Source organism: Pseudomonas sp. SWI44, assembly GCF_002947915.1.
Lineage (GTDB): Bacteria > Pseudomonadota > Gammaproteobacteria > Pseudomonadales > Pseudomonadaceae > Aquipseudomonas > Aquipseudomonas taiwanensis.
This window is the reverse complement of sequence record NZ_CP026674.1, coordinates 725,748-841,090: the sequence shown is the minus strand read 5'-3', so window position 1 is coordinate 841,090 and position 115,343 is coordinate 725,748. Positions and strand designations below refer to the sequence as shown.

The following is a 115,343-nucleotide window of genomic DNA, read 5'->3' as shown; positions in this document are numbered from 1 at the left end:
GAATAGAAACGCAGCCAGGCGCCGTACGGGTCCTCCAGGAAACGGGAATGGCCCCGGTAATTGGCAGCATACAGCGGTTCGAAACGCAGCAAGGTGCGCGCAGCTTCACCCAGGGTGGGTGCCTGCGCGGCCGTGACACCCGCAAGCCCGGCGTGCGAGAGGTGGCTCAGACGGCCCATGTGCAGGCCTAGTGCCGGCTCGCCGGTCAGCTCGATGGCCGCATGGCCCAGATGCATGTAACGCGGGATCGACAATCGCGCATTGGCTTCGCCCAGGCGCGTGGTGTCCAGTCCGTAGCGCAGCAGCAAGGGCGCGGGATCATGGCCCAATTCGCGCAGTGCCTGCGCCAATGGTTGGACGAAGCCTACCGACAGGTCTCCCAGGCGCACACGGGGGCGTGGCATGGCTTCACAACCACAGGTTCAGCAAGCGGGCGCCCTGGCTGGGCGGGCCGGCCAGCAGCGCTCCTGCCTGATGGGCAAAGCCCTGGCCATCGCTGCCTTGTTCCCAGAACTGACCACGCATGAAGACGCTCATGCTGCTCACGCTCGCGTCTGCGGCTTGGGTCAAGCGCTGCCAGGCGGTTTGTTCGCTGACTTCACCGCGTTGCAACGCCAGCGCCGCGGCGGCCTGCTGATGCCGATTGCCGCGCCACGGCGTCTCCCAGCTGCCTTTACCGCTCAGGAATACCGGGTTGGCGATGATCTGCACCGATTGTCGTGCCAGTTGCTGGTGGTTCGAGGGATACCAGCTGTCGCTGCCTACCAGCACGCCAAGGCGTCCGGCGGGTGTCTGCACCACGTGCAAGGGTTGCTGGCGGCCATCGTGAATGTAACGGCGCGTCTCGCTGTCGGGAAATTGCTGGCGCTGGGGCTGGCCCAGCGGCGAGCCATTGGCGGCGAACACGACGCTGCTGTTGAACAGTGGGCCACTTCCGGTGTGCAACACTCCATCCTTGATATACGGGGCCGGCAGCACGATCGAGCCGGCGACCAACGTCACCCCGAACTCCTGGGCCAGGCCGCCGAACAGCAGCTGATAGTCGCTGGCCATCTGCTGCGCTTTCATGCGCAGGTGTGCATCGGTACGGCGGTCATCGCCGCTTGCGCTAAGCATCGCCATCGCATAGCGCAGCGGGTTGCTCAGTTCCAGCCATTGCAAGGCTTCCTGGCTGCGAGTGACTTGGTACAACTCGTTCTTCTCGCCCCGTGCCCACAGCCAGGTGCCGATGTGTTCGGGTAGCACCACCACCGTGCGGGGGCCTACCAGGCCTTGGGCGCGCGCCTGTTCCAGGTAGGCCGAAAGCTTGCGGTGCAGGCGTTGCAGGTTCTGGTAGTCGCTGGGGTAGAGCAGGGGCTCCACGCCCAGCAGGTTGCCGTTGTCGCCCGGTACGCCATGGTTCAGCGCCAGCTCGATGCGCAGGTCCGAGAGGTAATGGCCTTCCGGTCGTTGCAAGGTCCAGAAGCCGTAGCCGCTTAGCGCGGCAATCATTACCAGCGCCAGGGCGCTTGCCAGGAGTTTTCGCATGAAGCCTTACTGTTGGTTGAGGGGCGAAATGGTCGTGCAGTGACGCAGAGCATTCGCTGCAGCAGCGTGCAGTTGACAGGAAGGTTAAATGATCGGCGGTCTTGAGGGTAGGGCTGGCGATCGAAACCGGGTCGATGCCCGACCTGCCGCCTGGCAGAGGCGGCAGGTTGGAGGGGTAGAAAATCCAGCGTCAGACGGCTTCGACCTTGGTGCCGGCCGCACCCCGGCGCAGGCTCCAGAAGCCCCAGGTGAGGCCAATGACGGCGGCGATGACCGAACCGGACAACACCCCGAGTTTGGCGGCACCCAAGGCGGCTGGATCGGCGTAGGCGAGGTTGGCGATGAAGATCGACATGGTGAAGCCGATACCCGCCAGCAAGCCGATCAAGGTGATACCTGCCCAGGTCACACCGGCAGGCAATGCGCACCACCCCAACCGGACCATGAGCCAGCTGACACTGACGATGCCCAGCGGCTTGCCGAGTACCAGCGCGACCGCTACGGCAGTCATCACCCAGTAAGGCCCTGGAGCGGACAGGTCGACACCCGAGAGACTGACGCCAGCATTGGCAAGGGCGAACAGCGGCATGATGGCGTAGGCCACCCAGGGGTGCAGGTGACCTTGCATGCGCACCACCGGTGCGACCAGTTCGCGTTGTGCCAGGCGCAGACGCTTGAGGGGGTCCATCAGTTGATGTGGATCCTGCTCCGGGGTCTGCGCGCGGCCCAGCAGTTCACCGGTGAATTGCGAGATCGCCTCCAGCGGGCGCTGACGCATGGGCATTGCAGCAACGGGGGTCATCAAGCCGAGCACGACGCCGGCCAGGGTCGGGTGGGCACCGGTCATCAGGATGCCCAGCCAGGTGATCAAGCCTGGTATGACATAGGCGTATGCCGACCCGACGCCTATCTTCTGCAGCCCCACCACCATCAGCAGGCCAACCGCAGCCAAGGCGAGGCCGCTGTAATCGAGGCCGCCGGAATAGAAGAAGGCGATGATCAGCACGGCGATGATGTCGTCGATGATCGCCAGGGCCAGCAGGAAAACGCGGACATTCGCGGGAATCGACTTGCCCAGCAGCGCCAGGACGCCAACGGCGAAGGCGATATCCGTCGCGGTGGGTACCGCCCACCCTTGTTGCTCGGCTGGCGCATGGCCGAAGCTCAGGTAGATCAGTGCCGGGATCGCTACACCACCGATGGCAGCGGCCATGGGCAGCGTGGCCTGGCGCAGGCTGGACAGGGCGCCTTCATGGATTTCACGGCGAATCTCCATGCCGACGACCAGGAAGAAAATGGTCATCAGGCCGTCGTTGATCCAGAAATGCAGCGACTGCGAGACCACCAGCGAGCCGATCCCGAAGGAAATAGGCGTGTGCCAGAGTGCGTCGTAACTGGCGGCAGCGGGGGAGTTTGCCCAGATCAGGGCGGCGATGGCAGCGACCAGCAGGACCACACCACTGACAGCTTCGATATGCAGGAAGCGTTCGAGGTTGGCGAAGGCATGGGCAGCCAGTTGCTGGGCACGGGTTAGCTTGGTTTTTTGCATAGGCGCAAGAACTCCCGCAAGGCGGCCCGACCTGCGTGTCCATTTAACCTGCGTCACTGCCTCATGCAGCTAGCACCCAGGGCGTATTGTACAGGAGTGCGCCGCCTTCAAGGAAAAAAGAACTCGCCATGAGTTCACGCCAAGGCGTGGTGCGGCCTTGTTCATAGGCTTTGGCAGCCCTGGCCGCACTATTTTTTTACATCGCGTTTCCGATCATCCCCGGGGGCCACGAACGATGGCTTGCGCGCCCGGGTCGCCTGCTACGGCTGGCACACCAGGCGCTGGCGTTCATAATTGACCGCTTTGTCCCGTTCGGGCAGGTGATACGCCGCCACACACTGTCGGTCGCTCCACTTGATGGTCAGGCTGCCCTGATCCTGCTCCAACAGCACCAATGCCTTGCCGCTTGGGTCGGAAATCGCCAGTTGCTTGCCTTCGGTATCTTCGACCGAGGCGCCGAATGGAATCGACTGGTTACGCTCGTCGAACAGCTCGAACTGTACCCGACGCCCGCTCTTGCCCGTGTAGCGGGCAAGCACGACGGCGCCGCGTCGAGGCACCAGTTGCTGCGTGGCGTTGTCGATCTCGATGTCGCCCCCCAGATCGCGGGTATCGAGGCTGATCCAGTTGACCCGGTAGGGCTGGGCATTGGGGATCACCGCGTAGCCATTACGTCCGGTTTCCACACCGCTGTAGCTGCTGATCTTTGCACCCTTCACCCCGGGCACTTCGGCCAGTGCGAAGGTTTCGCTCAGCGTCTGGCCGAGGTTGATGCCACCTTGGTGGGCGACGACGGCCCCGGCGATGTTCAGGTTCTGCGAGTCGTAGCCGCGTCCCTGGCTATAGCCCAGGCTGATGTCGGCGACCGAGGTGCGGGTATTGAGGTTGGCCGATGCCGAGCTGCCGCTGGTGCGGCTGTGCCCGCCCTGGATCGAGTAGAAGGTGTCGCTGGTCTCCGAGAGATAACCGTTGACGCCAGCCTGGGTGGTGTCATTGCCTTTCTGCGTGCTCGTGGTGACGAACGCCCGAGGTGCACGGGCGCGGCTGCCGAGCGGGAACGACACCGATACGTTGAACTGGGTATCTTCCCCAGAAGGGCCTGAAGTTCCCAGTTCCTTGGTGCGGCTGACGTCGATGTTGTAGGAAACTTCGCCCCAGTTGTTGCTGTAGCCTGCGGACAGACTCTGCGAGCCGCCTCGGTTCCAGTAGCGCTGGTCGGTGGCCGTCAGGTACAGGCTGCCGAAGGCGCGGTTGCGGCCCAGACTCTGGTTGATGGTCAGGTCGGTTCGGGTCTTGGAGTTGCCGCTGCGTTTGACCAAATCTGTGCTCATGTCCTCGACATGCTGGGCGAGGGTGCGGTAGCCCTCGGTGGAGTAGCGGTAGGCGGCCAGTGTGAAGTTGGTGTCGGTGCCGGTGAATGTCTTGGCGTACAGCGCCCGCAAGCTGTTGCCCTGGGTGGTCTGGCCCTGGGCCTTGCTCGAGGAGTGGGTGACATCGAGCGAGAATGCGCCCAGCAGCGTGTTCAAACCGCTGCCCACGGCCAGTGCCTTGTAGTTGTCGGTGGCTTGCAGGCCGACGACGCCAGTCAAGGTGTTGGACAGGCCGTAGGCCAGCGTCGTGCTGAGCATCTGCGGCCTGGCCAGGCCCTCGGTATTGCTGTTGTAGCGTCCGGCGGAGAGGCTGTACTTGACCTGGCCATCGCGGACCATGAGCGGCAAGCTGGAGAATGCTTGCGTGCTGACCCGCCGGCGACCGTCGGCCTCGATGATGGTGACCTCCAGGTCGCCATTGGAGCCGCTGGGGTAGATGTCGCTGATTTCGAATGGGCCGGGCGGAACGTTGGTGGTATAGAGCACGTAGTCGTTCTGGCGAATCTCGACCCTGGCACTGGTCTGGGCTACACCCCTGACCACCGGCGCGTAGCCGCGCTCGCTATCGGCGCGCATGCCTTCGTCCGAAGCCAGTTTCAGGCCCCGGTAGCGCACGCTGTCGAACAGGTCGGTGTCGCTGAAGATGTCGCCTGCGCTGAACTGGCCCTTGAGCGCCGTCACGTCATGTTGCACATAGCTGCGGTTGCTCTTGAAAGTGTCCGGCCGACCGGTACCGCTGCTGAAGTTCGACTCGTTGCGCAAGCGCCAGCTGCCGAGGTTGATACCGTTGCGCAGGCTCAGGTTGTTGTTGATGCGGGTCTGGGCATCGCCGGCGCTGCGGCTGGTATTGAATTGATAGTTCACGAACGCTGCGGACACCCCGGCATCCCACAGCTGCGGGTCGACATAGCCGCGCAAGCCACGTTTCATCGCAACCTGCGGAATGCTGGCGGACAGGCGCAGGTGATTGGAGTCATAGCTCAAGCTGGCCTGGTCGATCAGAGTGGGCAGGTCGTAGCACGCCTGGGCGTCAACCAGACGACCTTGGGCCTTGAGCTTGTCCATGTCGATGCCCAACTGTCCGAGCAGCTCCAGGGTCAGGCAGGGTTCCACGACCCCGGTCTGGGGGTTGCGGTTGAAGTCGATGTCACGCCGGCCCACCAGCACGTCGTTGCTGTAGAGGTCTACCCGATAATTGCCCGGCAGCACGCTGTTGGCCGACAGCAGCAGTTGCAAGTCGACCGCCGATTGCGCGCCCTGCAGGAAGGTGGTGTTGAAGCCTTGCAGGTGCGGGTCATCCTGCGCCGCTGCCAAGCCGGGTAGCGTGGTGCAGATGACCAGTGACAGGGCGTTGAGCTTCCAGGCCGGACGAAACGTGCCGCCATTGAGCGCGCGCACGCCTGCAGCGGCGCCGACTACGGAGCGGGAGGCGATGGACAGAGACATACGAGGAACCTATTTCATGTCCCGGCACGGGCTGGGCACGGGGAGGCCGCACGGGACCAGGCGCGTGAGGTGTGGGCGCTACGGTTTCACAGGGCGATGGCGGGTTCGGCAGGCTTTGCGCTACCAGGCTGGGCAGTGTTCAACTGCACGGAATATTCATGTTGGGCGCCATAGTCGTTGATGCTCTTGAACGTGAGCGTCAACGGGCCCTCCACCTGGGAAAGTGCCGAGCTGAATGTCCTGTTTGCACGCGGGGCGATCATGGTCGAGTCGACGCTGAGCACAGTTTGCTTTCCGCGTTTGAGTTCGATATCGGCCATGGACACATGGAACAGGCTGGGGTTGTTTACAGTCAGTTGTGCGTGTCCGCCGCGTTGGGTCAGTTGCCAGACCAATTGCTCCGGTGCCAGCAGTGCATTACCGGGCAGGTCGGCCGGGCGAAAGAAAATTTTGATACGTTGACGCACCGCCAGTTGCAAGGTATTGGCCTTGGTACTGGCTTGCGGGATTTCCTGGACATTGAGCCAGACCACCGATTCGCGATCGGTCGGCAAGCCTTGGCCTTCATAGAGAATACGCAGCAGTTGTTCCTGCTTGGGCATTACCCTGGCCAACGGTGGTGTCACAGCGAACGGCGCGGGCGCTTTGGCGCTGTCGCCGCTGTCTACCCAGGATTGCACCAGGACTTCCTGGTTGCCATTGCGCACGATGACATTGGCTTCCTTGTGAGCACCGTCGAACACGACGCGGGTGGCGCTCAGGGAGATGCTGGCGGTTGCCTGGGCGGCAACGAGCATGCCCAGCAACCCGAGAACGGGATACATAGAACGACGCAACATGGTGGATACCTTGCGGGACGAAGGAGTGGCGAGGCTGATCAGCCTCGCCCAGGGAGCAGCTGCGAAGTGATTACTCGTACTGCAGGATGAACGGCAGGGTGGCGTCACCACGACCGGCAGTGGCGGTGCCCGCTGCGCCGGTGGTCACGTAGGCCGCGGAGAAGCTCAGGGTAGCGTCGCCGCCCTCGGCGCCCGTGCCGTGCACTTCGCTCTGGATCTTGGCGGTGGCGGCCGAGCTCAGGTCGATCAGGTTACCGTTGGGGTCGAGCAGGGCGATGCCGACGTTGGCGGCGGTGCCGGTGCCCTTGGTCAGGGCCAGGACCTTCTTGCCAGTGACCAGGCCCGAGCCGCCGCTGTTGGCATCGAAGACCATCGCCACCTTGGTGCCGACGTTGCAGTTGACGTTGAGGTTGAAGTCCTTGCCGGTCACGCGGCCCGAAGTTGGGTTTTCGGCGGTGCCCATGTCCTTGATCGAAACGGTGCCCATGTCTACGGCAATCATACGGTCGGCGTTGGCGCCATCGACCGAGCAGGCGTCATTGTTGATCACGCCGGTGAAGGAAATCTTGCCGCTGCCACCCTTGACCGGTCCGGTGGGCTCGGCGGCCAGGACGCCGGCCGAAGCGGTGATAAGCGACAGGGTCAGTGCGGCCAGGGAAAATTTTTTCATATTAATGTCCACGTGATAGTGAGTAAGTGCTGCAAGTTAATGCACGCTCACGATAAGTCAGGTGGTTTCCCTGGCACATCAGACGAATCTTAATGGCCCGACAATGACAGTCGTTAATTAGTTGAAGATATGACTCGCCAAGCAGTATTCCAATAACTCCTGGTCGCTGTTTACTTCAAGTTTGCGCATCGCTGAAACTTTCTGCGCACTAATGGTCTTGGTGCTGCGGTGTTGACTGCGGGCAATCTCGCTGACACTTTGGCCGGCAACGAAAAGACGCAGTATTTCGAATTCCTTGGGGGACAGGTTTTCTACCCGTTGGTCGATGGCGGTGGTGCAGGCGAGCACCGAGTGCCTTGCCGGTTCCGGCGCCCGGTAGGTGCTGTTGCGGGCGAGGGCATTGAGCGCCTTTTCAATCTCACCGTGCAATTGGTTCTTCTGGATGACGCCGTAGACGCCCAGTTCTTGCAGCCGTGTCAGGATCAGGGGGTTGGAAATCATGGTCAGCACGAGAATGCGGACTGCGGGATAGTGACGTTTGAGGTAGTCGATCAATTTGAGGCCGTCACCATAGGGGGAGTCTGCCGGCATGTTGTAGTCGGAGATGACCATGTCCACCGGGTGGCGTTCGAGCAGTTCGATCAGCCCTTGCGAGCAGACGGCCTCGCCGACCACTTCAAAGCGTGGGTCTCGCTCGACCAGTTCCCGGACGCCGAGCAGCACGATGGGATGATCGTCGGCGATAATGACCTTGAGTTTTTCCATAAAAGACGATCCGTTAGCCGGTGCGGATGGGAGGGTTGTTTGCAGGCGTTGTCAGCGCTGAAATTGATTCTATGCGAGGGTATCTAGCATTGCAGAAAGCCTGTCCAGTACCCCCCGCAGGTTCTCGGTCAGGGCCGCATCGATCGGCGAGTCGACCAGCGCGTTCTCCAGTGCGCAACACTGTTCGGCCAGGGCCTTGGCCTGTACCGCGCCCAGGGCGCCGGCGATGCTGTGCAGGCGTTCGCCAAGGCGCTGGTGGTCACGCTGCTCAAGCGCCAGGCGCAACTGTTGCATGTCCTGGCGCATGGTGCTGACGAACAGTGCGCGCATCGCGGCGGACAGTTGCACGGTCTCGATGGTGGACGGTGCGGGTCGCTCGCTGGAGCTTTGCGCTTGTGCGCGGCTGGAGCTGTCAGCCAGGGTTGGCCGGCACAGGCGGACCAGATGGCTGCGCAAGGTTTGCAGGCTCAGCGGCTTGACCATCCAGGCATTCATCCCCACCTCGATGCAGCGCTGACCCTCCTCTCGCAGCGCATTGGCAGTGACGCCGATGATCGGTAGCCTTGCGTCATGCTGGCGCAGGGTCCTGGCCAGTTCGTAGCCATTCATCAACGGCATGTTCACGTCGGTGAGGACCACGTCGAAAAGGCCCGGCTGCCAACGTTGCATGGCTTGTTCGCCGTTGGCCGCCACTACCGTTGTGCAGCCCAGCGCTTCGAGTTGCTCCTGGAGAATCGCCTGGTTGATCGGATTGTCCTCGGCCACCAGGATATGCAGGCGCAGGGCGGCGCTTTGCTGCCGCGCCGTGTCCTGGCCCTCGGGTGCGCCGCCCTCTCGGATCTGGGCAACGGCCTGGGCGATGGCACGTATGTCGTGCAGGTCCACCCGCCAGCTACCGTCGCTGAAACTGGCGGGCACCGGGCCGTCGCTGCTGGCGCAGATACGCTGGCCATGCCAGTTGATGGCGTCCGGACAGTCGAGCAGGTCCACCAGCAGGGCCTGGTGATTGTCTTTTTCCATGGGCGGAATCGTCAACGTGGCGCTGATACCCAGGCGTTGCAGCCAGTCGACGCCGTGCTGGGCAAGCTCCGGGATCGGTGCGCGCACGTACACCGGGGTCGGGTCGGGCGCGACCAGCGGGCAGTCGCTCAACTCACCCGGGGCCAGTGGCAGGCTTACTTTCAGGGAAAAACTGCTGCCCAGGCCCGGCTCGCTGACGACCTTGATCTGGCCGCCCATCATGTCGGCCAACCAGCCGCAGATCGGCAGACCCAAACCGGCACCGCCCTCGCTGGAAGCGTCGACGACTTGGTAGAAAAGCTCGAAGAGCCTGGCCTGCTGCGCTTGTGAAATGCCGATGCCGGTATCGGCGACCTGCCATTGGAGGCTGACCTGGGTGTCGTCGAGCGCCAGCACGCGCGTGCGCAGCACCACCCGGCCGGTGTCGGTGAACTTGATGGCGTTGCTCAGCAAGTTGTTGAGGATCTGGCGGATGCGTATCGGGTCGCCGACCACCTGGGCTGGCAGTCGGGCATCGTGGCAAGCGTAGAGCAACAGTCCCTTGCGCTCGGCGAAGGCGCGGTAGGTGCGCACGGTATCTTCGAGCATGTCCAGCGGGCAGAACGTGACTGGCTCAAGGGCCATCTGTCCGGATTCGATCTTCGTCACGTCGAGCACGTCGCTGATCAGTTGGAACAGGGTCGCCGAGGAACGTTGGATGGTGTGCAGGTAGCCTTGCTGGCGGGCATCCAGGTGGGTCAGGCCGAGCAACTCGAGGGTGCCCAGCACGCCGTACAGCGGCGTGCGAATCTCGTGGCTCATGGTTGCCAGGAAGAGGGTCTTGGCGGTGTTGGCGGCGTCGGCGGCGCGGCGCGCCTCTTCCAGCGCCTGGGCGTCCTCGACGTGGCGGGTGACGTCGTTGAATGCGTAAAGGCGTACGTCTTCGCCATGGTAACGGGTCGACACGAAGCCGACCTGCAAATGGCGGCCCTCGACCTGCAGGTAGTGTTCGCCGCTGCGGGTACTGCCCAGTGCCGGGGCGAGAGTGCTGACCAATTCGCGGGTGCCTTGCCATTGTTGCGCGCGCTGGTTCTCCAGCAGTACCTCGTTGTCGGCGCTGCGAACCACGCACAGGCCGGTCGGCGCGGTGTCGATGACCACCCGGCTGAAGGCCTCGCTCTCGGCGATGGTCTCGTGTGCTGCGCGCGCAGGCAGGATGACCTGGCGCTGGTACCAGCGGATGGCCACCCGGCCCAATCCGACCAGGACGAGGAAGGTGGCGGCGAGGCTGGCCAGCGACCAGAACGCGTAACGGAAGAAGTGCCGGTAGGTCACGGTGTAGACCGCGCTCCAGCCACCGTTGGCTTGCTCGTGAAGGCGGAAAACCAGGCCTTCGGGCTTGATGTTGAGGCCTTCATGCACCCCCTCAAGAGGCATGGGCGTGCCGACCAGCACCTCTCCGGACGGAGCAATCAGGTTGAAATGGTCATACACGGTCCAGGCCATGATGCGTTCGAAGTCGTCGATCTGTGCCAGGTCGACCAGCGACGCCACTTGCAAATGTTGGCCGCTTGCCTCAGTCGGGCGCAGGGCGATGCTGGCATAGGCCAGTACCCGCGGTGGGGAGTCCTGGTCCGGCTGTTCGACATAGCTGCGCCAGACGATGCCGGCGCCCTGGTCCAGGCCTTGGGGGCGCCGCGCCGCGACCTGCCTGACCACGTCGATGAAAGGCTCGTCCACGTCCTGGGGCTTGCCCCGACTGCGGCCGGCGGCGGGAACCGTGATGTCGTAATGGGCATCCGGCGAGAACAGGAACACCTGGGGCGATCGGTAGGGGGAGGCCGACCAGAACATGCTGTAGAAGCTGGCCAGGTTCGCACCCTGGCTGAAGATGCTTGCCACCTGGTTGCCAGCGAGGCTGTGCGAGTCGAGCTTGAGGCTGAATGGCAGGGAAAATGGAAATGCCTGGCCTTTGTAGATGTCCGGTCCTTGGTCGGGCAGTGGTGTCAGCACCGGTTCGAGCGCACGTGGGTGGTCGAGCAACTCGCCCCTGGCGCTGCGTAGCACGAGGGCCTCGAGGAAGCTTTCCTGTTCCTGGATGTTTTCCATCAGCCGGGCGAAATGGATGCTGACCGTGTCGTTATGCTCGTCGACCAGGCGCTCGATGGACCAGAGGCTGAAGCCGGCCAGCAGCAGCGCCAGGCCAAGCAGAACGGTCATGCCTTTGTTCAGTCGCAGGGAGCTGCGAGCCAGGTTTTCCAGCAGGGCGTTGTATTGTTTCATGAAAGAATCCGGAAGACCTTGGGGGCATCGGTACCCTAGGGATATTACCTCTGATGCCCGGCCGGCGCCGTGAGTTACAACAGTTCAGTAGGCTGACGGCGGACCGTCGCTGTGCAGCAGGCGCTGGAACTGTTCAGCCGAGACGGCATGGGAGATCAGGAAACCCTGAACCTGGTTGCAGTCTACCTTGCGTAGCATCTCGAGCTCCTGGGGCGTTTCGACACCCTCTGCCACCACGGTCAGCCCAAGCTTGCGCCCCAGGGCGACGATGCTGGCCAGGGCCGAAGCCAGGCTCTCGCTTTCATCGCAGCGCTGCACCAGGGCGCGGTCGATCTTGAGCTCGGTGAACGGCGTCGAGACCAGGCTCAGGTACGAGCTGTAGCCTTTGCCGAAGTCGTCCTGGGACAGGCCGAACCCCTTCATGCGCAAGCGGCAGGCGCCTGCATAGAAATTGCTCAGCTCTTCGGGAACTGAACATTCCATCAGCTCGAAGCACAGCTTGCCGGGCACGCCTTGGTGGTGCAGGACGAACTCCAGCAAGCGGTCGGCCAGGTCATGGCTGTTGAGCAGGTGGGTCGGCAGGTTGATCGAGACGGGGATGTCATAGCCTCGGTCACGCCACCGTGCCTGGGCATCCATGGCTTGCTTGAGCATCACCCACAGCAGCCTTTCCTCGAGGCCGAAGGCCTTGATCGTCGGTAGGAAGGTGCTTGGCAACAAGACTCCTTGGTCCGGATGCATCCAGCGCACCAGCGCTTCGGCTGCGACGATGCGGCCATTGTGCAAAGACTTCTTGGGCTGGAACCAGGCCTGGAAGGCTCGGTTGTTCAAGGCATCTATCAGTGTCTGGCGATCGAACTCGAGGGCTGTCGGGGCCGCCTGGGCTGGAGCCTGGTGGTGCAGTTGCAACTGGTCGATCAGGCTGCGCAGCGCAGCCGGCTCGACTGGCTTGGAAATCAGCCCAAGCACGTCCACGCCAAGGTTCTTGGCCACCAGGCTTGCAGCCATGAGCATGCGCCGCGAGGCCGCGCTCATGATCGCCAGACCGGGTTTGTGGCGAAGGCCAGCCAGGTGCTGGATAAACTGCACGCCATCCATGCCAGGCATCAGCAGGTCAGTCAGGACCAGGTCGAAGTCGCGCAGTCGCAGGCGCTCCAGCGCTTCCTGGCCATCCCGGGCTGCCTCCAGGTTGAAGGTGCCAAGCTCGCTGAACAGGTGTTGCAGGTACATGTGCTGGAAAGGGTGGTCTTCGACGATCAGGATGTTAAAGGACTTCATGGCGGCTACCTCGATACGGGGCCAGGCAGTTGAACAACACTTGCAGGTTGAAAGGCTTGATCAGGCAGCGGTCCATGCCAGCGGCCAGGCACAGTTCTTCCTCGCCACGCAGTGCATTGGCGGTGGCGCCGATGATGGGCTGGGCGCAGCCCAGACCGCGCAGGGCTCGGGCCAGTTCGTAGCCGTTGATACCGGGCATGTTGACGTCGGTCAGCACCAGGTCGAAGTGCTCGCGTTTCCAACTTTGCAGGGCCTGCTCGCCATCGCTGGCCAAGCTCACGCTGCAGCCGAGCTCCTCGAGCTGGTCGCGAAGGATCAACTGGTTGATGAGATTGTCCTCGGCAACCAGCACGTGCAGCCCAAGCGGCTCCGGCGCGCGAACGTCGGGTACGGCTTCGTGCCTGGCACTGCGCAGGCCCTGGGCCTGGGCGACGGCATGGTGCAGGGCGCCCAGGTCGTTGAGGTTGACCTGCCAGTGACCGGCTTCGTGGCGGGCTTCCCAGCATCCCTGGGCGCTGGCCAGGATCCGCGGGCCAGGCCATTCTCCGACCAGGCAGCGCTCGACGCTGCCTGGATGCAGTTCGACCAGCAGTTCGCCGGCCAGGGCGCAGCCCGGCGCACCGACCTGGGCACGAGCCCCCCAGCGACATAACCAGCCAGCGATGGCTTCTGCCAGTTCGCGCGCCGGCGATACCACGTGAATGCGCTCTGCCAGAAGATTGAACGGGGCATTGCTGCGGCCGGACGCCACTTCCAAAGGCAGGGTCAGGCTGAAGCTGCTGCCAAGGCCCAACTCGCTTACCAGGCGCAGTTGGCCATTCATCAATTGGGTCAGCCGCTGGCAGATCGGCAGCCCAAGGCCTGTGCCGGGTATGACCTGGGTATGGCCCTCGGTCTGGTAGAAAGGGTCGAAGATGAACGGCTGGTCCTGTTCGGCGATGCCCTTGCCCGTGTCCGAGACTTGCCACAACAGGCAGGAGCGCTCGCCATCGCGGTTGAGCAGCCGGACCCGCAACACCACGCGGCCGCAATCGGTGAACTTGACCGCATTGCTCAGCAGGTTGTTGAGGATCTGGCGGATCCGGTTGACGTCACCGATCAGGTGTTCCGGCAGGCGCGGGTCCAGACAACTGTAGAGCAGCAGCCCCTTGCTCCTGGCCGCCGCGCTGTAGCCCTGGATTACCTCGCGGACCAGCTCCAACGCACTGAACTCGCTGAGTTCGAGGGCCAGTTGACCTGCCTCGATCTTGGACACGTCGAGGACGTCGCAGATCAACTGCAGCAAGGTCGAGGAGGAGCCTTCGATGGCTTGCAGGTAGTCGCGCTGCTGGGCGTCCAGCGCAGTACGCGACAGCAGCTCCAGGGTGCCCAGCACACCGAAGAGCGGCGTGCGGATCTCATGGCTCATGGTCGCCAGGAACTGGGTTTTCGCTTCGTTGGCCGTGTCGGCAGCGCGCCGGGCATCCTCCAGCGCGGCCTCGATCTGCTTGCGCGCGCTGATGTCGCTGAATGCGCACAACAGAACCTGCTCGCCCTTGTAGCGGGTTGGCGAACAACTCAGGTACAGGTGACGCCCTTCGGCGCTCTCGAAATAGTCGCTGTACTGGCCTTCGTCTGGTTCGAAGACTTTCTCTATCCATTGCGCGCTGCGCGCGTCCCGTGCCTGGCCTTGGCCCAACCACTGCTGGGCCAGGTGATTTTCCAGCACGACCTGTCCATCGCTGCGTCGCAGCACGCACAGGGCCACAGGTGCTGTTTCGATGACATCACGGCTGAACATCTCGCTTTCGACCAGTTCGCGGATACGTTCGACCGTTGGGGTGAAGAAGCGCTGGTCGAAACGCTGGATCAGGACTCTTATCAAGGTGATGCTGAGCACGCAGAACAGCAGGGCACCGAGCAGTTGCTGCCACACGCCGGCGAGGATCGCGGACAGGCCGATCGCGTATACCAGTTGCCAGTCCGAGGACATCAGCGGCTTGCTGATGACCAGGTACTCCGGCAGTAGCCCCTGGCCGACAAAGCCGAAGAAGTCCTGACCCACGGGCTTAGGTAGCGAGCGGTTCAATGCCGGGCCCTGACTGTTGGTGAACACCAGCATCCCGTCGGCGTTGAACATCATGAATTCCCCCGCGCTGGCATCCTTGAGCGATGGCGCCACCGCCTGGCTGTCGATTTCCAGGCCCAGCCAGCCGGAGTCCGCGTCGCGTTCGTCCAGGCGCAGGAAGATGAAAAGGCGCGAGCTTTGCGCGCCCTGGTCGGCCAGCCACAGTTCCCGTGGTGCCTTCACCCGTTGCCCTGCATCGCGGAGTCGGTCGAGCAGGGCGCGTGAAGGCTCCGGCGCCTGCGAGTCGACGTTGTACAGCCAGCGCATGGGGGCTTGGGCATCTGCGCCGACATACAGCAGGTTGACATGGCGCGCCTTGAGATAGGCGCACATGCGTCGTGTCAGCCACAGGCTCCAGCGCTTGCCCGGCTGGTTGCCCAGTTGCAGGTGGACCTCTTCGCCCGGTGCCAGGGGCACCGCTTGGACGCCAGGAACGGCCTGGCGCACGGTTGCGAGGCTCAGGCTTTCGAGCAGTGCCTCACGGTTGGTGAAAAAGGTATGCGCCTCGGCGATCGCACTGCTCATGGCGCCGTGGCGCCGGGCAATGTCGGTGTTGAACGTGAAGGACAGGAAATTGTAGGCCGCGCCGAGAATGCCGGCCGAGAGTACGAACGCCAGCAGCCGAAGCAGCCGGCGTGCTGCTTCGGGGTCGGAGAGTAGAGGGTTGATCTGTTGCAGATAGGCTTTGAGTCGCATCCGGCGAATTTAGGCCCGCCGCTGGCAACTAGACATCAGACGATCCTTAAAGGGGCCTGGTCGCGGTGTTACTTGTAGAAAAGGTCCACCAGCGCCATGGCCTCGAACGTACCGGGGACAGGGGCCGAGCGCCAAATCAGGTCGGCACGGAACTCGTTGCGGATCAAGCCCGGTGTAGTGAGGTCCGCCAGCTTGAACCAGGTATCGAAGGGCACCGGTTGGTTGTTGTCCTGCTGGGTCAGGGCGATGCCGACAGAGCTGTTATTGCCGGGCACCAGCAGTTTGTCGATGACACTGGCGCTGCCGGCAACCGGGCTGAAGCGAGCACTGACGGCGTACGGCGTGTCGCAGGTCCTGACCAGGTCGAGGCTGAAATTGGCCGAGCTGGCGACCTGGCCGATTTGTGCCGAGCTGGCGAGGGCGCGGCGGAAATTGACCACCGAAGGTAAGATGGTCAGCTCGGGCGAACAGGGTACGAAGCGCACGTTGTTCATACCGGTGACGACATAGTTGAGGTTGCTGTCAGGCTTGGGGTTGAGTCCGCCCTTGCCGTCCAGCTGGAACACCCGATATTCACTCAGGACGCTGGCTTGTCCATCGGTCGGCGTTTCACCGTATTTTTCGATGAACACGGTGAAGGTCAGGGTGAAGCGGGCCTTGTCCCAGCCCGTGCAGTTCGCCCAGTTGCAACCGTGGAACGAGTTGAAACCGGTGCTGACCGCGCCCGAACTCTGGGTGATGGTCTTGGATCCGTAGCGAATCCCGACCCGTATGCCCTTGCCGATGCTGATTTTCGCAGGGTTGACCCAGAAATAGACGTCTTCCCGTACGCCTGTTTCGTAGTCATCGGCGCAGATGACCGGCACTGAATGTGGCGCAGATTCCCAGATGATCGTGCCGTCCGCCGCGTCGGCCGGCACCGCCAGCGCGGTACCCAGGGCCTCCTTGAACACCGACGCCTTGGAGGGGTCCAGCTTGCATGACAGCGCATAGCTGGTGGCCGGGCAGCTGGCTGCAACGAAGAGCAGGCCCAGCAGGGCTTTTCGAATTGGGATCATGGGGGGCTATCCTGTAACGGTGTGTTCACGGCAGCGCGACGCGGTGGCGTTTCTGCAGGCCGATATCGGTGAGCTCGCTGAATGCCACACGACTCTGTGCAGGCAGTGTCGAAGGCGCTTCGAGGGTGAGCGATTCCCCTGGGCGCAGGAGGAGGTAGTCCGTAAGCGGGTATGACTGCCCGAGGCTATCGAGTTGGAGATCGATCAGCGAAACATGGAAGGCACTTGGATTGCTGACTTCGATCGAACGAGGCTCGCGCTTGCGCCATTGCAGGCCGGTGGCCGCTTCGCTGGACGAGCCTGGCAGGCCGGCGGGACGATAGAACAGCTTCAGGCGCTGGCGGATGGCGAACTGCAGGGTATCGGTTTGCGCGGGCTTGCGCGGGATCTCGAGGATGTTCAGCCAGAACAGTGATTCCCGGTCCTGGGGTAGGCCCTTGCCTGCGTACAGTATCCGCAGCGTCTGTTGACCGTTGGGGGGGATCAGCGTCAATGGCTGGACGATGGCGAAGGGGGCATCGTCGTGCTCGTCGGGTGCGCTGACCCAACTTTGCATGACCGTGTCCAGGTCGCTGCGATTGATGACGGTGAGGCTCGCTTCCTTGTTCGTTCCCAGGTAGACAAGACGCGTGCCTTCGATCTTGAGTTGGGCCCAAGCATTGGACGCCAGGCCCGTCATGACGATCGCCGCCATGGCTGGGAGCAAGAGGGTACGAAGCGAGCGCGGCGACATGGTCAGGGAATGGCTCCGGTGATGCGGGTCGGGAGAGTCTCAGCCATCCTAGGCATCGCAGCGGTCGCAGGCTTTGAGACGTTTCTTAAATTGGCTTCTTTGTTTTGTGAACTACCTCACGCCCGCGGCCAGGCTGCCTGACGTTCATCCGATAGGCTCAACATTGGGTTATCGGGAGAGTGAAAATCATGGGCAGCAAGCGATTCGCATTGAGTGTTGCAGTGTGCCTGGGCCTGGTTGGTCAGGCCCAGGCAGACGCCGTCGTTGTCTCGGGCATGCTGCAGTTCACCGGCAGCATCGTCGAGCCGTCGTGCACGACCACCGCCGGCACTGGCGGCTGGCGAATGGAGGCCTGTCCGGCGCTGGCTCGTGACAGCGTCATCGGTATCCAGGGCGTGGACGATCTGGCGGTGCCGGTTCGGGCGTTACGGGTCGACCGAGGGCCTACCGTCGATCAGGCTTACAGGCTGGTCGATGAGCGCGGCGAGCCCCCGACACAAGGTCACTACGTGGTCATCCTGACGTCACCGTAGGCCTTGAATACCGTCGGCGTTCGTTCGAACCGCGTCGAAGGAAAACCTGAAGGTACGTCGGACTGCATTGAATGACCTGACGCTTCGTGTGGCGAAGCGGCTGCGCATTTTGATCAGTAAGTTGTAATTTCCGATCATTGAGCCCATTCAAACGGCTGTTTAATGTCGCAGCAGATAAACGATAGGCCCCGCCAGCGTGCGAGGTGCCTGCATTTCCGTGATCACGCCACATGGGGAACCGTTTCATGGCTGCCGACCGCTATCCGCACTTGCTGGCCCCGCTCGACCTGGGCTTTACCACCTTGCGTAACCGCACCTTGATGGGCTCGATGCACACCGGCCTTGAAGAGCGTCCCGGCGGTTTCGAACGCATGGCGGCCTACTTTGCCGAGCGCGCGCGCGGTGGCGTCGGGCTCATGGTCACGGGGGGTATTGCGCCCAACGATGAAGGGGGCGTTTATTCTGGCGCGGCCAAGCTGAGCACCGAGGAAGAAGCCGACAAGCACCGGATCGTCACCGACGCCGTGCACGCCGCTGGCGGCAAGATCTGCCTGCAGATACTCCACGCCGGGCGCTATGCGTACAGCCCACGCCAAGTCGCGCCCAGCGCCATCCAGGCTCCGATCAACCCCTTCAAGCCCAAGGAGCTGGACGAGGCGGGGATCGAAAAGCAGATCGCCGACTTCGTCAATTGTGCCGTGCTGGCCCAGCGCGCTGGATACGACGGTGTCGAGGTCATGGGGTCGGAAGGGTATTTCATCAACCAGTTCCTGGCCGCCCACACCAACCACCGCACGGACCGCTGGGGTGGCAGCTACGAAAACCGCATGCGCCTGGCGGTCGAGATCGTCCGCCGCGTGCGCGAGGCGGTAGGGCCGGCATTCATCATCATTTTCCGCCTGTCGATGCTCGACCTGGTCGAAGGTGGCAGCAGTTGGAATGAGATCGTGCTGCTGGCCCAGGCCATCGAGCGCGCAGGCGCGACGCTGATCAACACCGGCATCGGATGGCATGAGGCGCGAATTCCGACCATTGCCACCAAAGTGCCGCGCGCGGCATTCACCAAGGTCACCGCCAAGCTGCGCGGTGCGGTCAAGATCCCGCTGATCACCACTAACCGCATCAACACGCCGGAAGTGGCCGAGGCAGTGCTGGCCGAGGGCGATGCCGACATGGTCTCGATGGCCCGGCCGTTCCTGGCGGACCCAGATTTCGTCAATAAGGCCGCCGAAGGCCGTGCCGATGAAATCAACACCTGCATCGGCTGCAACCAGGCCTGCCTGGACCACACGTTCGGTGGCAAGCTGACCAGTTGCCTGGTCAACCCACGGGCCTGTCACGAGACCGAGTTGAATTACCTGCCGGTCACAAAGGTCAAGCGGATCGCCGTGGTCGGCGCCGGCCCTGCCGGTCTGGCGGCCGCGACCGTGGCTGCCGAGCGAGGCCATGAGGTGACCCTGTTCGATGCAGCAGACGAAGTGGGCGGCCAGTTCAACGTCGCCAAGCGGGTGCCGGGCAAGGAAGAGTTCTTCGAGACGCTTCGCTACTTCCGCAACAAAGTGCGCAGCACCGGCGTAGAGCTGCGCTTGAACACCCGTGTCGACGTCGAGGCATTGGTGCAGGGGAAGTTCGACGAAATCATCCTGGCGACCGGCATTGTTCCCCGTACCCCGGCCATTCCAGGGGTCGAGCACAACAAGGTCCTCAGCTACCTGGACGTGCTGCTGGAGCGCAAGCCGGTGGGCAAGAGCGTGGCGGTGATCGGGGCGGGCGGTATCGGTTTCGACGTTTCCGAATACCTGGTTCATCAGGGGGTGGCCAGCAGCCAGGACCGTGACGCGTTCTGGAAGGAGTGGGGCATCGATACGCACCTCGAAGCACGCGGCGGCGTGGCGGGTATCAAAGCCCAGCCGCATGCGCCTGCACGGCAGGTGTACTTGCTACAGCGCAAGAAATCCAAGGTCGGCGACGGCCTCGGCAAGACCACCGGCTGGATCCACCGTACGGGCTTGAAGAACAAGCATGTGCAGATGCTCAACAGCGTCGAGTACCTGAAGATCGACGACGACGGCCTGCACATCCGCGTCGGCGAGGGGGAGCCGCAGGTGTTGGCGGTGGACAATGTGGTGATTTGCGCCGGGCAGGATCCACTTCGTGAGTTGCATGAAGGGTTGGCGGCGGCGGGGCAGTCGGTTCACCTGATCGGTGGGGCCGACGTTGCTGCCGAACTGGACGCCAAGCGGGCGATCAACCAAGGGTCGCGGTTGGCGGCGGAGCTTTGAGCCACTCGCTGTCCAAGTAGTTGCGGTGGTGCTGACCTTTAGGCTTGAAGGCTGGCACCATCGGTTCGGACATGGTTTCTGGCTCGGTGCTAACGAGCGCTTTATGGGAAAGTCGCAATTTCGGTCACGTTGTGCATATCGCACCTAGGCATAAGCGGTTGTTGCGGGAGCAATGTGGGTAGGTAGGAAAGCGCCTGCTCGGTGAGGTCGGGCAGCGAGCCGCAGATCGTTGTGTGCAGGTTTATGGCAAGGCTCTACCCGTGTTGCGGCGCACGAGGAGTGGTGGTGAGCAGGGTAACGATATCGCCCAATGCCCCTGACAGCGCCATTGCATTTCCGGCCACCCATAACTTGGCGCTGCAAGTGTGCAACCGTTGCAGGCAGAGGTGACCCTCACTGACATTGGCCAGCCATCGGGTGAATACATCGATGCGCTGAGCCAGATCCTCGGCTTCCAGGGTTTCGGGAGGCGCGATAACGAACGCAGAGGATATGAGAGGCTCGCCTTCCTCAAGAGACAGGCGAGCGACGTTAAAAAATGAATCTCTATCTGTATGCAGGGGGGCTGGGGCGCGTAGGAAGATTCGTTATCTATTCGTGGAAAGGTGGCTCATGCCCCAGGCCCTGCTGCTTCGCCTGGTAAACTGCAGCACCAACCAAGGTCTCTCGCCATGTCCCCGTGCCTCTCAGAGCTACCCTCCGCGTTCTTGCAAACTTTTCATCTGCCATGGCTGCAAAACGCTGCGATCGAAGCCGCCATCCTGCGCCTGGACCTGATCGACCCGCTGATCAGCGGCAACAAATGGTTCAAGCTGCGCCACCACCTGCAGCGCGCACATGAAAAGGGCGCGCCCGGCCTGATAAGCCTTGGCGGCAACCATTCCAATCACCTCCACGCCCTGGCCGCTGCCGGTAAACGCTTTGGTTTCGCCACGGTGGGGCTGCTGCGCGGTCATGCCCAGGACACGCCAACCGTTCGGGACTTGCAGGGCTTTGGCATGGAGCTGCACTGGCTTGGATACGACGGTTACCGTGCGCGCCACGAGCCCGGTTTCTGGGCGCCCTGGCAGGCTCGCTACCCGGGATGGCACTGCATTCCCGAAGGCGGTGGCGGGTTGGCGGGCGCCGAGGGTTGTGCAGCGATCGTCGAGCAGGCACAGGCGCAACTGGGAGCGCTGGGGTGGTCAGCGTACGATGCCTGGTGGTTGGCGGCAGGAACCGGGACCACGCTGGCGGGCCTGGTACTGGCCGAGGCGGGTAGGCACGCCGTTCATGGCGCGTTGGCAGTGCCGTGGGATCATGGTGTGCCGCAGACGGTCAGGGAACTGGTCGGCGCTGACGGTTACCAGCTGCACGAAGCCTGTCGTGGCGGTTTTGCCAAGTTCGATGAGGACCTGCTGGCGTTCGTCGACGCGTGCGAGCGACACAGTGGTGTGCCGCTCGAAGCCGTCTACACCGGCAAGGCCTTGCTGGCCTTGCGCGACCAGGCTGAGGCCGGGCTGTTCGAGCCCGGCACCCGCCTGATCTTTCTGCACACCGGTGGCCTGCAGGGGCGGCGCGGTTACTTGTAGGGCAGCATGCGCAGCAGCGTGTTGTCGCGCTGCACATAGTGGTGGTACAGGCCGGCCAGTGCGTGCAGTCCGATCAGCCAGTAGCCCCAGCTGCCCACGCGCTCATGCCAGCCCTTGATGAACTTGGCTTGATCCGGGTCGGCACCGATCAGGTGTGGCAGTTCCAGGCCATAGAACGGCACCGGCTTGTCGGCGGCGCTCAGAATCAACCACCCGGCCAGCGGCAAACCGATCATCAACAGATACAGCGCCAGGTGCATCAGGTGCGCGAGGCCGGTTTGCCAGGTAGGTGGCTTGGGCACGATGGGGGGTGTCGGTCGAGTCACCCGTACGGCAAGGCGCAACCAGACCAGCACGAATACCGTCAGGCCAAGCATGAAGTGCAGGTCTTTCATCAAGTTGCGTTCGGCGCTGTCCTTGGGGAACAGGCCGCGCAACTCGATGCAGGCGTATACAGCGGCGAGCAACACCAGCATCAGCCAATGCAGGGCGATGGACAGGCGTGCGTAATGAGTCGCGGGGGTAGATGAAGCCATGGTCGGTCCTCGTCATCAGGTCGAAAAGAACGCTCTTGGCGGCGCTCGTTCCTAACTGTAACTGGTACGGGAATCTTTTTTTTGCTTTAGATCTGTGAAACTTCGTCGATACAATCCGCTGAGCGATGGCGAATAGCTATTTGCTGTTTGCTCAAGGAAGCAAGTTATACGATTTTCTACACAAGGACTCTGTGTAAATGAAACCTTTCACAGCCGCTTCGAAGGCGGCGCTGCTTTGTGCTTTATCCACTCTCATGCTGGGCGGTTGCCAGCAAACCCCCGAAACCAAACCGCTTGCCAACCTGACCATCCCCCTGTGCGTCAACGACCAATGCGCGGTCATTGACCAGACCGGCAGTTTGCTGGTGGGCCCCGATAACACTTATTCGGGCCTCTACACCGTACCTTTCAGCAATTCCTTCATTTTTGGCGATGGTGATCACTGGAGCCTGGCCAGCCGTGATGGCAAGCAGGTGATCAAAGCCGATATCACCGATGAGCTGTATACCCTGACCCCTGGCTTGTTCGGCTTTGTCCGTGATGGCAAGGTCGGTGTGATGGACGAGCAGGGCAAGGAAGTCCAGCCGGCGCTCTTCGACACCGTATATGTCGGCGGCGAGAATGACTTCATCGTTTATGAAGTGAACGAACTGCGCGGCATTCTCACGGTCAAGGGCGAGAAGGTCAGTGACCCGGTGTTCGATTCGATGTACGTGCGTGGCGCCATGAAAGGTAACTGGGTGCTCGCCAAGCGCGAAGGCGAAAGCTGGGGCTATAACCTGGATACTCGCACCCTGCGCAAGCTCGACTTCGATGACATCGTCGTCGTCGGCGACGGCCACCTGGTGGTCAAGCGCGAAGGTGCCGAAGGCTCGGGTCTGGCCGATGCCGCGGGTAACCTGGTGGTGCCTTTCGGCAAGTTCTGGCTGGGTAACCCAGGGGCTGGATTGGTGGCCTTCAAGGCCACCTACGACGGGATGTGCGGCTATATGGATTACCAAGGCAAGACGGTCATCGAGCCTCGGTATGAAACCTGCGAAGCGTTCGGCAAGACCGGTGCGATGGTGCAACAGCCGCGTACCGAGGCGGGAAGGGGCAAGGCGGGGATGATCGGCCATGACGGCAAGTGGCTGATCGAGCCGAAGTACGACTCCATTGGTGATGCGGGTACCGGCACCGGCATGATCGGTCATCGTCCGGGCTTCAGCCATATTGGCGTGATGCAGAACAGTTTCCTGGCCACCTTTGGCACCGTCGACCTGGACAAAGGCACCGTGTTGATCGAGCCCACTTATGCTGAGGTCGGTGTGCTGGCGCCTGAGCGTTTCGCGTATTCCGAGCTGCAATCGCCGCGCAAGACCGTCAAGGTCTGGGGTATGCCCGATCAGGTGCGCACTGTGGGGATGATGGATGCCAAAGGCACGGTGTTGATCAAGCCGGAGCAGTTCGTCAGGCTCTCGCTGACCGCCGACAAGCAGCACGTGCTTGCCGCCGAGGGTGAGTCCACCGACGCCAATCGCGCCCTCTACGACCTGGACGGCAAGTTGTTGGTGCCGGCCAAATGGCAGGCCATCAAAGTCGACATGGACCGCGGAGTGATCTTTGGTTATCGCGTCGAAGGGTACAACGACGATGCGGTCAGCACCTTGCGGGCCATGTATCGCCTCGATGGCACGGTGGTGTTCGACACCAACCGCTTACCGTGCGGTGCCGAGCAGGTAGTCGATGGCAAGGGCAAGGTGCTCTGGCCGACCGATGCCCAAGCCCACTGCCCCAAGGCTGAACCGGTAGCCGACGCCTCCTGAGGCACGGCGTTCTCAAAGGGGCAGGTGCGGCCAGTCGTCAGCGACCAGGAACAGCCGCTCTGCCTCTTCCCACGCCCCGTCCGCCTGCTCCTCCAGGCGGACCAGCAATTGTGCAGGGGCATGCTCGTCCAGTGCCTGCAACCATTCGCCGATGCCAGCACGCACCAGCAGGTCCTCGGCCTGGAAGCGTGCCGGTGCCAGCCACGCGTGGCGCGGCAAAGGCTGCCAGAACTGCTGTGGTGGCGGTGACCAATCCTTGCGGTGCGACCAGTGCCCACGCAAATGTTGCGGATTGCTCGGCGACGGTGAGTCGGTCTGGCCGGGACAGGGGTAGAACAGGTAGCCGCTCATCCACAAGTGCGCATTGATCTCATCGACACCCAGATCGGCCAGCCTGTCACGTGCCTGTGCACTGCGCGACATGGGCAACTGGTGACCCACGACATGGGCCAGTTTGCTGCCTAGTCGGTCGTGGCAGCCGGGGCCCAGCCAATCGGCCGGGTCGTGGCCGTCAGTCTGCTGGGGGCCGAGGTACAGCTTTATCGCCAGTTCCAGATGATGCACGCCCTCGCGATCGCGCAGGACGATATCCAATTCGCCCAGCGTTCTACCGCCTTGGCGAATCGCCAGGTTGCCGGCCAGCAACTCGACGCCAGGGGCGTGGCGCAGGGCAAACTGCCAGAGACTTTCGTAGTACAAGCCCAAACGCTGGCTGGTCAGCTGTACCAGCCAGGCGCGCAGCGGCTGGTCGTCGGCATCCAGCGACCGTAGCCACAGCGCCAGGCCTTGTGGATCGTCCGCCCAGGCACTGCCCGTCAGCGGATGGCGCTGGGGGCAGGGCGGGGCACTGAGCAGCGGCGGCGACAGCAGTACCCATGCCAGGTCGCGAACCGCTGGGCGGCGAAGTTGGCGGGGCAGGTCGTGCAGATCGGCAAAAGGCATCATCCTGCGAGCATAGCCGGTTTGCCGCTGCCCGGTCGTTTCGCCCATAATCCCGGCATAGTCACCCGCCGCAGAGCCTCGCAGGAGCCCCATGGAGCAATTTCGCAATATCGGTATCATCGGACGCCTTGGCAGCTCGCAGGTGCTCGACACCATTCGCCGACTGAAAAAATTCCTCCTCGAGCGCCACCTGCACGTGATCCTCGAGGACACCATCGCCGAAGTCCTGCCCGGCCATGGCCTGCAAACCTCCACCCGCAAATTGCTAGGCGAGGTCTGTGACCTGGTCATCGTGGTAGGGGGCGACGGCAGTCTGCTGGGCGCCGCCCGCGCCTTGGCCCGTCACAATATTCCGGTGCTGGGCATCAACCGGGGTAACCTGGGCTTTCTGACCGATATCCGCCCGGACGAGCTGGAAGTGAAAGTCGCCGAGGTGCTCGACGGCCATTACCTGGTGGAAAACCGCTTCCTGCTGCAGGCCGAGGTGCGCCGCCATAACGAGGCCATCGGACAGGGCGATGCGCTCAACGACGTGGTGCTGCACCCTGGCAAGTCGACGCGGATGATCGAGTTCGAGATCTACATCGACGGCCAGTTCGTCTGCAGCCAGAAAGCCGACGGCCTGATCGTCGCCACGCCCACCGGCTCCACCGCCTATGCGCTGTCCGCTGGCGGCCCGATCATGCACCCCAAACTCGACGCCATCGTGATCGTACCGATGTACCCGCATACCCTGTCTGGGCGGCCGATCGTGGTGGACGGCAACAGCGAGCTGAAAATCGTCGTGTCCAAGGACCTGCAGATCTACCCGCAGGTTTCCTGTGATGGCCAGAACCACTTCACCTGCGCCCCTGGCGACACCATCACGGTGAGCAAGAAGCCACAGAAGCTGCGCCTGATCCATCCGCTGGACCACAACTACTACGAGGTCTGCCGCACCAAGCTCGGCTGGGGCAGCCGCCTGGGAGGTAGGGACGACTGATGCTCGATCCGGCGCGAAGTTTCGACATCATCGGCGACGTGCACGGCTGTGCACTGACCCTCGAACGGCTGCTCGACGCCCTCGGCTACAAACGGGTCGGCGGTGTCTGGCGCCACCCTCGGCGCCAGGCGTTGTTCCTGGGTGACATCGTCGATCGCGGGCCGCGCATTCGCGAGGCGCTGCACATCGTCCACGACATGGTCGAAGCCGGCCAGGCGTTCTGCATCATGGGCAACCATGAATACAACGCCCTAGGCTGGGTGACCCCGGCACTGCCGGGCAGTGGCAAGGCCTACGTGCGCGAACATACACCCCGGCATGCCCGCCTGATCGACGAGACCCTGACTCAGTTCGCCCATCATCCAGGCGACTGGCACGACTTCCTGCAGTGGTTCCATGAGCTGCCGCTGTTCGTCGATGCCGGGCGTTTCCGCCTGGTGCACGCCTGCTGGGACGCCCGTCTGATCGAACCGTTGCGCCAGCAATATCCGCAAGGGCGCATCGACGAGCATTTCATCCAGGCATCGGCGGTGTCCGGCAGCTTTGCCGCCACCGTGTGCAATCGCCTGTTGCGCGGCACCGACATGCGCCTGCCGGACGGCCTGACCCTGACCGGTGGCGATGGCCTGACCCGAGCCTTTTTCCGCACCAAGTTCTGGGAGGAAGACCCGCAGACCTACGGCGACATCGTGTTCCAGCCCGATGCCTTGCCGGAGGAAGTGGCCAGGACACCGCTCAGCCACACCGAGAAAAATGCTTTGCTGCGCTATGCCGAGGACGAGCCCATGCTGTTCGTTGGCCATTACTGGCGTAGTGGCCGACCGGCGCCGATTCGCGACAACTTGGCATGCCTGGACTACAGCGCGGTGCTGTATGGCAAACTGGTGGCCTACCGGCTGGATGACGAAACCCGTATCGACCCGCACAAGTTCGTCTGGGTCGATGTCGACCGACCGCAGGCCAACCAATGAACGTCGTTGAAGTGATACGCCTGCCGCTGACGGTCGACCTCAGCGGCTTCGTCCAGCTGCTGCAGCGCCTGCAGGTGCCGCACCGTGTGATCGTGGAGGGCGAAGCCCAGGTGCTGTGGGCGCCAGAGACAATGGCCGCCGACGTCCTCCAGCTTTATCAGCGCTTCCCGGACGGCAACGCCGACGTACCGCTTGCGCAACCCCCTGTGGAAGCCAGTATGCCGGTGAATGCTCCAGCACCACCGTCCCTGGCCGAACAAGCCCGTGCCTGCAAGGTCACCGCCTTCATCCTGTTCCTGTGCCTGGTGGTCGCTGGCCTCACTGGCTTGGGCGAGAACTTCACCACCATAGGTTGGTTCACCTTTCTGGACTTCCGCGTCCAGGGCGAATACCTGTACTTCACCCCCTTGGCGCAAAGCCTGGGCGATGGGCAATGGTGGCGGCTGGTCTCGCCCATGCTGTTGCACTTTGGCGTGCTGCACCTGGCGATGAATGGCCTATGGTACTGGGAGCTGGGCAAACGCATCGAACTGCGCCAGGGTCCATGGATGCTGCTCGGCCTGACCCTGTTATTCAGCCTGGTGTCCAACCTGGCCCAGCATTTCGCGAGCGGGCCGAGCCTGTTCGGCGGCTTGTCCGGCGTGCTGTACGGGTTGCTGGGGCACATCTGGTTGTACCAATGGCTCGCGCCGAACCCGCTGTTCAGCCTGCCCAAGGGGGTACTGGTGATGATGCTGATCTGGCTGGTCATCTGCCTGACCGGTGTGGTCGGCCAGCTCGGGTTTGGTCAGATCGCCAACGCCGCCCATGTCGGCGGGTTGCTCATCGGATGCTTGACGGGCCTCTTGGGTGGGGCCCTTGCCCGGCGTAAACTGTCGGTTTGATTACGGCTTTGTACGAGAAGTGCCTGCCCGACCATCATGCTGCGTTGAAAACAGGCTCGGAATGCGTATTTACAAACAGTAAACTCCGCTTCCTCGCCTGTTTTTGCCTCGCCTGATCGCCGTTCGGCGATTTTCGTCCAAACCCCAGGAGACGCTATGTCCACTTTCGCGCAAATGATCGAAAACATTACCCCTGAAATCTATGCAAGCCTGAAAACGGCCGTGGAAATCGGCAAATGGTCCGACGGCCGCAAGCTCACCCCCGAGCAGAAAGAGCTGTCGCTACAGGCCGTGATCGCCTGGGAGATGAAGAACCTCCCCGAGGAGCAGCGCACCGGCTACATGGGCCCGCAAGAGTGCTCGTCGAAATCTGCGCCAATCCCTAACATTCTGTTCAAGTCGGACTCGGTACATTGATCGAACTCGCTCGTGGCTCTCTGAGCAAGATGGCGGTACGCCTGGAAGCGCCGGTCGTCCAGTACAGCTTCCGCCTGGATGACACGCAGGTGCCGGTGAACCCGCTGATCGGGCAGTCGATCCGCCTGGAATACCTTGGCGCCATTCATTGCACCCACTGTGGCAAACGCACCAAGACCAGCTTCAGCCAGGGCTACTGCTACCCGTGCATGACCAAGCTGGCCCAGTGCGACGTGTGCATCATGGCCCCGGAGAAATGCCACTACGACGCAGGCACTTGCCGCGAACCCGCCTGGGGCGAGCAGTTCTGCATGACTGACCACGTGGTGTACCTGGCCAATTCGTCGGGTATCAAGGTCGGCATCACCCGCGCCACTCAACTGCCCACCCGCTGGCTCGACCAGGGTGCCAGCCAGGCGCTGCCGATCATGCGCGTGGCCACCCGTCAGCAATCGGGTCTGGTCGAGGATGTGCTGCGCAGCCAGGTACCGGACCGCACCAATTGGCGCACGCTGCTCAAGGGCGACGCCGAGGTGCTCGACCTCATGGCCATCCGCGAGCAGATCTTCGACGCCTGCGCCGACGGTATCCGCGGTTTGCAGGAGCGTTTCGGCTTGCAGGCCATCCAGCCATTGGCGGATGCCGAGGTGGTCGAGATGCGTTACCCGGTGGAGGCTTACCCGAAAAAGATCGTCAGCTTCAACCTCGACAAGGACCCGGTGGTGGAAGGCACGCTGCTGGGCATCAAGGGCCAGTACCTGATTTTTGACACCGGCGTGATCAACATTCGCAAGTACACGGCCTACCAACTGGCCGTGCTTCAGTAAAGGATCGTCACCATGCGCACCGAACAACCGCAAGTGATCTACCTCAAGGATTATCAGGCCCCTGAGTACCTGATCGACGAGACGCACCTGACCTTCGAGCTGTTCGAGGACCACACGCTGGTCCATGCGCAACTGGTCATGCGCCGCAACCCCGAGCGTGGCGCCGGTCTGCCGCCGCTGGTGCTCGATGGCCAGCAACTGGAACTGTTGCGTGCGTCGCTGGACGATCAGGAGTTACAGGCGGGCGACTACCAGCTCGATGGCGACAGCCTGACCGTGCAGCCTGAAGGCGAGCGCTTCACCCTCGATACCAGCGTGAAGATCCACCCGGAATCCAACACAGCCCTCGAAGGCCTTTACAAGTCCGGCAAGATGTTCTGCACCCAGTGCGAGGCAGAAGGTTTCCGCAAGATCACCTATTACCTCGACCGCCCGGACGTGATGAGCACCTTCACCACCACGGTGATCGCCGAGCAGCATCGCTACCCGGTGCTGCTGTCCAACGGCAACCCGGTCGGCAGCGGCCCGGCCGAGGATGGCCGGCACTGGGCGACCTGGGAAGACCCGTTCAAGAAGCCGGCCTACCTGTTCGCCCTGGTGGCCGGAGACCTGTGGTGTGTCGAGGACAGCTTCACCCGCCAGTCCGGTCGCGACGTGACCCTGCGCATTTACGTCGAGCCCGAGAACATCGACAAGTGCGACCACGCGATGGTCAGCCTCAAGAACTCCATGCGTTGGGACGAACAGGTCTACGGCCGTGAATACGACCTGGATATCTTCATGATCGTCGCGGTCAACGACTTCAACATGGGCGCCATGGAAAACAAGGGCCTGAACATCTTCAACTCCAGTTGTGTGCTGGCCCGTGCCGAAACCGCCACCGACGCCGCCCACCAGCGCGTCGAAGGCGTGGTTGCCCACGAGTATTTCCACAACTGGTCGGGCAACCGCGTGACCTGCCGCGACTGGTTCCAGCTGTCGCTCAAGGAAGGCTTCACGGTGTTCCGCGATGCCGAATTCAGTGCCGACATGAACTCGCGCACGGTCAAGCGCATCGAGGACGTCGCCTACCTGCGCACCCACCAGTTCGCCGAAGATGCCGGCCCCATGGCCCACCCGGTGCGCCCGGACAGCTTCATCGAGATCTCCAACTTCTACACCCTGACCGTCTACGAGAAGGGCGCCGAGGTGGTGCGCATGGTCCGTACCCTGCTGGGCGCCGAGGGCTTCCGCAAGGGCAGCGACCTGTACTTCGAACGCCACGATGGCCAGGCGGTGACCACCGATGACTTCATCAAGGCCATGGAAGATGCCAACGGTGTCGATTTCACCCAATTCAAGCGTTGGTACAGCCAGGCCGGCACGCCGCGCCTGGAGGTCAGCGAGTCTTATGACGCGACGGCGCAGACCTACAGCCTGACGTTCCGCCAGAGCTGCCCGGCGACCCCGGACAAGGCCGAGAAGCTGCCGTTCGTGATCCCGGTCGAACTGGGGCTGCTCGATGCTGCAGGCAACGACCTGCCACTGCAGCTGGCCGGTGAAGGCTCGGCAGCAGGTACCACCCGTGTGCTGTCGGTGACCGAAGCCGAACAGACCTTCACCTTCCAGGGCATCGCGGCCAAGCCGCTGCCGTCGCTGCTGCGCGGTTTCAGCGCCCCGGTGAAACTGAGCTTCCCGTACGACCGCGACCAACTGATGTTCCTCATGCAGCATGACAGCGACGGCTTCAACCGCTGGGAAGCGGGCCAGCAGCTGTCGGTGCAGGTGTTGCAGGAGCTGATCGACCAGCATCAGCGCGGCGAAGCGCTGAAGCTCGACCCGCGGCTGATCACCGCCCTGGGCACCGTGCTGGGCAACGCATCGCTCGATGCAGCCATGGTCGCCGAAATGCTGTCGCTACCGGGCGAGGCCTACCTCACCGAGATCAGCCAGGTGGCCGATGTCGATGCGATCCACGCAGCTCGCGAGTTCGCTCGCCAGCAAATCGCCGAGCAGCTGTTCGACGCGCTGTGGGCCCGCTACCAGGCCAACCGTGAGGTATCGCGCAACACCCCCTATGTGGCGCAAGCCGAGCACTTTGCCCGTCGCAGCCTGCAGAACATCGCGCTGTCCTACCTGATGCTGACCGGCAAGCCGCAGGTGCTGGAAGCGACACTTGAGCAGTTCGAGCACTGCGACAACATGACCGAGCGCCTGACCGCCCTGGCCGTGTTGGTCAACGCCTCGTTCGAAGCCGAGCGGGCCAAGGCGCTGGAGGCCTTTGCCGAACACTTCAAGGACAACCCGTTGGTCATGGACCAGTGGTTCAGCGTGCAGGCGGCCAGTGCGTTGCCCGGTGGCCTGGCGCGGGTCAAGGCGCTGATGCAGCACCCGGCCTTCACGTTGAAGAACCCGAACAAGGTGCGTGCGCTGATCGGTGCGTTCGCCGGGCAAAACCTGGTCAACTTCCATGCGGCCGACGGTTCCGGGTACCGCTTCCTGGCTGACCTGGTGATCGAACTGAATGCGCTGAACCCGCAGATCGCTTCGCGTCAGTTGGCACCGCTGACCCGCTGGCGCAAGTACGACGATGCGCGGCAGGCATTGATGAAGGGCGAGCTGGAGCGGATTCTCGCTTCGGGCGCGCTGTCCAGCGATGTGTATGAAGTGGTGAGCAAGAGCCTGGCCTGAGTGCCCGATAAGCTGAACTCGCCTCTTCGCGGGTAAACCCGCTCTTACAGGTACACCACTGCGGTGGGATGACGGTAGGAGCGGGTTTACCCGCGAAGCTTTTGGGGCGGTTAACAAAACATAACGTCCTGCCCGTTGTATTGCCGCGACGTTCCCCGATAGCATGACCCCAAGCTATTGCAGGCCTCTAGATCAGGCTTTTCGCAGTACCTGCAAGGCACAGACCCACCAAGAAAAACACAACAGGGGACGGTCATGAGGGAGCGGTTTTTGACGCAGGCCAGGCGTGGTGCCTGGCCGTTGGCGACCGGTGCGATGCTGGCGCTGGCATTGGGTATGTGGGCGCACACCACGCAAGCGGCCGCCGCCCAGGAGTATTCCACCGAGTCGGCCAAGGCCAGCCAGAGCCTGTTGATCGACGCTGCCCATGCCGGAAAACGGCTGGTGGTGGTGGGGGATCGTGGCCATATCCTGTTCTCCGACGACCAGGGCAAGGCCTGGACCCAGGCACGCGTGCCCACCCGGCAGTTGCTGACCGCTGTCTTCTTTCTCGATGACAAACGCGGCTGGGCGGTCGGTCACGATGCCCAGATCCTCGCCAGCAACGACGGTGGCGCGACCTGGAGCAAACAGTTCGAAGACCTGTCCCGCGAGTCGCCGCTGCTCGATGTCAGCTTCCTCGATGCCCAGCATGGATTTGCTGTCGGTGCCTATGGCGCGTTGCTGGAAACCACCGATGGCGGCCAGCATTGGCAAGATGTGGCCGAGCGCCTCGACAACCCCGATCAACTGCATCTCAACGGTATTGCCCAGGTCAAGGATGCGGGCCTGTTCATCGTCGGCGAGCAGGGCTGCATGTTCCGCTCGGGTGACAACGGCCAGACCTGGTCGAAGGTCGAGGGGCCTTACGAAGGGTCGCTGTTCGGTGTGATCGGCACCTCCCAGCCTCGCACGCTGCTCGCCTATGGCCTGCGCGGCAACCTGTTCCGCTCCACCGATTTCGGCGACACCTGGCAGCCGATCGAACTCAAGGCCACACGTGGCACGCTCGAATTCGGCCTGGCAAGCGCTACGCTTCTCGATGACGGCACCCTGGTGCTGGTCGGCAATGGTGGCAGCGTGCTGCGCAGCCACGATGACGGCCAGACCTTCAGCGTCTATAACCGCGCCGACCGCATCGCCTTGGCCGGAGTCAGTGGCCTGGCCAACGGAGGCTTGTTGCTGGTGGGGCAGGGCGGTGTGCACCTGGCCACAGCCGAAGGTGGCGAGCAAACTACCGGGGAGGTGCGTCCATGACCAGTCGCGAGAGCATTACCATGCATCCTCACCACCAGGACAAGGCCACGTTGCTGGAACGCCTGATCTTCAACAACCGCCCGGTGGTCATCGCTTTGTGCCTGCTGGTGAGCATTTTCCTGTTCTGGCAGGCCACGCAGATCCGCCCGTCCACCAGCTTCGAGAAAATGATCCCACTGCAGCATCCGTTCATCGAGCAGATGATGGAGCACCGCAACGACCTGGCGAACCTCGGCAATACGGTGCGCATCTCGGTCGAAGCAGTCAATGGCGACATCTTCGACAAGGACTACATGGAGACCCTGCGTCAGATCCATGACGAGGTGTTCTACATTCCCGGTGTCGATCGCGCCGGCCTCAAGTCGCTGTGGAGCCCCAGCGTGCGCTGGACCGAAGTCACCGAGGAAGGTTTCTCCGGTGGTGAGGTGATACCCAACACCTACAACGGCTCGGCCGAGAGCCTCGACGCGCTGCGCGACAACGTGCTCAAGTCGGGCCAGGTCGGTCGCCTGGTGGGCAACAACTTCAAGTCCAGCATCATCGATGTGCCGTTGCTCGAGCGTTACCCGGACCCACAGGACCAGGGTAAGCTCATCAAGCTTGACTACCAGCAATTCTCCCACCAGCTGGAAGAGAAGATCCGCGACAAGTTCCAGGCCCAGAATCCCAACGTGAAGATTCACATCGTGGGCTTCGCCAAGAAAGTCGGCGACCTGATCGACGGCCTGGTGATGGTGGCGATGTTCTTCGGTGTGGCGCTGCTCATCACCTGGGCCCTGTTGTACTGGTTCACCTGGTGCATCCGCAGCACCATCGCCGTGCTCATCACCACCCTGGTGGCGGTGGTATGGCAGCTAGGGCTGATGCACGCGGTCGGCTTTGGCCTGGACCCTTACTCCATGCTGGTGCCGTTCCTGATCTTCGCCATCGGTATTTCCCATGGCGTGCAGAAGATCAACGGCATCGCGCTGCAGTCCAGCGACGCCGACAATGCCCTGACTGCCGCGCGGCGTACTTTCCGCCAGCTGTTCCTGCCGGGCATGATCGCCATTCTCGCCGACGCGGTGGGCTTCATCACCTTGTTGATCATCGACATCGGCGTTATCCGCGAACTGGCCATTGGCGCCTCCATCGGTGTCGCGGTGATCGTATTCACCAACCTGATCCTGCTGCCGGTGGCGATTTCCTATGTGGGCATCAGCAAGAAGGCCATCGAGCGCAGCAAGAAGGACGCCACCCGTGAGCATCCGTTCTGGCGCCTGTTGTCCAACTTCGCCAGTGCCAAGGTGGCGCCGGTGTCGATCGCCCTTGCTCTGGTGATGTTCGCTGGCGGGCTCTGGTACAGCCAGAACCTGAAGATCGGCGACCTTGACCAGGGTGCGCCGGAATTGCGCCCGGACTCGCGCTACAACCAGGACAACAATTTCATCATCAGCAACTACTCCACCAGCTCTGATGTGTTGGTGATCATGGTCAAGACGCCGTCCGAGAGCTGCTCGATCCACTCGACCATGGCGCCGATCGACGAGTTGATGTGGACCATGGAGAACACCCCTGGCGTGCAGTCGGCGATCTCTTTGGTGACGGTGTCCAAGCAAGTGATCAAGGGCATGAACGAGGGCAGCCTGAAATGGGAAACCCTGTCGCGCAACCCGGACATCCTCAACAACTCCATCGCCCGCGCCGATGGCCTGTACAACGCCGATTGTTCGCTGGCGCCGGTGCTGGTGTTCCTGAACGACCACAAGGCCGAAACCCTGGAGCGGGTGACTGCTGCGGCCAAGGCCTTTGCCGACAGCCACAACAAAGAGGGGCTGCAGTTCCTGCTCGCGGCCGGTAACGCCGGTATCGAGGCGGCCACCAACGAGGTCATCAAGTCCGCCGAGCTGACCATTCTGATCCTGGTGTACATCTGCGTGGCGGTGATGTGCATGATCACCTTCCGTTCCTTTGCCGCCACCCTGTGCATCGTGCTGCCACTGGTGCTGACTTCGGTGCTGGGTAACGCGCTGATGGCGTTCATGGGCATCGGCGTGAAGGTCGCCACCTTGCCGGTGGTGGCCCTGGGGGTGGGTATTGGCGTTGACTACGGCATCTACATCTACAGCCGCCTGGAGAGCTTCCTGCGCGCAGGCATGCCGTTGCAGGAGGCCTACTACCAGACCCTGCGTTCTACTGGCAAGGCGGTGTTGTTCACCGGGTTGTGCCTGGCCATCGGGGTATGCACCTGGATCTTCTCGGCGATCAAGTTCCAGGCTGACATGGGGCTGATGCTGACCTTCATGCTGCTGTGGAACATGTTCGGTGCGCTGTGGCTGCTGCCGGCGCTGGCGCGGTTCTTGATCAAGCCGCAGAAGCTGGCGGGCAAGGAGGGTGGGTCGATCTTCGCCCATTGACAGTCGTGGGTCTTGATCGCCGGCAAGCCGGTTCCTACCCGGGGGTAGGAACCGGCTTGCCGGCGATCAGGCTATAATGCCGCCTCATTTCCAATGGGTACCCCCATGTCTTCCCTCGCCAACGCTCTCCAGTCTTGCGACATGCTCCTGATCGACGGTCTGCACGCCTTCGATTTCACCTTCGACGCCACTGGCCTCACCGTCGAGTGCATGGACGGCCGTCAGATGCGCCGCTGGAGTTTCACCACCGAACAGGTCGCCGCCGCTGTGGGCTCAGGCGATCAGTGGCAGCTCAACGATGACCAGGGCGAGCATCGTCTAGTCTGTATGAGTGCCTTTCGTGCCTCGGATGAAGACGAAGATGAATCGGACCTGGAAGAGCCTGCTGGTCGCTAGTTGCATGAGCGTTCTGATCGACGCCCACGCCGAGACCTTGTTGGTGGGCAGCTATACCGATGGCGTCAGCCAAGGCATCTACCGTTATCACTTCGACAGCAAGCGCGGTCACATCGACCCCACTCCCTTGCAGGTGGTCGATAGCGTAAGTCCTTCGTGGCTGGTGCTGTCGGCCGATCACCGGCAGTTGTTCGCGGTCAACGAAACCGCGCAAGGCACCGTCAGCAGCTTCAGTCTCAGCAGCAAGGGTGTGATCAAGCCTCTGAACCAGGTGCCGACGCAGGGTGATGAACCCACCCACGCCAGCCTCAGCCATGACCAGCGTTACCTGTTCGTCGCCAACTACGCGGTCGCAGCCGATCCAGGCGGCAGCCTGGTGGTGGTGCCCGTCGCCAAGGACGGCAAGCTCAAGCCAGTGGTGCAGCAGGCCAGGCACAAAGCCAGTGGCGTCAATCCCGAACGCCAGGCCGGTGCGCATGTACATGCACTGGTACTGTCGCCGGATGGGCGGCACCTGTACGCCTGCGACCTGGGCGCCGACAAGGTGTTCATCTATCGCTACGACGGTGCCAGCCCGACGCATCCGCTGAGCCCGGCGATTCCCGCCTCGGTGGCGTTGCCGCCGGGTAGCGGGCCTAGACATCTGCTGTTCGATGCCAAGGGACGTCATGCCTACCTGACGCTGGAAATGAGCGCAGAAGTGGTCATGTTCGATGTGCAGGATGGTGCGCTGCTGGAGCGACAGCGCTTGCCGCTGACCGAGCGCCAGGAGCCCGAGGCGAAAGCGGCCGGTGGGTTGCATCTGTCGGCCGACGGGCGCTTTCTGTACGTGAGCAACCGAGGCGCGGCCAACGAGATCGTGGCGTTCAGCGTGGCCAAGGACGACGGCCAGTTGAGGTTCTTGCAACGGCGCTCGGTCGAAGGCGACCATCCCCGTGAATTCGCTCTGGATCCAAGCGACAACTTCGTGCTGGTGGCCAATCAGAAGAGCAATCAGATCGTGGTGATGCGCCGCGACCCACGTAGCGGGATGATCGGCGAGACCTTGCAAAAACTGCCACAGGATGCGCCTTCGGACCTGAAGTTTGTCGAGTAACTATCAACCGGCGTGATATTCGCTACTGCCGCAATGAATTTCTGCAGGCGGCTTCAGCGGCGTAAGTTTGACCCAAGGCCCAAACGGGCCAACGTCAAACCACCGCAGTCGAGGTCAGCCCAGATGAACTTCAATCTCTTCCCGGTCATTGCCGCATCCGCCATTTCCGCCTCCGTGGTACTGCCGGCGCATGCCCATGCCGACAGCCGCGCCAAGGCGTCGGCCACCCACAGCTATACCGAGCAGTACCTGCGCCAAAGTGCGCATTTTCATGCGGCACTGAGTGGTAAGCATGCCCATTGAGCATCTGCATTGACCCTATCGCCGGCAAGCCTGCTTCTACTGGGGCCCCCGCCGTATCTGTAGGAGCCGGCTTGCCGGCGATAGGGCCAATAAGCTCAACGGGCCATCACCGCCTTGAACAGGTCCGATGCCAGCCACCCCTCTAGCCAGCTCCGCACTCGCGGATAAGCCGCCTCGGCGAACCACTGAGGTTCGACCCCGGCAAACTGGCGCATCAAGGGTAGTAATGCGGCATCGGCCAGGCTGGGATGGTCGGCGAGCAGGTAGGGGCGTGCTTGCAGCAACTGTTCAAGCTCCGCCAGCCAAGGTTCGGCTTGCTGGCGGTAATGCTGGCGCGAGTGCTGCGGGTGACGCTCGGCGTACTTGTATAGATTGACCTGCGCCTTGAATTCTCGGTCGTTGCGCTCGATCAGCCCTTCGGCCTGCCGGGCTGCCGCGGGGTCGCCCCGCAGTTGCCAATCCTGTGGGTCATGCTGTTGCAACGCCCAGCGCATGATGTCCAGGCTTTCCTCCAGCACTGCACTACCCGTATCGAGCACCGGGACCGTGCCTTTGGGCGACAGGGCCAGCAGCTCGGCCGGCTTGTCCTTCATCGCCACTTCACAGACCTGTACGTCGCAGCCGGCGTAGCGCAGGGCCAAACGCGCGCGCATGGCCCAGGGGCAGCGTCGGAACGAGTAGAGAATCACCCGCACACCTCGACATCGCTCAGGCCGTTGCCCTGGCGACGCACCTGGATCTGCACCGGAATGCGCTCATGCATCTCTTGTACGTGCGAGATCACCGCCACTTTGCGCCCTTGGGCCTGCAAGCCATCGAGGGCATCCATGGCCAGTTGCAGCGACTCGGGGTCCAGGCTGCCAAAGCCTTCGTCGATGAACAGCGACTCGATGCGCAGTGTGCTCGACGCCATCGACGCCAGCCCAAGTGCAAGGGCCAGCGACACCAGGAAGGTTTCGCCACCGGACAACGAGTGCACTGAACGCAGCTCGTCACCCATCTCGGTGTCCATCACCAGCAGGCCCAGTGCACTGCCGCCGCGCTTGAGGCGGTAGCGGCGCGCCAGTTGGCGCAGTTGCGCGTTGGCATGGTGCAGCAGCAGGTCGAGGTTGTAGCCCTGGGCGATCTTGCGGAACACGTCACCCGATGCCGAACCTATCAACGCATTGAGCCGCGCCCAGCGCTGCCATTGCTGGTAGGCCTGCTCGATTTCGCCGGCCAGTGCCTGGTGTGCCTGCTGGCGACGTTGATCATCGGCTTGCTGGGCGCGCAGTTCGGCGCATTGTTGTTCAAAGCTGGTCAGATGCTCGCGAAGTTGGGCCAGGGCCTGGTCCAGCTCTTCGGCTGATGCATCGACCGTGGTGTGCGCCGAGTGCTGCTGCAGGCGTTGCTCGCGTTCCTGAAGTACCACGCGGCCCTGTTCGATGGCCTTTTCCGCACCTTGCAGTTGCTGGCGAAGCTCGATCACCTGCGCATCATCCAGCGCCAGCAGGCGGTCGAGACCTGCATCGTCCAGTTCAGGGTGCTCGGCGCGCCACTGGGCGATCTCACCCCGCAATTGCTGATGCTCTTGTTCGAGTGCCTGGCGGCGGGCCTCGTTGGCCTTCAGTTCGCCTGCCAACTGTAAGGCTTGCGTGCGTGCATCCTGCAGATGCTGCGCGGTCTGGGCTTCGAGCGCGCGGGCCTGCTCCAGTTGCTGCTCAAGAGACTGTTGCCAGGCTTCGGCGCTTGGGTGCACCCCCAACAGCTCAGTCAGTGCGGCGCGAGCCTTGTCCATCTGCTCGGCCAGGCCATCGATTTGCTGTTGCAGCTCTTGCTGGCGTTGCACACGAGTCTGCTGCTGGTCACGCAACCGTTCCAGTTGCTGCAGCCGCTGCTGCTGTTCCTGCTGCTCGTCCTTTTGGTGCTCCAGCTGCTGCAGGCGCTGGGCAATCTGCTGGTCGAGGCTGAGGAAGGCATGCGCCGGTTCGTCGCGCAGGGCTTGGAGAATGTCGGCTGGCAGTAGGCTGGCGAAGTCCGCCAGGGCCTGCTCCAGGCGCTGTTGATCCGCATCTAGCGCCTGGTGTTGCTGGTCCAGGCGCTGCTGTGCCTGCTGCTGTGCTTCGCCGGCGGCTTGCAGTTGCTGATTGAGGCGAGCGGCTTCTTTCTGTACCGCGAGCAGGGTGGCCTGACGACTCTCGTCCCGGCTGATCTCCTGCTCCAGGCGACGCAGCTGGCCATCCAGCCAGGCACCACGGGCCGCTGGGTCATGGGCGCTGAGCGCCGCCCAGAGGGCATGAGCGGCCAGTTGTTCGGCCAACGGCTGCAATTGTTCGCTCAACTGCCCGTGCTGATGCTGGTATTCCTTGATCTGGCCGTTGACCACACCGACCTGGGTGCGCAGCTCGATCAGGCGGGCATTGAGCTGTTCGACCAATGCGACTGCCGCCGCTTCCTCGGCCTGATCGTGTCGGCCGAGGCTATGCAGCAGTGCTTCGGGCTGATGGAACGGGTGCTCGGCACTGCCACACACCGGGCAAGGTTCGCCATCACGCAGTTGGCCACGCAGCTCCTCGACGCTGGTGTTGCGTGCCAGGCGCTGCCGTTCGAGCAACTGGCGGGTCAGGGTCAAGGCTTGTTCGGCGTTTTCCAGCTCGGTCTTGGCGGCGGTGCCTTCGCCGATCAGTTGCTGGCGTTGTTGCAGGGCCTGTTGCTGGCGCTCGCGCAGCGAAGCGATGCCTTGCTGCAGTTCTTGCTCGCGGGTGTGCAGGCGCGACAATTCTTCCACGGCGCGTTGCTGCTTACGGTTTTCCTGCAGCATGCCGCCCAGCAGGTCGAGCTGCTCGGCCAGCGCCTGGGGTTCTGCGCCAGCCTCGCGGAACAGCACCTCGAAGGCGTCGCGCTGTGCTTGCAGCTGGGCATTGGCCTGGCTGGCCTGGGCTTGCAAGCCAGGCAGCTCCTCGCGGCCTTGGCTGAGGCGGTTGCCGATCTGCAGCAGCTGTTGCAGTTGCGGGCGGTAGGCCTGCCAGGCGTTGCTCAGCGTGTGCAGCGAAGCGCTCTCTGCCAGGGCGGCGTCGATCCGTGCCAGTTGCTCCTGGCTTCGTTGCTGCTGCTCATCGAGTTGCTGCACCTGTTGCTGCAACGCGCCGGCGGCCAGGTCGGCCTGCTGGCGCGTTTCGCGCAGCTTGCCCAGCTCTTGCGCCAGACGGGCGAGGGTGTCTTGCTCGGCGAAAGCCTGACGCAGGCGTGGGGCGTTTTCGCTCTGATTGCCTTGGGCTTGGCTCAACGCCTGACGTGAAGTTTCCAGCGCCTGCTCAAGTTCGGTGCAGCGGGTGTTCAGATCGTTGTGCTGGCGCTGCTGCTCGCTGAGGGTGGTGGCCAGCGGTGCCAGTGCCGCCTGCAGCGTCTGCTGGCGATGGAACTGGTGGCGCTGCGGCGCCAGGCGTTCCAGGCGCTGCAGGTCGATGCGTTGTCCGGACAGCTGCTCCCACGCCAGTGCTGCATCCTTGAGCGCCTGCGCAGCCTCGTTGTGCTGGGCCTGCAGCTGCTGTTGTTCGACAAGCCAGGCCCGTTGTTGCTCCAGTTGTCGTTCGCGGGCCTGGTCGGCCTTGAACTGCTGCTGGGCCTGCTCCAGGCGTTGGTCAAGCTCGGCACGGGCTTCGCTGGCCATGGGCAGCAAATGGCTGGCGCGGTCTTTCAAGGCACTGTGGGCTTCGCTGGTTTCCCGCGCCTTGCTGAACGCGCGTTGGCCAAGGCGGGTGTAGATGGCGGTGTTGGTGAGCTTTTCCAGCAGCTCGCTGCGTTCTTTGTCGTCGGCCTTGAGGAAGGCGCCGAACTCACTCTGGGCCAACATCACTGCGCGGGTGAACTGTTCGAAGTTCAAGCCCAGGCGTGCTTCGATCAGTTGCTTGTACTCGTTCTTGCCGCTGCCCAGGAGTTGTTCGCTGTCCAGGTCGTACAGGCTCTGGCGGCTGTTCTGCAGCTTGCCGTTGGCCTTGTCGCGGGCGCGGTTCGCTTCCCAGCGCGCCCGGTAGCGGTGGCCATCGATGCCCAGGAAGTCGACTTCGGCAAAGCCGCTACCCGTGCCGCGGCGCAACAGGTTGCGCGGGTCTGAGGTGGGGATTTCGCCGTCGGCGTCTGGCACCTTGGCTTCACGGCCGATGTCTTCGAGCCGTGGCACGCTGCCGAACAGGGCCAGGCATAGCGCGTCCAGCAAGGTGCTCTTGCCGGCGCCAGTAGGGCCAGTGATGGCGAACAGGCCGGCGCTGGCCAGCGGCTCGGCGGTGAAGTCGATGTCGATCGGACCGGCCAGGGACGCCAGGTTCTTGAGGCGAATGGCGAGAATTTTCATGGCAGTTCCTCTTCGAGCTGTACGTCCTGCAGCAACAGGGCGAAGTCGGACAGGGCCTGCTCGTCCACCGGGCTGCCGTAGGCCTGCTCCCAGGCGCGGCTGAACAGGTCTTGCGGCGTCATCTGCGCCAGTTCCACGAAGGCCTGGTCATCGTCCTGCTGTTCGCCACGGCCGGCGTATTCGGCGCTGATGCGCACCAGGCGCACGGCCTTGCCATGCAGGGCCTGCTCGATTTGCTGGCGCAGGTCGGGCTGCGGTTCGTCCAGGCGTACGCGCACTTCCAGCCAGGGCTGGCGGTTGGGGTCTTCGAGCAAGTCGATCATCGGCAAGTCGGCGAGCTGCTGGAGCACTTCACCCAGCGGCGCGGGGCCCAGGCGCTGCAGTGCCACGGCGCGCGGCACCGGGCGCGCTTCGACGCTGATCAGCTCGGTGCCTTCCAGCTCCACCTCCAGTACCTGGTGGGGGTAGTTGATCTCGGCGAACGACAGCGGTATCGGCGAGCCGCTGTAGCGGATGCGGTTCTCGCGGTTGACCTTCTGCGGCTTGTGCAGGTGGCCCAGGGCGACGTAGCTGATGGCTTTGTCGAAGAGCTTGGCCGGCAAGGCTTCGGCATTACCGATGATCAGGCTCCGCTCGGAGTCTTCCGAGACTGAGCCGCCGGCCATGTGTGCATGGCTGATGGCAATCAGCGCCTGGTCTTTCTTGCGTTTTTGCTGCGCTGCGCCGATCAGTTGCTGGTGTACCTGGTGGATACCTTGCAGGTAATCGTCACCCAGCTGCGGGCCAGTGACTTCCGCCGGACGCAGGAAGGGCAGGGCCAGGCACCAAGCGCAGACCTTGCCGCGGGCGTTGGTGAGCGGAATGAGCAGGCGCTCGGCATCCAACTGGCCTTCGTCGAGCCAGTGCACGCGGCCCAGGGCATGGGTGCGCAGGCGCCGCATCAGCGCGGCGGGCAGTTCGATCCGCGAGCCGGAATCGTGGTTGCCGGCGATCATCACGATGTCCAGCTTCGGCAGCTGTTCATGGGCCTGGACGATGAAGTCGTAAAGGCGCTCCTGGGCTTTGACCGGTGGGTTGACCGTGTCGAAGATATCGCCAGCGATCAGCAGCGCATCGGGTTGGCGCAGCCGTAGTTGGCCCAGCAGCCAGTCGAGGAAGCAGGCGTGTTCGAAGTCGCGTTCCTGGCCGTGCAGGCTTTGGCCCAGGTGCCAGTCGGAGGTGTGAAACAGACGCATGGATGACCTGTTGGTGTCGAGTCGGGCAAGCGAGGGAAAGGGCGGTATGGTAACCCAAGCAGGGGGGCGTGGTGTTTGTCGTGAGGTGTTCCGTGTCGGTTGGATCGAGCCCCGCGCGCGGCGCTCGATCTCCAGGACGCCGCGCACTGAAGGCGGGCACCCCAGCCCCTCACTTGGGATACAGTGGCGGCAGGCTTCCTGTTTCTCCAGCGGGTGGCAACACCTGTTCGGCCGGCGGAATGGTGCCGATGGCGCGCCACAATTCATCGCCATGCCAATACTGTCCGCTTTCGCTGTAGAGAGCCCCGTTCAGGCTGTCCAGTGCATCGGACAAGGGCACGAACCGAGCGGCCATGTCGGCCAGGGTTTCCGGTTGCTGGCGTGCCCAGGCATCGAGCGCCTGGCGCGTGGCCTGCGGGTCGTTGGCCTGGCAGGCTCGCTTGATGTCGTCCATCAAGGTGCGTGGGCTCGGACCATTCTGCGCCGCACGCAACACCGCTGGTTGGGAGCGTGCCCGCCACCAGAGGGCGAAGCCCAGTACCGTGGTGAGGGCCAGTATCAAGGTGGCCAGCTGCCAGGGCCAGAGCAGCGTGCTGCCGCTGCGGGTGTCGCCCACCGGTGTTTCGGCGCTCAGTGCCGGGTTGTCCTGCACATCGAGGTTGCGAGCGGGCAGGCTTGAGTGCTCTAGATGGTCTTCGCGGGTGTTCCACCAAGTGACCTCCAGCGCCGGCAGTGCCAGCTGGCCGCTGTGGATTGGGACCAGTGCCTCGCGTTCCTCGCGGTTGGCGGTCATGCCACGTTCGTTGATTTCATTACGCAGCAACGGTTGGTCGGGATAGCGACGCAGGCCGGTGATTTCAGTGGCTGGTAGTGGCGGCAACTGAGTGCTTGAGAGGCCCTCGGCGCGTAGGGTGATGTTACGGGTCAGCGAGTCGCCGATCTGCACCTTCTGTTGCGCAGGGTCAGGGTTCCAGTGTTCTTCCAGGCTCAGGCTGCGGGCGGGCAGCCAAGGCGTATCGGCAGGCCAGGCGGTGGGAATAGGGCGCACGTTCAAGCGCAGCGGCAGCGAGCTGACCTGCAGCTGGCGGCCGACCCGTGCGCTACCAGCCGGTTGCTGGCCATTGTCGGCGGCGGTGGCGGTGAAGGTCAGCGGTGGAATGTCCACGGTGCCGCTTTGCTGCGGGTACAGAGCGTAACGGGTTTCGATCACGCCATGACGAATGCCGTTGATGTCCTTCTCGTAGGTGCGCGACTCACCCAGTTGCTCGACCTTGGCGCTCTCCAGTTGCAGGGGGCTCAAGCTGCTGTCGTCGTACAGCGATACCGAGTGATAGATGCGCACGGTCAGCACGGCCTGCGCCTGGACGTAGACATCGCTGCTGTCGAGGCTGGCTTCGACGAATACCTGGGCCGCGCTGTCCGTCCGGCTGGCGTCGGCCTGCACCACCTGAAGCTCGATGGTCTGACTACGTGATTGGCCCAGTTGCAGTTCGGGGATGACCAGGCTGCCGCTGCGGCGTGGCAGCAGTGTGATGATCCAGCGGGTGCTGGCACGGGTTTCGCCGTCGAGGGTGTGCAGGCTGTTCAACTGGCGCGTGCCACGCACTTCGAAATCGCCCTCCAGCGCACGCAGGTCAGGCTTGCCGAACTGGGTCACATCCTGGCTTTCAAGGGTCAGTTCCAGGGTTTCGCCGGCTTCCAGGCGAGTGCGGTCGACGCTGGCCTGCAGGCTGGGTTGGGCCTGGGCCACCAGGGCCCACAGCAGACAAAGGAGAAAGACGCCGAAGCGACTCATCGTGGATTTTCCTGATGCAATTGCTGTTCATACCAGAATTTGCGCCGCAGCAGTTCCGCCGGGTTGTCGGGGATCTCTCGCAGCCATTGTTCCAGGGCCTGGCGTTGCTCTGCGTCAAGGCTGGTCGACACCGGGCGTTGCGGCGCCTGGGTAACGCTGTCGTCGTCACCGCCCTGGGTGTTGGGTGGTGTCTGACCGTTCTGACTACTCTCGCCGGGTGCCTCGGCGGCCTGTTCGCTGTTGCCGGGTGTGCCCTGGGCCGGGTTGCTGGCCGAGCTACTGTTGCCCTCGGTGTCGCTGCCGGGAGTGCCTTGGGCATCGTTGTCGGCTTGTGGTTCCTCGCCCTTGGCTTCGCGTTGCAGCAGCAGTTGCTGGACCAGCGCCTGGTTGTCCAGCGCCGCTTTGAGGTCGGGCTGTCGCTCCAGGGCTTGCTCGTAGGCATCCAGGGCAGCTTCCAGCTCGCAGCTACGGGCCAGGGCATTGCCTCGATTGTAGTGGGCCGCGGCAGTGTTGCTCTGTGCGAAGGCCTGGGCGGCGCCCGCGAAGTCGCCGGCCTGGTAGAGCGCCATGCCACGCCACTGTGGGTCCTGGAAGTGATGCGCGGCCTCGGCCGGGCGGTTTTGTTCGAGCAGGCGTTGACCTTGCTGGTCGGGGCGCAGCCACAGGTCGTTGAACTCGAAGGCCTGGCTGGGCTGCGGCACGGCCAGCAGCAGTGGCAGGCAGAACAGCCAGCCGCGCCGGCCGGCACAGGCTGCCAACAGCAACAGTGGGAGCAACAGCCAGTAACCCTGGTCGGCCCAACTGTCCAGTTGCACGCTTTGACCGTCGTTGCGCAGGGCGCGGGGGTTGTCGAACAAGCCCAGGCCACGCAGGTCCAGATCGTCGATGCGGGCGTGGCGATAGCGCCCGCCGGTACTGCTGATGAAGGCCTTGAGGCTGGCGCTGTCCAGGCGCGGCAGCAGGATGCCGCCCTGATCGTCCTTGAGGAACTCGCCATTGGCCTGGCGCACCGGTGCGCCTTGACTGCTGCCGATGCCCAGCATCAGCAGGCTCGGCCCCTGACGGCCCAAGGCATGAATGATGCCCTGGCGTTCCTGTTCGCTAAGCGCCGAGCCAATCAGCAACAGCCGACCCTGGCCCAGGCCACTTTGAGCCAGCAGCGACAGGCCTTTTTGTACGGCCAGGTCGGCACGCTGGCCTGCCTGCGGCATGATCGACGGGTCGATGGCTTCGAGCAGGTTGCGTGTCGTGCCCAGGTCGTCGGATAGCGGGACCAGCGTGTGCGCGCTGCCGGCGTAGACGACGAGGGCGGTCTGGCTGTCGCGACGGTGTTCGAGCAGGTCGAGCACTTTGCGCCGGGCGTGTTCCAGGCGGTTGGGCGGGCTGTCTTCGGCAAGCATCTGCGGAGTCAGTTCGAGCAGGATCACCAATGGGTCGGCGGGGCGCTGGCGGGTTTCTTCCACGCGCTGCCAGCTGGGCCCGAGCAAGGCCAGCACCACCAGGAACCAGGCCAGCCCCAAGGCCACCCATGGCAGTTTGCTGGTGCTGCCAGTGCCGCCCCCTAGCAGCACTGGATGGAAAGCGGGCGGCAAGATCATCTGCCAGCGCCCGGCGCGTTTGCGTCGGTGCCACAGTTTGAAGATCAGCCAGCCGAGTAGCGGCAGTACCAGCAGCCAGAGGGGGCGCAGCCATTGTGGCCAAAGGTCGATCATCGCCGTCTCCTCAGGCGCAGGCGCTTCAGGCGTTGGCGCCATTCCGGGTGAGGCTGCAGGAACCGAGGCTTGCGCAGCAGGCGCTGCAGTCGGTTGTCCGGCCATTGCACGGCAACCACCAGCAGTACGCTCAGCAACAACGCAAGGGCCAGCGGCCAGGCGTACAAGTCTTTGGCCGTGCGTGCCTGGGTCGGTTGCTGGGCCACGGGCTCCAGTTGATCGAGGGTGTCGCCGATGGCGTCCAGTTCGGCGCCGTCGTGGGCACGGAAGTAGGTGCCGTGAGTGATCTCGGCAATCTCCTTCAGCGAGGCCTCGTCCAGGTCCAGGCTCGGGTTCAGGCCGAGCAGGCCAGGGGTTCCGCTGGCCTCGGGGTTCGCGCCGATACCGATGGTGTAGATGCGTACGCCCTCCTGGGCTGCCAAGCGTGCCGCGGTCAATGGGTGGATCTGCCCGCCGTTGTTGGCACCGTCGGTGATCAGCACCAGGACCCGGCTCTGCGCCGGACGCTCGCGCAGGCGTTTGACCGCCAGGCCAATGGCGTCGCCGATGGCTGTGTTCTTGCCGGCGATGCCGATTTGCGCTTCGTCGAGGAAAGTACGCACCGTGCGCCGATCGAAGGTGAGGGGGGCCTGCAGGTAGGCCTGGCTGCCGAACAGGATCAAGCCGACCCGGTCACCCTCGCGGTCCTGAAGGAAGTCGCCAAGCAGTGCCTTGACCAGGTCCAGGCGGCTGATGTCCTCGTCCTTCCATTGCATGTCGGGGAAGTCCATGGAGCCGGAGACATCCACGGCCACCAGCAGGTCACGACCACTGGCCGCCACCGGCACCGGGTCGCCAAGCCATTGTGGGCGCGCGGCGGCGAACAGTAGCAGGAGCCAGATCACGACATAGGGCGCCTGTTGCCGCCAGGTTGGCAGGTTCAGGCGCGCCCGGCGCCCGGCCAGTCCTTCCAGTTCATCGAGAAAGCCCACCTTCAGCACCGGCTCGCCGCTGTCGGCGGCGGGCAGCAGCAGACGCGCCAACCACGGCAACGGCAGCAGCGTGAAGATCCACGGCCAGGCCAGCTCAAACATGCTTGCGGATCCAGGTTTCGACCGCCTGGCTGAGCCCGGCGATGGCTTTGTCGTCGAGCTTGCACTCGGGTTTGTAGGCGCCTTCGACTAGCACCATCCAGCGGGTAAGGCCTGCGGCTGGGCAGCGGTTGTCGAGGAAAGCCAGCCATTGGCGCCCGTTGAGGGTATGGCTATTGGCGCCGGGGTAGTGGTTGCGGCACAAACGTTTGAGCAGGGCATTGATCTGTTGTAGCCAGGCACCTGCGGGGGCGCCGTCGTAGGGGCGCGGCAGGCGAGCCAGTTCGGCCAGGGCCTCGACACGCACCGGGTCGAGTGGTTGTTCGGCGCGCACGATGGGACGCTTGCCGGGGCGCCAGCGGCGCAGGCGCCAAATGGCCCACGCGAGCAGCGGCAGTATCGCGAGCAACAACCACCAGCCTGGCGCGGGCGGCCACACGCCGATCGCCTGCGGCGCGATCAAAGGCTGCAGTTGGTCCAACGGGTTCATTTGCCGCTCCCAGGGCGCTGAGCATTCAGGTACTCGCGCAACTGTTCGATCATTTCGCTCTGAGTGCTCAGCGGCATCATCAGGACGCGCAATTTTTGCGTCATGAGCTCCCAACGCTCGACTCGGGCTTCGGCTTGCTGTCGGTAGGCCTGGCGCAGGTTGGCGTCGAGGGTGTCGAGTTCCAGCTGCGCGCTGCGCTGGGCGAAGCGCAGGAGCCCGGCGGCGGGCAGGGCGTGGTCGAGCGGATCGGACACTGGAAGCAGCAGCAGGTCGCAATGGCGCGAAAGCATGGCCAGGTGCTGTTCGGCCTGGTCGGTCAGCGAGCGTTCGTCGCAGATGACGATGGCTAGGCTACCGGGACGCAGCACCTCGCGGGCCCGGCGCAGGGCAAGGCCGAGGTTGTCGGCCTGGGGCACGGCTTCGGTGTGCAGGGACTGGTTGACCTTGGCCAGACGGTTGAGCAGTTGCAGCAGGCTTTGCTTGCTGCGTCGGGGTTTGACTTCGTGGTGTTCGTTGTCACCGAACACCAGCCCACCGATGCGGTCGTTATGGCCCAACGCGGCCCAGCCGAACAACGCCGCGGCCTGGGCGGCCAAGACCGATTTGAACATCAGCCCCGAGCCGAAGAACAGCCGCTGGCTTTGTTCGACGAGGATGAAGATTGGCCGTTCGCGTTCTTCATGGAAGAGTTTGGTGTGTGGCTCCTGCGTGCGTGCGGTGACGCGCCAGTCGATGTTGCGCACGTCGTCGCCGGCCTGGTACACGCGCACCTGGTCGAAGTCCACCCCGCGCCCACGCAGTTTGGAGTGGTGCAGGCCGACCAGTGGGCTGCGCTGGCCGGGGCGCGAGAACAGCTGGATCTCGCGTACTCGGTGGCGCATGTCGATCAGCTCGGCTAGGCCAATGCGGATGCCGGGCTCGGCCAGCTGAGTGGTGGGCATGGGGTCAGGCTACGGCAACGACGTCGAGGATGCGCTGGACCACGCGGTCCTGGTCGATGCCTGCCGCTTCGGCCTCGAAGGACAGGATGATGCGGTGGCGCAGCACATCGAACAGGACCGCCTGGATGTCCTCGGGGCTGACGAAGTCGCGCCCGGCCAGCCAGGCATGGGCCCGGGCGCAGCGATCGAGGGCGATGGAGCCGCGGGGGCTGGCACCGTAGGCGATCCAGTCGGCGAGTTCGGCGTCGAACTTGGCCGGGGTGCGGGTGGCCATTACCAGCTGGACCAGGTATTCCTCCACGGCGTCGGCCATGTACAGCCCGAGGATTTCCTTGCGGGCGGCGAAGATTGCTTGCTGGCTGACGCGTCGCTCGGGCTTGGCCTCGCCGCCGAGGGCTTCGCCCCGTGCCTGGGCGAGAATGCGGCGTTCGACGGCGGCGTCGGGGAAGCCGATTTTCACGTGCATCAGGAAGCGGTCGAGTTGGGCTTCGGGCAGTGGGTAGGTGCCTTCCTGCTCGATGGGGTTTTGGGTGGCCATGACCAGGAACAGCGGCGACAGGTCGTAGGTACTGCGGCCGACGCTGACCTGGCGTTCGGCCATGGCTTCGAGCAGTGCGGACTGGACTTTGGCGGGGGCGCGGTTGATTTCGTCGGCCAGGACCAGGTTATGGAAGATCGGGCCTTGCTGGAACACGAAGCTACCGGTTTCTGGGCGGTAGATTTCGGTGCCGGTGATGTCGGCGGGCAGCAGGTCTGGGGTGAACTGGATGCGGTGGAACTGGGCTTCGATGCCTTCGGCGAGTTCTTTGATGGCCTTGGTCTTGGCCAGGCCTGGGGCACCCTCGACGAGCATGTGGCCATCGGCCAGGAGCACGATCAACAGACGTTCGACCAGTTTTTCCTGGCCTAGGATCTGGGAGGAAAGAAATGTGCGCAGCGCGATCAGCGCTTCACGGTGTTCCATCGGCGACGGTTCCTGGGATTGGGCCCGGGCGCGCTGTGAGCGGGTGCCTGGGGCAGGGGGTGATACTTTAATCTATCCGGGGGGGTGGCGACCAATGGCGGTGGGTAAAATTCTCGAAAAGTCAGTCGTGCTCGTTGTGTGTTGCTTTTGCTTCGGGGGTACGCGGTCGTTCAGGTATCGCCAATTGGGTCATTAGGTCGAGCTTGGGTTTTCGGGAGCAAGACGTTGGCGAGGTGATCCTGTAGGGGGCGGATATATAGGAGTGGGGCGAAAAGGTGAGTGATCACGTTAGTTGAATGCCGCCCTTAAATCTGTGCTTTGAAGTTTGAAGTTTTGGTTTCTGGATGCGTGAGCATATCCATTTGCCAAGGTGACGCTCAATCACCTTTCCGCTCTTACAGCGGGTCACTTTTTGGCAGACGCCCCAAAAAGTAACCAAAAAAGTCTGGCTCCTATCATCCGGCCCCTGCGCTGCGCTCCGGGGTTCCCTCGCTCCGGGCTTGCTCCGGGAGGACCGCGCTGAACGGCCCTTCCTGGGCCGCAGCGCTTGACGGGCATCCATGCCCGTCACCTCCCTGCGCAAGCCCTGCGCTCGGCCTCCTGAAGTCGCATGAGGTGGCGCCTGAACTACTGCGAGCTAGAAGCAAGAGCAAAGCGAAGCAAAAGAAAATTTGCCTCGCATTTATGGTTTTAATATTGAATGTGCGGCTGGTTCAGTTGTTGTTGTTGTTGTTGTTGTTGTTGTTGTTCGGATTTGGTATTTCATGCTCCGCTTTTGCTTTTAATGCGCGATATCCCAGACGCTGCAAATTGCGACGTCAGTAGGCCGAGCGTAGGGCTTGCGGAGGGAGGTGACGGGCATGGATGCCCGTCAAGCGCTGCGGCCCAGGAGGGGCCGTTCAGCGCGGTCCTCCCGGGAGCAAGCCCGTAGCGAGGGAACCCCGAAGCGCAGCGCAGGGGCCGGATGATAGGAGCCAGCGGTTTTTGCCTACTTTTGCCCAAGAGCAAAAGTAGGTCGCCGTAAAGGCGAAAAGGTGAATGAGCGCCTCCATGGCGAATGGATATTCACGCGATTTGAATGCCAGCGCCAAGTATTCGCTTTGAAGTTTGAAGTTTGAGGTTTTGGTATTTAGATTTATGAGCATATCCATTTGCCAAGGCGACGCTCAATCACCTTTCCGCTCTTACAGCGGGTCACTTTTTGGCAGACGCCCCAAAAAGTAACCAAAAAAGTCTGGCTCCCATCATCCGGCCCCTGCGCTGCGCTCCGGGGTTCCCTCGCTCCGGGCTTGCTCCGGGAGGACCGCGCTGAACGGCCCCTCCTGGGCCGCAGCGCTTGACGGGCATCCATGCCCGTCACCTCCCTGCGCAAGCCCTGCGCTCGGCCTCCTGAAGTCGCATGAGGTGGCGCCTGAACTACCGCGCGCTAGAAGCAAGAGCAAAGCGAAGAAAAAGAAAGTCCGCCTCGAATTTATAGTTTTAATGTTGAATGTGCGGCTGGTTTAGCTGTTGTTGTTGTTGTTGTTGTTGTTGTTGTTGTTGTTGTTCGGATTTGGTATTTCATGCGCCGCTTTTGCTTTTCATGCGCGATATCCCAGACGCTGCAAATTGCGACGTCAGTAGGCCGAGCGTAGGGCTTGCGGAGGGAGGTGACGGGCATGGATGCCCGTCAAGCGCTGCGGCCCAGGATGGGCCGTTCAGCGCGGTCCTCCCGGGAGCAAGCCCGTAGCGAGGGAACCCCGGAGCGAAGCGTAGGGGCCGGATGATAGGAGCCAGCGGTTTTTGCCTACTTTTGCCCAAGAGCAAAAGTAGGTCGCCGTAAAGGCGAAAAGGTGAATGAGCGCCTCCATGGCGAATGGATATTCACGCTATCTGAATGCCGCCCTTAAATCTGTGCTTTGAAGTTTGAGGTTTTGGTTTCTGGATGCGTGAGCATATCCATTTGCCAAGGCGACGCTCAATCACCTTTCCGCTCTTACAGCGGGTCACTTTTTGGCAGACGCCCCAAAAAGTAACCAAAAAAGTCTGGCTCCTATCATCCGGCCCCTACGCTGCGCTCCGGGGTTCCCTCGCTCCGGGCTTGCTCCGGGAGGACCGCGCTGAACGGCCCCTCCTGGGCCGCAGCGCTTGACGGGCATCCATGCCCGTCACCTCCCTGCGCAAGCCCTGCGCTCGGCCTCCTGAAGTCGCATTAGGTGGCGTCTGAACTACCGCGCGCTAGAAGCAAGAGCAAAGCGAAGCAAAAGAAAGTTCGCCTCGCATTTTGTAATTTTAATAGTTAATGTGCGGCTGATTTAGTTGTTATTGTTATTGTTATTGTTTTTGTTCGGAGTTGGTATTTGATGCTTCGCTTTTGCTTTTAATGCGCGATATCCCAGACGCTGCAAATTGCGACGTCAGTAGGCCGAGCGTAGGGCTTGCGGAGGGAGGTGACGGGCATGGATGCCCGTCAAGCGCTGCGGCCCAGGAGGGGCCGTTCAGCGCGGTCCTCCCGGGAGCAAGCCCGTAGCGAGGGAACCCCGAAGCGAAGCGTAGGGGCCGGATGATAGGAGCCAGCGGTTTTTGCCTACTTTTGCCCAAGAGCAAAAGTAGGTCGCCGTAAAGGCGAAAAGGTGAATGAGCGCCTCCATGGCGAATGGATATTCACGCGATTTGAATGCCACCCCTAAGTTCGCCTCATCACCTCTGCCCCCACTCCTTAAAAACGCCCGAAAAAAGTAACTACGAAATCTAGCGGCTATCGTCCAGCCACAGTGCTAAGCCCCCTGAATTCGCAATAGAGGGCGACTGAACCACCGCCCACTAGAAGCGAAATCAAGTTCCAGGCGGAGAAGGGAAATTTCTGTACTCAGATGTTGAATGTGCGGGTAGGCACCGAGGTTAAGCTGTTGCTTGCTGAACTCACCAAGCCAACCGGAGTTCAGCCAGATGGATGAGTTGAGTAAAAAATTCCCCGTGTTCACCAGCACCAAACCTTATGTCCTGCGCATAGGGATCTTCTTCGACGGCACCGGCAACAACGCCCGCAACGCCGTTACCCCCGACTCCCCCACACAAAAATACACCACCGGCAGTTACGCCAACGCCCCAACCAACATCGCCCTGTTACACACGCTATACCCCACCGGCCAACCGCAGGCCACGCCAAATAAGCACTTCATGAAACTCTACATCGAAGGCATAGGCACCACCGAAGCCAGCCAGGACTCGACCTTCGCCCAAGCCACCGGACGCGGTCAGACAGGTGTCGAAGCCAGAGTCCAGCAAGCCTTGGCCATGGTCGACCACCACCTGATCGACTGCTTGCACACCCACCCCCACCCCCACCATATCGAGTTCGACCTGTTTGGCTTCAGTCGGGGCGCCGCCGCCGCTCGCCACTTGCTCAACCGGCTACACGACGACACACCCATCTGCTCGCAATATCCACACCTCAAGACCAGCGTCAACTTCATCGGCCTGTTCGACACCGTCGCCGCCATCACCGCCCCACTGCACAATCGCCTCACCCAGGGCACCGCCCGATTCGGCAAGCTACGCCTGGGCTTGGCCCAGGGTTGTGCGCGGCATGTGGTGCAACTGGTCGCCAGCGACGAGCGCCGACACAACTTCCCGTTGGTGCGCACCGACCACGACATCCACATGCCCGGCGTCCATTCAAACATCGGTGGCGGCTATCCCCAGGCACAGCAGGAAAGCGTCCTCCTGTGCAAACCCAACGCCAGCCGCGTCGCACTGACCACGCCTGCCGAACGGACTCGCGCGTATGCAATCACCCGCGCCTTGCTGGAGCAGGCGTACAAGGATTTGCCCGCGCCAAAGCCACAGCTGTTGACCTGGGAAGCACCCATCGCCGGAAGCCGGAGCCGCCGCGATGATCCGGAAAAACAGGTATATGCCGCCGTGCAGTGGCAGCGGGAGGTGAAGGGACAGTTGTCCCGCATCTACCTGAGCGTCATGCGGGAACTGGCCGTGCGCGGCGGGGTGCCTTTTGCCAACCTGGGCAATGACCCAGCCCATCAACTGCCGGACGATCTGCATACCATCAGCCGCAAATTGCATGACTTCGCTCTCGGGCACAGCGCAGACCCGGGGTTGACGCAGGAGGAAACTGCCCAGTTGCGAGAGAAATACATCCACACCTCGGCAAACTGGAATGCACTCAAGGGGCTATGCAACAGCACACTGGATCAGCTCTACATCGACAGACCCGCTGAAGCAGGTCGAGTCATGCACTCCAACCCCGTGCAATGAGGGCAGACAGTCCACGCAAATGGAGTTGCGTGGACAGCAAGGTTCAGCGGGTCTTGAGGGGCTTCTCGGCAATCGTCTGGCCTGGGGATGGCCGAGGTCGCAGCCTGCGAAGGGGCGTTGCAGAACAGGGCAGCAGGTCCTTGGCTTCCAGGGACGAGCAGTACGTGCGGCATTGTTCCAGGTCACCGCGTTCGAACAGCGCGTTCTTCAGTTCGGTGGTACCTGAACTGAGTTTGTTCCAGATCGTTAGCCAGAAACAGGGGAGGTGCGCGTACCAGCGCCGGATGTTCGCCGACGATCGAGGCCGGTCCTGTGCGCCCTCAAAGCTCGCTAACGAAGGTACCGGTACCCTCGAGGATATTGCGCAACGTCAGCGCCACCTCTTCCAGGTCAGTTCCTTGCGACGTCAACACAATCTCCAGCGACTCATCGCCTTTCAGCGCATCCCGGTCACTGGCAGCCACTTCGATCAACAAGCGCTGGGCACTCAAGGTCACTTTCAAGCCATCCAGGGTCGAGGGTTCGTCGTCCAGGGTCAGGTCGACCGTGTCCTCGTCCGGGTAGCGGGTCAGCAGGAACATCTGTCCCTTGTCGCTGTGGCAGCACAGGGTCGCCATGTCGTCTTCTTCTTCATCGCAGGGCGTGGCGAAGAGCAGGGCGGTTTTGATTTGCATGGGCGGCTCGGATCAAAGGAAATGAGGGGGAATTCTGACAGCCTTGCACGCATCCATAAACGTAAAGTTACCCCCCCTTGACCGAAATTGTCGCAGCGCTGCAAGCCGTAGTGACCACTCAGTCGTTAAGCTGCGCCGAGCCTATGAACGTGGCCTACACGTTCAACGCCTGGTTTTACCGTCCGCCTTGCCACGGTTTGGCTATCGTTGATCCGTACCAAGGCGCACGCATGCGACGCTTCAACTATTACAAAGCCCAAGCGGAGTACCACAGATGGCGTTCTTCACCGCAGCCAGCAAAGCCGACTTCCAGCACCAACTGCAGGCGGCCCTGGCGCAGCACATCAGCGAACAGTCCCTGCCACAAGTGGCGCTGTTCGCCGAGCAGTTCTTCGGCATCATCTCTCTGGACGAACTCACCCAGCGCAGGCTGTCCGACCTGGCCGGCTGCACGCTGTCTGCCTGGCGCATCATCGAGCGCTTCGACCCTGCACAACCGCAAGTGCGGGTCTACAACCCGGATTATGAGCGCAATGGCTGGCAATCGACCCACACGGTGGTCGAGGTGCTGCACCACGACTTGCCATTTTTGGTCGATTCGGTACGCACCGAGCTGAACCGCCGCGGCTACAGCATCCACACCCTGCAGACCACGGTGCTGAGCGTGCGTCGTGGCGCCAAGGGCGAACTGCTCGAACTGCTGCCCAAGGGCACCCAGGGTGAGGGCGTGCGTCATGAATCGCTGATGTACCTGGAGATCGACCGCTGCGCCAATGCCGCCGAACTGACGGTGCTGACCCGTGAAATCGAGCAGGTCTTGGCCGAAGTGCGGGTGGCAGTTGCCGATTTCGAGCCGATGAAGGCCAAGCTGCGCGAAGTGGTCGCTTTGGTGGAGCAGACGCCGTTTGCACCGGTGCAGCATGAGAAGGCCGAGGTCAAGGCGTTCCTCGAATGGTTGTTGGACAACCATTTCACTTTCTTGGGCTACGAAGAATTCACGGTCCGGGACGACAACGCCGGCGGCCAGATGGTGTACGACGAGCAGTCATTCCTCGGCCTGCCACGGCGCCTGCGCGTGGGGCTGAGCGCCGAAGAACTGCGCATCGAAGATTACGCCGTGGCCTACCTCAACGAGCCGCTGCTGCTGTCCTTCGCCAAGGCTGCGCTGCCCAGCCGCGTGCATCGCCCGGCTTATCCGGACTACGTGTCGATTCGCCAGCTCGATGCCGCTGGCAAGGTCATCAAGGAACACCGCTTCATGGGCCTGTACACCTCGTCGGTCTATGGCGAGAGTGTGCATGCCATCCCGTACATCCGCGTCAAGGTCAATGAAGTCGAGCGCCGTTCTGGCTTCGATCCCAAGGCTCACCTGGGCAAGGAACTGGCCCAGGTGCTAGAGGTGTTGCCACGCGACGACCTGTTCCAGACCCCGGTCGACGAGCTGTTCAGCACCGTGATGTCGATCGTGCAGATCCAGGAGCGCAACAAGATTCGCGTATTCCTGCGCAAGGACCCCTACGGCCGCTTCTGCTACTGCCTGGCCTACGTACCGCGTGAGATCTACTCCACCGAGGTGCGCCAGAAGATCCAGCAGGTGCTGATGGAGCGCCTGAAGGCCAGCGACTGCGAGTTCTGGACCTTCTTCTCCGAGTCGGTGCTGGCGCGTGTGCAGCTGATCTTGCGGGTCGACCCGAAGAACCGCATCGACATCGACCCGCAGCAGCTGGAAAACGAAGTGATCCAGGCCTGCCGCTCGTGGCAGGACGACTACTCGGCACTGGTGATCGAGAACTTCGGCGAGGCCCAGGGCACCAACATTCTTGCCGACTTCCCCAAAGGCTTCCCGGCCGGCTACCGTGAGCGCTTCCCTGCGCACTCGGCGGTGGTCGACCTTCAGCACGTGCTGGCACTGTCTGAAAACAAGCCGCTGGCCATGAGTTTCTACCAGCCGCTGACCCGTCTTGGCGAGCGCCTGCTGCATTGCAAGCTGTACCACGCCGATACGCCACTGGCACTGTCCGATGTGCTGCCGATCCTGGAGAACCTTGGCCTGCGCGTGCTGGGTGAGTTCCCGTACCGCTTGCGTCATGCCAGCGGCCGCGAATACTGGATTCACGATTTCGCCTTCACCTACAGCGAGGGCCTGAGCCTGGATATCCAGCAGCTCAACGACATCTTGCAGGATGCCTTCGTCCACATCGTCAAAGGCGATGCCGAGAACGACGCCTTCAACCGCCTGGTCCTGACCGCCGGCCTGCCGTGGCGCGATGTGGCACTGCTGCGCGCGTATGCGCGTTACCTCAAGCAGATTCGCCTGGGCTTCGACCTGGGCTACATCGCCAGCACCCTGAACAACCACACCGACATCGCCCGTGAGCTGACCCGGTTGTTCAAGACCCGTTTCTACCTGGCGCGCAAACTCACCCAGGACGACCTGGACGACAAGCAGCAGCGCCTGGAGCAGGCGATTCTCAGCGCCTTGGACGACGTTCAGGTGCTCAACGAGGACCGTATCCTGCGTCGCTACCTGGACCTGATCAAGGCCACGTTGCGCACCAACTTCTACCAACCGGACGCCCATGGGCACAACAAGTCGTACTTCAGCTTCAAGTTCAACCCCAAGCTGATTCCCGAACTGCCCAAGCCGGTGCCGAAGTTCGAGATCTTCGTCTATTCGCCGCGGGTCGAAGGTGTGCACCTGCGCTTTGGCAACGTCGCCCGTGGCGGCTTGCGTTGGTCGGACCGCGAGGAAGACTTCCGCACCGAGGTGCTGGGCCTGGTGAAAGCCCAGCAAGTGAAGAACTCGGTGATCGTGCCGGTCGGGGCCAAGGGTGGCTTCCTGCCGCGTCGTCTGCCATTGGGTGGCACCCGTGACGAGATCGCCGCCGAGGGCGTAGCGTGCTACCGCATCTTCATCAGTGGACTGCTCGACATCACCGACAACCTCAAGGAGGGCGGCGTGGTGCCGCCAGCCAACGTGGTGCGTCACGACGATGACGATCCGTACCTGGTGGTAGCGGCGGACAAAGGCACAGCGACCTTCTCCGATATCGCCAACGGCATCGCCATCGACTACGGCTTCTGGTTGGGCGATGCCTTCGCCTCGGGTGGTTCGGCTGGCTACGACCACAAGAAGATGGGCATCACCGCCCGCGGTGCCTGGGTGGGTGTTCAGCGCCACTTCCGCGAGCGTGGGATCAACGTGCAGGAAGACCCGATCACTGTGATCGGCATCGGCGACATGGCCGGTGACGTATTCGGTAACGGCCTGCTGATGTCCGACAAGCTGCAACTGGTGGCGGCGTTCAACCACCTGCACATCTTCATCGACCCGAATCCGGATCCGGCCACCAGCTTCGCCGAACGTCAGCGCCTTTTCGATCTGCCACGTTCGGCCTGGAGCGACTACGACACCAGCATCATGTCCGAAGGCGGCGGGATTTTCCCGCGCAGTGCCAAGAGCATTGCCATCAGCCCGCAGATGAAAGAGCGCTTCGCCATCGAGGCTGATCGCCTGACCCCGACCGAGCTGCTCAACGCGCTGCTCAAGGCGCCGGTCGACCTGCTGTGGAACGGCGGTATCGGCACCTACGTCAAAGCCAGCAGCGAAAGCCACGCTGATGTCGGCGACAAGGCCAACGACGCCCTGCGCGTCAATGGCAACGAGCTTCGCTGCAAGGTAGTGGGTGAGGGCGGCAACCTGGGCATGACCCAGCTGGGTCGGGTCGAGTTCGGCCTGCACGGTGGCGCTACCAACACCGACTTCATCGACAACGCCGGTGGTGTGGACTGCTCCGACCATGAGGTCAACATCAAGATCCTGCTCAACGAAGTGGTGCAGGGTGGCGACATGACCGAGAAGCAGCGCAACCAGCTGCTCGGCAGCATGACCGACGAGGTGGCCAGCCTGGTGCTGGGCAACAACTACAAGCAGACCCAGGCGCTGTCGCTGGCGGCCCGTCGTGCCCGCGAGCGGATCGCCGAGTACAAGCGCCTGATGGCTGACCTGGAGGGCCGGGGCAAGCTGGATCGGGCCATCGAGTTCCTGCCGTCCGAGGAGCAGTTGGCCGAGCGCCTGGCCGCAGGCCAGGGCCTGACCCGTGCCGAGCTGTCGGTGCTGATTTCGTACAGCAAGATCGACCTCAAGGAGCAACTGCTCAAGTCGCTGGTGCCGGACGACGACTACCTGACCCGTGACATGGAAACCGCGTTCCCGCCGTCGCTGGTCAGCAAGTTCGCCGACGCCATGCGTCGTCATCGTCTGAAACGTGAGATCGTCAGCACCCAGATCGCCAACGATCTGGTCAACAACATGGGGATCACCTTCGTCCAGCGCCTGAAGGAGTCGACCGGCATGAGCCCGGCCAACGTGGCCGGGGCTTATGTGATCGTGCGCGACATCTTCCACCTGCCGCATTGGTTCCGCCAGATCGAGGCGCTGGATTACCAGGTGCCGGCAGAGGTCCAACTGACCCTGATGGACGAGCTGATGCGCCTGGGCCGCCGGGCCACCCGCTGGTTCCTGCGTAGCCGTCGCAACGAGCAGGATGCCGGGCGTGACACCGCGCACTTCGGGCCGAAAATCGCCCAACTGGGCCTGAAGCTCGACGAGTTGCTCGAAGGCCCGACCCGTGAGCGTTGGATGGTTCGTTACCAGGGCTTCGTCGATGCTGGTGTGCCGGAGCTGTTGGCGCGCATGGTGGCGGGTACCAGCCACCTGTACACGCTGTTGCCGATCATCGAGGCGGCTGACGTGACCGGGCATGATCCGGCCCAGGTGGCCAAGGCGTTCTTCGCTGTGGGCAGTGCCTTCGACCTGACCTGGTACCTGCAGGAGGTCAGCAACCTGACGGTGGAGAACAACTGGCAGGCACTGGCCCGCGAGTCGTTCCGCGACGACATCGACCTGCAGCAGCGCGCGATCACCATTTCCGTGCTGCAGATGGCGGATGCGCCGCAGGACATGGATGCCCGCGTGGCGCTGTGGGCCGAGCAGCACCGGGTGATGGTCGAGCGCTGGCGCGCCATGCTAGACGACTTGCGCAACGCACCGGGTACTGACTATGCGATGTACGCGGTGGCCAACCGCGAGCTGGTCGACTTGGCGATGAGTGGGCAGGCGACGGTGGTGCCGTCCTGATCATCAAGCTGAAATGAGAAAGCCCCGGCAGTGATGCCGGGGCTTTTTTATGAGGCTTGGCGGGAGTTTTGTGGTGGTACGCAAATCGAGCGCCGCCCACGCGACGCATCGCGAGCAGGGCTCGCCCCTCGTTTTTTCCGGCCAGTAACGCCTGCCCCAGACGCACGCAAATCCCGTAGGAGCGAGCCTCGCTCGCGATGCGCCGCGCGGGCGGCGCCCGATCTTACAGGGAAAAAATCGCCTAAGACTAACCCCTTGCAGCCCACCCTCTGGCTACTTGAACCGCCGCTCCACCCCTTTCTCCACCAGGATCTTCGCCGAAATCTCCTCCACCGAAAAATGCGTGGAGTTGATGTTGGGAATGTTCTCGCGCCGGAACAGGTTTTCCACCTCTCTCACTTCGAACTCGCACTGGGCAAAGCTCGAATAGCGGCTGTTGGGCTTGCGCTCGTGGCGGATGGCAGTCAGGCGGTCGGGGTCGATGGTCAGCCCGAACAGCTTGTGCTGGTGCTTTTTCAGCACCGCGGGCAGCTGCAGGCGCTCCATGTCGTCCTCGGTCAGCGGATAGTTGGCGGCGCGGATACCGAATTGCATGGCCATGTACAGGCAGGTGGGCGTCTTGCCGCACCGCGATACGCCCACCAGGATCAAGTCGGCCTTGTCGTAGTAGTGGGTACGGGCGCCGTCGTCGTTGTCCAAAGCGAAATTGACCGCTTCGATGCGCTCCATGTAGTTGGAGTTGCCACCGATTGAGTGGGATTTACCGACGGAATACGACGAATGGGCAGTCAATTCCTGCTCGAGCGGGGATAAAAACGTCGAAAAGATGTCGATCATGAAGCCATTCGACGTGGCCAGGATCTCGCGGATGTCCTGGTTGACGATGGTGTCGAAGATGATCGGGCGCATGCCGTCCCGCTCCGCCGCGGCATTGATTTGCTGGACCATGGTCCGCGCTTTGTCAGGCGTATCGATGTACGGGCGAGTGAATTTGTTGAACGGAATGCTATCGAATTGAGCGAGCAGGCTTTGGCCCAGGGTCTCGGCGGTGATGCCGGTGCCATCGGAGATGAAGAACGCGGTTCTTTTCATTTGCATCCTGGGCCTTAAGCTGATGACGTTTCTTGGATATGATAAGTTCGGTTTGCCGAATGCGGCTGTCGGCATTCTCACTTATTTTCCAGGTACAGGCCACAAGCGTCCGGCCAAGTCAGAACAGGCAGGCGGGCGCCCTTGAGCTTTTCCAATACAGTTAGTGGAGAGATCACCTTGGTAGAGTACGTAGTTTCCCTCGATAAGCTCGGCGTCCATGATGTGGAGCATGTGGGGGGCAAGAACGCATCCCTGGGCGAGATGATCAGTAACCTCGCAGGTGCCGGCGTTTCGGTGCCGGGCGGCTTTGCCACTACGGCTCAGGCGTACCGCGATTTTCTCGAGCAGAGTGGCCTGAACGACCGCATCCATGCCGCGCTTGATGCGTTGGACGTGGACGACGTCAACGCCTTGGCCAAGACCGGCGCACAGATCCGCCAGTGGGTGATGGAGGCCGAGTTCCCGGCTCGCCTGGATTCGGAAATCCGAACTGCCTTCGCCGAAATGTCCAAGGGCAACGACAACATGGCCGTGGCCGTGCGTTCCTCGGCCACCGCCGAAGACTTGCCGGATGCCTCCTTCGCCGGCCAGCAGGAGACCTTCCTGAACATCCGTGGCGTCGACAACGTGATCCGCGCGGCAAAGGAAGTGTTCGCCTCGCTGTTCAATGACCGCGCCATCGCCTACCGCGTGCACCAAGGCTTCGACCATAAGCTGGTGGCCCTGTCCGCTGGCGTGCAGCGTATGGTCCGTTCGGAAACCGGCACCGCCGGTGTGATGTTCACCCTCGACACCGAGTCGGGCTTCCGCGACGTGGTGTTCATCACCGGCGCCTATGGCCTGGGTGAAACCGTGGTGCAAGGTGCGGTGAACCCGGACGAATTCTACGTCCACAAACAGACGCTGCAGGCTGGCCGCCCGGCGATCCTGCGCCGCAACCTGGGCAGCAAGGCGATCAAGATGGTCTATGGCGACGAAGCCAAGGCCGGACGGTCGGTCAAGACGGTCGAAGTCGACCGCGCCGATCGTGCGCGCTTCTGCCTGAGCGACGACGAAGTCAACGAGTTGGCCAAGCAGGCCATGATCATCGAGCAGCACTACCAGCGCCCGATGGACATCGAGTGGGCCAAGGACGGCGACGACGGCAAGCTGTACATCGTCCAGGCTCGCCCTGAGACCGTGAAGAGCCGCGCCAGCGCCAACGTCATGGAGCGTTACCTGCTCAAGGAAAAAGGCACCGTTCTGGTCGAAGGCCGCGCCATCGGCCAGCGCATCGGTGCCGGCAAGGTCCGCGTTATCAACGACGTGTCCGAAATGGACAAGGTGCAACCAGGCGACGTATTGGTCTCCGACATGACCGACCCGGACTGGGAACCGGTCATGAAGCGCGCGAGCGCCATCGTCACCAACCGTGGTGGCCGTACCTGCCACGCGGCGATCATCGCCCGTGAGCTGGGTATTCCGGCTGTGGTCGGTTGCGGCAATGCCACCCAGATCCTCAAGGATGGCCAGGGCGTCACCGTCTCCTGCGCCGAGGGCGACACCGGCTTCATCTTCGAAGGTGAACTGGGCTTTGACGTCAAGCAGAACTCGGTCGACGCCATGCCGGAGCTGCCGTTCAAGATCATGATGAACGTCGGTAACCCGGACCGCGCCTTCGACTTCGCCCAACTGCCCAACGAAGGTGTTGGCCTGGCGCGCCTGGAATTCATCATCAACCGCATGATCGGCGTGCACCCCAAGGCGTTGCTGAACTATGCCGGCCTGCCGCCAGAGCTGAAAGAGAGCGTCGACAAGCGCATCGCCGGCTACAACGATCCGGTCGGCTTCTACGTCGAGAAGCTGGTCGAGGGTATCAGCACCCTGGCTGCGGCCTTCTACCCGAAAAAGGTCATCGTGCGCCTGTCGGACTTCAAGTCCAACGAGTACGCCAACCTGATCGGCGGCAAGCTGTACGAGCCGGAAGAAGAAAACCCGATGCTGGGCTTCCGCGGTGCTTCGCGCTACATCAGCGAGTCGTTCCGTGACTGCTTCGAGCTCGAATGCCGTGCCCTCAAGCGCGTGCGCAACGAGATGGGCCTGACCAACGTCGAGATCATGGTGCCGTTCGTGCGTACCCTGGGCGAGGCCAGCCAGGTGGTCGACCTGCTCGCCGAAAACGGCCTGGCCCGTGGCGACAACGGCCTACGCGTGATCATGATGTGCGAGCTGCCGTCCAACGCGCTGCTGGCCGACGAGTTCCTCGAGTACTTCGACGGCTTCTCCATCGGCTCCAACGACCTGACCCAGCTCACACTGGGCCTGGACCGCGATTCGGGCATCATTGCCCACCTGTTCGATGAGCGTAACCCTGCGGTGAAGAAGCTGCTGGCCAACGCCATTGCCGCGTGCAACAAGGCTGGCAAGTACATCGGCATCTGCGGCCAAGGCCCGTCGGACCACCCGGACCTGGCAAAATGGCTGATGGAGCAGGGCATCGAAAGCGTGTCGCTGAACCCGGACTCGGTACTCGAGACCTGGTTCTTCCTGGCCGAAGGCCAGGGTGTGGCCTGATGCAGTGAATTGCGGGGGCGCGTCTGGCGCGTCCCCGCCTGGTTTCATCCAGGGCGAGTTCCAGCAATGGATCCCGCCCTTTTTTGTGCACCAAGCAACTTTATGCAAAGCAGCAGCAATCTTTTTCCCGTGGCCCTGCTCAGTGCCGAGCGCCGCGGTGACCTCAGCGAAGATGTATACCGGATCAAGGCTGGCAACAGCCCTGACCCGAGCGTCGAGCTGGCCGTGACCCGCCTGGGCCTGGCAGATCAGAATCGGGCCCAAGGCCTGCCGGTGATCCTGCTGCATGGCAGTTTCTCCAACCGGCGCTTTTGGTATTCGCCCAAGGGCATCGGCCTTGGGGCCTATCTGGCGCGAGCCGGTTTCGATGTGTGGATCCCGGAAATGCGCGGCCATGGGCTGTCGCCGCGCAACCTCAGGTGGAAGCACAACAGCGTCGCCGACTATGCCCGCCACGATCTGCCGTTGATCGCTGCGTTCGTGCGCGAGCAGTCGGGCCAGACGCCTCACTGGATCGGCCATTCGTTGGGCGGGACCACCCTGGTGGCGGCCCTGGGCGGCGGTTTTCTCGAGGCCGAACAGGCGGCCAGCGTGGCGCTGTTCGGTACCCAGGTCAGCCGTGTCTACTGGCCATTGAAGGTGCCGCCGCTGGCTTGGGGGGCGAAGCTGGTGCTCAAGCGCTGGGAACAGATATCCGGGCCGCGTTTCAAGCGTGGGCCGGAGGACGAGCCGATCGGCCTGGCGCTGGAGAGCATGCGCTGGCATGGTCTGTTCGGTCGCTTTGGCGATAAGCAGAGCGACTGGTGGGCGGCGTTGGCCGAGGTGGATGTGCCGCTGCTGGCAGTGGCCGGCGCAGGGGACTTCCAGGACCCGGTATGGGCGTGTCGCAAGCTGTTCGACCAGTTTGGCGGCGAGCGCAAGCAGTTCCTGCGCCTGGGGCGCGAGGAAGGCTTCGATGCCTTCGGGCATGTCGACATGCTGGTGAGCAAGGCAGCGCAGGCCCAGGTGTGGCCTCTGGTGGAGCGCTGGTTGCGAGAGCCGCTGCTGCCGGTGCATGAGTCCACAGTGGTGGCGCAGGCTGTGCCCGCCGGTTGAGGCGTCAGGGCTATCCTCGCCGTCAAACCCGGGGTGGGGCAGTCCATGGGCGCGCCGGCCTGCCGGCGATAAGGCCCGCGCAGACGAAATTCACCTGACTGATCGGTCCCGGATGACTGCAACTGCCTCCCCGGTGTAGCCTTGCGTGATCTACCGCTTTCGTTGTGACTGACAGGAGCTTCCCATGCAGCATTACGTAACGCCCGACCTGTGCGACGCCTACCCGGACCTGGTCCAGGTGCTGGAACCCATGTTCAGCAACTTCGGTGGCCGCGATTCCTTCGGCGGCCAGATCGTCACCATCAAGTGCTTCGAAGACAACTCGCTGGTCAAGGAGCAGGTCGAGCTCGATGGCAAGGGCAAGGTGCTGGTGGTCGATGGCGGCGGTTCGCTGCGCCGTGCACTGCTCGGTGACATGCTGGCCGAGAAAGCCGCCAAGAACGGTTGGGAGGGCCTGGTGATCTATGGCTGCGTGCGAGACGTGGACGTGCTGATCCAGACCGATGTCGGCGTGCAAGCCTTGGCCAGCCACCCGATGAAGACCGACAAGCGTGGCATTGGCGATCTCAACGTGCCGGTGACTTTCGCCGGGGTGACCTTCCGCCCAGGTGAATACGTGTACGCCGACAACAACGGCGTGATCGTTTCGCCAAGCCCGCTGAAAATGCCGGAGTGATGCGCCGCGCGCGCTGATGGAGTGTCGATGTTAGAGGAAGACAACGCGCAGTGGGGGCTGGTGCATGCCCTGGTGCTCGATGGCAAAGGCGGCGCGCGCTCGATCGCCCGTACCGAACTGGACGGGCTGCAGTTGCAGCCGCAGGAAAGCCTCTGGCTGCACTGGGACCGAAGCCATCCGCAGACACGTACCTGGCTGTTGCACGACAGTGGCCTGAGCGAGTTCGCCTGCGACCTGTTGCTGGAAGAGAACACCCGTCCGCGGTTGTTGCCGCTGGCCAGCGAGCAGTTGCTGCTGTTCCTGCGTGGGGTCAACCTCAACCCAGGTGCAGAACCCGAAGACATGGTTTCCGTGCGCATCTTCGCCGAAGCGCAGCGGGTGATTTCCCTGCGCTTGCGGCCTTTGCGCGCCAGCGACGAGATTCTCCAGCACCTGGCCGAGGGCAGGGGGCCCAAGTCGGCGTCCGAACTGTTGCTGTTGATGGGAGAGCTGTTGACGGAAAAGGTTCAGGGGCTGGTCAGCGACCTTTCCGAGTGGGTCGACAACGAAGAAGAAAAGGTCGAGTCCGACGAACGGTACTCGCCCGAACAGGCCAGCCTGCAGCAAATCCGCCGTCGCGCCGCCGCCCTGCGCCGTTTTCTCGCCCCGCAGCGAGACATCTACGCGCAGTTGTCGCGCAGCAAGTGGAGTTGGTTCGCCGACGCCGACGCCGATTACTGGAACGAGTTGAACAACAGCTTGATCCGCTACCTGGAAGAGCTCGAACTGACCCGCGAACGTGCCGCGTTGGTACTCGAAAGCGAGGACAGACGCCGCAGTGAGCGGATGAACCGGACCATGTACCGGTTCGGCATCATCACCTGCATCTTTCTGCCGATGAGCTTCATCACTGGGTTGCTCGGTATCAACGTGGGCGGTATTCCGGGGGCGGAAAACCCCTACGGCTTCCTGTTTGCCTGCATCGTCGTGCTCGGGTTGGCGGTGGGGCAGTGGTGGCTGTTCCGGCGGTTGCGGTGGGTCTAGTCGTGCACGGGGCGTATCGCACCTACAGCGAGGCGCCGGCGATCCGGCCGCTGCGCACTCATTTTGAAATACCCACAGCGCCAGTCAGTGTGACCCATCGTCCTGCGCCCTCGTCTCTGACTGACACTGCGTGAGGTGCCTATGCACGATCCGTTCGAAGAATCCCTGCGTGACCTGCTCAAGGCGTCGCCGTCCGGTAAGGACCGTGACGATGCCGCGTGCCTGGGTCGCGTCCTGAAAACCGCCAACCGTCAGGTGGGCGCGGGTGATCTGTTCAGCCTCCTGGGCCGCTGGAGCCAGGCGTTGATGATTGCCGTGAACAATGGCTCGGCGCATGTCGCGCCTGTTCGTAGAAACTCTACCCGCAACGCTGCCGGTGGCAGCAAAGCAGATAAGGCCGATTGAATATGGAACTCGATCTCTGGACCCAGAGCCTGGTCACTGCGATGACCGCCCTTTGGACCAAGGTGGCGAACTTCATCCCGAACCTGTTCGGTGCCCTGGTCGTCGTGCTGCTTGGTTTCGTCGTGGCCAAGCTGCTCGACACATTGCTGTCCAAGCTACTGGCCAAGTTCGGCCTGGACCGTCTGATGGCCGGTACCGGCCTGACCAAGATGCTCAGTCGCACCGGTATCCAGGTGCCGATCTCGACCCTGATCGGCAAGATCGTGTACTGGTTCGTGCTGTTGATTTTCCTGGTGTCCGCCGCCGAATCCCTGGGGCTCGAGCGGGTTTCGGCTACCCTCGACATGCTCGCGCTGTACCTGCCCAAGGTGTTTGGCGCGGCGCTGGTGCTGCTGGCGGGTGTGCTGCTGGCGCAAGTAGCCAATGGCCTGGTGCGCGGTGCCGCGGAAGGCATCGGGCTGGAATATTCCGCAGGGCTTGGGCGTATCACCCAAGGCCTGGTGATCATCATCAGCATCTCGGTGGCCATCAGTCAGCTGGAGGTGAAAACCGACCTGCTCAACCACGTGATCGTCATCGGGCTGATTACCGTTGGTCTGGCAATCGCGTTGGCGATGGGCCTCGGCAGCCGCGAGATCGCCGGACAGATTCTGGCCGGGATCTACGTGCGCGAACTCTATCAGGTCGGCCAGCATGTGCGGATTGGAGAGGTCGAAGGGCAGATCGAGGAAATCGGTACGGTCAAGACGACGGTGCTGACCGATGATGGCGAATTGGTGTCGATGTCTAACCGTGAACTACTTGAGCAGCGTGTCAATAGCCGCTAACCGCACAAAAGCTGTTAATGTATGCCGCCGCGAAAATCGGCCCATGGGGCTAAGCGGCGACATTGACCTGACTGTCGGCCAGATCCGTTTTGAATAAAGTTCATTCGCCGCCCATGCGTTATGACCCCCGCGAGCTCACGGACGAGGAGTTGGTGGCGCGTTCGCATGAGGAGCTGTATCACGTAACTCGCGCCTATGAGGAACTCATGCGGCGCTACCAACGGACCCTGTTCAACGTCTGTGCGCGTTACTTGGGGAACGATCGGGATGCCGACGATGTCTGTCAGGAGGTGATGCTGAAGGTGCTGTACGGTTTGAAGAACTTCGAGGGCAAATCCAAGTTCAAGACCTGGCTCTACAGCATTACCTACAACGAGTGCATCACCCAGTACCGCAAGGAGCGCCGCAAGCGTCGGTTGATGGATGCCTTGAGCCTGGACCCTGTTGAAGAGGCGTCCGAAGACAAGGCGCCGAAACCGGAAGAAAAGGGCGGGCTGGACAAGTGGCTCGTGCATGTGAACCCGATCGACCGGGAGATCCTGGTGCTGCGATTTGTCGCAGAACTGGAGTTTCAGGAGATCGCCGATATCATGCACATGGGCTTGAGCGCAACAAAAATGCGGTACAAGCGCGCGCTAGACAAGCTTCGGGAGAAATTTGCCGGGTTGAGTGAAACTTAGCCGTGTACAAATGTCTCTAACGAATCGGCAAGTTCTGCTAGACTTGCCGTCGAGTTGTCCCCCGGATGTTGGTGGGACTGCTTAACTATCATCAGATGGGGATTTAACGGATGAAATTGAAAAACACCTTGGGCTTGGCCATTGGCTCGCTCGTAGCTGCTACTTCGTTCGGTGCTCTGGCCCAAGGCCAAGGCGCTGTCGAAATCGAAGGCAACGTCACCAAGCAGTACTACGACAGCGAGCGTAACTTCAAGAACGACGGCACCAATCCTGGTGTTCGCCTGGGTTACTTCCTGACCGACGACGTCTCCCTGGATCTGGGTTACAACGAGACTCACAACGCTCGTGGCGAAGTCTTCAACAAGGACATCAAGGGTTCCAAGACCAAGCTCGACGCTACCTACCACTTCGGTACCGTAGGCGATGCTCTGCGTCCGTACGTCTCTGCCGGTTTCGCTCACGAGAGCCTGGGTCAGGCTACCCGTAGCGGCCGTGACCACTCCACCTTCGCCAACGTTGGCGCTGGCGCCAAGTGGTACATCACCGACATGTTCTTCGCCCGTGCTGGCGTTGAAGCCATGTACAACATCGACAACGGCAACACCGAGTGGGGTCCGACCGTTGGTCTGGGTCTGAACTTCGGTGGTAGCGGTGGCAAGGTTGCCGCAGCGCCTGCTCCAGTTGCCGAAGTCTGCTCCGACAGCGACAACGACGGTGTTTGCGACAACGTCGACAAGTGCCCTGACACCCCGGCCAACGTTACCGTTGACGCCGACGGCTGCCCGGCTGTTGCCGAAGTCGTTCGCGTTGAGCTGGACGTCAAGTTCGACTTCGACAAGTCGGTCGTCAAGCCAAACAGCTACGGCGACATCAAGAACCTGGCTGACTTCATGAAGCAGTACCCACAGACCACCACCGTGGTTGAAGGTCACACTGACTCCGTGGGCCCAGACGCTTACAACCAGAAGCTGTCCGAGCGTCGCGCCAACGCTGTCAAGCAGGTCCTGACCCAGCAGTACGGCGTAGAATCCAGCCGTGTTGACTCGGTTGGCTACGGCGAAACCCGTCCGGTTGCCGACAACGCCACCGAAGAAGGCCGCGCTATCAACCGTCGCGTTGAAGCTCAGGTAGAAGCCCAGGCCAAGTAATTGGTTTGACGTTTCATGAAAAACCCGGCCTCGGCCGGGTTTTTCTTTGCCTGCAATTTCAGTTGCCTCACCGTCGGCACTCGGCACATCAGCCGGCCATGACCCGCAGCGCGCGCGCCACCTGCTCGCCAACGACCTCGCCTATCACCAGAATTGCCGGGCTGCTTAACCCGAACCCTTGTGCGTCCTCCACCATTCTCAGCAGATCGCTGCGACACTCCCGTTGCGTTGGCAGCGAGGCATTCTCGATCATCGCCACCGGCATTGTCGGTGTCATGCCGCCATCTAGCAGCCCGCGGCGGATCTCTGCAAGCCGAGCCACGCCCATGTACACCACCAGTGTCGTTCCGCCCTGTGCCAGTGCTGCCCAATTCAGCTCGCTGTCATCCTGGGTATGGGCGGTTACCAGCGTCACTCCTCGGCTCACGCCACGCGAGGTGAGGGATATGCCGCACTGCGTCGCCCCAGCAAGCCCCGCCGTGATGCCGTTGACTACCTCCACGTCGATGCCGTGCCGCTGCAACCACAAGGCTTCTTCGCCACCTCGGCCGAAAATGCAAGGGTCGCCACCCTTGAGTCGTACCACGCAACGACCCTGGCGAGCGTGGCGCAGCATCAGGCGCTGGATGAATGCCTGGGGCGTGGAGCGGCAGCCTCCGCGCTTGCCAACGGCAATGACGCGGGCCTGTGGGCAATACTCCAGTACTGCCGGGTTGACCAGGTCGTCGATCATCACCACCTCGGCCTGGCGCAGTGCGCGTACGGCTTTGAGCGTAAGCAGTTCGGGGTCTCCAGGGCCAGCGCCGACCAGCCAGACTTTCGCATTCATCGGGTGTTCCTCATCGGTAATGGGTTCAGCCCTTGAGCAGGGCGAGCAGCAAGATCAGGTTCAATAGCAAGGACAGTAGCGCCAAGGTTCGCCAGAGCTTGAGGGGTTCCCGCTCCAGGAGCGGTCGATTGCGGCTCGGCAGTTCCTGACGGTCGCCGCGCTCAAGCAGCAGAAGCCACTGTTCGGCGGTCTCGAAGCGTTGTTTCGGATCGGCCGCTACTGCTTGTTGCAGGTTGTGTTGCAGCCATTCCGGCAGATCGGGCCGATATCGCGATGCGTTGATCGCAGTGCCGAAGCGCGGGCGTTGAAAGGCCTCCACTTCACCGTAGGGGTAATGCCCGGTCAGCAACCGATACAGCGTCACACCGACGGCGTAGAGGTCTTGCTGCGGGCTGGGAGGGTGGCCGTCGAACGCTTCGGGTGCGATGAACGAGGGCGTGCCCGGCAAGTCATGGTCTGGTGCTTCGCAGAGGCCCGGGCAGTAGGCCAGGCCGAAGTCCAGAAGACGCAGCTGGCCGTCTTCTCCCAACAGCAGGTTTTCCGGTTTTATATCGCGGTGCAGCAGGTTGCGCCGATGCAGCACGCCGACCGCCTGCAGCAGTTGGCGCGCAACTTCGAGCCACTGCGAGAGCGGCAGGGGGCCTTGTGTTTGCAGCATGCTAGCCAGGCTTTGGCCGCGGTGCTCGCGCATGACGTAGTAAAGGTGCTGGCGCTGGCTGGCCGCATGCACTTCGGGAAAGTGACGCCCGGCGACGCGGCGCAGGAACCATTCCTCCGTGAGCAACCCTTGCGCGGCACCTGGCTCCTGCTCGCGTGCCGCGGGCAAGGTCTTCAGTAGCCACGCCTGGCCCTGGCTATCGCGCACCCGATAGAGCAGGGACTGGCGGCTGTGCGCCAGCAAGGTCTCGACCTGCCAGCCGTCGAGCGACTGGCCTTCGCGCAAGGGGCCAGGCACTGGCCATTGCTGCAACTGGGCCAGGGTGTCACCCAGGTTACTTGCGCCCAGTTGCTCGACGCGCACCAGCAAAGCGCTGGCGTTGTCCTGGCTGCCATTGTGGTGTGCGCTGGCAACCAAGGTTTCGGCGGCCAGCTGCAGGTCGGGTTGCTCGCGCAGCACCGCCAGAATGTGCTGGTCGCCCAGGCTGGCCCAGACACCGTCGCTCAGCAGCAGGAAGCACTCGCCCGCCTGTAACTCGCCTTCCAGGTAATCGACCAGCAGGTGCTGGTCCAGGCCCAGTGCGCGCTTGAGCACATGCTGCATGCCGGGTTGGTCCCAGACGTGGTCTTCGGTCAGGCATTGCAACTGGCCGTTGTACCAACGGTAGGCGCGGCAATCGCCTACGTGGGCAAGGGTGAAACGGCGTCCGCGCAGCACCAGCGCGCTCAGGGTGGTCAACAAGGGCTGACCGCGGCCTTGGGCGCGCAGCCAGCGATTCTGTGCCAGCAGCAGACGGTCCAGGGCCTGGGCCACGCCCCAGGTAGCGGGCGTGGCGTAGTAGTCCATCGCCAGCGCCTGCAAACTGGCCCTGGCCGCAAGGCCGCCGTCGGCGCATTGGCTGACACCGTCCGCCAGGGCGAACAGAAAACCCTTGCTGGCGGCCAGTTCCGGGGCCGGGGTTACCAGGCGCAGGGCGTCCTGGTTCTCTTCTCGTGGCCCGGTGGCGCTGGCTTGGGCGAAACGCAGTAGCAGGCTCATCGGGGGCTCAGACCCGCGCCGCAGTCATTGCGGCAGAACCCCAGGTGGTGCGCCAGCGGCGTTTGACGCCGTGCAGGCCGAACCAGGCCAGCAGGCCCAGACTGGCGAACAGCCACAAGCCAAGCTGGTAGTCGCCGGTGTGCTGCTTGATGGTGCCCAACCCGGCAGCGAGCAGGAAGCCGCCGATGCCGCCCGCCATGCCAATCAGCCCGGTCATGACACCGATCTCCTGGCGGAAGCGTTGTGGCACGAGTTGGAAAACCGCACCGTTGCCGGCCCCAAGGCCAAGCATGGCGCTGACGAACAGGGCCAGGGCGGCAGCTGAGCTTGGCAGGTTGAAGCCGACCGCGGCGATGCAGATGGCTGCCACGCTGTACATCGCCAGCAGCGTACGAATACCGCCGAAACGGTCGGCGAAGGCTCCGCCCAGCGGGCGCATCAGGCTGCCGGCGAACACGCAGGCGGCGGTGTAGTAGCCTGCGGTGACCGGGCTCAGGCCATACTGGTCGCTGAAGTAGCCGGGCAGGGTGCTGGCCAGGCCGATGAAGCCGCCGAAGGTGACGCTGTAGAAGAACATGAACCACCAGCTGTCGCGATCACCCAGAGCCTTGAGGTAATCGGCCATGGCTTTGGGTTTTGGCCGTTCTGGTGCGTTGCGGGCCAGGAGGGCGAACAGCACCAGTGTCAGTGCCAGCGGAATCAGGGCGAAACCGAACACGTTGTTCCAGCCGAAACCTGCTGCCAGTGCCGGTGCCAGCAGCGCGGCGAACACGGTGCCGGAGTTGCCGGCGCCGGCAATGCCCATGGCTTTGCCTTGGTGCTGGGGTGGATACCATTGCGAGGCCAGGGGCAGCGAGACGGCGAACGAAGCACCGGCAAAGCCCAGGAAAACGCCCAGCAGCAGGGCCTGTTCGTAGCTGCGCACGCCAAGGAACCACGCTCCGGCCAGGGCGGCGATGACCACCACCTGGCCGATCAGGCCAGCGGTCTTGGGCGAAAGGCGGTCGACCAACATGCCCATGGCGAAGCGCAATACCGCCCCAGCCAGAATCGGTGTGGCCACCATCAGGCCTCGTTGCTGGGCGCTCAGTTGCAGGTCGGTGGCAATTTGCACGGCCAGTGGGCCTAGCAGGTACCAAACCATGAAGCTCAGGTCGAAGTACAGGAATGCAGCGAACAGGGTGGGCACGTGCCCGGATTTCCAGAAGCTGGTACTCATTTGAACACCTCACTCGGCAAAGCAACGGAAATGAAAAAGACGCCGCTACCCGTTCCACTGGTCTGTGGAGGGGAGGCGACGTCTTTGTCGGGATTTGTGGGCAACCGCCGTTGGCTACCGGTAGGAATTCTTCAGCAAGAGGCGGGCCAAGTCTGGACGTGGGTTGGTCGCGATGAGGCCGGGGCCAGCAGCGCAGTGCCTTGCCCCAGGCGCCTGACTAACCAAGCATCTCGTGCATGGCAATGATCTGCTCGGCCACCTGGATCAGCTTCTGTTGGCGGCTCATGGCCTGGCGGCGCATCAGCGTGTAGGCCTGTTCCTCGTTGCAGTCCTTCATCTTCATCAGCAGGCCCTTAGCCTGTTCGATGCGCTTGCGTTCGGCCAGCTGCTGGTCACGCGCCAGCAACTGGGCCTTGAGCGCCTGGTCGCTTTCGAAACGGGCCATGGCGACATCTAGAATGGGCTGGAGCCGCGCGGCATGGATGCCTTCGACGATGTAGGCGCTGACCCCGGCCTTGATCGCCTGGCGCATGACGCCGGGGTCATGTTCGTCGGTGAACAGCACGATTGGCCGTGGTTGATCGCGGCTGACCAGCACCACCTGCTCCATGACATCGCGGTCCGGGGAGTCGGTGTCGATCAACACCACGTCCGGGTGCACCGTTTCGACGCAGGCGGGCAGGTCGATGGTCAGCCCTGGGGCTTCGATCACCTCGAAGCCGGCCTCGCTCAGCGCGGCCTTGAGGCGGCCGACTTTTTTTTGCGTGTCGTCGATCAGCAGGATGCGTAGCATGTTCGTCACCCTCACAGACCGATACGGGCGCCGCGGGCATCGCCCAGGGCGTGCAGGCGGAAGCTGCGGGCGTAGGCGTGGGGGTTGCTACCGTCCCAGCGGATTCCGTCGATCAGCAGGCTGCTGCGCATGGCGGGTGCATCGCAGGGCACGCCTATGGCATTCGCGGCGTCCCGATATACGTCTAGTTGCTGCACCTGGCGGGCCACGGCAAGGTAGTCGGGGTCTTCGCGCAGCAGGCCCCAGCGGCGGAACTGGGTCATGAACCACATGCCGTCGGACAGGTAGGGCAAGTTGGCCCGTCCCTCGTCGAACAGGCGCAGGGCGTGTCGGTCCTGCCAGTGGTTGCCAAGGCCATCCTGGTAGTCGCCAAGCAAGCGCGGCTCGATGCGTTCCAGGGGCGTGTCCAGGTACGCGCTGCCGCTGAGCAGTTGCGCGGTGCCATGGCGGTTCTCCTGGCTCTGCTCGATGAAGCGGCTGGCGGCCAACACCGCCTTGACCAGCGCGCGGGCACTGTTGGGGTACTGTTCGACGAAGGCGCGTGCGCAGCCCAGGACTTTCTCGGGGTGGTCCGGCCAGATCGACTGGCTGGTTGCCAGGGTGAAGCCCTGGCCTTTGGCCACGGCGTCGGCCGACCAGGGCTCGCCGACGCAGAACCCGTCGATGCGACCGGCCTGAACGTGCGCGACCATTTGCGCAGGGGGCACCACCACGCTGTTCACGTCGTCCAGCGGATGAATACCCTGGCTTGCCAGCCAGTAGTACAGCCACATGGCATGGGTGCCGGTGGGGAAGGTCTGGGCGAAGGTCAGGCGCGCGCCTTTTTGGTGCACCAGGCGCGCCAATGCTTCAGGGTTGGTCACGCCCTTGCGTTGCAGGGCCGGGGAGAGATTGATGGCCTGGGCGTTCTGGTTCAAGCCCATGAGCACCGCCATGGCGCTGGCCGGTACGCCGCCGATCCCCAGGTGAACTGCGTATATCAGGCCGTACAGGCAATGCGCGGCATCCAGCTCGCCGCTGACCAGTTTGTCGCGCAGTCCTGCCCAGGAGCCCTGGCGCTTGAGGTTCAGGGTCAGGCCATGTTGTTGGGCGAAGCCCTGGGTGGCTGCGACCACTACCGATGCGCAGTCGGTCAGGGCCATGAAGCCGATGTTCAGGCTGGGCTTTTCCGGCGCGTCACTGCCGTTCACCCATGCCAAGGGCATTGCCGGGGGTACTGTGTTCACAAGATTCCTCGCCCGTACTGAATAGGCTGTGTCAGGCAATCGAAGCAACCGATGTGCCAAGGCCCTGTCATGCCGGGCGCGCGCTGGCTATAATCGCCACCTCACTCACCGCGAGTCTTGCCCGCCCATGTATACCCTGGCCCGCCAGCTGCTGTTCAAGCTTTCCCCGGAAACCTCCCACGACTTGTCCCTGGACCTGATTGGCGCCGGTGGCCGCCTCGGTCTCAACGGCCTGCTGTGCAAGCAACCAGCGGCGTTGCCGGTGACCGTCATGGGCTTGAACTTCGCCAACCCGGTGGGCCTGGCCGCCGGCCTGGACAAGAACGGCGCAGCCATCGACGGCTTTGCCCAGTTGGGTTTCGGCTTCGTCGAGATCGGCACCGTGACTCCGCGTCCGCAGCCAGGCAATCCCAAGCCGCGGCTGTTCCGTCTGCCGGAGGCGACGGCGATCATCAACCGCATGGGCTTCAACAACCTGGGGGTCGACCACTTGCTCGAGCGCGTGCGTGCTTCGCGTTACGACGGTGTGCTGGGCATCAACATCGGCAAGAACTTCGATACCCCGGTCGAGCGTGCGGTCGACGACTACCTGATCTGCCTGGAAAAGGTCTACCGCGAGGCCAGCTACATCACGGTCAACGTCAGCTCGCCGAACACCCCCGGCCTGCGCAGCCTGCAGTTCGGCGACTCGCTCAAGCAGTTGCTCGGTACCTTGGCCGAGCGTCGCGAGAAACTCGCGGTCGAGCATGGCAAGCGTGTACCGCTGGCCATCAAGATCGCGCCGGACATGAGCGACGAGGAAACCGCCCAGGTGGCTGGCGCGTTGGTCGAATCGGGTATGGACGCGGTCATCGCCACCAACACCACCCTGGGTCGTGAAGGCGTCGAGGGGTTGCCATACGGTGGTGAAGCCGGTGGTCTGTCGGGGGCGCCAGTGCTGCAAAAGAGCACTCATACGGTGAAGGTGTTGGCAGGGGAGCTGGCCGGCAAGTTGCCGATCATCGCGGCGGGCGGTATTACCGAAGGCCGTCACGCTGCCGAAAAAATCGCCGCGGGCGCAAGCCTGGTGCAAATTTACTCGGGGTTCATCTACAAAGGCCCTGCGCTGATCCGTGAGGCTGTCGACGCCATCGCTGCCATGCCCCGTACATAAAACGCGCGGGCATAAAAAAGGGCCCCTTGAAAGGGGCCCCTGGGCCTTAGCCCGCCGCCCGGATAGGGCGCGCATGGTAAATCGAATTCAGTGTCCTCGTTCAGCCAACGGCGTGATTTTCGTTGAGTCTATGGATGCCAGCGGTGCCAGTCATTCCGTCCCAGTTATCACCGCGACCTTCACGCCAGCCGTTGATCCAGGCTTGGCGAACAGAAGGAAGATTGAAGGGGCAAAGTTCGCGGGATTTGCCGGTGACCCCGTATTGGTAGCCACGTGAATATGCTCTTTCCAACGGATCACGCTTAAGTCTTCTCATAGGGTGTTGCCCTCACTTGTTGACTGTAATGTCCCGTCGGCCTCTCCGAGGCCGGGCAGAGTCTTTCTGCCGGTTTGCGCTCGCTGCCGGCGTGGCGAGCTGAAGATGCCGCCTCGTTGCGAAGCGGCCTGAGACCAGTTCTAACGAAAGCAGGTCACGGTGTGAATGACCGATTTGTCATAAGGACGTAACCTTTCCGAGGGTGAGGGGATAAGTAAATAAATGCGACTCAACCTTATTTGGCTTTGAGGCCGCTATGATCGGTGTTTGCCGATCGTTGACGTCATTTCGCCAGCGCTGCCGCGGGGTGACAGAAATATTCAGTAATGCGACGAAGGGTCACATTTGACTCCCAGGCGCTGGCATTTTTTGTACTGCTTGATGATCTAAGCTGTCCTCGTCACTGGCGAGCGGCCGATCAATCAGGCGGCCCGGCCTGTACCCGCGCATGTAGCGCAAGGGGCGGCCACCCGGACACCTGTTGGAAAGGGGTTCGGGCAAACATCGGCGGGGCGATGCGTCGCACCGTCACCTATTTAGCCCAAGGCTTTGGAATCCACATGTCGGACCGTTTCGAACTTTATCTCACCTGCCCCAAAGGCCTGGAAGGCCTGCTCGCCGATGAGGCCCGCGGCCTCGGCCTCGAAGAGGTGCGCGAGCATACCTCGGCCATTCGCGGCGTCGCCGACATGGAAACCGCCTACCGCCTGTGCATCTGGTCGCGCCTGGCCAACCGCGTGCTGCTGGTGCTCAAGCGCTTCGCCATGAAGAATGCCGACGACCTCTACGATGGCGTGCACGCCGTGGATTGGGCTGACCATCTGGCCGCAGACGGCACTTTGGCGGTCGAGTTCAGCGGCCATGGCTCGGGTATCGACAATACCCACTTCGGTGCGCTCAAGGTCAAGGATGCCATCGTTGACAAACTGCGCAACCGTGAAGGCCTGCGCCCTTCGGTCGAAAAGGTCGACCCTGATGTGCGTGTGCACCTGCGCCTGGACCGCGGCGAAGCGATCCTTTCGCTCGATCTGTCCGGCCACAGCCTCCATCAGCGTGGCTACCGCTTGCAGCAGGGCGCTGCGCCGCTGAAGGAGAACCTGGCGGCGGCCGTGCTGATCCGTGCCGGTTGGCCACGCATTGCCGCCGAAGGCGGCGCCCTGGCCGACCCGATGTGTGGTGTGGGCACCTTCCTGGTGGAAGCGGCCATGATCGCTGCCGATATCGCTCCCAACCTCAAGCGTGAACGCTGGGGTTTCAGCAACTGGCTTGGCCATGTGCCGGCGTTGTGGCGCAAAGTGCAGGAACAGGCGCAGGCCCGCGCCGAGGCGGGTTTGGCCAAGCCCCCACTGTGGATTCGCGGCTACGAAGCCGATCCTCGGTTGATCCAGCCGGGTCGCAACAACGTCGAACGTGCCGGCCTGGGCGACTGGGTGAAGATCTACCAGGGCGAAGTCGCCAGCTTCGAGCCGCGCCCCGACCAGAACCAGAAGGGCCTGGTCATCAGCAACCCGCCCTACGGTGAGCGCCTGGGTGACGAAGCCAGTTTGTTGTACCTCTACCAGAACCTCGGCGAGCGCCTGCGCCAGGCCTGCATGGGCTGGGAAGCGGCGGTATTCACCGGCGCACCTGAGTTGGGCAAGCGCATGGGCATTCGCAGCCACAAGCAGTACGCGTTCTGGAACGGAGCGTTGCCGTGCAAGCTGCTGCTGTTCAAGGTGCAGCCTGACCAGTTCGTCACCGGTGAGCGCCGCGAAGGCCCGGTCGATGGCGCTGAAGGTGGTCGCCAGGCTCCGGTGGCCAGTGAGCCTGCGCGGCTGTCGGAAGGCGCGCAGATGTTCGCTAATCGTCTGCAGAAAAACCTGAAGCAGCTGGGCAAGTGGGCGCGTCGCGAGCAGGTGGAATGCTACCGTCTGTACGATGCCGACATGCCTGAGTACGCCCTGGCCGTGGACCTCTACCAGAACTGGGTGCACGTTCAGGAATATGCGGCGCCGCGGTCGGTCGACCCGGAGAAGGCCCAGGCGCGCCTGCTCGATGCCTTGGCAGCCATCCCACAGGCGTTGGGTATCGATCCCCAGCGTGTGGTGCTCAAGCGTCGTGAGCGGCAAAGTGGCACTCGCCAATACGAGCGTCAGGCCACCGAGGGTCGCTTCCAGGAGGTCAACGAAGGTGGCGTCAAGCTGTTGGTCAACCTCACGGACTACCTGGACACTGGCCTGTTCCTCGACCATCGCCCGATGCGCATGCGCATCCAGCGCGAGGCGGCCGGCAAGCGCTTCCTCAACCTGTTCTGCTACACCGCCACGGCGACCGTGCATGCGGCCAAGGGCGGTGCGCGCAGCACCACCAGCGTCGACCTGTCGAAAACCTACCTCGACTGGGCGCGCCGCAACCTGTCGCTCAATGGCTTCTCCGAACGTAACCGCCTGGAACAAGGCGATGTGATGGCGTGGTTGGAGGGCAATCGTGACAGCTACGACCTCATCTTCATCGACCCGCCGACCTTCTCCAACTCCAAGCGGATGGAAGGGGTGTTCGACGTTCAACGTGACCACGTGCAGTTGCTTGACCTTGCCATGGCCCGTCTGGCACCGGGTGGCGTGTTGTACTTCTCCAACAACTTCCGCAAGTTCCAGCTCGATGAACACCTGGCCACGCGCTATGGGGTGGAGGAGATCACCGCGCAGACACTGGACCCGGATTTTGCCCGTAACAATCGCATTCACCGCGCCTGGCGCCTGCAATTGCGCTGATACGACGAGGAACGTTGCGCGGCTGATGGCCAATAGCTATAAATGAGCGCAGGGCTGGAAAATTCGCAGGACGCTGACGTGACGAGATTGCTTTATGTCCAAGGGTGGCGTGCATGCGAGGATCCTCGCCCTGTGCAGGGAGGTTGTGCCTGCCTGGGCCGTGGCGTTGGTGGCATTGGTGGCAGGCGGCCTGTTGTCGGCCGCCTTGGCGTTGGCCGCGCAGACATTCTATAAACAACAACTGCGCCAGCGTTTCGACCTGCTGGCCAGTGAGCGTTACAGTCGAATTGCCGAGCGTTTCGAAGACCAGCAGCAGCGCCTGGACGGCCTGCGGCGTTTTTTCAGCTTCTCCAGCGAAATAACCCCCCGCGAATTCGATGGCTATGCCCGGCCATTGCTGCTGCGCACGCAAGTCTACTCCTGGGCTCCGCGCGTGGAGGCGGCGCAGCGTGCCGAGTTCGAGCGCCGTGCCAGCGCCTGGCTCGGGCAGCCCTACCAGATCCGTGAACGGGATGCCCAAGGCAATTGGCATCCCGCGCCGCCACGCGATTACTACTTTCCGGTGCTCTATACCCAGGCAGCCAACATGGACGGTCAACCCTATGGGCTGGACCTGCGCAGCCAGCCTGAGCGCGAGGCGACGCTGGCGCGTGCCGTGGTGCCGGGCAGCATGGCGGTATCGTCACCGCTGAACATGATCAATGTCGCGCCGGACTATACCCGGGGGTTGCTGATGGTGGCACCGGTGTTCTCCGATAACGCAGCCGACGGACCTCCGTCCGGTTACGTGATGGCGTTGTTGAGCATGCGCCAGTTGATCACCGAAGGTCTTCCGGCGGTAGCCAACGACAATCTGGTGGTCCGGATCGTCGACCCCACTGGCACCGGTGGCCAGGAAGTGCTGTTCGACTCGCAGAACCCGGTTGCGCCCCTGCCGCTGGGTAGCAGCCAGTTGCTGCACCTGGCCGATCACGACTACCAGATCGATATCCGCCCCAGCATGGCCTTCCTCAAGGCCAACCGCTCCTCGGCGGCGCTCGGGATCGGCCTGCTGGGTGGATTGCTGAGTGTGTTGCTCAGTGCCTTGCTGTACAGCTTGTTCAGTCAGCGGCAACGAGCATTGGCGCTGGTCGAGCAGCGCACCGCCGAACTGCGGGTGAGCGAGCAGACGCTGCGCGGTACCCACAACCAGTTACGCAGCATATTGGATGCGGCGACCCAGGTGGCGATCATCGCCACCAGTCTCAAGGGCGTGATCAGCACGTTCAATGCTGGCGCCGAAAGCATGCTGGGGTACTCGGCCAGCGAGGCGGTCGGCCATCTGCGGCTCGAGGATCTGGTTCTGCCCCAGGAGCTGCACCTGCGTGCCCACGCGCTGAGCGTGCGTTACGGGCGGGATATCGCGGGGGGGCAGGCCATGTTCGCCGAAACGGTGCAGGAGGCGGGTGGAGAACCTGGAGAGTGGACTTTGCGGCGCAAGGATGGCAGCCAGTTGGTGGCCAACATGCTGGTCACTGCGGTGCTTGACGAGCAGGGGCTGTGGGTCGGTTACCTGGCCATCTGCATCGATGTTACCGAAAGGCGGCGCGTGCACGAGGCGCTGGCACTGCGTGACAGGTTGCTGGAGAAGCTCAGTGCCGAAGTGCCAGGTGGGATTTATCAGTACCGCCTCGATGCCGATGGCCGTTCGTGCTTCCCGTATTCCAGTCAGGGGCTGTACGACATTTACGAAGTGGACCTTCAATTGCTGCGCGAAGATGCCTCCAAGGTGTTCGAGCGTATCCATCCCGATGACCTGGAGCGAGTGCGCCGCTCAGTGCTTTATTCGGCCGAGCATCTCACCCCGTGGCGTGAAGAGTATCGTGTCTGTTTGCCGCGCGCGGGGCTGCGCTGGGTGCGGGGCGAGGCGACGCCTGAAATAGGCGAGCAGGGGTGTACGCTGTGGCACGGCTATCTCACGGACATTTCCGACCTCAAGCGTGTGGAGGAGGAGCTCAGAACCTTGTCGGTGACCGATGCCCTCACCGGAATCCATAACCGGCGCTACTTCCAGGAACGGCTCAAGGTGGAGCTGGAGCGTGCCCAGCGCGATAACTTGGACCTGGCCGTGATCATGCTCGACATTGACCATTTCAAACGAATCAATGACCAGTTCGGCCATGCGGTGGGCGACCATGTGCTGCGCAGCCTGTGCCAGCGCATCGGCAACCGCTTGCGGCGTACCGATGTGTTTTGTCGTCTGGGTGGCGAGGAGTTCATGGTGCTGTGCCCGGGAAGCAACGCCGACCAGGCCTACCGTTTGGCGCTTGAACTGTGGCAGGGGGTACGCAATGTGCCGGTGGACGGTGTCGGCAGGGTGACTGCGAGTTTCGGGATTGCCGGATGGCGTTCAGGCGAGGCGGCCGATGCGTTGTTGTTGCGGGCGGATGCCGGGGTGTATGCGGCCAAACAGGCCGGGAGGGACCGGGTCGAGACGGAGCTGCCATGAGCGCCGCTGCTTGCTGCGGCGCCTTCTTGTAGGAGCGGGTTTACCCGCGAACACGGGCTAAGCCCGTGTCATCCACCGGGTTGCCTGATTCGTGGGTAAACCCGCTCTCACAGGCAAAGCGCGAGCGTCTAGGTGCTCCTGCACGGTCCATGCAGGAGCGCCGATGGTCACTGAGCGGTGGATGCCGTGCTGTTGGCGAGCTTGGGCTGGCGATACAGGTCCAGCAGAACCTGGTCCAGCACCTGCGAAGCACCCCATGGCTTTGGATCGTTGAGGATCGCCGCCACCGCCCAGGTATGGCCGTTGCTGTCGCGGCTGAAGCCGGCAATGGCACGTACGGTGTTCAGCGTACCGGTCTTGATGTGGGCCTCGCCGGTCATCGCCGTGCGTTTCAGGCGCTTGCGCATCGTGCCGTCCATACCCACCAGCGGCATCGAACTGATGAATTCGGCGGAGTAGGGGCTTTTCCAGGCGGCCTGAAGCAAGGCCGCCATCTCGCGGGTGCTCACGCGTTCGGCACGGGACAGACCAGAGCCGTTCTCCATGACCAGATGCGGCGCGGTGATGCCTTTTTTCGCCAGCCACTGGCGGACCACGCGTTGGGCTGCGCGGGCATCGTCACCGTCGGCATCGGTACGGAACTGTGCGCCGATGCTCAGGAACAACTGCTGGGCCATGGTGTTATTGCTGTACTTGTTGATGTCGCGGATCACTTCCACCAGGTCGGGGGAGAACGCCCGGGCCAGCAGACGCGCGCTCTTGGGTACGTTTTCGACGCGGTCGCGGCCCTGGATGCTGCCGCCCAGCTCGTTCCAGATCGCCCGCACGGCGCCGGCCGCGTAGGTCGGGTGATCGAGCAGGGACAGGTAGGTTTGCGAGTTGCAGCCGTCGCCGAGTTGGCCGCTGACCACCACGCTCAGGCCGTCGGGCTGGGCTACCGGGTTGTAGCGCACATCGCCGCTGCACTGTTTGGAGGCCACCGCCTTGACCTGGTTGTCGATACGGATGTTGGCAATCGGCGGCTCGACCGCGACGGTCACCTTGCCGCCATCGTTGCGGGCGACGAACCGCAGGGCCTTGAGGTTGACCAGCAGCGAATCGGGTTTGACCAGGAAGGGTTTGTTGACGTCACCGCCGTCATCATCGAACTGTGGCAGGTTCGGCTGGACGAAGTGGCTGCGGTCCAGCACCAGGTCGCCGGTAACCGTGCGCACGCCGTTGGCGCGCAAGTCACGCATCAGCAACCACAGTTTTTCCATGTTCAGCTTGGGGTCGCCGCCGCCCTTGAGGTACAGATTGCCGTTGAGCACGCCATTGCTCAGCGTGCCATCGGTGAAGAATTCGGTCTTCCACTGATAGGTCGGCCCAAGCAGCTCCAGGGCGGCATAGGTGGTGACCAGTTTCATGGTCGAAGCCGGGTTCACCGAAACATCGGCATTGAACACGGTTGGGGTACCGGGCCCATCCAGTGGCAGCATGACCAGCGACAGTGCCGAGTCCTGCAGTTTGTTGGCTTTGAGGGCCTGCTGGACCTTGGGAGGTAGGGTGGTGTTGACGGCTGCGGCCTGGCTGGGCAGTGCCAGAGGCAGAAGCAGGCCGGCGAGAACAAGGGGACGGAGCGTTTTGATCATGTTCGATAAGTACCCTGCGCACGAGGGGAATGATAGCGGGGCTGTAAAAGATGATGGCCCCAGGACGACATACGAGTGCGCATTATGCCCCAAGCGCGATCTACATGGGCTACGGTTCAACGGAAAAGCGCCGCTGGCGCGTGGAAACTGGTAAAGTGCCGCGCGTTATTACTCAAGAGGATTGTTTCATGGCCACCAACCGTTCCCGTCGTCTGCGCAAGAAGCTGTGCGTGGATGAATTCCAGGAGCTGGGTTTCGAACTGAACCTGGATTTCAAGGAAGACCTGTCCGACGAAGCCATCGATGCCTTCCTCGATGCCTTCCTGGCAGAAGCCATGGACGCCAACGGCCTGGACTATGTTGGCGGCGATGACTTCGGCCTGGTCTGCCTGGCCAAGCGTGGCTCGGTCAGCGAAGAACAGCGCGCCACCGTCGAGAGCTGGCTCAAGGGCCGCAGCGAACTGACCAAGATCGAAGTCAGCCCGCTGCTGGACGCCTGGTATCCGGACAAGCCGATCAACCCGGCTTCCTGATCCACAGCTGAGCGGCCGTCCCGCTGACGGACCGCTTCACTGAGCCCTGGCAGGCCCACTCAGGTGCCTGGCCAGGGCTTTTTCAACTCGGCGCATGTGCCGAGCCAACGCCTGTCGCCGGGTCTTCACCATCGAAGTCGGCAGGGCGGTCTCTTCAAGGGCCTCGCAGGCCGCCATCAAGCGCTGTGCTTCGAGCATGCGCGCTGCGCTGAGGATCTTGTGCGCCTGGTCGGAAATCTCCAAGGCGTCTTCAACGGGGTCCATTTGCATCAACACCGTCAGGTCTTGCCGCAAGCTCTCGAGCAACGTGGTCAGGAACCGAGTGCGGGCGCTTGGGTCATTGCCTACGATCGTGCCCAGGCCTTCGAGACAGAAGGGGTGACGCTTGGCGGCGCTGGCTGGTTGACGCGGTTTGATATCGGCCAGGTATTTGCTTAGGGTGCCCAGGCTGATGGGCTTGAGCAGGCAGTCGTCCATGCCGGCGTTCAGGCATTTCTGTGTCACCTCAGGCTGCGCGTTGGCGGTGTAGCCCAGAATTACGCAACGCGCTCGTCCACTGCGTTGTTCTTCGGCACGTACCGCTGTCGCCAGTTGGTAGCCATTCATGTGAGGCATGTTGCAGTCGAGGACCAGCGCATCGAAATTGCCCTCACGCCATTTTTCCAGGCCCTCGGGACCATTGTTGGCGCTCGACTGGCTAAGGCCCAGGTAACTCAGCTGCTGTTCCATCAACAGCAGGTTGGCCGGGTGGTCGTCGATGACCAGGATATTCAGCCTTGGGTCGGGGGTTTGCACGGCGTCGTTCGCCGGCACGGCGCGCGACGGTGGGCCCACCCGCTGCAGCGGCATGACCAGGCGCACCTGGGTGCCAACGCCCTCAAGGCTCTTGATGGTCAGCTTGCCGCCCATCATCTCGCACAGGTTCCGGCAGATGGCCAGTCCGAGTCCGGTACCGGCCCGGGCGCCTTGACTGTGAGGGTTGGCCTGGACGAACGGGCTGAACAATCGGTGCAGATCATCGGCCTGTATACCGATGCCGCTGTCACGCACCTCGAGATCCAGTAGGCCCAGGCCGGTGCCGTCATCATCCTGCACGTCCACACTGATGCGCACCTGGCCATGCTCGGTGAACTTGATGGCATTGCTGGTCAGGTTCGACAGCACCTGTTTGAAACGCAGCGGGTCGAGTAACGCATGGCAGCGGGCGCCAGGGGCGATCAGAACCTCCAGTGACAGGTTTTTCTGGCGGGCCTGGCCGTCGAACACGCGTCCTACCGATTCGATCAGTGCAGCGAGGTTTACAGGCTCCGGCGCCAGTGAAAGGTGGCCCGACTCGATCCGAACGATGTCCAGGATATCGCCGATCAAGCCCAGCAGGTCCTTGGCCGAAAGGTAGGCGACTTCCAGTGCCGAGCGGTCCACCTGCCCTCGGTTCGCCCGTTTGACCGCCAGCTCCAGCATGCCGATGACCGCGTTCATTGGCGTACGGATCTCATGGCTGATGGTTGCCAGGAAGGTGCTTTTGGCACGGTTGGCATCATCGGCCTGCTGCTTGGCCTGGCGTAACTGCTGGACCAGCTTGCGCCGCTCGCTGATGTCGATCCAGCCGCCGATGATCCCCTTGACTTCGCCCATGGAATCCCGGTACGGCAGAATCCAGTGGTAGATGGTCATCTCCTGGCCCTTGACCCGCAGCGGCCGATCGAGGATCAATGGGGTACCGATGCTCATCACACGGTGGTAGTCGGCCTGGATCTGCCGTGTATGTTCAGGATCGCCGTTCAGGCTGTCTTCCAGGCGCTTGCCAATGACGTCTTCGGCGCTGGCCTGGACGGCCTCCAGGTAGCTGTCGTTGCAGCTTTGCAGGCACCCCTCGCGATCTCGCACGTACATCGGATGTGGAGTGCCGTTGATCAGGGCACGCATGAACGCCAGTTGATCGTTCAGGGCGCGCTCGGCGAGTTGGCGCTGTTTGATCTGGCGCCGCAGGCGCGCATTCCAAAGCAGCGCCAGCAGCAGTAGCAGGCCGGTTCCCAGCAGGACCTGCACCGCCAGGCGCAGAAAACCCTGCCAGGTGTTGTCCTCATGGACGCTGTAGCCGCGCCAGCGGTTGTTGATGACCCCCAGTTCCTCCGGCGAGATGCTCATCAGGGCTTTGTCGAGAATCGAAGCGAGCTCGCTCGACGCACTCGGCATGGCCATGGCGAAGCTGGCAGGCTCGCTGTCGATCGAGCTGCGGATGATCAGGTCGGGGTTGCCGGACACTGCGTGGTTGGCGTCGAGCAAGGTGGTGATGACGGCGTCGACGGCCCCGCTGCGCAACAAGGCCATGGAATAGAAGGCGCTTTCGGTTTCGATCCAGCCAATCAGGGGATAGCGCCTGGAAAGCATCTCGTCCATGGCGCTGTAGCGGGTAATTGCGATGCGATGGCCTTGGAGTTGCTCCAGGGTATCCAGTGGTTGCTCGTTGGCACGGGTAACCAGTACGTAGGCACTTTCAAGGTACGGGCGACTGAGGCGCAAGGCGGCGCCATCGGCGCCGTCGGTGGCGAACGCGGCGATCATGTCGACCCGGCCATCCTTGAGCCGGGTGATCATGTCGGCGATACCGCTGGCGCGCTGCACCTCGAAGCGCAGGCCAGTACGCAGGCGAACCAGCTCCAGCAGGTCGGCGCTGATCCCGCGAAAATGGCCGACACCATCGAAGAACGAGACCGGCGCTGCCGTCTCGTCGATGGCTACCCGCACTGTCGGATGGGTCTGCCGCCATTTTTCCTCGGCGGCCGTCAGTTGCAGTTGGCGATCGGTCAGCAGCGTATCGCTGCCCGCGCTCCAGCGTTTGAAGATACTGGTGCGCACGACGCTGGGCTGGATATCGAGGGTGGCGTTCACCAGTTCCCTGAGGGTGGTATCGTCCTGGCGCATGGCGAAGCCGAAGCCAACCGCCTCGTGCTGGCTGAAGCTGGCCATGCGTAGGCGTGGCAGGTGGCCGCGATTGAGCTGGTAGTGGGTGGAGATCGTGTCTCCGATGAACACGTCGGCTTGGCCAAAGGCTACGGCGGCAAGGGCCTGGGATGATGAGCCGAAGGCCAGCAGCTCGGCCTTGGGGTAGGTGTCATGGACTTTTCGCTCGGGCTGGTAATGATACAGCATGCCCAGGCGCAGCCCATCGAGGTCACGGTCCACCGCACGTTTTTCATATTCGCGTGTGACCAGCACCGGTTGGTCGATGGCATAGGGGCGGGACAGCACCAAGCCGTCGGTTTGTGCTTCGTAGCTGTTGGCGCTGCCGAGCAGGTCGATTTCACCCCGTTTCAGGGCCTCGACCGCTGCTTGTCGGTGAGGGTAGCGCAAAACCCGTATTGGCAGCTTCAGGGCTTTGCCGATCAGGTTGGCGTATTCAGCGGTGAGGCCCTGGTAGTCGCGGCCACCGCTGGTGATGTCGAACGGAGGGTAGTCCGGTGCCGAGGTGCCCAGCACCAGTTCGCGACGATTCTCCAGCCATTGCTGCTGCTCGGGCGTCAGTTGCGGATAGGTCGCGGTCGTACCGGAGCGGGGCAGCAACGCATAGGCGGTGGCTTCATGGTGTGTCGCCTGGGCCGCACTCATCATGATCAAGCCAAGGAACATGCAGACAACGTAGCGTGCCATGCCAGGCCTCAGACCAATGCGTTGCGTTTGGCCATGTCTATCAGGTCGACCAGTGTATTGACCTTGAGCTTTTGCATCAGTCGTTTCTTGTAGGTGCTGACGGTTTTGTTGCTCAGGAACATGCCCTGGGCAATCTCCTTGTTGCTTCTGCCTTGGGCAAATAGTTGCAGCACCATAAGTTCGCGGTCATTAACCTGTCGGAAAAGTTTTAAATCGACGTCCGACGCTTCCTGGGAATAATTCATTGCCTGGCTGGGGAAATAATTGTATCCAGCAAGTACAGCCTTGATGGCGCTCAGCAGTTCGCTGAGGTCTTCCTGCTTGCACACATAACCGGCCGCCCCCGAATGCATGCAGCGCACCGCGAACAAGGCCGGGGACTGGGCGGTGAGTACCAGCACTTTCAATGGCAAGGCCATGTTCTGGAGGCGTGACAGCATTTCCAGGCCATCGAGCATGGGGATGCTGATGTCGAGAATCACCAGGTCGGGGAGGGCGTCGCGGATCCTCTGCATGGCATCGACACCGTTGTCCGATTCGCCGACGATCTTGTAGTTCTGGTTCTCCAGCAGCATGCGTACAGCCAGGCGGATAACGGGGTGGTCATCGACAATGAATACGGATTGCATGTTCAACTTCCTGCGGATTAGTGGCGAAGGCAGGTGCACCTTAACTCAGTTGGAAGTCAGCGGGCATGCGAGGAACGACTGTTAGCGATATATGGGAAATCGCTTACAAGAAAAAACAAATAAGACTACGAAAATGCCACGTGTTGTTATTCATTTGACTGATTTAGTAACTTTATATTTGCTAAAAACAAGCCGTGTTTAGCCTTGCTCGGCGGTATGTAGGAGTTTTCTTTCAAAAAGGGTGGCGCGGGCAGCCGCCGCGCCACGTGACAGGTACTCATACCGGGCTGGAACGACCTGTCATTTCCCGTGCCATTTCGCTGGCATAGCTGTCGGTCATGCCGGCGATGAAATCGATCATGCGCAGGAAGGCATTGTGCAGTGAACCGTGTGGGTCGGGCGCATTGTTGCCGATCAGGTCGAGCACCCGGCGGCTCTTGAACGACGGTGAGCGGCCGCCATGTTGTTCCAGAGCAGCTCCGCAGAAGGTGTTGAGCAGGATTTCCAGCGTGGTGTAGGCGCCGATCTCGTGCAGGGTCTTGCGTTTGTCCTGGAAGATCTTGTTACGCGCCATGTCCTTGGCCTGCAGAACGCAGCGCTTGGCCGGGCCATGCATGTGCTCCACCAGATCCCCTGGCAGACGGCCGGCCAACAGCGCCTGTTGCTGCTCGACGAAGGCGCGGGCGGCTGCGTTGGTCAGGTGCTCGATGGCCTTGCCGCGCAGGATGGCCAGCTTTCGTCGCCGGGAGTCCGAGGGGCCGAGTTGGCGGTAGGTTTCGGGCAGGTCGTCGCCAACCAGGTCGAGCAGCAGCGCTTCGACCTCCGCGTACTGGAGCAACTCCATTTCCAGACCGTCTTCCAGGTCGATCAGCGCGTAGCAGATGTCGTCGGCCGCCTCCATCAGGTACACCAGCGGGTGACGCGCCCAGCGTTGGTGCTCGAGCAGTGGCAGGCCCAGTTTGCGGGCGATCTGCTCCAACAGCGGCAATTCGCTCTGGTAGCACCCGAATTTATGCTTCTTGTAGCCCAAGGCATCCGCGTGGCGGGCGCTCCAAGGGTATTTGAGGTAGGTGCCCAGCGTGGCGTAGGTCAGTCGGGTACCGCCATCGAACTGGTGGTACTCCAACTGCGTGAGCACACGGAAACCCTGGGCGTTGCCCTCGAAATTGAGGAAGTCGGCCCTTTCGTCATCGTTCATGTCGTCCAGCCAGCCACGATCCGCGGCCTGCTGGAACCAGTGACGAATAGCGTCCTCGCCTGAATGGCCGAACGGCGGGTTGCCGATATCGTGGGCCAGGCAGGCGGACTGTACGATCATGCCCAGGTCGCTGGGGGCGCACCAGTCCGGCAAGCTGTCGCGCAGGGTTTCGCCAACCCGCATGCCCAGCGAACGGCCGACGCAGCTGACCTCCAGGGAATGGGTCAGGCGGGTATGGATATGGTCGTTGCTGGAGACTGGGTGTACCTGGGTCTTGCGTCCCAGGCGGCGAAAGGCGCCCGAGAAGATGATCCGGTCGTGGTCTTTGTGGAAGGGGCTGCGGCCGAGTTCTTCGGGGCTGTACAGGGCTTTGCCCAGGCGTTCACGGGTCAGCAGGGTTTGCCAGTCCAAGGCTCGATCTCCTGTCGGTCGATGGCCATAGCTTCCCGTGTCGCGGCTGGCGGTGCAAGCGCCAGCCGCTGATCATTCCCCTCAGGGGCGCCGATTCTGCATGAACAGGCGAATCAGTGGCAGCAAGCTACCCCCCAGCCGCACCAGACGGGCCAGGTTGCCGCTGCGCATGCCTTTGCCTGTGAGGAAACCCATCGCTACCACAGCGCCGAGCCCCCACAATGGCGCATGCTTGATGCCCAGGCCGTCCTGCAGCGAATTACCCATGCCGCGCACGCGTCTGAGTGGTTCGAGCAGTTGCGCCGACTCGTGGCGAATTTCCTGACGGTGCATTTCCAGGCGCAGGCGCAACAGTGCCTTGCGCAGTTCCCTTGGGTTTCGAGTATTTGGCAATTCCGGCAGGCTCATGGCAGTAGGCGCTCCCGGTCCTTGGCCAACTCTTCAAGCGTGGCGTTGAAGGGCGACGATTCGTCGAATACCGCGGCCTTGAGGCGCAAGCCGCAATACAGCGCGGCCAGGCTGTAGAACACGCACAGGCCAATGATGCCGGCCAGTCGATAGCTGTCCCACAGCAGTACCAGCAACAGTCCGGACAAGGCTGTCAGCAACAGCAAAGCGAAGACCAGTGCCAGACCCGCGAACAACAGCAGGCTCAGGGTGCGGGCTTTCTGCTCCTGCAGTTCGATGCCGAACAGTTCGATATGGCTGTGCAACAGCCCGAGCAGGGCCGCACTCAGGCGTTTGCCCGAAACGCCGGCGCCGTTGGCGTCGTTCTCCATGGGGACTCCTCAGCGCCGATTGGCCAACAGGCCGATCAGCAGGCCAACGCCCGCAGCGATACCGATCGCGTGCCAGGGCTTTTCCTGCACATACTGCTCGGCGGCACCCAGGGCGGCCTGGCCGCGTTCGCGCACTGAGTCCTGGGTCAGTTGCAGCGTTTCGCGGGCCTGGGTCAGGCGCTCGTGGATCTGCTCGCGCAGTTCGTCGGCCTGGTCGCCTGCCAGGTTGGCGGTGTCGGCAAGCAGCTTCTCGGTGTCTCGCACCAGTGCCTGGAAGTCAGCCATCAATATCTCTTGTGCATTCTTTGCCGATTTGCTGGCCATGGGGCTCTCCCTTGAGTGTTGGTGAAAATTTCGAGTAACGCGGCGTGGCAAAGGTTCACTGCCAACGCTGGTATGGGCCTTGCTAAGTGTTTTGCCACGTCATGGGGCGATGGCATGGACCGTTGCGCCGATTCAGGGCGACACCCCGGCGGATACCAACAAACCTTAACCCAATCCTCGACAAACCCAAGAAAAAACCACGCAGGCTCCAGCCGGGTCACTGAAACAGGGCAGGGGGCTAGCACCGATTAGGTGCACGGATGCAGGTTCTTGAACTGTCCTGGTGCTTTTTTCAGCAGGTCTGCCTACGTCATGGAAAACATGCACAGCGCGATGGACTCCCTGGTCCATGGCTCCAATACGCTTTTCATCCTCATGGGGGCCATTCTAGTACTGGCCATGCACGCTGGCTTCGCTTTTCTGGAAGTGGGGACCGTGCGACACAAGAATCAGGTCAACGCATTGTCGAAGATCCTCAGCGACTTCGCCATATCGGCCTTGGTGTACTTCTTCATCGGTTACTGGATCGCCTATGGGGTAAGCTTCCTGCACCCGGCGGCGCAGCTGGCGGCCGACCACGGCTATGCACTGGTCAAGTGCTTCTTTCTGCTGACCTTCGCCGCGGCCATCCCGGCCATCATCTCCGGCGGTATCGCCGAGCGGGCGCGATTCGCCCCGCAGCTGTGCGCAACCGCATTGATCGTTGCGTTCATCTACCCGTTCTTCGAAGGCCTGGCATGGAACGGCAACCTGGGTGTGCAGGCATGGCTGCAGGCTACCTTCGGTGCGCCTTTCCATGACTTCGCGGGCTCGGTGGTGGTGCACGCCATGGGCGGCTGGCTGGCCCTGGCGGCAGTGGTGCTGCTGGGCGCGCGGCGTGGGCGCTATCGGGAGGGCCGTCTGGTGGCGTTCGCGCCTTCGAGCATTCCATTCCTGGCGCTGGGTTCGTGGATTCTGATCATCGGCTGGTTCGGCTTCAACGTCATGAGTGCCCAGACCCTGCAGGGGGTGAGCGGCCTGGTGGCGATCAACTCGTTGATGGCCATGGTCGGGGGAACGCTGGCGGCCCTGCTGGCCGGGCGCAATGACCCTGGCTTCCTGCATAACGGCCCATTGGCAGGCCTGGTGGCCGTGTGCGCAGGTTCGGACCTGATGCACCCGATTGGCGCTCTGGCCACCGGGCTGGTGGCTGGCGTGCTGTTCGTCTGGAGCTTCACCGCTGCACAGAACCGCTGGAAGATCGACGATGTGCTGGGTGTCTGGCCTCTGCACGGCTTGTGCGGGGTTTGGGGCGGAATCGCCTGTGGCATCTTCGGCCAGGTCGCGTTGGGCGGCATGGGCGGGGTCAGCCTGATCAGCCAGCTTTTGGGCAGCCTGGCTGGTGTGGTGGTGGCGTTGGTGGGCGGTTTCGCGGTGTATGGAACCCTCCGTGCGCTGCATGGACTGCGTTTGAGCCACGAGCAGGAGTTCCAGGGTGCCGACCTGTCGCTGCACCGCATCGGTGCCACCAGCCAGGATTGAGCCGAGTCAGATGCGCATAGGGCGGGACCGACCTAGAATAGAGGCTCTCCCATTCTCTGACCGGACCTGCCCATGCTGCCTGAATGCCAACTGTTCGGCACCCTCGGTTGCCATCTATGCGAAGTGGCCGAGGCCGTGCTGATGCCTTTCGTCGAGCACGGCCTGCTGGTGGAGCTGGTCGATATCGCCGAAGACGAAGCGTTCTTCGAGCGATACAGCCTGATCATTCCGGTGTTGCGGCGATGCGACAACGGCGCCGAGTTGCGCTGGCCATTCGATGCCGAGCAGGTGGTGACCTTTCTTGGCTGACCTGTGCGAGGGCAGCCTGAATTGACGGAATAGTGAAGCTCTCCGTATGCTGTATATAAATACAGTATCAGGGTGAACTCATGCTCAACGTCGAGCAACTCAAGTACAGCGTCAACCGCATGTCGCCAGACCGGGTATGCGACGCCGTGGTCGAACTGCGTCTTGAAGGCCTGGTGACGGACGACCGCACCCCATTTGGCAAGGTGCATTTCAACACCTGCTTTGCCGAGATCGAGGCCTTGTTCCAACGGGCCGGCTACCACCGGGCGCTCGATGTCGTGGGTTATCAGGGTCTGGTCTATGCGCTCTACGACCCTGGACGCTGGGAGGCGGTGGAGGTGTTGCGTTGGTTGAAAGAGCGTAGCGATGGAGTAGGGCGGGCTGGTTGAGCTGTCGGGCTTGGGGGATAATGCGCGGTCCTGATCGCCCAGAGCTTTGCCATGACCACACCGTTCGACCCCGCTCGCCAGCAGGCCAGCACCGTCTGCCTGCCACCTGGTAACTGGGCGACGGTTCTGGATTGTCTTTGCGACCACTTCAGCGCCATCAGTCGCGACCAGTGGCTTGACCGTTTTGCCCGTGGTCGTGTGCTCGATGCCGAAGGCCAGCCTATTGCAGCTCACCTGCCATATAGGCGGGGCATGCGCCTGCACTATTTTCGCGAAGTGCCCAATGAACGGCCGATCCCGGTGCAGGAAACCATTGTTCACATGGATGAGCACCTGGTGGTGGCTGACAAGCCGCATTTCCTGCCGGTGACGCCGACCGGGGAATACGTCGAACAGACCTTGCTGCGCCGCCTGATCCGCCGCCTGGACAATCCCCACCTGGTGCCGCTGCACCGGATCGACCGGCACACCGCGGGCCTGGTGTTGTTCTCCGCCAACCCTCAGACCCGCAGCGCCTACCAGCGGCTGTTTCCCGAGCGGCGCATCGACAAGCGCTACCAGGCCATTGCTGCGGCGATGCCACAGCATGCATTCCCTTTGGTGCACCGAAGCCGCCTGGTACATGGTGAGCCATTCTTCCGCATGCACGAGGTCGAGGGCCAGAGCAATAGCGAGACCTTGGCCGAGGTGCTGGAAAAGCGAGGCGAGCTTTGGCGCTACGGGCTGTCGCCGGTAACCGGCAAGACTCATCAATTACGTGTTCATATGGCGGCGCTCGGGGCAGGGATCTGCAACGACCCGTTCTACCCGGTTTTGCTCAAGGAAGAAGACGATTACCAGCGACCGTTGAAGTTGCTGGCGCAGAGTTTGCGTTTCGAGGATCCGTTGACGGGGGAGCAGCGGTACTTCGAGAGTGGTTTGACGCTGGATTGGTGAAGCCGGGCCGCTATGCGGCCCGGTGTTCATGCGGGCTCCTCGCAGGAGCACCCGATTGCTGTTGTCTTGCCGGTCCCATTGCTGGCAAGCCGGTTCCTACAGGCGGTGCGCGACGCCTGCAGGAGCGAGCAAGCTTATCGGTTGAAGCGCTCCACCAGCGAATACTGCGTGCCGGCAGTGGAGGTCAGCTCTTCGCTGAGCAGTGCCGAGTGTTGCGCCTGTTCGGCGGTCTGGTCGGCCAGCTCGGCGATGGTGCTGATGTTGCGGCTGATCTCGTCGGCCACGGCGGTCTGTTCTTCGGTGGCCGCCGCGATCTGGGTGGCCATGTCGGTGATATTGGCTACCGCTTCGCTGATTCCAATCAGCGCCTGGTCGGCCTGCATGACCCGCTCGACACCTTCCTGGGCCTGGCGGTGACCGGTTTCCATGGTGAGTACAGCGTTGCTGGCGGTTTGTTGCAGCTTGGCGATCAGGGTGTGGATTTGTCCGGTCGACTCGGCGGTACGCTGGGCCAGTTGGCGGACCTCGTCGGCGACCACCGCGAAACCACGGCCCATTTCACCGGCGCGGGCGGCTTCGATGGCGGCGTTCAGTGCCAGCAGGTTGGTCTGGTCGGCGATGCCTTTGATCACGTCTACCACACCACCGATTTCATCGCTGTCCTTGGCCAGTTGCGTCACGGTCTGACCGGTTTCGCCCACGGCTGTGGAGAGTCGTTCGATGGCTTCGCGGGTTTCACCGGCGATCTGGCGACCCTGGCTGGTCAGGCGGTTGGCTTCCTGGGTGGCGTCGGCAGTGCGTTGGACGTGGTTGGCCACTTCCTGAGTGGTGCTGGCCATCTGATTGACGGCGGCGGCGACCTGTTCGGTTTCCACCCGCTGACGCTCCAGCCCCGAGGAGCTCTTGTGGGCCAGGGCATCGGACTGGCGCGCTTGCTCGCTGAGGTGTTCGGCACTGTCCTGCAGACGTGTCAGGCAGGTCTTCATCCGCGCATCCTGGCTGAGCATCGCCATTTCCAGGCGTGCCTGTACGCCGCGGCTGTCGGTGAACATCTGCGCGATCAGCGGGTCGGAGGTGGTCTGCTCGGCCAGGCGCAGCAGGCGTTTGAGGCCGCGTTGCTGCCAGGTCAGGCCAAGCAGGCCCAGCGGTACCGACAGGCCGGCGGCCAGGGCAAAGCCCCAGGAATGGCCGAGCCAGTTGCCGATGAGGAAGCCGATCTGGCTGACGAGAATGAACGGCAGCCAGTCCTGCACCACCGGCAGCCATGTGTCGCGGCGCGGGATGGCGCTCTTGCCTTGGTTGATGCGTTGGTAGAGGGCTTCGGCGCGGCGGATCTGCTCGGCAGTAGGTTTGACGCGGACCGACTCGAAGCCGATGACTTGGTTGTTTTCGAAAATGGGGGTGACGTAGGCATTGACCCAGTAGTGGTCGCCCGATTTGCAGCGGTTCTTGACGATGCCCATCCAGGGCAGGCCCTGCTTCAGGGTCTGCCACATATGCGAGAACACCGCCGACGGAACGTCGGGGTGGCGCACCAGGTTGTGCGGGGCACCGGTCAGTTCTTCGCGGGAGAACCCGCTGATCTCGATGAATGCATCGTTACAGTAGGTGATCACACCTTTGGCATTGGTGGTGGAGATCAACCGCTGTTGGGCAGGGAAAGTCCGTTCTCTCTGGGTAATCGGCTGGTTGTTACGCATGGGCTGAGTAATCCGCAAGGCTTTCCACAGATATCGGCAAGCCACTGGTTTTATTGAATGAATATTTAATTATGGTTGATCTGGCGCAAGGATTGTGAGGTGGGGCTGCATTAGGGAATCCTAGGTTTTCAGGGAAGATGCTGCCTTTACTCGGAACTTTATGACCATTTTGTGACGCTTGGCGTCTATCATGACCGATTGGCCATCAAAGAGCCATCGCGCGATGCATGCTGCGCTTTTGCTTTCTTTTGCTTTTGCTGTGTTCTGGTTTCCAGTACGCGGTTGTCCAGGCGCCGCTACTTGCGACGTCGGTAGGTCGAGCGTAGGGCTTGCTCCGGGAGGGCCGCGCTGAACGGCCCCTCCTGGGCCGCAGCGTTTGACGGGCATTCATGCCCGTCACCTCCCTGCGCAGTCGCATCAGGTGGCGTCTGAACTACTGCGAGCTAGAAGCAAGAGCAAAGCGAAGCAAAAGAAAATTTGCCTCGCATTTATGGTTTTAATATTGAATGTGCGGCTGGTTCAGTTGTTGTTGTTGTTGTTGTTGTTGTTGTTGTTCGGATTTGGTATTTCATGCTCCGCTTTTGCTTTTAATGCGCGATATCCCAGACGCTGCAAATTGCGACGTCAGTAGGCCGAGCGTAGGGCTTGCGGAGGGAGGTGACGGGCATGGATGCCCGTCAAGCGCTGCGGCCCAGGAGGGGCCGTTCAGCGCGGTCCTCCCGGGAGCAAGCCCGTAGCGAGGGAACCCCGAAGCGCAGCGTAGGGGCCGGATGATAGGAGCCAGCGGTTTTTGCCTACTTTTGCCCAAGAGCAAAAGTAGGTCGCCGTAAAGGCGAAAAGGTGAATGAGCGCCTCCATGGCGAATGGATATTCACGCTATCTGAATGCCGCCCTTAAATCTGTGCTTTGAAGTTTGAGGTTTTGGTTTCTGGATGCGTGAGCATATCCATTTGCCAAGGCGACGCTCAATCACCTTTCCGCTCTTACAGCGGGTCACTTTTTGGCAGACGCCCCAAAAAGTAACCAAAAAAGTCTGGCTCCTATCATCCGGCCCCTGCGCTGCGCTCCGGGGTTCCCTCGCTCCGGGCTTGCTCCGGGAGGACCGCGCTGAACGGCCCCTCCTGGGCCGCAGCGCTTGACGGGCATCCATGCCCGTCACCTCCCTACGCAAGCCCTGCGCTCGGCCTCCTGAAGTCGCATGAGGTGGCGCCTGAACTACCGCGCGCTAGAAGTAAGAGCAAAGCGAAGCAAAAGAAAATTTGCCTCGCATTTATGGTTTTAATATTGAATGTGCGGCTGGTTCTGTTGTTGTTGTTGTTGTTGTTGTTGTTGTTGTTGTTGTTGTTGTTGTTGTTGTTGTTGTTGTTGTTGTTGTTGTTGTTGTTGTTGTTGTTGTTCGGATTTGGTATTTCATGCTCCGCTTTTGCTTTTCATGCGCGATATCCCAGACGCTGCAAAGTGCGACGTCAGTAGGCCGAGCGTAGGGCTTGCGGAGGGAGGTGACGGGCATGGATGCCCGTCAAGCGCTGCGGCCCAGGAGGGGCCGTTCAGCGCGGTCCTCCCGGGAGCAAGCCCGTAGCGAGGGGACCCCGAAGCGAAGCGTAGGGGCCGGATGATAGGAGCCAGCGGTTTTTGCCTACTTTTGCCCAAGAGCAAAAGTAGGTCGCCGTAAAGGCGAAAAGGTGAATGAGCGCCTCCATGGCGAATGGATATTCACGCTATTTGAATGCCAGCGCCAAGTATTCGCTTTGAAGTTTGAAGTTTGAGGTTTTGGTATTTAGATTTATGAGCATATCCATTTGCCAAGGCGACGCTCAATCACCTTTCCGCTCTTACAGCGGGTCACTTTTTGGCAGACGCCCCAAAAAGTAACCAAAAAAGTCTGGCTCCTATCATCCGGCCCCTGCGCTGCGCTCCGGGGTTCCCTCGCTCCGGGCTTGCTCCGGGAGGACCGCGCTGAACGGCCCCTCCTGGGCCGCAGCGCTTGACGGGCATCCATGCCCGTCACCTCCCTGCGCAAGCCCTGCGCTCGGCCTCCTGAAGTCGCATGAGGTGGCGCCTGAACTACCGCGCGCTGGAAGCAAAAGCAAAAGCAATGATTCATGGTCCTCAACTTGCAATCAATTGCCTCAGCACATAATGCAGAATGCCGCCCGATTTGAAGTACTCCACTTCATTCAAGGTATCGATCCTGCACAACACCTCGATCTTCTCCTGCTCCCCATCCTCACGAGTCATTCGCAACGTTAAACGCATTCCCGGCCGAATAGATGCATTTTCAAGGCCCTCGATATCGATGATCTCCCGGCCCGTCAGCCGCAACTGCTTGCGATCGTTCCCAGCCATGAACTGCAATGGCAATACCCCCATACCAACCAGATTGGAACGGTGGATACGTTCGAAACTCTCCGCCAACACCGCCTTCACACCCAGCAAGTTGGTACCTTTGGCCGCCCAGTCACGGCTCGAACCCGTACCATATTCCAGGCCCGCCACCACCACCAATGGCGTTCCTTCAGCCTGGTAACGCATCGCCGCATCATAGATCGACAGCTTCTCGCCCGAAGGCACATGCACCGTATTGCCGCCTTCCTCACCCCCCAGCATCTCGTTGCGGATTCGAATGTTGGCGAAGGTGCCGCGCATCATCACCTCATGGTTCCCCCGACGCGAACCGTAGGAGTTGAAGTCCCGTGGCTCGACACCCTTCTCGCGCAGGTAACGCCCAGCCGGGCTGTCGGCCTTGATGTTGCCAGCGGGGGAGATGTGATCAGTGGTCACCGAGTCGCCAAGCAACGCCAGGATCCGCGCACCATGGATATCACCGATGTGCGGCAATGGCCCGGCAATGTCATCGAAGAACGGCGGGTGCTGGATGTACGTCGAGTCGTCCTGCCAAACGTAGGTGGCCGCCTGCGGTACCTCGATCGCTTGCCACTGCGCGTCACCGGCGAAAACCTCCGCATACTCCTTGTGGAACATGCCGGTGTCGACTTTGGCCACGGCGTCGGCAATCTCCTTCTGACTCGGCCAGATATCGCGCAGGTACACCGGCTGCCCATCCTTGCCGGTGCCCAGGGCATCTCGTGTCAGGTCCAGGCGCACGCTGCCGGCAAGGGCATAGGCAACCACCAACGGCGGCGATGCCAGCCAGTTGGTCTTCACCAGCGGGTGCACCCGGCCTTCGAAGTTGCGGTTGCCTGAAAGCACCGAGGCAACCGTGAGGTCAGCGTTGGCAATGGCCTTCTCGATCGCCTCGTCCAACGGCCCCGAGTTGCCGATACAGGTGGTGCAGCCATAACCGACCAGGTCAAAACCCAATTGATCAAGGTAGTGTGTCAAACCGGCTGCCTTGAAGTAGTCGGTGACCACTTTCGAGCCTGGCGCCAGGGAGCTCTTCACCCAAGGCTTGCGTTGCAGGCCCTTTTCCACGGCCTTCTTAGCCACCAGGCCAGCAGCCATCATCACGCTGGGGTTGGAGGTGTTGGTGCAGGAGGTGATGGCCGCGATCACCACCGCGCCGTCGCGCAGGGTGTGGGTTTGCCCATCATGCTGGTAGTCGACTTCGCCAGCTTGATCGGCATTGCCTACCGCCACGCCGCCGCCACCTTCGCTTTCCAGGCGGCCAATCTCCTTGGCCAGTGGCTTGGGCTGCAGTTCGATGAAGTGGTCGAAGGCCTGCTTCACCTGGCCCAGGGCGACGCGGTCCTGAGGGCGTTTCGGGCCAGCCAGGCTGGCCTCCACGTCGTTCATATCGAGCGCCAGGGTATCGCTGAACAGCGGTTCCTGACCCGGCAGGCGCCACAGGCCCTGCGCCTTGCAGTACTGTTCGACCAGCTGCACCGTTTCGTTGGGACGACCGGACAGGCGCAGATACTCCAGTGTCACGTCGTCTACCGGGAAGAAACCACAGGTCGCGCCGTACTCTGGAGCCATGTTGGCCAGCGTCGCCCGGTCGGCCAGGGGCAGGTCCGCCAGGCCATCGCCATAGAATTCGACGAACTTGCCCACTACACCTTTCTTGCGCAGCAGCTGTGTCACGGTCAGTACCAGGTCCGTAGCGGTGATGCCCTCACGTAACTTGCCGGTGAGTTTGAAACCGACCACTTCCGGAATCAGCATCGACACCGGCTGGCCCAGCATGGCGGCCTCTGCCTCGATCCCGCCCACCCCCCAGCCAAGCACGCCGAGGCCGTTGATCATGGTGGTGTGCGAGTCAGTGCCGACCAGCGTGTCCGGGAAGGCGTAGGTGCGGCCGTCTTCTTCACGGGTCCAAACGGTGCGACCGAGGTACTCCAGATTGACCTGGTGGCAGATGCCCGTTCCAGGTGGCACCACCCGGAAGTTGTGAAAGGCACTTTGGCCCCAGCGCAAGAATGCATAGCGCTCGCCGTTGCGCTGCATCTCGATGTCGACGTTCTCGGCGAACGCCTGGGGCGAGGCATAGCGGTCGACCATCACCGAGTGGTCGATCACCAGGTCCACGGGTGACAACGGGTTGATCCGCTGCGGATCGCCGCCGGCCTTGGCCACGGCTGCACGCATGGCAGCCAGGTCGACCACCGCCGGTACACCGGTGAAGTCTTGCATCAGTACCCTGGCTGGGCGGTATTGAATCTCGCGATCCGAACGCCGCTCCTTTAGCCATGAGGCCAGGGCGTGCAAGTCATCGCCGGTGACGGTCTTGCCGTCTTCCCAGCGCAGCAAGTTCTCCAGCAGCACCTTCAGCGACATCGGCAGGCGTTGCAGGTCGCCTAGCTGGCGGGACGCTTCGGCGAGGCTGTAGTAGTGGTAGGTATGGTCGTTTACCTTCAGGGTCTTGAGGGTTTTCAGGCTATCGAGCGAGGGCATTGCCAACTCCTTCTGCGCCGGTGCCTGGCAATCATGGATATTTGCCAGTGGCACCGCTCTGTATCGGCCCGTACGTCACGGGCCTGGCTGAAAGGTCAGGTTAGACCTGTTTGTCATGCATGACCCACTTCTGGACCGGCGGGGCATGTCGCAGGTTCCGATCTTCCTTTATCATCGCCGGCCTGCCGGCGCCGGTTGTGCGCCAGCCGAAGTGGAGTGAGAGATGAATACCCTGTTCATGCATTGCCGGCCCGGTTTCGAGGGCGAGGTGTGCGCAGAAATCAGTGAACACGCCGCCCGCCTTGGCGTTGCCGGTTATGCCAAGGGCAAGCCGCAGAGCGCCTGCGCCGAGTTCGTCTGTGCCGAGGCCGAAGGTGCCGAGCGGTTGATGGGGGAACTGCGCTTCGCTCAGTTGATTTTCCCGCGCCAGTGGGCCCGTGGTGACTTCGTCGAGTTGCCGGAAAGCGACCGTATCAGCGTGTTGCTCGAGCACCTCGGCGCTTACCCGGAGTTCGGCAGCCTATGGCTGGAGGTGCTCGACAGCAACGAAGGCAAGGAGCTGTCGACCTTTTGCCGGAAGTTCGAGGTCCCGCTGCGCAAAGCCTTGGAAAAGGCCGGGCGCCTGGTCGAAGACAGCAATCGCCCGCGTCTGTTGCTGACGTTCATCAGCGGCAGGCGGGTGTTTGTCGGCATGGCGCCACCGAGCAACAGCGCGCTCTGGGCCATGGGTATCCCTCGGCTGAAGTTCCCCCGCGAGGCACCCAGCCGTTCGACCCTCAAGCTCGAGGAAGCCTGGCACCAATTCATTCCCCGCGAGCAGTGGGAGCAGCGTCTGGGTGACGACATGACCGGTGTCGACCTGGGCGCATCGCCTGGTGGTTGGACCTACCAGCTGGTGCGTCGGGGCATGCTGGTCACCGCGATCGACAACGGCCCCATGGCCGAGAGCTTGATGGACACTGGTCTGGTGCAGCACCTGATGGCCGATGGCTTTACCTGGCAGCCAAAGCAGACGGTGGACTGGATGGTCTGCGACATCGTCGAAAAGCCCGCGCGCACCGCTGCCTTGATCGAAACCTGGCTAGGCGAGGGGCTGTGCCGCGAGGCGGTGGTCAACCTCAAGTTGCCGATGAAGCAACGCTATGCCGAGGTGCGGCGTCTGCTGGATCGCATGGAAGCCACCTTCAAGGCGCGCAAGGTCAGGGTTTCGATTGCCTGTAAGCAGCTGTATCACGACCGCGAGGAAGTGACATGTCACCTGCGCCGGCTCGACTTGAAGCCACGCTGAGTGCTTGGGGCCGGCAGCCGGCCCCTTGGACCGAAGCCTGGCATGCGCGACAATAGCGATCATTTGCGGAGTTCCACATGACTGAATTCACCCCCGACGCCATCCTCGATGCCACTGGCCTGAACTGCCCGGAGCCGGTGATGATGCTGCACCAGCACGTGCGCGACCTGGCCGCTGGCGGCCTGCTCAAGGTGATCGCCACCGACCCCTCGACCCGCCGTGATATCCCCAAGTTCTGCAACTTCCTGGGTCATGAGTTGCTGCAACAGCAGGAAGAGGCCGGTACCTTCCTGTACTGGATCCGCAAGAAGACCGACTGAGCCGCGCTGGATCAAGCCGGGCGTAGCGCCTACACTGCGTTCCCCGCACAGGAGAGCGCCATGCTGATAGTTGCCGACGAGAATATCCCGCTGCTCGATGCCTTCTTCGAAGGCTTCGGCGAGATCCGCCGTTACCCCGGCAGAAGCCTTGACGCGGCCAGCGTCAAGGATGCCGACGTACTGCTGGTGCGCTCGGTGACCCGGGTCGACCGGCAACTGCTCGAAGGCAGCCGTGTCCGTTTCGTGGGCACCTGCACCATCGGCACCGATCACCTGGACCTGGACTACTTTGCCGAGGCTGGCATCCGCTGGAGCAGCGCACCTGGGTGCAACGCCCGTGGCGTGGTGGATTACGTGCTGGGTAGCCTCCTGACCCTGGCCGACCTCGACGGTGTGTCACTGCCTGAGCGCGTATACGGCGTGGTGGGCGCAGGTGAGGTGGGCGGCCGCTTGGTGCGGGTACTGCATGGTCTGGGTTGGAAGGTGCTGGTCTGTGATCCGCTGCGTCAGGCTGTAGAAGGGGGCGACTATGTCAGCCTTGATACGGTGCTCGAGCAGTGTGATGTCATCAGCCTGCACACCCCGTTGCAGCATGGCGGCGACCACCCGACCCGGCATTTGCTGGGCGAGGCGCAATTGGCGCGTTTGCGTGCTGGCGCCTGGCTGATCAATGCCAGTCGCGGACCTGTGGTGGACAACCATGCCCTGCGCGAGCTGTTGCTGGACCGCGAGGATGTGCATGCCGTGCTCGATGTATGGGAGGGCGAACCCCAGGTAAACCTGCAGTTGGCTGACTTGTGTACCTTGGCCACGCCACATATCGCAGGCTATAGCCTGGATGGTCGCCAGCGTGGCACGGCGCAGATCTACCAGGCGCTGTGCCGTTTCCTCGGTCAGCCCGAGCAGGTGCAATTGGCAGACTTGTTGCCCAAGCCACCGCTGGCGCAGATCGAACTGGATGCCAGCGCCGACCTGGCCTGGTCCCTGGCGACCCTGTGTCGCGCCGTGTATGACCCACGCCGTGACGATGCTGACTTCCGTCGTAGCCTGAGCGATGACCCGGCCCAGCAGCGGGCGGCCTTCGATGCCTTGCGCAAGCATTATCCACCGCGGCGTGAGATCGAAGGGCTGGCGGTGCGTATTCGGGGCGAGGCGCCGCAACTGGCACAGATGGTCAGCGCCTTGGGTTGCGCGGCCCTGTAAGAGCCGGCTCGCCGGCGTTCAGGCCGGGCAGTCCAGCGCAAAACCCCATCAGGCGCCCATGAAAAACCCGGCCAAAGGGCCGGGTTGTCGGAAATCTATTGCTCAGCCCTTGCGCACTTTTTCTACCCGACTGTCTTCGAGGTCTTTGCACGCTTGCTGGATCATCTGCTCGGTGATCGGCACCTCGCGACCTTGGGCGTCGATGATCGAGCCGCAGACCTTCGACGGTGGTTGATTCTGTGGCTTTTGGCTATCGCTGCTTCGCTGCAGACTCATCTTTCCTGTCTCCTCATCAGGTTCAAGCTCAGGGTAACCCTGCGCCGTGACCGGCCTGTGACAGCTCTGGTTCTGTTGTCACGACAGGGACAGTCCAACAGAAAGCGCCTCAAAGCTCCAGTGACCGGTTAGAACGAAAAGCTATACTCACCAGGGTGTGCGCACTATTGGACTGCATTACCCAGAATTGGTCCGCGCTCGCCTGCAACCGTTCCCCCTTATCGGATGAATGGTAGTCTCAGGGTTCCCGTCTCCTCTGGACCTCACCATGCCCGAATCGGTTTCACCACGTCAGCGACGGGCCCTGCGCCTCGCCTGGCAGTTCATTCGTCCTTATCGGCGCCAGGCCCTGCTGGCAGTGCTGGCACTGGTGGTCACGGCAGGCATTACCTTGTCCATGGGCCAGGGCATTCGCTTGCTGGTGGACCAAGGTTTCATGACCCGCTCGCCCCACCAGCTCAACCAGACCATCGGCCTGTTCCTGGTGTTGGTCCTGGCGCTGGCCGTGGGCACTTTCAGCCGGTTTTACCTGGTGTCATGGATCGGCGAACGCTGCGTGGCCGATATTCGGCGGGCGGTGTTCGATCACCTGGTGGGACTGCACCCCGGCTTTTTCGAAGACAACCGCAGTTCCGAGATCCAGTCGCGTCTGACTGCCGACACCACCTTGCTCCAGTCGGTCATAGGTTCATCGCTGTCGATGTTTCTGCGCAATGCCTTGATGGTGGTGGGAGGTGTGGTACTGCTCTTCGTCACCAACCCCAAGCTCACCAGCATCGTGGTGGTCGCCTTGCCCCTGGTGCTAGCACCGATACTGTTGTTTGGCAGGCGGGTGCGCAGCCTGTCGCGTCAGAGTCAGGATCGGGTGGCGGACGTGGGCAGTTACGTGGCGGAGACCTTGGGGCAGATCAAGACAGTACAGGCCTATAACCACCAGTCGCGGGACCGGGAGCTGTTCGCCGGTACTGTCGAGGCGGCTTTCGGTGTGGCGCGGCGGCGCATTGCCCAGCGCGCATGGCTTATCACCCTGGTCATCGTGCTGGTGCTGGGGGCCGTTGGCGTGATGCTCTGGGTCGGTGGCATGGATGTCATCGCCGGGCGTATCTCGGGCGGTGAGCTGGCCGCCTTCGTGTTCTATAGCCTGATCGTCGGCAGCGCCTTCGGTACCCTCAGTGAGGTGATCGGGGAGTTGCAGCGCGCGGCAGGCGCGGCCGAACGTATCGACGAGTTGCTGGCAGCGCGCAGTGCAATACTGCCTCCCTCGGTGCCGACGACATTGGTGTACCCACGGGTGTCTGGCAGGATCGAGTTGCAACAGGTCGGGTTTGCCTACCCGTCGCGGCCTTCGGTGGCGGCCATCGACGATCTGAGCCTGGTGGTAGAGCCGGGGCAGACTGTGGCGCTGGTAGGACCGTCCGGTGCCGGCAAGTCGACCCTGTTCGACCTGCTGCTGCGCTTCTACGACCCCCAGCGCGGGCGCATTCTGCTCGACGGGCAACCCATCACAGACCTGGACCCGGCCGACGTACGTCGCCAATTCGCCTTGGTTGCGCAGAGCCCCGCGCTGTTTCGCGGTAGCGTCGAGGCCAACATCCGATACGGTCGGCCCGAGGCGACCTGGGAGGAGGTGGAAGCGGCTGCGCGGGGCGCCCATGCCGACGCGTTCATCCGGCAGTTACCCCAGGGCTATCAGACGATGCTGGGGGAGGGCGGGACCGGCCTTTCGGGAGGGCAGCGCCAACGCCTGGCCATCGCTCGAGCGCTGTTGGTAGACGCGCCTATCCTGTTGCTCGACGAAGCCACCAGCGCCCTCGATGCCCAGAGCGAGCACTTGATCCAGCAAGCGCTGCCGAGCCTGATGGCCGGTCGGACCACCCTGGTGATTGCGCACCGCCTGGCCACGGTGCAACACGCCGACCGGATCGCGGTGATCGACAAGGGCCGTTTGGTAGCGGTGGGCAGCCATGCCCAACTGATCGAGCAAAGCCCACTTTACGCGCGATTGGCCTCGCTGCAGTTCAATACGCGTTAGTGCGTGGCCCTATGTAACATTTCTGTAGCAATTGCCTGAGAGTATCTGGATCAGCTGTTGCGTAAGTGCTCGACCTGGCTGCTATCGACCGATGGCAGCTTTTTTTTGGTCTGCGAACGAGGACATGGATGTCTTGATCTGCGCTGCCGGCGCACGCCATTTTCTTCCTCCTGGTTCCCGAGATCCCGATGTTGCGTAAATCCCTCAGAGTACAAATGCTCACCCTGCTGGCCGGTAGCCTGGCGGCGATGCTGTTGATCGCCCTGGTGTGCTTTCAGTTTCTGTCTTCCAGCGTGCGCGGTTATGCCGGGCTGGTGGATGGGCCGTTACGGGCTTCGCAACTGATCGACGAAGCCAATCTGCAGTTCAAGATTCAGGTGCAGGAGTGGAAGAACGTCTTGCTGCGTGGTCGCCAGCCGGCTGATCTGGACAGGTACTGGCAGCAGTTCCAGACGCGTGAGCAGCAGGTTCAACAGTTGCTCGGGCAATTGATCGAGACCACCGATGGCAAGCTCAAGGCGCCCTTGCAACAGTTGCGCGAGAGCCACCGGCAGTTGGGGGTAGCCTACGAAAAGGGGCGTCAGGCGTTCTTGGCCGCAGGCGGCGACCCTGTGGCGGGCGACCAGGCGGTGAAGGGGGTCGACCGCGCTGCCAGCGAGCAAATGAGTGCGCTGGTCGAACAGCTGCGCGCCGATGCCCGCGAACGGGCGTCCCACATCAGCGCCGTCGCCGAGCGCACAGTGTGGTTGGGTGTGTTGGTCATGTTGGTGTCGGCTGCGCTGGTCGGCCTGCTTAGTCTTTGGTTGATCAATCGCAGCCTGATCAAGCCTATCGGCCAGCTGATCGAGTACGTCGCGCAACTGAGTCAGGGCCGCTTTGTCTCGCGGGTGGACAGCCGCCGTGAGGATGAACTCGGTCGCCTGGCCCGGGCAGCCAATACCCTGCGTGACTTCCTCGCCGACACCGTCGGCCGTTTGCAGGACAACGCCCAGGAGCTCGAAGGTGCGAGCGGCCAATTGCGCAGCATCGCCAGTGACATGGCCCGTGGGACCCATGACCAGTTCCAGCGCACCGACCAGGTGGCCACGGCCATGCACCAGATGTCCGCTACCGCCCAGGAAGTGGCACGCCACGCTGCCGAGGCAGCACGCGCGGCGGATGAAGCAGACCAAAGCGCCCAGGCCGGCGAGCAGGTGATGCAGCAGACCATCGACATCATCGCCGTGGTCAACCGTGAAATTGCCGGTACGGCTGCGGTGATTCGCGAACTGGAAAACGACAGCACCCGCATTGGCAAGGTACTCGAGGTGATTCGCGGCATCGCCGAACAGACCAACCTGCTGGCGCTCAACGCTGCCATAGAGGCGGCCCGTGCTGGCGAGGCCGGGCGTGGTTTTGCGGTGGTTGCCGACGAAGTGCGCAGCCTGGCCCAGCGCACGGCGGCTTCCATCGCGGAAATTCATCAGATCATAGAGGCGGTGCAGTCGGGTGCGGTGGACGCGGTGAAGGCCATCGAAAGCGGTCGGCAGCGCAGCGAGGAGGGGGCCGAGCAGGTCCAGCAGGCGGGGCAGATGCTGCAGCGCATTACCCTGTCGGTGGAGGCGATTCGCGACATGAACCGGCAGATTGCCACGGCGGCCGAGGAACAGACCAGCGTGGCCGAAGACATCTCGTGCAACCTGATCGAAATCACCCGCATCGCCACGGCGAACCAGGAGGCCGTGCAGCACACCGAACGAGCCGGGCAGCGCTTGCATGGCCTCTCGGGGCAGTTGGGTGAGGTGACGTCACGCTTGACCGCCTGACGCGCAAGCGCCAGGCGCGGGTTCACCGGCGAAGCATCCGGGGGAAATCCGCCACCCAGGTTGGCGCAAACCGCTGCCCTGTGGCGGATTGTCGCCATGCGACCTACCGCCTCACCCCATGTTGCCTGGTCCAGGGCCTGTTGGCACGCTCCCTGCTCATAGCGGCGCGCGTGTACACAACAACTGGATCACATCAATGAAGAAAATCCTGCTGACGCTCCTCTGCCTGAGCGTCATCGGTTGCTCCAAACCCGAGGCGCCGCAAAAGTCCGTCGATGTCCTGCTGATCGGCGGCGGCATCATGAGTGCCAGCCTCGGCACCTACCTCACCGAGCTTGAGCCGAACTGGAAGGTCGACGTCTACGAACGCATGGACCAGGTCGCCGAAGAGAGCTCCAATGCCTGGAACAACGCCGGTACCGGGCATTCGGCCTTCTGCGAGCTGAACTACACCAGTGAGGGCACGGACGGCAGTATCGACATCAGCAAGGCCGTCGGTGTCAACGAGCAGTTTGAGATCTCCAAGCAGTTCTGGGCCTATCAGGTCGAGCAGGGCGTGCTGAGCAACCCCAAGTCGTTCATCAACAATGTGCCGCACATGAGCTTCGTATGGGGCGACGAGAACGTCGCCTTCCTGCACAAGCGCGTGGCCGCACTGCAGCACAGTTCGCTGTTCCGCGGTATGGAAATTTCCGAGGACCACGAGCAGATCCGCAAATGGGTGCCGCTGGTGATGGAGGGCCGGGACCCAGAGCAGAAAGTGGCTGCCACGCGGATGGCCATCGGCACCGACGTGAACTTTGGCGAGATCACTCGTCAGCTGTTCGCCTCGATGGCGCGCAACCCCAACGTCAAGCTGCACCTGCGCCACGAAGTGCGTGACATCGTGCGCAACGATGACGGCACCTGGAATGTTCTGGTGGCCGACTTGGCCAATGGTGGGGAGCAGACTCGCGTCAACGCCAAGTTCGTGTTCATCGGTGCCGGTGGCGGTGCGCTTAAACTGCTGCAGAAATCGGGCATTCCCGAAGCGCAAGGCTACGCCGGCTTCCCGGTGGGTGGCCAGTTCCTGATGACCGACAACCCGGACATCGTCGCCCGCCACAAGGCCAAGCTTTACGGCAAAGCCTCGGTCGGCGCGCCGCCGATGTCGGTCCCGCACCTGGACACGCGGATGATCGATGGCAAGCAAGTACTGCTTTTCGGCCCGTTCGCGACCTTCTCCACCAAGTACCTCAAGCACGGCTCGCTGCTGGACATGTTCGCGTCGTTGACCAGCCACAACGTGCTGCCGATGGTGCATGCCGGCATCGACAACATCGACCTGAGCACTTACCTGATGGGCCAATTGATGCTCAGCTTCGATGACCGCATGAACGCCCTGCGCGAGTATTTCCCCAATGCCAGGAACGAAGACTGGCAGTTGCTGCAGGCCGGCCAGCGCGTCCAAGTGATCAAGAAGGACCCGGTACACGGTGGCGTTTTGCAGTTCGGTACAGAAGTCGTGGCCGCCCAGGACGGCAGCATCGCCGCGTTGCTTGGCGCTTCCCCAGGGGCTTCTACCGCTGCGCCGATCATGCTGACCGTGCTGGAAAAGACCTTCAAGGACCGCATCCGGACGCCGCAATGGCAAGCCAAGCTCAAGGAAATCGTGCCGACCTATGGGCAAAAGCTGAACAACGATCTGGAGCTGACCAACAAGACCCGTCAGTGGAGCAGCGCGCGCTTGCAGTTGCTTTACATACCGGTGCAGGCAGAACAGGCCGTAGCCGACCTTAAGTGAGTGGAGTGCTGTGCCGGCCTGTTCGCAGCGCCGGTACAGCCTGCCGACATTTTCTGGACGCAACAAAAAGCCCGCACAAGGCGGGCTTTTTGAAGGATCTGGTCGGAGAGACAGGATTCGAACCTGCGGCCTTCTCGTCCCGAACGAGACGCGCTACCTGGCTGCGCTACACTCCGATGAACAAAATCCTACTGTATCGCCTTTTTGAACGCAAGCCCTTGTTGTGTAAAGGCCGTTTGCTCGAAGGCGGGCTCCATCAGAGCTCTTTTACGGTGCGAATCTGGTCCTTGTTCAGGCGCGTGCGCTTGCCGTCGAGTTGCTCGAATTCATAGAACCCGGAGTCCTCGTCGAACGTCGGGGTGTCCACGGCCTGGATCTCGCGACCGTCGTTCAGCGTGATGACGGTTGGCGATGCGCAGCCAGCGAGGGCGCCCAGCCCCAGGGCGAGAATGAAGGCAGGAAGGGTCCGTTGAATCATCGTGTTTCTCCAGTGCGATGGTGCTAGATGACATTAAGACGCAGGGCGTCCATGCAAGTTCCTCTGACAGTGCAGCATAGCGCTAAAGCCCGGACATTGACCGGGAACAACGGCGGCATCGGCCAGGGCCGGCTGTGATATAACTGCGGCCATCACTTGCTACTGCGACGAATGCTCATGAAAGCCAAAGCAGACACCCCCTTCGTGCCGCTGAACATCGCCGTGCTCACGGTCAGCGACACCCGTACCTTCGAAACCGATACCTCCGGCCAACTGTTCGTCGACCGCTTGACCGAGGCCGGACACCAACTGGCGGCGCGGGTATTGCTCAAGGACGACCTATACAAGATCCGCGCCCAGGTTGCGAACTGGATCGCCGACGAGACCGTGCAGGTGGTATTGATCACTGGCGGTACCGGTTTCACTGGCCGTGACAGCACCCCGGAAGCCGTGGCGTGCCTGCTGGACAAGCAGGTGGAAGGATTCGGCGAATTGTTCCGGCAGATCTCCGTTGCCGATATCGGCACTTCCACGGTGCAGTCTCGTGCTCTGGCAGGCCTGGCCAATGGCACCTTGGTCTGCTGCCTGCCAGGGTCGACCAATGCCGTGCGTACCGGTTGGGACGGCATCTTGGCCGAGCAGCTCGACGCCCGCCATCGCCCCTGCAACTTCGTGCCGCACCTGAAGCAGGCAACGGCCTGTGACAGCCGTGGTTGAGGCAGTGCAGAAGCAGCCGCTGATGTCGGTCGAAGAAGCGCTGCAGCGCTTGATTGCCCTGGCCGAGGCTGCGCCGATCGAGGCACGCGAGATCGTTCCGCTGGCCGAGGCACAGGGCCGGGTCCTGGCGACCGACCTGGTGGCTACGCTGGACCTGCCGCCCTGGCCGAACAGTGCCATGGACGGCTATGCGCTGCGCCTGGACGACTGGCGAGGCGAGCCGCTGCCGGTCAGCCAGCGCATCTTTGCCGGGCATGCCCCCCAACCTTTGCAGCCTGGAACCTGTGCGCGGATCTTCACCGGCGCGCCGCTGCCCGCGGGCGCCGATTGCGTCGAGATGCAGGAAAACGCCGAGGTGCTGGACGATGGCCGGGTGCGTTTCCTCGAGCCCATGAAGCTCGAGCAGAATGTGCGACCACAGGGCCAGGAGACCCGCCAGGGCGAACAGGTGATGGCTGCCGGTACGCGTCTCGGGCCGATTCAGTTGGGCTTGGCGGCGACACTTGGCTTCGCCACCTTGGAGGTGGTGCGAAAGATTCGAGTGGCAGTGCTCAGCACCGGCGATGAATTGGTGGAGCCTGGCCTGCCGCTAGGGCCTGGGCAGATCTACAACAGCAATCGCCGTCTGCTGGTGAGCTGGTTGCAGCGCCTGGGTTGCGAGGTTCGCGATGTGGGCATCCTGGCTGATGACCTGGCCCGCACGCGCGAATGCCTGGCCGGGTTGGGCGATGTCGACCTGATCCTTTCCACGGGCGGTGTTTCCGTCGGTGAAGCTGACTACCTTGGTGCAGTCCTGCGCGAGGCCGGTGAGCTGGCGTTGTGGAAACTTGCGATCAAGCCGGGCAAGCCCCTCACGTTCGGACATTTCCGTGGTGTGCCGGTGATCGGCTTGCCAGGCAACCCAGCGTCCACGCTCGTCACCTTCGGGTTGCTGACCCGCCCCTACCTGTTACGCCGTCAAGGCGTGACCGAGGTGACGCCCTTGCGTTTCGATATGCCTGCCGGTTTCGAATGGACCAAGGCAGGAACCCGCCGCGAATACCTGCGTGCGCGTATCGAGCAAGGCCAGGTGCGGATCTACAAGAACCAGAGTTCTGGTGTGCTGCGCAGCGCGGCATGGGCCGAAGGCCTGGTGGAGGTACGCGAAGGCACCCTGCCCAAGCCGGGCGACAGCGTGCCGTTCATTCCCTTCAGCGAGCTACTTGACTGAACGCCCGAGCCAGGCAGCATCGGTTTGCCTGGCGTCGGCCGGCGTGGCTTGAGTCAGGCGCATATGCACATTCTCCAACTGCTGGGCGCTGACGCTCCAGTCGTGGCGTTGTCGGGCAAACTGGCGGCCGGCCTCGCTGAGCTGGCACATGCGCCATGGTTGGTTGAGTAGTTGCGTGATGAACAGCGCCAACTGGTCGCCGTCGTCACTGCCCAAGTAGTGCTCGCCGTTGTTCACGGCCAAGCCTGAAACGCCCTTGGCAGTGGTGATGACGGGCAAGCCTGCGGCCATTGCCTCAAGAATTTTCACTTTGGAGCCGCCGGCATAGCGCAGGGGCGCGAAAAACAGCGCGGAACGTTGTTGCAGTTCGCGCAGGTCAGGGCGGTAGCCGAGCCATTCGATGCGCGGATCGTTCCAGTGCAGTTTCCAGCTGGCGGGCATGGCGTGCCCGGCGATAGCCAGGCGCACGGCGGGGTTGCTCATCCAGACTTGGGGCAGGATCTCCTCCAGCGCCCATTCGATGGCTTCGAGGTTGGCGCCATACTCGAAATTGCCCACGAACAGCAGACGCTGGCTATGAAATGCCGGGCGCACGTTCTGGTAGTGATCGCAGTCGACACCGTTGACCACCACGTTTACCGGACGCCCGCTGACCTGGCTGATGAGGTCGGCGTCATGGGTACTCACCGCCACCACTTCGGTGGGTTGGCGCAACACGCGTTGCTCCCAGCGCCGGTAGCGCCAGCGGTCGAAGGCATTGAGCGGTCGCAGCCACAGGGGCAGTTGGTCATGGCAGGCGGCGCCCATCACCGATTCGACCGTGTGCTCGGTCAGCATGTACGGTAAGCCGCGGGCCTGCAGGGCTTTTTCGAAAGGCTGGAAGCTGTAGCTGTGCTCGATCTGGATCACATCCCAGGGTTCATCCAGCAATTGTTCGAAGCGGTGTCGAAGGCAGGGGGCCAGGCCGTTGATGATGGCCCGCATCGGGTAGTCGATGATGGGGGATGCCAACAGGTTCAGTGGGCTGTGAAGCGGGCGCCTGGGCAGCACTATCAGGCGCTCGACCAATGGTTCCAGAGCATCGCGGGCGGCATCGCTGAGCGGTATCTTCGACTGCACCAGCAAGGTGATCCGGTGACCGTGCTGCGCGAGGGCGCGCAGCAGGTGGTATTGCCGGGTCTTGCTGCCGCTGGTGGTGGGCCAGGGCAGGTAGGGCAGTGTCCAGAGAATGCGCATGACCCGGAATCCTCGCTAAAGGTCGCGGATAACAAGACGCGCCCGCTGACAATCAGCCAGCAGCTGCTGTCGGGGCGCGTCCATAGATATCAGTAAAGCGTACGATGTCGTCTTCGCCCAGGTATTCGCCGCTCTGTACTTCGATCATCACCAGGTCGATGACGCCAGGGTTGGTCAGGCGGTGGGTGCGGCCTGGTTTGATGAAGGTGGACTCGTTGGTATCGAGCAGGAATTCTTCTTCACCATTGGTCACGCAGGCCATGCCGCTGACCACGATCCAATGTTCGCTGCGGTGATGGTGCATCTGCAGTGACAGGGACTCGCCAGGGCGCACCATGATGCGCTTGATCTTGAACCGCGGGCCTTCCTCCAGCACCGTGTACATCCCCCAGGGACGAGTGACGGTGCGGTGCAGGCGATAGGTTTCGTGGCCCTGGTGCTTGAGCTGCTGGGCGATGACCTTGACCTCCTGGCTGCGCGAGGCATCGGCGATCAGCAGGGCGTCGGGGGTGTCGATGACGATCAGGTTGTCCAGGCCCACGGCGCCAACCAGGCGCTTGGGTGAGTCGATGTAGCAGTTGCGTACATCGTGCAGCACTGCTTCACCGTTGCAGTGGTTGCCGGCGTCGTCGGTCTGGCGCAGCTCACGCACCGCTTCCCAGCTACCGATGTCGCTCCAGCCCAGCTCGCAGGGCACCACGGCGACCTTATCGGAGCGCTCCATCAGGGCGTAGTCGATGGAGATGTCCTCGGCCAGGGCGAAGCTGTCCGCGTCCAACTCCACCTGTAGCGCCTTGTCGCCTTGCTTGATGGCACTGCGCTGCAGGCAGGTGGCGACGCTGCCGAGCACTTCGGGGGCGTGAGCCTGCAGTTCCTCAAGCACACTGCTGGCGCGCAGGCAGAACATGCCGGCGTTCCACAGGTGGCGTCCACCGTCGAGGTATTCCTGGGCGGTAGGCGTGTCGGGCTTTTCAACGAAACGAGCCACCTGATAGGCGTGCTCGTTCAGCGCTTTGCCACGTTCGATGTAGCCGAACCCGGTCTCGGCGCGGTCGGGCACCAGGCCAAAGGTGGCCAGCCAGCCGTTTTCGGCCAGCTGGCGTGCATGAGCGACCGCTTGGGCGAAGGCTTCGAAATCTTGTATCAGGTGGTCGGCGGGCAGGATCAGCAGCAGGCTGTCCTCACCATATTGCGTGGCACAGTGGAGTGCGGCGGCGGCTATCGCCGGAGCCGTATTGCGTCCACTTGGCTCCAGAATGAAGTCCAAGGGCAGCTTGCCTGGATTGACCTGGCCATACTCATCCTGGGTGCGAAAGAATACTTCTCGGTTGGTCACGGTCAGCAAGCGCTCGACCCCGGGTAGGGCGCTGGCACGCGCGAAGGTTTTCTGCAGCAGGCTCTCGCCATCCGGTAAGCGCATGAAGGGCTTGGGCATGGCTTCCCTGGAAACCGGCCAAAGACGGGTACCGGCACCGCCAGCAATGATACAGGGGATCAGAACGCTCATTTCACGACCTCGACTCAGGGCGCCGTCAGTGGCGCCATTGAAGGGGAACGATGCGACCTGTCAGGGTTATGGCGGCAAAAAGTCAAAAAACCGACTTTTCTAGGCATCATCTTCCATGAAGGCCAAATATTTGTCGATCATGCTCCCTGTGAGCGAAGCTTTCAATGATGAATGTGTGAATTTGGTTGTTTTTCGTACGATGGCTTGCGCAGGAGGCCCTCGTCAGTCGAGCAGGGCCATGCAGCATTCTGCGAGAGGCGATGGTCGACATCTGGAGAAGACTGTCTTCACTGGGGAGAAAAACGATGCAAGGGCGCAAGGCAGTGTTGATCCTGCACGGCAAGCAGGCGATGAATGACGAAGTGCGTGAAGCCGTGCGCGGTATGCGCGAGGGCGGTTGGACGTTGGATGTGCGCGTCACCTGGGAAGCCGGGGATGCCCAACGCTTTGTCGATGAGGCGGTGGCGGCCGGTTACACCCATGTGGTCGCAGGTGGCGGCGATGGTACTTTGCGCGATGTAGCCGAAGCCGTGGGGCTGGCGGCCACGGACGCCAGCCTGGCGCTGCTACCGCTGGGCACCGCCAATGATTTCGCCAAGGCTGCTGGAATACCGCTGGAACCTGCGGCGGCGTTGGCGCTGCTGGAGCAGCCCGCAAAACCGATCGACCTGGGGCAGGTGGGCGAGCAACTGTTTCTCAATATGGCCACTGGTGGTTTCGGTAGCCAGGTGACGGCCAACACCTCGGAGGATCTGAAAAAAGTGCTGGGGGCGGCGGCTTACCTGTTCACTGGGCTGTCGCGTTTCAGTGAGCTGCAAGCCG

At 62.5% G+C, this 115,343-nt stretch carries 87 protein-coding genes, 1 tRNA gene and 1 pseudogene (2 of these 89 cut by a window edge); 44 read left to right on the top strand and 45 right to left on the bottom strand.

Features of this window, described 5'->3' with window-relative positions; all coding sequences use genetic code 11:
• The 12 genes from C4Q26_RS04115 to C4Q26_RS04060 all read right to left on the bottom strand — a co-directional run.
• On the bottom strand, nt 1–404 hold the 5' end (the start) of the coding sequence (locus C4Q26_RS04115; RefSeq protein WP_104882806.1) for an AraC family transcriptional regulator. The gene continues 637 nt to the left of window position 1, outside the view; the window shows 404 of its 1,041 coding nt (coding positions 1–404); its start codon is at nt 402–404; its stop codon lies beyond the left edge, outside the window.
• 4 nt (nt 405–408) lie between these two features.
• Nucleotides 409–1,527, bottom strand: coding sequence for a nitrilase-related carbon-nitrogen hydrolase (locus C4Q26_RS04110; protein ID WP_023379471.1), 1,119 nt, complete (start codon nt 1,525–1,527; stop codon nt 409–411).
• A gap of 190 nt (nt 1,528–1,717) precedes the next feature.
• Nucleotides 1,718–3,076: a Na+/H+ antiporter NhaA gene (gene nhaA, locus C4Q26_RS04105; protein WP_104882020.1), complete on the bottom strand. Its 1,359-nt coding sequence runs from the start codon at nt 3,074–3,076 to the stop codon at nt 1,718–1,720.
• A gap of 260 nt (nt 3,077–3,336) precedes the next feature.
• Nucleotides 3,337–5,892, bottom strand: a complete 2,556-nt coding sequence (locus C4Q26_RS04100) for a fimbria/pilus outer membrane usher protein (protein WP_104882805.1) — start codon at nt 5,890–5,892, stop codon at nt 3,337–3,339.
• Between the two features lie 86 nt (nt 5,893–5,978).
• Nucleotides 5,979–6,731, bottom strand: coding sequence for a molecular chaperone (locus tag C4Q26_RS04095; RefSeq protein ID WP_023379474.1), 753 nt, complete (start codon nt 6,729–6,731; stop codon nt 5,979–5,981).
• A gap of 70 nt (nt 6,732–6,801) precedes the next feature.
• Nucleotides 6,802–7,401 (bottom strand): fimbrial protein, encoded by a 600-nt coding sequence (locus C4Q26_RS04090; RefSeq protein ID WP_023379475.1) that lies wholly within the window; start codon nt 7,399–7,401, stop codon nt 6,802–6,804.
• A 117-nt stretch (nt 7,402–7,518) separates the two neighbouring features.
• Nucleotides 7,519–8,166 carry a response regulator gene (locus C4Q26_RS04085; RefSeq protein ID WP_023379477.1) on the bottom strand — a complete coding sequence of 216 codons (648 nt, stop codon included), beginning with the start codon at nt 8,164–8,166 and terminating at the stop codon, nt 7,519–7,521.
• Nucleotides 8,167–8,235: 69 nt separating this feature from the next.
• A complete protein-coding gene (locus C4Q26_RS04080; RefSeq protein WP_104882804.1) occupies nt 8,236–11,448 on the bottom strand; it encodes a hybrid sensor histidine kinase/response regulator in 3,213 nt (1,070 codons plus the stop codon).
• A gap of 84 nt (nt 11,449–11,532) precedes the next feature.
• Nucleotides 11,533–12,726 carry an EAL domain-containing protein gene (locus C4Q26_RS04075; RefSeq protein WP_023379479.1) on the bottom strand — a complete coding sequence of 398 codons (1,194 nt, stop codon included), beginning with the start codon at nt 12,724–12,726 and terminating at the stop codon, nt 11,533–11,535.
• A complete protein-coding gene (locus C4Q26_RS04070; RefSeq protein WP_104882018.1) occupies nt 12,713–15,529 on the bottom strand; it encodes an ATP-binding protein in 2,817 nt (938 codons plus the stop codon). The genes C4Q26_RS04075 and C4Q26_RS04070 overlap by 14 nt, the downstream gene beginning before the upstream one ends.
• Nucleotides 15,530–15,597: 68 nt before the next feature.
• Nucleotides 15,598–16,587 (bottom strand): fimbrial protein, encoded by a 990-nt coding sequence (locus C4Q26_RS04065; protein ID WP_104882803.1) that lies wholly within the window; start codon nt 16,585–16,587, stop codon nt 15,598–15,600.
• A 25-nt stretch (nt 16,588–16,612) separates the two neighbouring features.
• Nucleotides 16,613–17,320, bottom strand: coding sequence for a molecular chaperone (locus tag C4Q26_RS04060; RefSeq protein WP_256583377.1), 708 nt, complete (start codon nt 17,318–17,320; stop codon nt 16,613–16,615).
• Between the two features lie 188 nt (nt 17,321–17,508).
• On the opposite strand from C4Q26_RS04060, the gene C4Q26_RS04055 reads away from it, so the two are divergent.
• The 3 genes from C4Q26_RS04055 (at nt 17,509) to C4Q26_RS04045 (ending at nt 21,706) form a co-directional block, all read left to right on the top strand.
• Nucleotides 17,509–17,853 (top strand): hypothetical protein, encoded by a 345-nt coding sequence (locus tag C4Q26_RS04055; RefSeq protein ID WP_023379483.1) that lies wholly within the window; start codon nt 17,509–17,511, stop codon nt 17,851–17,853.
• A 245-nt stretch (nt 17,854–18,098) separates the two neighbouring features.
• The gene (locus tag C4Q26_RS04050; RefSeq protein WP_023379484.1) at nt 18,099–20,135 is read left to right on the top strand and encodes an NADPH-dependent 2,4-dienoyl-CoA reductase; all 2,037 of its coding nucleotides are present in this window, start codon (nt 18,099–18,101) and stop codon (nt 20,133–20,135) included.
• 671 nt (nt 20,136–20,806) lie between these two features.
• Nucleotides 20,807–21,706, top strand: a complete 900-nt coding sequence (locus C4Q26_RS04045) for a 1-aminocyclopropane-1-carboxylate deaminase/D-cysteine desulfhydrase (RefSeq protein ID WP_023379485.1) — start codon at nt 20,807–20,809, stop codon at nt 21,704–21,706.
• Here C4Q26_RS04045 and C4Q26_RS04040 read toward each other — a convergent pair.
• Nucleotides 21,697–22,242, bottom strand: coding sequence for a cytochrome b (locus C4Q26_RS04040; RefSeq protein WP_104882802.1), 546 nt, complete (start codon nt 22,240–22,242; stop codon nt 21,697–21,699). The genes C4Q26_RS04045 and C4Q26_RS04040 overlap by 10 nt on opposite strands.
• A gap of 197 nt (nt 22,243–22,439) precedes the next feature.
• Here C4Q26_RS04040 and C4Q26_RS04035 point away from each other — a divergent pair, with 197 nt between their 5' ends.
• A complete protein-coding gene (locus tag C4Q26_RS04035) occupies nt 22,440–24,047 on the top strand; it encodes a WG repeat-containing protein (protein WP_041925450.1) in 1,608 nt (535 codons plus the stop codon).
• 12 nt (nt 24,048–24,059) lie between these two features.
• Here C4Q26_RS04035 and C4Q26_RS04030 read toward each other — a convergent pair whose 3' ends face one another.
• Nucleotides 24,060–25,037, bottom strand: coding sequence for a DUF1853 family protein (locus C4Q26_RS04030; RefSeq protein WP_177429825.1), 978 nt, complete (start codon nt 25,035–25,037; stop codon nt 24,060–24,062).
• Between the two features lie 43 nt (nt 25,038–25,080).
• Here C4Q26_RS04030 and C4Q26_RS04025 point away from each other — a divergent pair, with 43 nt between their 5' ends.
• From C4Q26_RS04025 to C4Q26_RS03975, 11 genes are all read left to right on the top strand, one after another.
• Nucleotides 25,081–25,971, top strand: coding sequence for an NAD(+) kinase (locus C4Q26_RS04025; RefSeq protein ID WP_023379489.1), 891 nt, complete (start codon nt 25,081–25,083; stop codon nt 25,969–25,971).
• Nucleotides 25,971–26,942 (top strand): metallophosphoesterase, encoded by a 972-nt coding sequence (locus C4Q26_RS04020; RefSeq protein ID WP_023379490.1) that lies wholly within the window; start codon nt 25,971–25,973, stop codon nt 26,940–26,942. The genes C4Q26_RS04025 and C4Q26_RS04020 overlap by 1 nt, the downstream gene beginning before the upstream one ends.
• Nucleotides 26,939–27,826, top strand: coding sequence for a rhomboid family intramembrane serine protease (locus C4Q26_RS04015; RefSeq protein ID WP_023379491.1), 888 nt, complete (start codon nt 26,939–26,941; stop codon nt 27,824–27,826). Before C4Q26_RS04020 ends, C4Q26_RS04015 begins: the two co-directional genes overlap by 4 nt.
• 156 nt (nt 27,827–27,982) lie before the next feature.
• Entirely contained in the window at nt 27,983–28,243 is a 261-nt protein-coding gene (locus C4Q26_RS04010; RefSeq protein ID WP_023379492.1) for a YeaC family protein, read from the top strand.
• Nucleotides 28,240–29,070 carry a DUF2797 domain-containing protein gene (locus C4Q26_RS04005; protein WP_023379493.1) on the top strand — a complete coding sequence of 277 codons (831 nt, stop codon included), beginning with the start codon at nt 28,240–28,242 and terminating at the stop codon, nt 29,068–29,070. Before C4Q26_RS04010 ends, C4Q26_RS04005 begins: the two co-directional genes overlap by 4 nt.
• A 12-nt stretch (nt 29,071–29,082) precedes the next feature.
• Nucleotides 29,083–31,740 (top strand): aminopeptidase N, encoded by a 2,658-nt coding sequence (gene pepN, locus C4Q26_RS04000; RefSeq protein WP_104882800.1) that lies wholly within the window; start codon nt 29,083–29,085, stop codon nt 31,738–31,740.
• 255 nt (nt 31,741–31,995) lie between these two features.
• The gene (locus tag C4Q26_RS03995) at nt 31,996–33,036 is read left to right on the top strand and encodes a YCF48-related protein (RefSeq protein ID WP_027907517.1); all 1,041 of its coding nucleotides are present in this window, start codon (nt 31,996–31,998) and stop codon (nt 33,034–33,036) included.
• A 20-nt stretch (nt 33,037–33,056) separates the two neighbouring features.
• Nucleotides 33,057–35,432, top strand: coding sequence for an RND family transporter (locus C4Q26_RS03990; protein WP_041925608.1), 2,376 nt, complete (start codon nt 33,057–33,059; stop codon nt 35,430–35,432).
• Between the two features lie 105 nt (nt 35,433–35,537).
• Nucleotides 35,538–35,828, top strand: a complete 291-nt coding sequence (locus tag C4Q26_RS03985; RefSeq protein WP_104882799.1) for a DUF5629 family protein — start codon at nt 35,538–35,540, stop codon at nt 35,826–35,828.
• Nucleotides 35,794–36,924, top strand: coding sequence for a lactonase family protein (locus tag C4Q26_RS03980; RefSeq protein ID WP_027907514.1), 1,131 nt, complete (start codon nt 35,794–35,796; stop codon nt 36,922–36,924). Before C4Q26_RS03985 ends, C4Q26_RS03980 begins: the two co-directional genes overlap by 35 nt.
• 123 nt (nt 36,925–37,047) lie before the next feature.
• Nucleotides 37,048–37,227 (top strand): hypothetical protein, encoded by a 180-nt coding sequence (locus C4Q26_RS03975; RefSeq protein ID WP_023379501.1) that lies wholly within the window; start codon nt 37,048–37,050, stop codon nt 37,225–37,227.
• Between the two features lie 95 nt (nt 37,228–37,322).
• On the opposite strand, the gene C4Q26_RS03970 is transcribed toward C4Q26_RS03975, so the two are convergent.
• The 9 genes from C4Q26_RS03970 to C4Q26_RS03930 form a co-directional block, all read right to left on the bottom strand.
• Complete coding sequence (locus C4Q26_RS03970) at nt 37,323–37,916, bottom strand: glutathione S-transferase (protein WP_027907513.1); 594 nt, start codon at nt 37,914–37,916, stop codon at nt 37,323–37,325.
• Complete coding sequence (locus tag C4Q26_RS03965) at nt 37,913–41,557, bottom strand: AAA family ATPase (RefSeq protein ID WP_104882798.1); 3,645 nt, start codon at nt 41,555–41,557, stop codon at nt 37,913–37,915. Before C4Q26_RS03965 ends, C4Q26_RS03970 begins: the two co-directional genes overlap by 4 nt.
• The gene (locus tag C4Q26_RS03960; protein WP_023379504.1) at nt 41,554–42,792 is read right to left on the bottom strand and encodes an exonuclease SbcCD subunit D C-terminal domain-containing protein; all 1,239 of its coding nucleotides are present in this window, start codon (nt 42,790–42,792) and stop codon (nt 41,554–41,556) included. The genes C4Q26_RS03965 and C4Q26_RS03960 overlap by 4 nt, the downstream gene beginning before the upstream one ends.
• A 169-nt stretch (nt 42,793–42,961) precedes the next feature.
• Nucleotides 42,962–44,587: a BatD family protein gene (locus C4Q26_RS03955; RefSeq protein WP_023379506.1), complete on the bottom strand. Its 1,626-nt coding sequence runs from the start codon at nt 44,585–44,587 to the stop codon at nt 42,962–42,964.
• Nucleotides 44,584–46,299 carry a tetratricopeptide repeat protein gene (locus C4Q26_RS03950; protein ID WP_104882797.1) on the bottom strand — a complete coding sequence of 572 codons (1,716 nt, stop codon included), beginning with the start codon at nt 46,297–46,299 and terminating at the stop codon, nt 44,584–44,586. The genes C4Q26_RS03955 and C4Q26_RS03950 overlap by 4 nt, the downstream gene beginning before the upstream one ends.
• Nucleotides 46,296–47,372 carry a VWA domain-containing protein gene (locus C4Q26_RS03945; RefSeq protein WP_023379508.1) on the bottom strand — a complete coding sequence of 359 codons (1,077 nt, stop codon included), beginning with the start codon at nt 47,370–47,372 and terminating at the stop codon, nt 46,296–46,298. The genes C4Q26_RS03950 and C4Q26_RS03945 overlap by 4 nt, the downstream gene beginning before the upstream one ends.
• A complete protein-coding gene (locus C4Q26_RS03940; protein WP_023379509.1) occupies nt 47,365–47,859 on the bottom strand; it encodes a DUF4381 domain-containing protein in 495 nt (164 codons plus the stop codon). The genes C4Q26_RS03945 and C4Q26_RS03940 overlap by 8 nt, the downstream gene beginning before the upstream one ends.
• On the bottom strand, nt 47,856–48,800 hold the full coding sequence (locus C4Q26_RS03935; protein WP_023379510.1) for a DUF58 domain-containing protein: 945 nt from the start codon (nt 48,798–48,800) through the stop codon (nt 47,856–47,858). Before C4Q26_RS03935 ends, C4Q26_RS03940 begins: the two co-directional genes overlap by 4 nt.
• Before the next feature lie 4 nt (nt 48,801–48,804).
• A complete protein-coding gene (locus tag C4Q26_RS03930) occupies nt 48,805–49,764 on the bottom strand; it encodes a MoxR family ATPase (RefSeq protein WP_023379511.1) in 960 nt (319 codons plus the stop codon).
• A gap of 2,928 nt (nt 49,765–52,692) precedes the next feature.
• Between C4Q26_RS03930 and C4Q26_RS03915 the strand changes: the two genes are divergently transcribed.
• Entirely contained in the window at nt 52,693–54,018 is a 1,326-nt protein-coding gene (locus C4Q26_RS03915; protein ID WP_104882794.1) for a DUF2235 domain-containing protein, read from the top strand.
• A 320-nt stretch (nt 54,019–54,338) separates the two neighbouring features.
• Here the strand turns inward: C4Q26_RS03915 and C4Q26_RS03905 are convergent, their stop codons facing one another.
• Entirely contained in the window at nt 54,339–54,692 is a 354-nt protein-coding gene (locus C4Q26_RS03905) for a hypothetical protein (protein WP_023379514.1), read from the bottom strand.
• A 274-nt stretch (nt 54,693–54,966) separates the two neighbouring features.
• Here C4Q26_RS03905 and C4Q26_RS03900 point away from each other — a divergent pair, with 274 nt between their 5' ends.
• Nucleotides 54,967–59,832, top strand: coding sequence for an NAD-glutamate dehydrogenase (locus C4Q26_RS03900; RefSeq protein WP_104882009.1), 4,866 nt, complete (start codon nt 54,967–54,969; stop codon nt 59,830–59,832).
• Between the two features lie 273 nt (nt 59,833–60,105).
• On the opposite strand, the gene C4Q26_RS03895 is transcribed toward C4Q26_RS03900, so the two are convergent.
• On the bottom strand, nt 60,106–60,930 hold the full coding sequence (locus C4Q26_RS03895) for a pyruvate, water dikinase regulatory protein (protein ID WP_177325243.1): 825 nt from the start codon (nt 60,928–60,930) through the stop codon (nt 60,106–60,108).
• Between the two features lie 171 nt (nt 60,931–61,101).
• On the opposite strand from C4Q26_RS03895, the gene ppsA reads away from it, so the two are divergent.
• The 8 genes from ppsA to C4Q26_RS03855 all read left to right on the top strand — a co-directional run bounded on the left by ppsA (nt 61,102) and on the right by C4Q26_RS03855 (nt 69,331).
• Entirely contained in the window at nt 61,102–63,477 is a 2,376-nt protein-coding gene (ppsA, locus tag C4Q26_RS03890; protein WP_023379517.1) for a phosphoenolpyruvate synthase, read from the top strand.
• A 102-nt stretch (nt 63,478–63,579) separates the two neighbouring features.
• Nucleotides 63,580–64,572: an alpha/beta fold hydrolase gene (locus C4Q26_RS03885; RefSeq protein WP_023379518.1), complete on the top strand. Its 993-nt coding sequence runs from the start codon at nt 63,580–63,582 to the stop codon at nt 64,570–64,572.
• Between the two features lie 184 nt (nt 64,573–64,756).
• Nucleotides 64,757–65,248: a ribonuclease E activity regulator RraA gene (gene rraA, locus C4Q26_RS03880; RefSeq protein WP_023379519.1), complete on the top strand. Its 492-nt coding sequence runs from the start codon at nt 64,757–64,759 to the stop codon at nt 65,246–65,248.
• Nucleotides 65,249–65,275: 27 nt separating this feature from the next.
• Nucleotides 65,276–66,271, top strand: coding sequence for a CorA family divalent cation transporter (locus tag C4Q26_RS03875; RefSeq protein ID WP_023379520.1), 996 nt, complete (start codon nt 65,276–65,278; stop codon nt 66,269–66,271).
• A 141-nt stretch (nt 66,272–66,412) separates the two neighbouring features.
• Nucleotides 66,413–66,676, top strand: a complete 264-nt coding sequence (locus C4Q26_RS03870) for a hypothetical protein (protein ID WP_023379521.1) — start codon at nt 66,413–66,415, stop codon at nt 66,674–66,676.
• Between the two features lie 2 nt (nt 66,677–66,678).
• Nucleotides 66,679–67,503, top strand: a complete 825-nt coding sequence (locus C4Q26_RS03865; RefSeq protein WP_023379522.1) for a mechanosensitive ion channel domain-containing protein — start codon at nt 66,679–66,681, stop codon at nt 67,501–67,503.
• Between the two features lie 113 nt (nt 67,504–67,616).
• The gene (gene sigX / locus C4Q26_RS03860; RefSeq protein ID WP_023379523.1) at nt 67,617–68,183 is read left to right on the top strand and encodes an RNA polymerase sigma factor SigX; all 567 of its coding nucleotides are present in this window, start codon (nt 67,617–67,619) and stop codon (nt 68,181–68,183) included.
• A 110-nt stretch (nt 68,184–68,293) separates the two neighbouring features.
• Nucleotides 68,294–69,331: an OmpA family protein gene (locus C4Q26_RS03855; RefSeq protein ID WP_023379524.1), complete on the top strand. Its 1,038-nt coding sequence runs from the start codon at nt 68,294–68,296 to the stop codon at nt 69,329–69,331.
• Between the two features lie 88 nt (nt 69,332–69,419).
• On the opposite strand, the gene cobA is transcribed toward C4Q26_RS03855, so the two are convergent.
• From cobA to C4Q26_RS03830, 5 genes are all read right to left on the bottom strand, one after another.
• On the bottom strand, nt 69,420–70,160 hold the full coding sequence (gene cobA / locus C4Q26_RS03850) for a uroporphyrinogen-III C-methyltransferase (protein ID WP_023379525.1): 741 nt from the start codon (nt 70,158–70,160) through the stop codon (nt 69,420–69,422).
• Between the two features lie 25 nt (nt 70,161–70,185).
• Nucleotides 70,186–71,856, bottom strand: coding sequence for a bifunctional protein-serine/threonine kinase/phosphatase (locus C4Q26_RS03845; RefSeq protein ID WP_104882793.1), 1,671 nt, complete (start codon nt 71,854–71,856; stop codon nt 70,186–70,188).
• Between the two features lie 7 nt (nt 71,857–71,863).
• A complete protein-coding gene (locus C4Q26_RS03840; RefSeq protein WP_023379527.1) occupies nt 71,864–73,075 on the bottom strand; it encodes a NarK/NasA family nitrate transporter in 1,212 nt (403 codons plus the stop codon).
• A gap of 217 nt (nt 73,076–73,292) precedes the next feature.
• Complete coding sequence (locus C4Q26_RS03835) at nt 73,293–73,868, bottom strand: ANTAR domain-containing response regulator (protein WP_023379528.1); 576 nt, start codon at nt 73,866–73,868, stop codon at nt 73,293–73,295.
• Between the two features lie 11 nt (nt 73,869–73,879).
• Nucleotides 73,880–75,094: a CmpA/NrtA family ABC transporter substrate-binding protein gene (locus C4Q26_RS03830; protein ID WP_104882792.1), complete on the bottom strand. Its 1,215-nt coding sequence runs from the start codon at nt 75,092–75,094 to the stop codon at nt 73,880–73,882.
• Between the two features lie 127 nt (nt 75,095–75,221).
• On the opposite strand from C4Q26_RS03830, the gene C4Q26_RS03825 reads away from it, so the two are divergent.
• Nucleotides 75,222–76,247, top strand: a complete 1,026-nt coding sequence (locus C4Q26_RS03825) for a quinone-dependent dihydroorotate dehydrogenase (protein ID WP_023379530.1) — start codon at nt 75,222–75,224, stop codon at nt 76,245–76,247.
• A gap of 100 nt (nt 76,248–76,347) precedes the next feature.
• On the opposite strand, the gene rmf is transcribed toward C4Q26_RS03825, so the two are convergent.
• Nucleotides 76,348–76,563: a ribosome modulation factor gene (rmf, locus tag C4Q26_RS03820; protein ID WP_003248687.1), complete on the bottom strand. Its 216-nt coding sequence runs from the start codon at nt 76,561–76,563 to the stop codon at nt 76,348–76,350.
• 560 nt (nt 76,564–77,123) lie between these two features.
• On the opposite strand from rmf, the gene rlmKL reads away from it, so the two are divergent.
• Nucleotides 77,124–79,316 (top strand): bifunctional 23S rRNA (guanine(2069)-N(7))-methyltransferase RlmK/23S rRNA (guanine(2445)-N(2))-methyltransferase RlmL, encoded by a 2,193-nt coding sequence (gene rlmKL / locus C4Q26_RS03815; RefSeq protein WP_104882006.1) that lies wholly within the window; start codon nt 77,124–77,126, stop codon nt 79,314–79,316.
• Nucleotides 79,317–79,410: 94 nt separating this feature from the next.
• Nucleotides 79,411–81,804, top strand: a complete 2,394-nt coding sequence (locus C4Q26_RS03810) for a diguanylate cyclase (protein WP_027907808.1) — start codon at nt 79,411–79,413, stop codon at nt 81,802–81,804.
• A 167-nt stretch (nt 81,805–81,971) separates the two neighbouring features.
• On the opposite strand, the gene dacB is transcribed toward C4Q26_RS03810, so the two are convergent.
• Nucleotides 81,972–83,435, bottom strand: a complete 1,464-nt coding sequence (dacB, locus tag C4Q26_RS03805; protein ID WP_023379533.1) for a D-alanyl-D-alanine carboxypeptidase/D-alanyl-D-alanine-endopeptidase — start codon at nt 83,433–83,435, stop codon at nt 81,972–81,974.
• 188 nt (nt 83,436–83,623) lie between these two features.
• On the opposite strand from dacB, the gene C4Q26_RS03800 reads away from it, so the two are divergent.
• Nucleotides 83,624–83,968 (top strand): YggL family protein, encoded by a 345-nt coding sequence (locus C4Q26_RS03800; RefSeq protein ID WP_023379534.1) that lies wholly within the window; start codon nt 83,624–83,626, stop codon nt 83,966–83,968.
• Between the two features lie 36 nt (nt 83,969–84,004).
• On the opposite strand, the gene C4Q26_RS03795 is transcribed toward C4Q26_RS03800, so the two are convergent.
• The 6 genes from C4Q26_RS03795 to C4Q26_RS03770 form a co-directional block, all read right to left on the bottom strand.
• Entirely contained in the window at nt 84,005–87,619 is a 3,615-nt protein-coding gene (locus tag C4Q26_RS03795; RefSeq protein ID WP_104882005.1) for an ATP-binding protein, read from the bottom strand.
• Between the two features lie 8 nt (nt 87,620–87,627).
• Nucleotides 87,628–88,248 (bottom strand): response regulator transcription factor, encoded by a 621-nt coding sequence (locus C4Q26_RS03790; RefSeq protein ID WP_104882791.1) that lies wholly within the window; start codon nt 88,246–88,248, stop codon nt 87,628–87,630.
• Between the two features lie 277 nt (nt 88,249–88,525).
• Nucleotides 88,526–89,857: a deoxyguanosinetriphosphate triphosphohydrolase gene (locus C4Q26_RS03785; protein ID WP_023379537.1), complete on the bottom strand. Its 1,332-nt coding sequence runs from the start codon at nt 89,855–89,857 to the stop codon at nt 88,526–88,528.
• A gap of 81 nt (nt 89,858–89,938) precedes the next feature.
• Nucleotides 89,939–90,265 carry a hypothetical protein gene (locus tag C4Q26_RS03780; RefSeq protein ID WP_023379538.1) on the bottom strand — a complete coding sequence of 109 codons (327 nt, stop codon included), beginning with the start codon at nt 90,263–90,265 and terminating at the stop codon, nt 89,939–89,941.
• Nucleotides 90,262–90,636 carry a phage holin family protein gene (locus C4Q26_RS03775; protein ID WP_023379540.1) on the bottom strand — a complete coding sequence of 125 codons (375 nt, stop codon included), beginning with the start codon at nt 90,634–90,636 and terminating at the stop codon, nt 90,262–90,264. Before C4Q26_RS03775 ends, C4Q26_RS03780 begins: the two co-directional genes overlap by 4 nt.
• Before the next feature lie 9 nt (nt 90,637–90,645).
• Nucleotides 90,646–90,960 (bottom strand): YqjD family protein, encoded by a 315-nt coding sequence (locus C4Q26_RS03770; protein WP_023379542.1) that lies wholly within the window; start codon nt 90,958–90,960, stop codon nt 90,646–90,648.
• 312 nt (nt 90,961–91,272) lie between these two features.
• On the opposite strand from C4Q26_RS03770, the gene C4Q26_RS03765 reads away from it, so the two are divergent.
• The 4 genes from C4Q26_RS03765 (at nt 91,273) to C4Q26_RS03750 (ending at nt 94,115) form a co-directional block, all read left to right on the top strand.
• Complete coding sequence (locus C4Q26_RS03765; protein WP_023379544.1) at nt 91,273–92,481, top strand: ammonium transporter; 1,209 nt, start codon at nt 91,273–91,275, stop codon at nt 92,479–92,481.
• A 72-nt stretch (nt 92,482–92,553) separates the two neighbouring features.
• Nucleotides 92,554–92,790, top strand: coding sequence for a glutaredoxin family protein (locus C4Q26_RS03760; protein ID WP_023379545.1), 237 nt, complete (start codon nt 92,554–92,556; stop codon nt 92,788–92,790).
• A gap of 80 nt (nt 92,791–92,870) precedes the next feature.
• Nucleotides 92,871–93,179, top strand: coding sequence for a hypothetical protein (locus tag C4Q26_RS03755; RefSeq protein ID WP_023379546.1), 309 nt, complete (start codon nt 92,871–92,873; stop codon nt 93,177–93,179).
• Nucleotides 93,180–93,230: 51 nt separating this feature from the next.
• Nucleotides 93,231–94,115, top strand: a complete 885-nt coding sequence (locus tag C4Q26_RS03750; protein ID WP_023379547.1) for a pseudouridine synthase — start codon at nt 93,231–93,233, stop codon at nt 94,113–94,115.
• A 134-nt stretch (nt 94,116–94,249) separates the two neighbouring features.
• On the opposite strand, the gene C4Q26_RS03745 is transcribed toward C4Q26_RS03750, so the two are convergent.
• Entirely contained in the window at nt 94,250–95,815 is a 1,566-nt protein-coding gene (locus tag C4Q26_RS03745) for a PAS domain-containing methyl-accepting chemotaxis protein (RefSeq protein ID WP_023379548.1), read from the bottom strand.
• A 1,259-nt stretch (nt 95,816–97,074) separates the two neighbouring features.
• Between C4Q26_RS03745 and C4Q26_RS28070 the strand changes: the two genes are divergently transcribed.
• A complete protein-coding gene (locus tag C4Q26_RS28070; RefSeq protein ID WP_256583373.1) occupies nt 97,075–97,299 on the top strand; it encodes a hypothetical protein in 225 nt (74 codons plus the stop codon).
• 625 nt (nt 97,300–97,924) lie between these two features.
• Here C4Q26_RS28070 and acnA read toward each other — a convergent pair.
• Entirely contained in the window at nt 97,925–100,666 is a 2,742-nt protein-coding gene (acnA, locus tag C4Q26_RS03725; protein WP_104882788.1) for an aconitate hydratase AcnA, read from the bottom strand.
• A 223-nt stretch (nt 100,667–100,889) separates the two neighbouring features.
• On the opposite strand from acnA, the gene rlmM reads away from it, so the two are divergent.
• From rlmM to pdxB, 3 genes are all read left to right on the top strand, one after another.
• The gene (rlmM, locus tag C4Q26_RS03720; RefSeq protein WP_023379550.1) at nt 100,890–101,954 is read left to right on the top strand and encodes a 23S rRNA (cytidine(2498)-2'-O)-methyltransferase RlmM; all 1,065 of its coding nucleotides are present in this window, start codon (nt 100,890–100,892) and stop codon (nt 101,952–101,954) included.
• A gap of 77 nt (nt 101,955–102,031) precedes the next feature.
• Nucleotides 102,032–102,274 (top strand): sulfurtransferase TusA, encoded by a 243-nt coding sequence (tusA, locus tag C4Q26_RS03715; protein WP_023379551.1) that lies wholly within the window; start codon nt 102,032–102,034, stop codon nt 102,272–102,274.
• A 60-nt stretch (nt 102,275–102,334) separates the two neighbouring features.
• Entirely contained in the window at nt 102,335–103,477 is a 1,143-nt protein-coding gene (gene pdxB / locus C4Q26_RS03710; protein ID WP_104882787.1) for a 4-phosphoerythronate dehydrogenase PdxB, read from the top strand.
• Between the two features lie 102 nt (nt 103,478–103,579).
• On the opposite strand, the gene C4Q26_RS28065 is transcribed toward pdxB, so the two are convergent.
• Nucleotides 103,580–103,753 carry a PA1571 family protein gene (locus tag C4Q26_RS28065; RefSeq protein ID WP_023379553.1) on the bottom strand — a complete coding sequence of 58 codons (174 nt, stop codon included), beginning with the start codon at nt 103,751–103,753 and terminating at the stop codon, nt 103,580–103,582.
• A gap of 268 nt (nt 103,754–104,021) precedes the next feature.
• On the opposite strand from C4Q26_RS28065, the gene C4Q26_RS03705 reads away from it, so the two are divergent.
• The 4 genes and pseudogenes from C4Q26_RS03705 to mqo all read left to right on the top strand — a co-directional run bounded on the left by C4Q26_RS03705 (nt 104,022) and on the right by mqo (nt 109,373).
• A complete protein-coding gene (locus C4Q26_RS03705; protein ID WP_104882786.1) occupies nt 104,022–105,785 on the top strand; it encodes an ABC transporter transmembrane domain-containing protein in 1,764 nt (587 codons plus the stop codon).
• 188 nt (nt 105,786–105,973) lie between these two features.
• Nucleotides 105,974–106,657 (top strand): annotated as a pseudogene (locus tag C4Q26_RS28665) (methyl-accepting chemotaxis protein); the annotation flags it as partial.
• 165 nt (nt 106,658–106,822) lie between these two features.
• A complete protein-coding gene (locus C4Q26_RS28660) occupies nt 106,823–107,590 on the top strand; it encodes a methyl-accepting chemotaxis protein (protein ID WP_371919411.1) in 768 nt (255 codons plus the stop codon).
• Nucleotides 107,591–107,786: 196 nt separating this feature from the next.
• Complete coding sequence (gene mqo, locus C4Q26_RS03695) at nt 107,787–109,373, top strand: malate dehydrogenase (quinone) (RefSeq protein ID WP_023379556.1); 1,587 nt, start codon at nt 107,787–107,789, stop codon at nt 109,371–109,373.
• Nucleotides 109,374–109,472: 99 nt separating this feature from the next.
• Here the strand turns inward: mqo and C4Q26_RS03690 are convergent.
• Nucleotides 109,473–109,549, bottom strand: a tRNA-Pro gene (locus tag C4Q26_RS03690).
• Between the two features lie 80 nt (nt 109,550–109,629).
• Entirely contained in the window at nt 109,630–109,851 is a 222-nt protein-coding gene (locus tag C4Q26_RS03685; RefSeq protein WP_023379557.1) for a YgdI/YgdR family lipoprotein, read from the bottom strand.
• A 177-nt stretch (nt 109,852–110,028) separates the two neighbouring features.
• Between C4Q26_RS03685 and moaB the strand changes: the two genes are divergently transcribed.
• Together moaB and glp are read left to right on the top strand one after the other, a co-directional pair.
• Nucleotides 110,029–110,568: a molybdenum cofactor biosynthesis protein B gene (moaB, locus tag C4Q26_RS03680; protein ID WP_023379558.1), complete on the top strand. Its 540-nt coding sequence runs from the start codon at nt 110,029–110,031 to the stop codon at nt 110,566–110,568.
• Entirely contained in the window at nt 110,552–111,778 is a 1,227-nt protein-coding gene (gene glp, locus C4Q26_RS03675; RefSeq protein ID WP_023379559.1) for a gephyrin-like molybdotransferase Glp, read from the top strand. The genes moaB and glp overlap by 17 nt, the downstream gene beginning before the upstream one ends.
• On the opposite strand, the gene C4Q26_RS03670 is transcribed toward glp, so the two are convergent.
• Together C4Q26_RS03670 and C4Q26_RS03665 are read right to left on the bottom strand one after the other, a co-directional pair.
• Entirely contained in the window at nt 111,767–113,014 is a 1,248-nt protein-coding gene (locus C4Q26_RS03670; protein ID WP_104881999.1) for a glycosyltransferase family 4 protein, read from the bottom strand. The two genes, glp and C4Q26_RS03670, sit on opposite strands and share 12 nt — an antisense overlap.
• Before the next feature lie 52 nt (nt 113,015–113,066).
• A complete protein-coding gene (locus tag C4Q26_RS03665; RefSeq protein ID WP_023379561.1) occupies nt 113,067–114,521 on the bottom strand; it encodes a mannose-1-phosphate guanylyltransferase/mannose-6-phosphate isomerase in 1,455 nt (484 codons plus the stop codon).
• Nucleotides 114,522–114,826: 305 nt separating this feature from the next.
• Here C4Q26_RS03665 and yegS point away from each other — a divergent pair, with 305 nt between their 5' ends.
• A protein-coding gene (gene yegS / locus C4Q26_RS03660) for a lipid kinase YegS (protein WP_104882785.1) crosses the window boundary here: on the top strand, nt 114,827–115,343 show its 5' portion. It continues 371 nt past the right edge of the window; the window shows 517 of its 888 coding nt (coding positions 1–517); its start codon is at nt 114,827–114,829; the stop codon falls past the right edge of the window.

What these genes read in the sequence shown, in the direction of transcription:
- C4Q26_RS04040 (WP_104882802.1), bottom strand. Translation starts at nt 22,242, where the DNA reads ATGGCTTCATCTACCCCCGCGACTCATTACGCACGCCTGTCCATCGCC.
- C4Q26_RS28065 (WP_023379553.1), bottom strand. Translation starts at nt 103,753, where the DNA reads ATGAGTCTGCAGCGAAGCAGCGATAGCCAAAAGCCACAGAATCAACCA.
- dacB (WP_023379533.1), bottom strand. Translation starts at nt 83,435, where the DNA reads ATGATCAAAACGCTCCGTCCCCTTGTTCTCGCCGGCCTGCTTCTGCCT.
- C4Q26_RS03705 (WP_104882786.1), top strand. Translation starts at nt 104,022, where the DNA reads ATGCCCGAATCGGTTTCACCACGTCAGCGACGGGCCCTGCGCCTCGCC.
- C4Q26_RS04090 (WP_023379475.1), bottom strand. Translation starts at nt 7,401, where the DNA reads ATGAAAAAATTTTCCCTGGCCGCACTGACCCTGTCGCTTATCACCGCT.
- mqo (WP_023379556.1), top strand. Translation starts at nt 107,787, where the DNA reads ATGAAGAAAATCCTGCTGACGCTCCTCTGCCTGAGCGTCATCGGTTGC.
- rlmKL (WP_104882006.1), top strand. Translation starts at nt 77,124, where the DNA reads ATGTCGGACCGTTTCGAACTTTATCTCACCTGCCCCAAAGGCCTGGAA.
- C4Q26_RS04060 (WP_256583377.1), bottom strand. Translation starts at nt 17,320, where the DNA reads ATGTCGCCGCGCTCGCTTCGTACCCTCTTGCTCCCAGCCATGGCGGCG.
- pdxB (WP_104882787.1), top strand. Translation starts at nt 102,335, where the DNA reads ATGCTGATAGTTGCCGACGAGAATATCCCGCTGCTCGATGCCTTCTTC.
- C4Q26_RS03670 (WP_104881999.1), bottom strand. Translation starts at nt 113,014, where the DNA reads ATGCGCATTCTCTGGACACTGCCCTACCTGCCCTGGCCCACCACCAGC.
- rmf (WP_003248687.1), bottom strand. Translation starts at nt 76,563, where the DNA reads ATGAGAAGACTTAAGCGTGATCCGTTGGAAAGAGCATATTCACGTGGC.
- C4Q26_RS03750 (WP_023379547.1), top strand. Translation starts at nt 93,231, where the DNA reads ATGACCACACCGTTCGACCCCGCTCGCCAGCAGGCCAGCACCGTCTGC.
- C4Q26_RS04085 (WP_023379477.1), bottom strand. Translation starts at nt 8,166, where the DNA reads ATGGAAAAACTCAAGGTCATTATCGCCGACGATCATCCCATCGTGCTG.
- cobA (WP_023379525.1), bottom strand. Translation starts at nt 70,160, where the DNA reads ATGAATGCGAAAGTCTGGCTGGTCGGCGCTGGCCCTGGAGACCCCGAA.
- C4Q26_RS03905 (WP_023379514.1), bottom strand. Translation starts at nt 54,692, where the DNA reads ATGCAAATCAAAACCGCCCTGCTCTTCGCCACGCCCTGCGATGAAGAA.
- C4Q26_RS03940 (WP_023379509.1), bottom strand. Translation starts at nt 47,859, where the DNA reads ATGAACCCGTTGGACCAACTGCAGCCTTTGATCGCGCCGCAGGCGATC.
- C4Q26_RS03825 (WP_023379530.1), top strand. Translation starts at nt 75,222, where the DNA reads ATGTATACCCTGGCCCGCCAGCTGCTGTTCAAGCTTTCCCCGGAAACC.
- C4Q26_RS03955 (WP_023379506.1), bottom strand. Translation starts at nt 44,587, where the DNA reads ATGAGTCGCTTCGGCGTCTTTCTCCTTTGTCTGCTGTGGGCCCTGGTG.
- rlmM (WP_023379550.1), top strand. Translation starts at nt 100,890, where the DNA reads ATGAATACCCTGTTCATGCATTGCCGGCCCGGTTTCGAGGGCGAGGTG.
- C4Q26_RS03795 (WP_104882005.1), bottom strand. Translation starts at nt 87,619, where the DNA reads ATGGCACGCTACGTTGTCTGCATGTTCCTTGGCTTGATCATGATGAGT.
- C4Q26_RS03875 (WP_023379520.1), top strand. Translation starts at nt 65,276, where the DNA reads ATGTTAGAGGAAGACAACGCGCAGTGGGGGCTGGTGCATGCCCTGGTG.
- C4Q26_RS03780 (WP_023379538.1), bottom strand. Translation starts at nt 90,265, where the DNA reads ATGAGCCTGCCGGAATTGCCAAATACTCGAAACCCAAGGGAACTGCGC.
- acnA (WP_104882788.1), bottom strand. Translation starts at nt 100,666, where the DNA reads ATGCCCTCGCTCGATAGCCTGAAAACCCTCAAGACCCTGAAGGTAAAC.
- tusA (WP_023379551.1), top strand. Translation starts at nt 102,032, where the DNA reads ATGACTGAATTCACCCCCGACGCCATCCTCGATGCCACTGGCCTGAAC.
- C4Q26_RS03845 (WP_104882793.1), bottom strand. Translation starts at nt 71,856, where the DNA reads ATGAGCCTGCTACTGCGTTTCGCCCAAGCCAGCGCCACCGGGCCACGA.
- C4Q26_RS03800 (WP_023379534.1), top strand. Translation starts at nt 83,624, where the DNA reads ATGGCCACCAACCGTTCCCGTCGTCTGCGCAAGAAGCTGTGCGTGGAT.
- C4Q26_RS04070 (WP_104882018.1), bottom strand. Translation starts at nt 15,529, where the DNA reads ATGCGACTCAAAGCCTATCTGCAACAGATCAACCCTCTACTCTCCGAC.
- sigX (WP_023379523.1), top strand. Translation starts at nt 67,617, where the DNA reads ATGCGTTATGACCCCCGCGAGCTCACGGACGAGGAGTTGGTGGCGCGT.
- C4Q26_RS03770 (WP_023379542.1), bottom strand. Translation starts at nt 90,960, where the DNA reads ATGGCCAGCAAATCGGCAAAGAATGCACAAGAGATATTGATGGCTGAC.
- C4Q26_RS03915 (WP_104882794.1), top strand. Translation starts at nt 52,693, where the DNA reads ATGGATGAGTTGAGTAAAAAATTCCCCGTGTTCACCAGCACCAAACCT.
- C4Q26_RS03765 (WP_023379544.1), top strand. Translation starts at nt 91,273, where the DNA reads ATGGAAAACATGCACAGCGCGATGGACTCCCTGGTCCATGGCTCCAAT.
- C4Q26_RS04035 (WP_041925450.1), top strand. Translation starts at nt 22,440, where the DNA reads ATGAAACCTTTCACAGCCGCTTCGAAGGCGGCGCTGCTTTGTGCTTTA.
- C4Q26_RS03665 (WP_023379561.1), bottom strand. Translation starts at nt 114,521, where the DNA reads ATGAGCGTTCTGATCCCCTGTATCATTGCTGGCGGTGCCGGTACCCGT.
- C4Q26_RS03810 (WP_027907808.1), top strand. Translation starts at nt 79,411, where the DNA reads ATGTCCAAGGGTGGCGTGCATGCGAGGATCCTCGCCCTGTGCAGGGAG.
- C4Q26_RS28660 (WP_371919411.1), top strand. Translation starts at nt 106,823, where the DNA reads ATGGCCCGTGGGACCCATGACCAGTTCCAGCGCACCGACCAGGTGGCC.
- C4Q26_RS04030 (WP_177429825.1), bottom strand. Translation starts at nt 25,037, where the DNA reads ATGGGCGAAACGACCGGGCAGCGGCAAACCGGCTATGCTCGCAGGATG.
- C4Q26_RS04020 (WP_023379490.1), top strand. Translation starts at nt 25,971, where the DNA reads ATGCTCGATCCGGCGCGAAGTTTCGACATCATCGGCGACGTGCACGGC.
- C4Q26_RS03985 (WP_104882799.1), top strand. Translation starts at nt 35,538, where the DNA reads ATGTCTTCCCTCGCCAACGCTCTCCAGTCTTGCGACATGCTCCTGATC.
- C4Q26_RS03790 (WP_104882791.1), bottom strand. Translation starts at nt 88,248, where the DNA reads ATGCAATCCGTATTCATTGTCGATGACCACCCCGTTATCCGCCTGGCT.
- C4Q26_RS03965 (WP_104882798.1), bottom strand. Translation starts at nt 41,557, where the DNA reads ATGAAAATTCTCGCCATTCGCCTCAAGAACCTGGCGTCCCTGGCCGGT.
- moaB (WP_023379558.1), top strand. Translation starts at nt 110,029, where the DNA reads ATGAAAGCCAAAGCAGACACCCCCTTCGTGCCGCTGAACATCGCCGTG.
- C4Q26_RS03980 (WP_027907514.1), top strand. Translation starts at nt 35,794, where the DNA reads ATGAATCGGACCTGGAAGAGCCTGCTGGTCGCTAGTTGCATGAGCGTT.
- C4Q26_RS03755 (WP_023379546.1), top strand. Translation starts at nt 92,871, where the DNA reads ATGCTCAACGTCGAGCAACTCAAGTACAGCGTCAACCGCATGTCGCCA.
- C4Q26_RS03935 (WP_023379510.1), bottom strand. Translation starts at nt 48,800, where the DNA reads ATGCCCACCACTCAGCTGGCCGAGCCCGGCATCCGCATTGGCCTAGCC.
- C4Q26_RS03745 (WP_023379548.1), bottom strand. Translation starts at nt 95,815, where the DNA reads ATGCGTAACAACCAGCCGATTACCCAGAGAGAACGGACTTTCCCTGCC.
- C4Q26_RS04080 (WP_104882804.1), bottom strand. Translation starts at nt 11,448, where the DNA reads ATGAAACAATACAACGCCCTGCTGGAAAACCTGGCTCGCAGCTCCCTG.
- C4Q26_RS03885 (WP_023379518.1), top strand. Translation starts at nt 63,580, where the DNA reads ATGCAAAGCAGCAGCAATCTTTTTCCCGTGGCCCTGCTCAGTGCCGAG.
- C4Q26_RS03855 (WP_023379524.1), top strand. Translation starts at nt 68,294, where the DNA reads ATGAAATTGAAAAACACCTTGGGCTTGGCCATTGGCTCGCTCGTAGCT.
- C4Q26_RS03835 (WP_023379528.1), bottom strand. Translation starts at nt 73,868, where the DNA reads ATGCTACGCATCCTGCTGATCGACGACACGCAAAAAAAAGTCGGCCGC.
- C4Q26_RS04100 (WP_104882805.1), bottom strand. Translation starts at nt 5,892, where the DNA reads ATGTCTCTGTCCATCGCCTCCCGCTCCGTAGTCGGCGCCGCTGCAGGC.
- C4Q26_RS03895 (WP_177325243.1), bottom strand. Translation starts at nt 60,930, where the DNA reads ATGCAAATGAAAAGAACCGCGTTCTTCATCTCCGATGGCACCGGCATC.
- C4Q26_RS04075 (WP_023379479.1), bottom strand. Translation starts at nt 12,726, where the DNA reads ATGAAGTCCTTTAACATCCTGATCGTCGAAGACCACCCTTTCCAGCAC.
- C4Q26_RS03995 (WP_027907517.1), top strand. Translation starts at nt 31,996, where the DNA reads ATGAGGGAGCGGTTTTTGACGCAGGCCAGGCGTGGTGCCTGGCCGTTG.
- C4Q26_RS03870 (WP_023379521.1), top strand. Translation starts at nt 66,413, where the DNA reads ATGCACGATCCGTTCGAAGAATCCCTGCGTGACCTGCTCAAGGCGTCG.
- C4Q26_RS03900 (WP_104882009.1), top strand. Translation starts at nt 54,967, where the DNA reads ATGGCGTTCTTCACCGCAGCCAGCAAAGCCGACTTCCAGCACCAACTG.
- C4Q26_RS03950 (WP_104882797.1), bottom strand. Translation starts at nt 46,299, where the DNA reads ATGATCGACCTTTGGCCACAATGGCTGCGCCCCCTCTGGCTGCTGGTA.
- C4Q26_RS03840 (WP_023379527.1), bottom strand. Translation starts at nt 73,075, where the DNA reads ATGAGTACCAGCTTCTGGAAATCCGGGCACGTGCCCACCCTGTTCGCT.
- C4Q26_RS03930 (WP_023379511.1), bottom strand. Translation starts at nt 49,764, where the DNA reads ATGGAACACCGTGAAGCGCTGATCGCGCTGCGCACATTTCTTTCCTCC.
- C4Q26_RS04110 (WP_023379471.1), bottom strand. Translation starts at nt 1,527, where the DNA reads ATGCGAAAACTCCTGGCAAGCGCCCTGGCGCTGGTAATGATTGCCGCG.
- C4Q26_RS04065 (WP_104882803.1), bottom strand. Translation starts at nt 16,587, where the DNA reads ATGATCCCAATTCGAAAAGCCCTGCTGGGCCTGCTCTTCGTTGCAGCC.
- C4Q26_RS03960 (WP_023379504.1), bottom strand. Translation starts at nt 42,792, where the DNA reads ATGCGTCTGTTTCACACCTCCGACTGGCACCTGGGCCAAAGCCTGCAC.
- C4Q26_RS03760 (WP_023379545.1), top strand. Translation starts at nt 92,554, where the DNA reads ATGCTGCCTGAATGCCAACTGTTCGGCACCCTCGGTTGCCATCTATGC.
- C4Q26_RS04045 (WP_023379485.1), top strand. Translation starts at nt 20,807, where the DNA reads ATGTCCCCGTGCCTCTCAGAGCTACCCTCCGCGTTCTTGCAAACTTTT.
- C4Q26_RS04025 (WP_023379489.1), top strand. Translation starts at nt 25,081, where the DNA reads ATGGAGCAATTTCGCAATATCGGTATCATCGGACGCCTTGGCAGCTCG.
- C4Q26_RS03865 (WP_023379522.1), top strand. Translation starts at nt 66,679, where the DNA reads ATGGAACTCGATCTCTGGACCCAGAGCCTGGTCACTGCGATGACCGCC.
- C4Q26_RS04050 (WP_023379484.1), top strand. Translation starts at nt 18,099, where the DNA reads ATGGCTGCCGACCGCTATCCGCACTTGCTGGCCCCGCTCGACCTGGGC.
- C4Q26_RS04095 (WP_023379474.1), bottom strand. Translation starts at nt 6,731, where the DNA reads ATGTTGCGTCGTTCTATGTATCCCGTTCTCGGGTTGCTGGGCATGCTC.
- C4Q26_RS03775 (WP_023379540.1), bottom strand. Translation starts at nt 90,636, where the DNA reads ATGGAGAACGACGCCAACGGCGCCGGCGTTTCGGGCAAACGCCTGAGT.
- nhaA (WP_104882020.1), bottom strand. Translation starts at nt 3,076, where the DNA reads ATGCAAAAAACCAAGCTAACCCGTGCCCAGCAACTGGCTGCCCATGCC.
- C4Q26_RS03685 (WP_023379557.1), bottom strand. Translation starts at nt 109,851, where the DNA reads ATGATTCAACGGACCCTTCCTGCCTTCATTCTCGCCCTGGGGCTGGGC.
- C4Q26_RS03990 (WP_041925608.1), top strand. Translation starts at nt 33,057, where the DNA reads ATGCATCCTCACCACCAGGACAAGGCCACGTTGCTGGAACGCCTGATC.
- C4Q26_RS03975 (WP_023379501.1), top strand. Translation starts at nt 37,048, where the DNA reads ATGAACTTCAATCTCTTCCCGGTCATTGCCGCATCCGCCATTTCCGCC.
- C4Q26_RS03945 (WP_023379508.1), bottom strand. Translation starts at nt 47,372, where the DNA reads ATGTTTGAGCTGGCCTGGCCGTGGATCTTCACGCTGCTGCCGTTGCCG.
- C4Q26_RS04055 (WP_023379483.1), top strand. Translation starts at nt 17,509, where the DNA reads ATGGGCAGCAAGCGATTCGCATTGAGTGTTGCAGTGTGCCTGGGCCTG.
- pepN (WP_104882800.1), top strand. Translation starts at nt 29,083, where the DNA reads ATGCGCACCGAACAACCGCAAGTGATCTACCTCAAGGATTATCAGGCC.
- rraA (WP_023379519.1), top strand. Translation starts at nt 64,757, where the DNA reads ATGCAGCATTACGTAACGCCCGACCTGTGCGACGCCTACCCGGACCTG.
- C4Q26_RS04010 (WP_023379492.1), top strand. Translation starts at nt 27,983, where the DNA reads ATGTCCACTTTCGCGCAAATGATCGAAAACATTACCCCTGAAATCTAT.
- C4Q26_RS04015 (WP_023379491.1), top strand. Translation starts at nt 26,939, where the DNA reads ATGAACGTCGTTGAAGTGATACGCCTGCCGCTGACGGTCGACCTCAGC.